The sequence below is a fragment of the Flavobacterium fluviale genome, from assembly GCF_003312915.1.
Taxonomy (GTDB): domain Bacteria; phylum Bacteroidota; class Bacteroidia; order Flavobacteriales; family Flavobacteriaceae; genus Flavobacterium; species Flavobacterium fluviale.
On the sequence record NZ_CP030261.1, the window covers coordinates 1,787,813 to 1,903,155 of the forward strand.

The window sequence follows — 115,343 nt, forward strand, 5'->3', positions numbered from 1 at the left end:
TTTGAGCCATTTAATGATGATTCACTACAAGCAGAACGAGAAAATGTGGTATTATCGTATAGTGAAGAATCAGAAAAGAGTTTAATTTCTTTTATCTTCTCCCCAGAGCAATTTATTTCTTAAGGTTTTTAAGAATGTTTCGCCTGGTATTTCAACCATTTTTATTTTATAATCTGTTTTTTTAATTTTTAGAATAGATTCGTTTTTCACTGAAGAAATCCTCGAATCTAAAGAAACTAAATATTGGTCTTCTCTTCCCGTGACACGCAGGGTAATTTCGGTATCATCTGGAATAACAAGTGGTCTGGCAGTTAGATTATGAGGGGCAATAGGCGTGATTACTAAGCTTTTTACATCTGGTGTTAATATTGGACCGCCGCAGCTTAAGGAATATCCGGTAGATCCTGTTGGAGTAGAGATAATTAATCCGTCTGCCCAATAAGAATTTAAATATTCGTTGTTCAAGTATGTTTCTACAGTGATCATCGAAGTTGTATCTTTTCTACTCACTGTAACTTCATTCATAGCAAAATTAAGTTCTTCGAAGGCATCATTCTTTGGTTCAGAATTCAGTCCTAATAAAGTTCGTTCCGATGTTGTGTAATTTTGATCAATCACAAACTGTAATAAACTTTCGATATTTTCCTTTTGAACTTTGGCAAGAAATCCTAATCTTCCAGCATTTATACCTAATAATGGAACTCCCGAGTTACGAACAAAAGCGGCCGCTCTCAAAATTGTTCCGTCACCGCCAATACTAATCAGCATTTCAAAACTATTATCTAAAGCAGTGCTCGGAGAAAAAGTTTTGTATTCCTTCTTTATCAGCTGCTTTTCATAGAGCATTTTCAGAAAATTTTCTTCAATTACCATTTCAACATTGTTGGAATTGAAAAAAGAGAAAATGTCTTTTATAATAGGTTCGGTACTATTTTGATAGTATTGTCCGTAAATGGCTATTTTCATTCGAGTTAAATTAGGTAATTTGTCAATGTGTCAATCAGATAATCTGCAACTGTGAAAATTATCTAATTAACTAATTTTCTCATTGCCACATTAATAATTTATATATTAAGGTATTTGTCTAAATAATCAGAACGTTCTTTTAAGCTGTTAATATAGGTGTCTTCCTGATGTTCTGAAATAATCTCATAGCCATATCTTCTATATGTCTGAATGATTTCGTTTATCGCTCCCAAACCTATTTTTACCGTAATTTGAACATTCTCCAAATCGGCTTCAGAAACAAAACAGCCTAAAACTTTGCCATTATTGCTTTCTACTATCTGAGTTACTTCGCTCATTGAATAGTCCAAAAGTCCTTTTTGAACAATAATAATTGCTCCAGGTTCTTTTAAAAACGGAGTTTCCTGAAAAAACTTCATTATATCCTCCATTTCATAATAGCCTATGTAGGCATTATTTTCGTCAAGAATTGGAATTATGTTGGTATGGTTTTTAGCAAAAACTTCTAAAACATCTAGCCAGATCATCGATTTTCTGGCAAAAAAACGTTCTAAAGTATATTTGTAGTCAATTGCTTTTTTATCTGTGTCAAATGTTTCTACATCTTCAGACGAGATGCTTCCAATAAAAATCCCATCTTCTAAAATGGGAAAATGAGAAAAATTTACATCGATAAAAAAGTCCTGAATCGAGGCTATCGTTTCCTGACTATCAATCGCTCTGAAATCATTTGTGATATAGTTTGTAATTTCTGTCATAAATCATTGAAGATATTTGATGCAAAATAATCAAAAAATACCGAAAACTGCTGCGTTTTACTTTGTATTTTTGTCTTTACAAATATAGTGTTACTAGAATTAAATATCTATTTATATGACAAAGTTAAGTGTAAATATCAATAAAATTGCAACGCTTCGAAATGCGCGAGGCGGAAATGTTCCTGATTTATTAAAAGTAGCTGTAGATATTCAGCGTTTTGGAGGGCAGGGAATCACGATTCATCCACGCCCAGATGAGCGCCATATTCGTTATCAAGATGCACGTGATTTAAAAGCAATTGTTACTACAGAATATAATATTGAAGGAAATCCGCAGCACAATTTTATTGATTTGGTTCTAGAATGCAAGCCAGATCAAGTAACATTGGTTCCAGATGCGATTGGAGCAATTACTTCTTCGGCAGGATGGGACACGATTAAAAATCAAGAATATTTGACAGAAGTTATTCAGGAATTTCAGAGAAACGGAATCAGAACTTCAATTTTTGTTGATCCGGTTTTGGAAGTTGTCGAAGGAGCCAAAAAAACTGGAACTGACAGAATAGAATTGTATACAGAGGCATTTGCACATCAATACGATTTGGGAAATAAAAACGGAATAGACCCTTATGTGAAAGCAGCAGAATTGGCTAACGAATTAGGTTTAGGAATTAACGCTGGCCACGATTTAAGTTTAGATAACATTCAGTTTTTTAAACAAAATATTCCAGGTTTATTAGAAGTTTCTATCGGTCACGCTTTAATTTCTGAGGCTCTTTATCTTGGTTTGGACAATGTCGTGAATATGTATTTGAATAAATTGAAATAATTCTTCAGAATAAAAAATATAAATATGCTTTACTCAAAAATAGAAGGAGAAGGAAAACCATTTATTATCATGCACGGATTTCTTGGCATGTCTGATAATTGGAAAACTTTGGCGGGACAATATGTAGAATCTGGGTTTCAGGTTCATATTTTAGATTTAAGAAACCACGGACGCAGTTTTCATTCAGACGAATGGAGTTACGAGGCAATGGTTCAAGATGTATATGAATATTGTCAAGCCAATAATTTAGGCAGAATTGATATTCTCGGACATTCGATGGGTGGAAAAGTAGCGATGCTTTTTGCCACAACACATCCAGAAATGGTAGACAAATTAATTGTGGCAGATATAGGTCCGAAATTTTATAAACAGCATCATGAGGATATTTTGGCAGGATTAAATGCTGTTGATTTTTCTGTAAAACCAAGCCGAAATGATGTTGAAGAAATAGTCTCGCAATATGTTTCTGATTTGGGAACAAGACAATTTTTATTAAAAAATCTATATTGGAAAGAGCAAGGACAATTGGCTTTCCGATTTAATCTGACAGCATTTAATAATAATTTAGACGCAATTGGAAAACCGCTTCCAGATAATTTGGTTTTTGATAAACCGACCTTATTTATACGTGGAGGAAATTCGGGTTATATTCAAGATTCAGATGTGGAATCTATTCGTCAGCATTTTCCAAATTTAAAATTAGAAACCATTCCAAATGCCGGACACTGGCTTCATGCTGAAAACCCTAAAATGTTTTTCGAACTCACAACAGAGTTTTTAAAAGAATAATCTCTTTTGATGAAAATTTTATTACTTTTAAATAAATTTTAAACCTGAATAACTATGAAATTATTACTTAGACTCCTTGTTACCGCTGCCTTAGTTTTATTGTTGTCTAATCTTTTGACTGGTGTACACGTTGCAAGTTTTGGAACAGCTGTGATTGTTGCGGTAGTTTTAGGATTGCTGAATATTTTTATAAAACCAATTTTAGTCATTTTGACTCTGCCTGTTACAGTTGTAACCTTGGGTTTATTTCTGCTGGTTATCAATGCTATAATAATTTTGCTGTGTACTAATATTGTCGGCGGTTTTGCAGTCGATTCGTTCTGGACAGCATTAATTTTTAGTGTTATTTTGTCTATTCTGCAATCTATTACGTATAAAATACTTGGAGACGATAAATAAAAACAAATTGAGCAGATTAAAACTGCTTCAAATACAATAGATTAAAAACTTGGTTGGGTTGCAAAAATTTTATAATTTTGCAACCCAATTTTATTATGTAAATTAAAGAAGAAGATGGATATTAAAAGAGTAGCAATAGACGCTGTTAACGAGACAATTGTAATGAACGTTGTTCATATGGATTATAAAGGTCAAGTGGCAAAAAGAATCAACGAAAAATTGCCTTTGGCGCAAGTAAAAGGATTTAGAAAAGGACAAGTTCCTAAAGATCTTGTTGAAAAACAATACGGAAAAGGTATTAAACAAGAAGAAGTTAAAAAAGTAGTTGATTTGGCTTTAGAGCGTTTTATTCAATCTGAAAGATTAAATCTTTTAGGAACTCCTCTTGCTAAAGAAAACGAAAATATTGACTGGGATGCTGAAGAATTAACTTTTGAATTCGAAATTGGTTTAGTGCCAAACTTTGAAATTGATTTGGAAGCTAAAAACAATATCGTAAAATATATTGTTACTGCTGACGATAAATTAATCGACGGACAAGTAGAGCGTATCCAAAAACAATTCGGAAAAGCAATTCCTCAAGATAAAGTTGAAGCTGATTCAGATTTAACTGGAACTTTCACAAACGAAGAAAAAGGAATCAACAATACAACTACAATTTCTTTATCTACTTTCAACAAAGAGGCTGGAGATAAATTCATCGGTAAAAAAGTTGGAGATGTTGTTACAGTAAGCACAAAAGGTTTATTCGAAGATGATCACCAATTAATGGATTACTTAAAAGTATCTCACGATGATGTTCACGGTTTAGATATCGAAGTTAACTTTACAATCGAAGCAATCAATGGTGCTGAATTGGCAGAGTTAAACCAAGAATTATTTGATAAACTTTTTGGTGAAGGAAAAGTAGCTTCTTTAGAAGATTTAAAAGCTAAAATAAAAGAAGATGCTGAAGCTCAATTCGCACAGCAGGCAGATCAAAAATTATTGTTAGACGTTCAAGATTTCTTGATCGAAAATACAAAATTTGATTTACCAGCAGAATTCCTTAAAAAATGGTTACAAACTGTTGGAGAGAAAAAACTTTCTGCAGAAGAAGCTGAAGTAGAATATGCAAGATCTGAAAAAGGGCTGCGTTTCCAATTAATTGAAGGAAAAGCAATGGCTCAAAGTAATATCCAAATTACATTTGAAGACTTAAAAGAATTTACTTCAGGAGCAATTAGACAACAAATGGCTCAATTTGGACAAACAAATCCAACGGAAGAAGAAGTTCAAGGAATCGTGGCAAGAGTTTTATCTAACCAAGAAGAAGTGAAAAGACTTTCTGAGCAAGTTGTAGCGGCTAAATTGTTAGATTTATTCAAAGAAAAAGCAAATCCAACAACAAAAGAAGTTACTTACGAAGAATTTATTGCAGCTTCTTACGGAGAATAATTTCTAAAAAATAATTATATTTGAGCGTCAAGAGATTTTTTCTTTTGACGCTTTTTTTGTTTCGGCTACGTGATAATACAGATTTTAAAAAAAAGAATCTTAGCATCTCATAACCTTTGAAACTTAAAAAAAGAAGACATAATGACATTCTTTATAAAAGGGTATGACCTTTGCAGGGAATAAAAATGTATACACCAAATAACGTAAAACTTAGAACAAAATACATATGAACTACGGTAAAGAATTTAAAAAATTTGCTACAAAGCACCAAGGGGTAAACGCAATGTATTACGATAAAATCGTCGCTGCGATGAATCCAACCAATATGACTCCATATATTATTGAAGAACGTCAACTGAATGTTTCTCAATTGGATGTGTTTTCAAGATTAATGATGGACAGAATTATCTTTTTAGGAACTGGTATCGATGACCAGATCGCTAACATTGTTCAGGCTCAATTATTATTTTTAGAAAGTGCCGATGCATCAAAAGATATTCAAATTTATTTAAACTCTCCAGGAGGAAGTGTTTATGCAGGTTTAGGAATTTACGACACAATGCAGTACATTAAACCAGATGTAGCTACAATTTGTACAGGAATGGCAGCTTCTATGGGAGCAGTTTTATTATGTGCAGGAGCTGCAGGAAAACGTTCTGCGCTTCCACATTCAAGAGTTATGATTCACCAGCCTTCTGGAGGAGCACAAGGTGTTGCTACAGATATGGAAATCAACTTACGTGAAATGTTGAAATTGAAAGATGAATTGTATCACATTATTTCACAACATTCAGGGCAGTCTTTCGAAAGAGTTCATAAAGACAGTGAGCGTGATTACTGGATGAAAGCTGACGAAGCAAAAGAATACGGAATGATTGATGAAGTATTGAGAAGAGGATAAAACATTTAGTTTCAAGTTTCAGGTTTCAAGTTGCTAAGGTTAACTTGAAACTTGAAACAAACAAAACTTGAAACAAAAAATAAAAGTTAAGAAGTTACTAAGTTTTTAAGGTTTTCGTTGAAAGTCTCAGAAACTTAGTAACTTTGCAGCTTAGTAACTAAAAAAGAATGGCTAAAGTAGTATTAGAATGTTCGTTTTGTGGAAGAAAGAAGCCAGAAACTAATTTATTGATTGCTGGAATCAATGCGCATATTTGTGATAAGTGTATTGAGCAGGCACACGGAATTGTATTAGAAGAATTAAAATCTAGTGGAAGCGCAAAACTTGTTGGGGATTTAATTTTAAAGAAACCAAAAGAGATTAGAGCTTTCTTAGATCAATATGTTATTGGTCAAGATCAAACTAAAAAAGTAATGTCGGTTGCGGTTTACAATCACTACAAACGTTTAATGCAGCAGCAATTGGACGATGAAGTAGAGATTGAAAAAAGTAACATCATTATGGTTGGTCAAACCGGAACTGGAAAAACATTAGTAGCAAAAACAATTGCGAAGATGTTAGACGTTCCTTTGGCAATTGTTGATGCAACTGTATTAACAGAAGCTGGTTATGTTGGAGAAGATGTTGAAAGTATCTTAACGCGTTTACTTCAAGCAGCTGATTATGATGTAGCCAAAGCAGAAAGAGGAATCGTTTTTATTGATGAAATTGATAAAATTGCCCGTAAGAGCGATAATCCATCAATAACTCGTGACGTTTCTGGAGAAGGTGTACAGCAGGCATTATTGAAATTATTAGAAGGAACTGTTGTAAACGTACCGCCAAAAGGAGGACGTAAACACCCAGACCAAAAATTTGTTGAGGTAAATACTCAAAACATCTTGTTTATTGCAGGAGGAGCTTTTGATGGAGTAGAGCGTATTATTTCAAAACGTTTAAACCGTCAGGCAGTTGGTTATTCGACTTCTAAAAATGTAGATAATATTGATAAAGACAATTTACTGCAATATATTATTCCGAAAGACATTAAAGATTTTGGATTAATTCCGGAGATTATTGGTCGTCTGCCAGTTTTAACGCATATGGATCCTTTGGATAAAGAAACACTTCGTGCGATTTTGACACAGCCTAAGAATGCATTAATAAAACAATATCAAAAATTATTCTTGATGGATGATGTTGAGTTTACGATTACAGATGAGGCTTTAGATTTTATTGTGGATAAAGCATTAGAATATAAACTAGGTGCACGTGGACTTCGTTCTTTATGTGAAGCAATCCTAACAGATGCCATGTACGAATTGCCAACTTCAGACGATACAACACTGACAATTGACAAGGAATATGCAGAGCATACTTTGAGTAAAAATTTATTGAAGCGTATGGAAATTGCTTCTTAAATCTTAATATCACTTTGTCAAAGTTTTAAACTTTGACAAAGTTTTTTTTTAACCTGCTCAATGAGCAGGTTTTTTTATACTTTTTCATTATCATTTCCGTTTCAAATTTTATGTAAATTGTAAACATGAAAAATATGTTTTTTGTTATTGCCATGGCATTGGTTTTATCTTGCAATCAAAAAGAGACTCAAGTTGTTATTTCTAAAAATGAAAATAGAAAAGAAGTTATACAAGATAATCGTCGAGTTGAAATTGATTACAGCAAATACTATAAAGAAGCAAAACAATACTGCAAGGCAAACAATTTGAATCAGAATAAATTTATATTAATTGATCTAGGAGTGCATTCTGGACTTAAGAGATTTTTTATTTATGATTTTAAGAAGAATGCTGTTTCAAAATCCTACATAGTAAGTCATGGTTGTGGAGATAATCGATGGGGTTCGACTTCTTCAAAAGAGAATGTTCAAATAAGTAACGAATTCGATTCGCATTGTTCTTCTATTGGTAAATATGTGATTTTAAATCGTGGTGTAAGTCAGTGGGGAATAAAAGTCAATTATATTTTGCAAGGAAAAGACAAAACCAATTCAAATGCAAGAAGTCGTGCTATAGTACTGCATTCCTGGGATGCAGTTCCAGATTATGAAGTTTATCCAGAAGGAACACCAGAAGGGTGGGGCTGTCCAGCGGTTTCAAACGAAAGTATGAAACAAATCGACGAGCTCCTAAAAACAAACAAAAAAGTTTTGATGTGGATTATTCAATCCTAATCTTAGAAAGCTTTTTATTTTTTGTGAAAATGATATTTCTTGCTTAGCCCTGATCGAAACGGCATCCTTTTGCTCTGGGGTTCAGAGCAAAAGATATAGTGTAGAGCAGGACTGTAGGTTCTTTTGAAAACGAATTTTCTGCTTCTAAAAAAATTACTGAACCCTAAATTTCTCTCTATATTCAATAGGTTTCATACCAACCATTTTATAGAATACTTTTCTAAAAGCTTTTGGGTCATTGTATCCAGTTTTTTCTATAATTTCTGAAATGGAAAGCTGCGTCTGCTCGAGATATTTCTTTGAACTTTCGACTCTTATATTTTGCAGATATTCAATTGGCGGAATTCCGGTTACCTGCTTAAAACGTCGTGTCATATTTCTAGCGCTCGTCGGAATGTCTTTGGTAATTTCTTCTAGTTTTTCAATAGAATGGTACTGACTCTCAATTTTTTGCTGCAACATTGCAACTAGAGTATCATTGTGTAAATGATTGGGTCTAAAAGTGCTGAAATAACTCTGCTTATATCTATTTAAATCGATAGAAAATATTTTAGCGATATTGACAGCCATTTCGTTGCCACAGAATTTTTGAACCAGTAGAATCAATAAATGAAAAGTTGAGGTAGAACCGCCGCTGGTGTACAAACTTCCGTCTGCTGTTAATGTTTCTTCGGGTTTTAGTTTTACCATCGGAAATGCTTTTGTAAAGGCACTGCAGGCGTCAACGTGTGTTGTAGCTAATTTTTCATTCAACAAACCAGATGCAGCAAATAAAAACGCTCCAGTGCAAAAACTTGCCAATTCGGCTCCAGCCTTATGTTGTTTTTGCAGCCAAGGAATGAAGTTTTTATTCTTCTGGATCATTTCACTCATATTGTCTGTTGTAAAAGCGGGAATTAAAATCAGATCCAAAATAATATCTGAAGCTTCAATTGTGTTGCTTTCATATCCAAATAGATTTCCCTGGTCATTTTGTTCTTTAGATTGAAAAATCATGATTTCAAATGGCTTTTCATCTTCTGAACTAAGTTTATTTGTTGTTTCAAATACTTCTAAAATTGCTGCTATACTTAATAATTTATAGTCGTGAGGCACGATTAAACCTACTTTTTTGCTCATAGTATTTGTTGTTTTTGAAATTTCACTTCTAGACAAAAATAAGCATTTTGTCTTAAATGCCCCTAAAAATGACTTTTATTGACATTTTAAACTAATCTTAAAATTTTACATTTGTTTTAATTAATTTGTAATTTTATAATTATGGAAACTAAAATATTCTTAAATCTTGCCGTAAAAGATTTAAAAAAAGCAATTTCATTTTTTACAGAATTGGGTTTTTCGTTTAATCCAAAATTCACAAATGAACAAGGGACTTGTATGATTATTGGCGATAATATAAACGTTATGCTTTTGGTTGAGGAGTTCTATAAAACATTTACCAATAAAGAACTATGTGACGCCGCTACAACAAGTGAGGTTCTTATTTCTATTTCAATGGAATCACGTCAAAAGGTAGATGAAATATTGGATAAAGCGGTTAAGGCCGGTGGAACGGATTATATAGGGACGAAGGATTATGGATGGATGTACCAAAGAACTTTCTTAGATATAGACGGGCATCATTGGGAAGTGTTCTTTATGGATGAAAGTAAGATTCCAAATAATGAATAGATGGTTTCGGTACAAACTATAATTCATGCTCCAATAGAGAAAGTTTGGAGTTTGTGGACATTGCCTGAACATATTATGAAGTGGAATAATGCTTCTCTAGATTGGCATACGCCTTACGTCGAAAATAATTTGGAAACAGGAAGCAAGTTTAAATTTACGATGGGGCTTAAAGATGGAAGTGATAGTTTTGATTTTGAGGGCATTTATACTAAAATCGAAGTTTTTTCATTAATTGAATATAAACTTTTGGATAACCGGACTGCAAATGTTCATTTTGAAATTGAGGGAGAGAAAGTAAAACTTACAGAAACATTTGAACCCACAACAATTGAATCTGCAGGGATGGAAGAGCAATTTTGTTCTGCCATTATTCAAAATTTTAAAAACTACGTTGAAAATTTTAAACAATAAATCAATTATAAATTTAAAATACAAACATAATGATAACAGTCAAAAATACCGTTAATGCATCTTTAGATAAAGTCTGGGAATTTTGGAACACACCAGAACATGTTAAAAATTGGAGTTTTGCATCTCCGGACTGGCATACACCTTATGCGGAATCTGATTTAAGAGAAGGAGGCAGATTCAAATCTACTATGGCAGCAAAAGATGGAAGCATGAGTTTCGATTTTGAAGGGGAGTATACTTTAGTTAAGCCCAATACTGCGCTTGAATATGTTATGGCAGACGGACGAAAAGTTGAAATTAAGTTTACAGAAACTGAAGACGGAGTTGAAATTGTTGAAAGTTTTGATCCCGAAACACAAAATCCTGAAGACATGCAGCGTGATGGCTGGCAGGCAATTTTGGATAATTTTAAAAATTACGTAGAAAAAAAATAATTCTTTTTTTAGGTTCAAAGGCTTACACATTACTTACTATCAAAATATCTAACCAAAACAAACAAAAAAATGACAAAACAAATATGGTTGAATCTTCCTGTAAAGGATGTAGCAAAAGCGAAAGATTTTTTCTGGAAAATTGGTTTTTCGTTCAATGAGCAGCATGACACGCCAAGCTCGACGTGTATGGTTGTAGGTGAAGGACATTTTGTTGTAATGCTATTTGAAGAAACATTGTTTTCAAGCTTTTCGCAGAATGGTATAACCGATACAAATTCAAGTTCTGAAATTTTGATTTCGATTGATGCAGAAAGCAGAGAAGAAGTAGACCAATTAGCAGAAAAAATTAAAGAAGCAGGAGGAACTGTATTTGCTCCTCCTGCTGAAAGCCAAGGATGGATGTACGGCTGTGGTTTCGCCGATTTAGACGGTCATCGTTGGAATGTTTTATTTATGGACTTTAGTAAATTACCAAATTAAGATGGAAAAATTAAAATTTAATATCAGTATCAAGGCTGCCAAAGAAAAGATTTGGAAAGTCTTATGGGAGGACGAAACTTACAGAAAATGGTCGGGAGCTTTTTACGAAGGATCATATGCCGTAAGTGATTGGAACGAAGGCGGAAAAATACATTTTCTAGGGCCAGACGGTGGAGGAATGAATAGTGTAATCGAGAAAAAAATCCCAAATGAATATATGGCTTTTAAGCATTTGGGAGAACTTAAGGATTTCAAGGAACTGCCTTTAACTGATGAAACAAATGAATGGAGCGGTTCAATGGAAACTTACAGATTAACTCAAAACGGAGATACAGTTGATCTTGAGGTAGAGGTTGATGTAACTGAAAAGCATGTAGATTATTTTAATGATACTTTCCCAAAAGCAATGGATCGGATTAAAGAGTTGTCTGAGAAATAAGTAGAGAGAAAAGAGAAAAGAGTCTATCTGTAACTAAAAGATTAGTGAAAGACATTAACAATTTATAATTAACAATCAACCATTAATAAAAAAACATCATGGCAGCAATCAATCCTTATTTAATGTTTAACGGAACTTGTGAAGAAGCATTTGTATTCTATAAATCAGTTTTTGGCGGCGAATTTCCTTATATTGGAAAATATAAAGACGCACCGGCAGAAGAAGGCGAACAGCTCTCTGAAGAAGATCAGAATAAAGTTATGCACGTTTCACTTCCAATTGGAAACACGATTTTAATGGGAAGTGACAGTCATCCAAGATATGGAGATGTTAGTTTCGGCGATAATTTTTCCATTTCCATTAATGCAGAAAGTACAGAAGAAGCGGATAGAATTTTTAACGGACTTTCGGCAGGAGGACATGTAGAAATGCCTATGAACAAAACTTTCTGGGGTGCATATTTCGGAATGTTCAAAGATAAATTCGGCGTGAACTGGATGGTAAATTTTGACGAGAATGAACCCAATAAATAATTAAAAAGTTACGTTATTTTAATAGCGGAACAGAATTGTTAAATTACTTGAAAAAGCACATGAAAATGTGCTTTTTATTTTCAAAAAAACAAAGGATATTCTTTTTTATAAACGAGAGATTGTCGATTTTTGTCGCTTCAAAATCAATAAGAGGAAAAATGGCGATAGAAGATAAAGAGATAATTTTATTAAAAGTTTCAGGACACGATAAAATTGGAGTTACAGCAGGTTTAACAGCTGTATTGGCTGCTTATGATGCTAACATTTTAGATATTGGCCAAGCCGATATTCATGATACGCTGTCACTTGGAATTTTATTCGAAATTGAAGCAGGATCTTCTTCTGCGCCTGTGCTCAAAGATCTTTTGTTTAAAGCCTATGAACTGGAAATCAAAGTTAAATTTATTCCGATTTCTATTGACGACTACGAAAAGTGGGTAAAATCGCAATCTAAACAACGTTATATCATCAATATTTTGGGTGAGAAACTAGCGGCTTCACAATTGTCTGCAGTAACTCAAATATTGTCAGATCAAAATTTAAATATCGATTCTATTATCCGACTAACTGGGAGAACTTCAATTGTTGAAAAAGAAGAATATCCGCGTTCTTGTATTCAATTATCTGTAACAGGAGAAATTGTAAACAAGATTATTATGACGGCAAGTTTTATGGAAATTTCAAGAACGCTTAACGTCGATATTTCTTTTCAAGAAGATAATATTTACAGAAGAAACCGTCGTTTAGTCTGCTTCGATATGGATTCAACTCTTATTCAAACAGAAGTTATCGATGAGCTTGCAGAACTTAATGGAGTAGGAGATCAGGTTAGAGCCATTACAGAATCGGCGATGAATGGAGAAATTGATTTCAACGAAAGCTTTAAAAAACGTATGGCTTTATTGGAAGGATTAAGCGAAGAAGTACTGCAAAATGTTGCTGTTAATCTGCCAATTACACAAGGAGCGCATCGTTTAATGAAAGCCTTAAAATATTATGGGTATAAAACCGCAATACTTTCTGGAGGATTCACCTATTTCGGAGAATACCTGCAAAAAGAATTGGGAATAGATTATGTCCATGCCAATAAATTGGAAATAAAAGATGGTAAACTAACAGGTAAATATATTGGTGATATAGTAGACGGTCAGAAAAAAGCAGAGTTTCTACGAGCAATTGCTGAGAAAGAAGGAATTCACATCAATCAAACCATTGCAGTTGGTGACGGAGCAAACGATTTGCCAATGCTAAATTTAGCTGGTCTGGGAATCGCTTTTCACGCGAAACCAAAAGTTAAAGAAAGTGCTTCAACTTCAATTTCAAGTTTAGGTCTTGATGGGGTTTTATATCTTCTAGGTTACCACGATAGATATATCGATATGATGTAAATTGAATTGTTACCGTGAGCAAAGTCGAAGATTTTATATGGAAAAGAGCTTAGATTTTGCTCAGGCTGACAATTAGAAATCCAATTATTTTCGAGCCTTCAGCTCCTTTTTCATTTCTTTTAAAGTATTCATATTCAAAATAAAAATAGGGAGCAATGCAATCGGAATAACATTAGAAGCATTAAATCCTTTATTTGCTACAAGATAAATGTTAAGTCCAAACAAAAGAAGCAATACCACACCAAACAGGTAAGTCACAATTTTTAATGATTTTTGAGTCTTGATTAATTCCTCATTACTCATTTCGCTAAAATTCTTTTTCATTTTGGTTTGGTAAAATTTATACTTTAATAGACTGCATCTCTTTCAGTTGTTCCAAATAATCTCTTTGGTTAGAAAGTCTCGGAATCTTGTGCTGTCCGCCTAATTTGTCTCTTTCCTTCAGCCAGTCATAAAATAGATTTTCACGAGCGACATTAATTACTAAAGGATTTAAGGTCATATTGTTGTAGCGTTTTGCCTCGTAATCAGAATTTAAAGTCTGTAAAGTTTCGTCTAGAACTTTTTGAAAAAGACCAATATCTGAGGGTCTTTTTTTGAATTCGATCATCCATTCGTGTGCGCCTTTTTCTTTGTCCTGCATAAAAATAGGAGCAACAGTATAATCGATGACTTCGGTTTGTGTAATCTGGCATGCTTTTGCAATGGCTTGATCAGTATTTTCAACCATTAATTCTTCACCAAAAACATTAATATGATGTTTGGTTCTTCCTGTAACTCTAATTCGGTATGGGTTTAAAGATGTAAAACGAACCGTGTCGCCAATTAAATAACGCCACAAACCAGAATTAGTCGTAATTACAATGGCATAATTTTTATTCAACTCGACATCGGCCAAACGAATTACTTTTTGATTCGGAGTGCCAAAAGTGTCCATCGGAATAAATTCGTAAAAAATTCCGTAATCCAGCATCAGGAGTAAATCACTAGAATTGTTTAAATCCTGAATCGCAAAAAAACCTTCAGAAGCATTGTATATTTCGTAATATTTAAAATCTTTACTAGGTAAAATATTTTTGTACTGTTCTTTATAAGGAGAAAAACTTACTCCCCCATGAAAGTAAACTTCAAGATTTGGCCAGAGTTCCAGTAGGTTCTGTTTTCCTGTATTTTCTAAAACCTTATTCATTAAAACCAGCATCCAAGACGGAACTCCAGCAAAACTGGTAACATTTTCATTTTTGGTTTCATTAATAATTGCAGCGATTTTAGTTTCCCATTCGCTCATTAGTGAAGTTTTACTGCTTGGCGTACTACTGAATTCGGCCCAAATTGGCATGTTTTCGATCAAAATTGCAGATAAATCTCCAAAGAAAGTATTGTTGTTTTCATAAATCTGAGAACTTCCGCCTAATCGAAGACTCTTGCCTAAAAACAATTCCGAATCTTCGTTGTTGTTCAAATAAAGACATAAAAGATCTTTACTGCCTTTGTAATGACAGTCTTCTAATGCTTCATTACTAACTGGAATAAATTTACTTTTTGCATTTGTAGTACCGCTGGATTTGGCAAACCATTTAATTGGAGTTTCCCAAAATACATTCTGCTCACCTAAACGCGTGCGCTCAATCAGCGGTTGTAATTCTTCGTAAGTTGCAATCGGAACTCTCTCTGCAAATGTCTGGTAAGACTTGATGCTCGAAAATTCATATTGTTTTCCAATTACCGTATTTTCAGATGCCGTCAATAAGTTGTGCAGTAATTCTTCTTGAACTTCGTTAGGATATTTTAAAAAAAGTTCTATTTGATGAATCCTTTGTTTAAGGACCCAAGATGCAAACGAATTGATTATAGATAATGGCATGAATTTGTTTTTAAGATTACTGATTTTAGGTTTTAGTTTACAATAGAGGTAAAACAAAAACTTAAAATTTGAATATCGAGAGACAAATAGTAACTTTGTCTTCATATCAAAAATAGTGTTTTTTTGTAAAAAAACAATTCGATTTCTAGTAAAGATTCTAGGTAGTTAGTAGAATTTAACACTAAAAATTTTAATTCTTTTTGATAGGTCTAAATTAGCAATATAAATAAAAAAGAGAATGCAGTATCAAGGTGTCCTGACAAAAATGCAAACCGAATTTGGAAGTCCAATTCAATATTATATGGTTTTTGAAGATAGTTTTCTACATATGAATCAATTATTGGATAAAGAAATCGAAATTAATTTTATAGGCTGCCAGTGTTTGAATTGCAGTAAGAAGAAAAAAATATACCGACAAGGTTTTTGTTACGATTGCTTTTACTCAAGCCCAGCCGTTGGAGACTGGATTATGAGGCCAGAATTAAGTACGGCGCATTTAGCAATTGCAGACCGAGATTTAGATTATGAGTCAAAAGCACAATTACAGCCGCATGTTGTCTACCTGGCACTATCGAGTGAAATAAAAGTTGGTGTTACCCGTAAAACGCAAGTACCTACAAGATGGATTGACCAGGGAGCTACACAGGCAATTGCAATTGTTGAGGTTCCAAACCGATATTTGGCCGGTATTACTGAGGTCGCTTTGAAAGATCATTATGCAGATAAAACTAATTGGCGAAAAATGCTCCAATGTACAGCGGAGGGATGTGATTTAATTTTAGAAAAATCAAAAGTGGAGAATTTGATACCTGCTGAGGTTAAGGATTATTTTTACAGTCAAAAAAACGATGTTTATGAACTCAATTATCCTGTTTTGAGTTATCCAGCAAAAGTAGGAAGTTTAAATTTAGATAAAACTCCATCTTTTCAAGGCAAGTTAGTTGGAATAAAAGGGCAGTATTTGATTTTCGAAAATGGAACAGTATTTAACGTACGTGGTTCAGAAGGTTATTGTGTAACCATAAACGTCTAGTGTTTTCTGGGCTTCGTCTAATATTAATGTGAAAATGTATATTAATTTATAGAAGAAATCATAAATTTTGTAATTTTATTCCGTTTTCCAGTTAAATGATGTGAATTATGATAGGTTTCTTTACAATTATGTAATGTTCGCTTATTCAGAGAATTTAATTTTAGAAAATAATTAGCGTAGATTTGAAATAGTTCAATACCAAACTATTATAATTAAAACTAAGCTTATTTAATCCTAAATATTATTTATTGAATGAGTAACTTAAAAAAAGTTAACATTGTCAGGCGAAGCCTTATGCGTACTTTGACTAAGAATATTGGCGGTACCAAAAACAGTAAAGGCGGAAATATTGATACGTCAAAAATTAAAAAAGTTTTAATCTGCCGACCAAACGGAAGATTGGGCAACATGCTTTTAATAACGCCATTGGTTCAAGAGGTTAGTAAAACTTTTCCCGATTGTAAAATAGATGTATTCGTAAAAGGAATGGTTGCGCCAATTGTTTTTGAGAAATACACTGCTATCGACAAAATAATTCACCTTCCGAAGAAACCTTTTAAGGAATTAATAAAGTATTTTAAAGTTTGGACTTTAATAAAAGCTCAGAATTATGATCTTGTCATTAATGTAGATCAAAATTCATCTTCGGGCAGATTGGCTGCGCAATTTTCGAATGCGAGATATAAATTTTTTGGAGACCTTCCAGAAAATGTTCAATTAAATATTGATGACTACGATCATATTGCAAAATATCCAGTTTATAATTTTAGATATTTTTTAAGTCAGTTTGGTTTAGAAGATAAAAAAGCTCCAGTTGAACTAATTGATCTAAAATTATCTCAAGAAGAAATTGCAAGCGGAAAAAAAGTCTTGGACAATATCGTTGATCCCAATAAAAAGACAATTGCGATCTTTACTTTTGCAACAGGTGAAAAATGCTATAATCCTACTTGGTGGAAACCATTTTATGCTGCATTAAAAAAGGAATTTCCTAATGATAATATTATGGAAGTGCTTCCAGTCGAAAATGTTTCTCAAATCAATTTTGAAGCACCCTCTTTTTACAGTAAGGATGTTCGCGAAATTGGATCTGTTTTAGCAAATGTAAATGTTTTTATAGGAGCAGACAGTGGCATTATGCATTTGTCAAGCGCTTCAAAAGCACCTACATTGGGCTTGTTTTCAGGAGCGAATATGAAAAAATATGAGCCTTACGGAAATGGAAGTAGGGGTTTAGATACTAATATTTTAGGAGTTCAAGATTTTATAAAAGAAATAAAATCAATTCTAGAAAAGCAGTAATATAAATTATCAATTAAAAAAATCCTGTTCAAAGATAAAATCTAGAACAGGATTTTTTATGCTTTAGAATTACAAATTAATTCTTTTTCTTAAATATACCATTCAGCAAATCGCTTGCCTTTTTAGTAACTTCTTGTGTTTTCTGCTCTTTTTCTGTTTTTGCAGCCTGCGTTGTATCTTTAGCTTTTGTGTTTTTATTGATTAAATCATTAAGTGCTGAAGTTCCTTTTTGGGTCAATTTCTCTTTCTGCTGATTAACCAATTGTGTAGTTAAACTGTTTACGGCAGTTTTCATATCTGTACTTACTTTAGGATTCGAAAAGTTTCCAGTTAAAAAAGCATTAATTGGAATGTTATCCAGTTTTGCAGCATCTGCGGGAGATAATTTTGCGATTAAATTATTGGCTTCTGTACCTAAATATTTTGCAGGAACATCAAATTTAATGGTGTAATTCATAGTTTGATCAAAACCGTGAGTTCCGCCAATAGTAGCTTTAATGTCTTGATATTTAATGTCAAATGGTTTTACATTTACTTTTCCGTTGTCAAAAGTTAACGCCATTTTCAAATCGTTTAAATTCAGTTTATTCAAATCAAGAAACTTAACATTTGAGCTTAAAGAATTTAAAAGTGTAGAATTTTTGGCATTTACAGTTGTCGATAATAACTGTCCTAATAAATCTCCCGAAATTGATTTTAGATCTGGTGTTAATTCTTTTGCATCTAAATTTCCATTTAGTTTGATATTAGAATTTAATTTTCCATTAATGATTCCAGCGATTGGAGCAATTTTTTTCATCATCTCCAATTGAGTAAAAGTCTGAGCGATATCTACTTGGTTTAAACCAAGAGTCATGTCAAAAGTTGGCACTTTTTCTTTTGTAGAAACCGCCCCGTTAAGACCAATTGTTCCTCCAAAAATAGAAGTTTTGAAGTTTTCTAAAGTTGCTTTTTCATCCTTAATAAGTAACTTGCCAGAAACATCTTTTAGTTTTAAATTGTCATATAAAACGGTTGCAGCTTGTGCGTTTAAAGTACAATTTAAGAAAGCAGGAATCTTCATTGCTTCGGCTGGTTTTGCAGAAGTTTTAGTCTCTGTTTTTGCAGGTTCACCAGAAGTCATAAAATCATCCACAGCCAATTGATTTGAGCTCATGTTGAAGTTTCCTCTAAGTTCTTGTTTTTTAAACATAAAACCGTAGAAATTCTCTAACACTCCGTTGATCGCAATATCGCTTTTTCCAGTTGTCGCATTAAACTGTTTTAAGTTAATTGTACTCGGATTGAATTCTACCAATGCTGTACTGATGTTCATCGATTTATTATTTTCATCTGTATATTTAAATCCAGATAAACTCATTGTTCCAGCATTTTTTATGTTTTGATATTGGCTTTTTTCAACAGAAGCCATATCAAAGTTGGTCGTAACATCAGCCTTTAAAATACCAGCCAAAGGTTTCTCCATTTTAATTGGATATGCTTTCGAAAGGTTCGCCAAATTGATTGTTCCTTTTAAAGCCGCATCAACAATCGGATTTACAGTTATGTTTTTAATATTCGCTTTAGCGTTAAAAACATCCTGATCAATTCTAAACGAAAGTTTATCTAAGTTTACATAAGTATCATTTAGAATTCCAGTTTCATTAATGATTTTAGTGTCAATTACAATATTCTGAACAGATTTTGGAAGGTTTGGATATTGGAATGAAGCATTATTAGAGGCAATTTTGATATTGAATTTCGGAACAGTTGTCTCTGTTAATTCACCTTTTGCAAAACCATCAACTGTAAAATCTCCTGTAGTTTTTACGCCGTCTAGACTCGAAGCATAAGCTGAAGGAATTAATCCTAAGAAATTCGTAAATGATGAAGTAGGTGTTTTAAATTTTAAATCGTAAATCTGTTTGTTTTCAGCCATTTGAATGAATCCGTCAAACTCCAAAGGCAATTGATTGATTAAAGCTTTATTTTCTTTAAAAGCGTATTTGCTTTTCTCTAAATCAATTCCAAGAACTGCGTCTAAAGTAAGTTTGACATTTTTCATGTAATTCATTTTATCCATGTCCAATGAAACTTTTGCAGTAGTTTTTGTATCCAAATCTAATTTTGAATTGGTAAAATCTCCAGTTCCTTCATGATTCAAACTATCTATAACCATCTTGATTTTTGAACCTTGATCGATATATCTAAAAGTGAAATTTTCGATTTTGTAATTTTGGATTTTTAAAGAAAGCGGTTTACTTTCCTCACTTTTTTTGTCTTCTTTTTTATCTTTTAAGGCGATGTCAAAGTTTCCAACTCCATCTTTATTAAAAATAATATTTACTAATCCGTTTGTAGAACTAATTCCTTGAATGTTTAATGGTTCTTCTTTTCCTTTGAAAAGTTCCTTAATACTCATTTTTAAATTCAATTCGCCTAATGAAACTAAAGTATCGCCTTCAAAAGGAGCCTTGTTAATAATCACAAGTTTTTCAATTCCAACCGTTGCGTTTGGGAAATTTTTGAATAAACTTAAATCGGCATCTTTAAAACTTACTTTGGCGTCAACGCTTTCGTTAATGGCCTCTGCAATTTTGGCTTTAATTTGATCTTTAAAGAAATACGGAATGGCAAATAATGCAACAACAAATACCACAATGACTATGACACTTATTTTTAAAACTTTCTTTAGCATATAAATAGATTTGGGGGTTTAACATCTTAAAATCAACTCCTGCAAAAATAGTTTTTTTTAGCAGAGCGCGAAGATAAAGTTTTCTTAAATTGTAAGAATTTTACGTTATTTGTTAAATAAAAAAAATCCGTTTGATATTATTTCAAACGGATTTTAAGTATTCTTTATTTTATTATTTCTGAATAAATGAAACAATCTTATTTACTAATGTCTCTGATAGAGGAAGAGTTTCATTATTGTAACTCGCTAAATTGGCATCTTTATCGCCGTCAATGATCTTTAGAACATGATTCATTTTATCAATGATAACTAATTCGGCACTTTTATTGGCTTCCGATAAATTTTCGGCATCCTTAACAGTAATTTGGATATCATTGTTTCCCTGAAGGATCAAGACAGGAATAGTGAGTTTTTTTATTTCAGTCTGCGGATTGTATTTAAACCATGAAATTAGATAAGGCTGGATACTTGGTCTGAAAAGTCTAACCAGCATGGGGTCAACTTTTTTTACCGTAAATCCGTTTTTTAAACTGTCGATTATTGGAAAAGTCATATCGTTAAGCTGTTTCATAGATGTTGCGTCAATCTGCGCTTTGATGATTTTATCTGCAGAATCTCCCGGACCTGCAATCGAAACAAATTTATCTGCTTTTACTCCTGCAATCATTCCTATTAGAGAACCTTCGCTGTGTCCAATTACAATTACTTTGGAAAAGCGTTTATCTTGTCTTAAAAAATTAATCCAGCTTTTTGCATCCTGTATGTAATTTTCAAATACTAAACTGCTTTCAGATTCACCTCCGGCAGCTTTGCTTTCGCCTATCCCTCTTTTGTCAAATCGTAAAGATGCAATTCCGTTTTTTGCTAAAGCTTCTGCCAGCATTTTCAGCGAATTGTTTTTCATCATTGCATTGTTCCCATTTCTATCTGTTGGCCCAGAGCCGGCGATGATTAATGCAACAGGACACTTTTTTGTAAGATCGGGAGTTGTCAGCGTACCGAATATCTGGTCGGTATTTATTTTTAAAATTGCAGGAGTTTCTTTAAAAGTAATTTCCCTTCTGTTCTGCGCATTTAAAACGCTCCAAAACAAAACCGTTAAAAAAAGGATTATCTTATTCATTTTAGTAAATATTGATTCCGTATGGCATTATTGCTTGTATTCCTTTTTGTTTTTGGAATTTCTTTACCTGTTCGATAAGAAGATAATTTTCCTCTCCAATTTCTTCTTTAATAAAAGCTTCTTTTGATTTTGCAAAAGGCAGGTTGGAAAGTAAATCATTAAAAGATTTTTCGTATTCAGGGTAATTCTGAGTGCTGTATTTTTTTATTTTAGCAATTTTGGCAGCCTCTGCAATAGCAGCATTCAATCCGCCAATTTTATCTACTAAACCTAATTTTAGAGCTTCAGTCCCTGACCAAACGCGGCCTTGTGCAATAGCATCAACTTGTGCGAAACTCATTTTACGACCTTCTGCAACATGAGTTACAAAAGTGTTGTAGATTTTTTCAACTCCTTCTAATGTAAAAGCTTTGAATTTTTCATCAACTGGTACAAACGGACTGTAATTAGCTGAGTTTTCATGGGTTTTTACCTGCTCAGAATTAATGCCTAATTTGTTGGCAAGAGGAGTGAAGTTTGGCAATACTCCGAAAACACCAATAGATCCGGTAATAGTATTATTTTCTGCAAAAATTTTATTGGCGTTGCAGGCAATATAATAACCGCCTGAAGCAGCATAATTCCCCATCGAAACTACCACAGGTTTTACTTTTTTAGTAATTTCAATTTCTCTCCAGATTAAATCAGAAGTAAGTGCACTTCCTCCTGGACTGTCAATTCTGAGAACGATTGCTTTTACATCGTCATTTTTTCTTGCTTCCTGCAAAGAGCGGCGCATTGAACCTTCTCCGATAGTATTTACATCGCCTTCTCCGCTTCCAATTTCGCCTTGAGCGTAAATAATTGCAATTTGATCGGTCGCAGTATTGGCAAGAGCAGTTGTAACATTATTTTGGGTATAATCTAAAATCGAGATTTTATTGTAATCTTCATCTTTGTCTACTTTCAATGCTTTTCTGATCGCATCGTGATACACATCTTCATAAGCAATAATATCGACTAAGTGCTGTTGTTTTGCCATTTCAGGAGTTCTTGCTAAAAGGCCGTTTGCGATTTCGTTTAATTTTGGCAGCGGAATATTTCTGCTTTTTGAAATATCGCTGGAAACTGTTGTCCAGATTGAGTTTAAAAGCGCAGTGATCTGTTCTCTGTTGGCATCACTCATACTGTTTTGTAAAAAAGGCTCAACGGCGCTTTTGTATTTTCCATGACGGATTACTTCCATATGTATTCCCGATTTCTCTTGAAAATCTTTGAAAAACATTACTTCAGAAGACAAACCTTTAAAATCTAAATCGCCAACTGGATTTATATAAATTGTATTGGCTACAGACGTTAAATAATATTCTTTCTGCGAATAACTATTTGCATAAGCCCAAACAAATTTTCCTGATTTTTTAAAACTTTCCAGCGCATTTCTCAAATCTTTGTATTGTGCAAGACCCAGCGAAGATTCGTCATTTAAAATAGAAATTCCTTTAATATTATCATCTGTTTTTGCCGCTTCAATTGCATTAATAACATCGGTTAAACCAATGCTTTTTTTATCTGAAAAAGCGGTTACCCACGGATCTTTATATTTCCCCGCATAATCATCTTTGATTTCCTTTAAATTAAATTCGATAACCGAATCAGATTTCACCGAAACCTTGTCATCTCCGCCAAAAAGGGCTGCAAGAAAAACAGCTCCAAAAAAGAAAAGCATAATAAATACAAAAATACCAATCACTGTGGCAAGTACATTTCCTAAAAACTTCATATGTATATTTTTTTAATAAGTATCGAAAAAGGGCAAATTGTTACAAATTAGACATCTAAAATTAGCATAATTTATAAGACGTCGTTTCACAAATATATTGGTTAATTCTAAAATAGTTTTAGTTAATTTGCATTAATTATGAAATTACAGCATCAAGTCGTTTTATCGATAGGCAGCAACCAAGGCAACAGACTAGAAAACATCCAAAAATGTATTGATTTAATCCATCAAAAAGTTGGCACTGTCATTCAGGTTTCAAAACTTTACGAAACTCCTGCATGGGGTTTTGAGAGTGATGCATTTTATAATTGTGCACTTCTTCTGCATACCAATTCTTCTGCTCAAAAAATACTCAGCCATGTGCTGAAAATTGAAAAAGAACTGGGTAGAATTCGCTCGAACCAAGAAGGTTATCAATCCAGAATTATTGACGTTGATCTGATTGTTTTTGATAATGAAATTATTGATTCAGAGAAACTTAAAATTCCGCATCCATTGATGCAGAATAGAAATTTTGTTTTACTTCCAATGCAGGATTTAAAACTAAATTGGAAACATCCTATTTTGCAGAAAACCATAACGGAGCTAATTGCAGTTACTCCAGACGACAGTGTTTGTACTGTTGTTCAGGATTTGGAAAACCCGCTTGATGATATTTCTTTAAATCAATTTAATTATATTTCTTTTGAAGGGAACATTGGGGCAGGAAAAACTACTTTGGCACATAAAATTGCAGAAGATTTTAATGCAAAAACGGTTTTAGAAAGATTTGCTGATAATCCCTTTCTTCCGAAGTTTTACAAAGATCAAAATAGATATGCTTTTCCTTTAGAAATGTCATTTTTAGCCGATCGCTATCAGCAGTTATCAGATGATTTGGCACAATTTGATTTGTTTAAAGATTTTATTGTAGCCGATTATCATATTTTTAAATCGCTGATATTTGCTAAAATTACGCTTGCTGAAGATGAATATCGTTTGTATCGAAACTTGTTCGATATCATTTACAAAGAAATGCCAAAACCAGATCTGTACGTTTATTTATATCAGAACACAGAGCGTCTGCTCCAGAATATCAAAAAACGCGGTCGTAACTACGAACAGAATATTGAAGGATCTTATTTAGAAAAAATCAACAACGGATACTTAGAATATATAAAATCGCAAACCGATTTGAATGTTCTGATCATTGACGTTTCAGATCGCGATTTTGTAAAGAAACACGAAGACTACATTTTTATCTTAAATGAAATCAAGAAGAAGCTACGCTAATGTTCCAATTAGGTAATTAGAGAATTAGTCAATTAGATAATTCCTTTTGTGCTTTAAATTATCTAATCACCTAAATGGCACATTTTCTAATTCTGAAATTGACACATTATCTAATTAAAACTATCTTTTCAAAGTAAAATGACCTCTTAAAACAGGCATTGTTTCGTCAATTTTTAGAGCATACCAATAATCAGAAGCGGGAAGAGGGATTTGGTTTAAATTACCATCCCAGCCCATTTTTGATCTGCTTAATTGAGCAACTAATTTTCCGTATCTATCAAAAATAGTAACTTCTGCCTGCGGATAATTTTCCATGCCTGTAACTTCCCAAACATCATTAAAAGTATCATTATTGGGAGTGAAAAATGGAGGAAAAACAAGAACTACAAATTGTTTTGTAACTTGTCCGCATCCACTTTTTTCTCGCGCATATGCCGTTTGAAGTCCAGCAGGAACATCATAGAAAATAAAAGAATCCTGAAAGTTGATTCCGTCTACAGAGTATTCAAAATAATCTTCAGCTTTAATGAGATAGATAATAGCCCTTGTTCCTTCGACATCTATACGATCAATTTGTGGAATTTTGCTCTCTTCAACTAGTATAGTTTTTCTACTGGTACAATTTTCAGGAGCTGGACTTGTAACATCTACAGTATAAGTTCCACCTAGATTAACAGTTGTAGTTTGAGTTGCTGCTCCATTTGACCATTGATAATTCATTCCAGAAATCCCTGCGTCTAATGTTATAGTTTGAAGCTGGCACAAAGTTAAAGTTTCATTAGTTACTGCAGGAGGTGTATAAATTACAATGTCTACAGGAATTCGAGTCGAATTAATACATCCGTTATTAGAAGATTCTGCATAATAAGTCGTGTTGGAAGAAATTACGGGAGTTACAAAATTATTTCCCGAAAAAATACTATTTCCTCCTGTAGAAGCTGTAAACCAGTTGATTATTCCAATATTTGAACTTGCTTTAATAGTTACAGATCCAGGTCCGCAATTTGAATATGTGTTTTGTTCTGCAATTGGCGATGCTGGTGTTGCATTTACTGTGGCGGTTACAGATTTTCTATTCGATTCGCAGCCCGCATCAACATAATAAGTGGTACTTGTGCTTATCGATGGAGTTGTGTAAGAAGTTCCAGTCCCTAATAAATTTCCTCCCGTAGCGGCATCATACCATCCAATAGTCGCTCCAATTGATGCTGTTGCAGTAAATGTAAAAGTTCCCGAATCACAAACTGGACTCGGATTTGCTGACGGAGTTGCAACTAGAATCGTAATTTTTGTACTTGCTGCAATTTCCAATGGAGCTTCGCCAGGCATTCCGCCATATTCTACAACATATCCTTTCGGCTGATAATTACCATTTGTATCTCCAGTATTGGATAAATCGTTCCAAGAGCCTCTTATTCCAACGCCTGGCTCTGTAATATGGGCGTAATCTTCATCTCCCAGCTGATTCGGTTCGCTGGTATTCCAAAAAGCAAAATTTGGCGTTGAGCCGTTTGCGTTTCCATTCCAAAAAATAGTTCCGGTTTCGGGGCCGGTAACCCATTTCCAGACGCCTTCCGTTTCAGCGTCGCTTCCACCAATCCATCCGGTTCCAGTAGCTTGCTCGCCTATTAATTTAGCCTCATCGGCAGATAAAACTGTAGCTAAATATCCTTGCAGGCCATAGTAAGTACTAGCAGCTGCTAAATCTCTTGCATTTGTCCATGTAACGCCAATATTTGGAGTAAATAAATAGTAATGTCCTGTAGAAGGAAGGTAATTAGCCTGTCCAATCGTAATAGAAAAAGTTCTTGTTCCAGAGGCTGTTGCAGAGGAATTGGTGAATACAACATCTTTTACTGCGGCAACAAAATCAGCATACGAAATTACAGTTGCCGCGGTTAATCCCGCTAATTTTAATTTTCCTGAAACTGCATCCCAGCTGGTTATAATATTTGAATGTAAAGCCGGATTTGTTAATTCTAAGCGATCAAGTCCGCTTGAATATCCTGATGAAATCTGAATATAAAGTTCCTGTGTCCCGTTTTCTGATGGATCATGGGTGATAGTGAAATCAGTAACAATATTAATTGTGGTTTGCGGACAGTATAATTGATCTCCTTGCGCTGTAAGTTTTGGAGGATCAATTACGAAATTATCTTTTTTATTCTTTTTTGTTTTTGGGTTTATATGGTCTTTTGAAGTAAATTTATTGTTTTTGTTAAAAGTTTTTATATTTTCATTTGCAATGGAAAAATTAAAACTTAAAACGGAAAATAAAAGAATAAAGTTTGATAAATTAATATTTTTCATTTGCTAAAAATATCAATTTATTAATAACAAAAAAAATAATTTCTATTTAGGCCAATTTATTTTTTGAAACAAATCCCAAACTACAATTCCAGCGCTAACTGCTATATTAAGAGAGTGTTTGGTTCCAAGCTGAGGAATTTCAATACATCCGTCGCATATTGCAACAGCCTCTTGAGCAACACCATAGACTTCGTTACCAAAAACGAGTGCATATTTTTGATCTTTTTCAATTGTAAAATCTTGAAGAAAAATCGCACTTTCAACTTGTTCAATGGCCATTGTCAGCACATTTTCTTTCTTTAAATTTTCAATAACTTCAAGAACATTTTCGTGATGTTCCCAAGCTACAGTTTCGGTTGCGCCAAGTGCAGTTTTATGAATTTCTTTATTTGGAGGAGTGGCAGTAATACCGCACAGAATAATCTTCTCAATCAAAAACGCATCAGCAGTTCTAAAAACAGAACCAATATTGTGAAGGCTTCGGATATCATCTAAAACTAATATTAAAGGTGTTTTTTCAGATTTCTTAAAATCTTCAATAGATTTACGGTCTAGTTCGCTGTTTTCGAGTTTTCTCATTAGTGTTGAATTGTAGTCATAAAAAAAGCTTCCAAAGATAAGGAAGCTTTTTCGATTATTTGTATGTTTTTCAGATTAGCTTTTTACTGGATCTGGTAAAACAGTACCTTTAATAGTAAGGATTTTTGTAGGTTGACCTTCAGCGTTAGAAGTAACAGTTACAGTTTTTGTAAAAGCACCAACTCTGTCAGTAGCATATTTTACTCCGATAACACCTTTAGCACCTGGTGCGATTGGTTCTTTTGGAGTAGTTGGAACAGTACATCCGCAAGATCCCGTAGTGTTAGTAATGATTAATGGTTTAGTTCCGTTGTTAACAAAAACAAACTCACGTTTACCATCAGCATTGTGAGCGATAGTTCCGTAATCGATAGTTTCAGTTTCAAAAGCCATTCCAGCTCCTTCAACTTTAGCAACTTTAGCAGTTTTAGCTTTTTTAGTTGTTTGTGCATTACTAGCTGTAATACCAGCTACAGCCAACATAGCGAATAAAATTATTTTTTTCATTGTTTCTAGGGTCTTTTTTAAATGATAAACAAAGCTATGTAAAATTCTTAAATCACAACCTAAAAATATCTTAAAATATTTTAATTTTTGAAGTTTTCGAATTGCCGCTAAAAAATCATAAATTCGCTGTCTTAATTTTTCATTTAAAACACAATAATTTGGCAGCTAAAGAGAAAGTGGTGAAAGAAACACCTTTAATGAAACAGTACAACGAAATCAAGGCTAAATATCCTGATGCATGTCTGCTTTTCAGAGTAGGGGATTTTTATGAAACCTTTGGAGAAGACGCCATTAGAGCTTCAAAAATTTTAGGAATAACATTAACTAAAAGAGGAGCGGGGTCTGATACAGAAACGGCTCTGGCTGGGTTTCCGCATCATTCTGTAAATACCTATCTGCCAAAATTAGTTAAAGCCGGACTTCGTGTAGCAATTTGTGATCAGTTAGAAGATCCAAAAATGACTAAAACAATTGTCAAAAGAGGTGTTACAGAATTGGTAACTCCTGGTGTTTCTTTAAACGATGAAGTGCTGCATTCCAAATCAAATAATTTTTTGGCATCGGTTTATTTTGCCAATAAAAATATCGGAATTTCTTTTCTGGATGTTTCTACAGGAGAATTTTTGACAGCTCAGGGTAATGCAGAATATATCGATAAATTATTGCAGAATTTTAATCCAAGTGAGGTTTTAGTTCCAAAAAATAACAAGAGCGATTTTAAGAATGCTTTTGGAGAAGATTTTCATAGTTTCTACCTAGAAGATTGGATCTATAAAGAAGATTATGCTTTAGAAACCCTTACTAAACATTTTCAAACCATTTCTTTAAAAGGATTTGGTGTTGAGGAATTGAAGGAAGGAATTATAGCATCGGGTGCGATTTTGTATTATTTGTCAGAAACCCAGCATAATCGTGTGCAGCATATTACGGCGATTCAGCGTATTGCAGAAGATGCCTATGTTTGGATGGATCGATTTACTATTCGAAACTTAGAATTATATCACAGTTATAATCCAAATGCAGTTACGCTTTTAGATGTTATCGATAAAACACTTTCTCCAATGGGAGGACGTTTATTGAAGCGCTGGCTTGCCCTGCCCTTAAAAGACAGTAATAAAGTAAAAAGCCGACATGAAGTTGTAGCTTATTTAAAGTCGAATCCAGAAATTCTGCATAATATTCAATATCAAATTAAACAGATTTCAGATTTAGAACGTTTAATTTCTAAGATTGCGGCAGGCAAAGTGTCTCCAAGAGAAATTATTTATTTAAAAGAATCTCTAGATGCTATTATTCCGATAAAAACTTTGGCGCTCGAAAGTCCGCAGGAAGCTGTAAAAGTAATTGGAGATAGTCTGCATGCTTGTGAACTGCTTCGTGAAAAAATTAAAACGACATTAAATCAAGATGCGCCTGTTGCAATTTCAAAAGGAAATGCCATTGCAGGCGGTATTAGTGAAGAATTAGATGAACTTCGTGCGATCTCGACTTCTGGAAAAGAATTTTTAGAGGGAATTGAAAAAAGAGAATCAGAAAGAACAGGAATTTCTTCGCTGAAAATTTCTTTTAATAATGTTTTTGGATATTATATTGAAGTTCGAAATACGCATAAAGATAAAGTTCCAGAAGAATGGATTCGTAAACAGACCCTTGTAAATGCGGAGAGATATATTACAGAGGAATTAAAAGAATATGAAACCAAGATTCTAGGTGCTGAAGAAAAAATATACAAAATAGAAAGTGAGCTTTTTGAACAATTAGTGGCTTGGATAAGTACTTATATTAAGCCGGTTCAGATGAATGCTTATCTGGTTGCTCAGTTGGATTGCTTGTGTTCGTTTACCCAGATGGCAGTCGAAAATCAATATGTGCAGCCGGAAATCGATGATACTTTTGAACTGGATATTAAAAATGGAAGACATCCTGTAATTGAAAAACAATTGCCGGTAGGAACGCCCTATATTGCCAATGATGTTTTTCTGGACAGAGAAACACAGCAGCTTATTATGATTACAGGGCCAAACATGTCTGGTAAGTCGGCTATTTTGAGGCAAACGGCTTTGATTGTGCTTCTGGCTCAAATGGGAAGTTTTGTTCCGGCAGACAGCGTTAGAATGGGAATCGTAGATAAAATTTTCACCAGAGTAGGAGCTTCGGATAATATTTCGATGGGGGAATCTACATTTATGGTTGAAATGAACGAGACAGCTTCTATTTTGAATAATATATCAGATAGAAGTTTAGTGTTGCTGGATGAAATTGGAAGAGGAACTAGTACTTACGATGGAATCTCGATTGCTTGGGCAATAGCTGAATTTCTTCACGAGCATCCAGGAAGAGCAAAAACTTTATTTGCGACGCATTATCATGAATTGAATGAAATGACAGAATCTATGCCGAGAATTCAGAATTTTAATGTTGCGGTAAAGGAATTAAAAGATACTGTTTTATTTGTTAGAAAACTGGTTAAAGGAGGAAGTGCACACAGTTTTGGAATTCACGTTGCAAAAATGGCTGGAATGCCGCAACTTGTTATTTCTAGAGCACAAAAACTTTTAAAGAAATTAGAAAAGAATCATTCTAGTGATGCTTTGCACGGAATAAAAGCGGCTAATGAAGAAATGCAGATGAGTTTCTTTAATTTGGATGATCCTTTATTGGAAGAAATAAAAGAAGAAATTTTGAGCCTCGATATTAATGCAATTACGCCGGTAGAAGCACTGATGAAGCTGAATGAGATTAAAAGGATGCTGGTCAAAAAATAATTTTAAAAATTTTTCAAGTTTAAAGTTTAGGTTATCAGAAAGTTATAAAATAAGTAAAATATTTTTAAAAAAAATGCTTGTGTAATTGAATAAATGTCCTAAATTTGCACTCGCAATACGAAACAAGTCAAGTATTGCGGAGTTCTTAAATAGAATTTGAAAGGCGAAAATAGCTCAGTTGGTAGAGCGCGACCTTGCCAAGGTCGAGGTCGCGGGTTCGAGCCCCGTTTTTCGCTCAAAATCATATAATGCTCGGATGGTGAAATTGGTAGACACGCTGGACTTAAAATCCAGTGAACAGCAATGTTCGTGCGGGTTCAAGTCCCGCTCTGAGTACTAAAGCCTCTTCTTTTGAAGAGGCTTTTTTTATGGTCTAAACTTGTATAAAATAAATTTACGAAGTAAATTTATTTTAAAGAATCTAAGAATCTAAGAATCTAAGAATCTAAGAATCTAAGAATCTAAGAATCTAAGAATCTAAGAATCTAAGAATCTAAGAATCTAAGAATCTAAGAATCTAAGAAACTGAAATCTCCAATCTAAAATCTAAAATTATAAATGGGTGCTTTTGTAATCAGTAGGCGTTTTAACGATGAATATAAATTTACTTTTACTTCGCGAAAAGGGAAAGTTATTTTTACGAGCCTGAGTTATGAATTGAGATTTGAGTGTGAAGAAGATATTGAGAAATTTAAAGCGAATATTGAACTTGCAAAATTTTTGAAATTTAAAGGCTCTGGCGGGAAGTATTTTTTTAAATTGATGCTGGGTGATGCTCAATTTGCAACAAGTCGTAAATACAGTACGGAATTGCTTCTGCAGAAAGGTATAAAGGAAATCGTAACCTATGCTTCCAGGTCGGAAATCTTAGATTTCTCTTCAAATGAATTAATTTTTGAAGATGAGGAATCTGAAGAGGAGCTTGAGGAAGTGGTAGAATAAAAAAAAGCGTTCACGGTAGTGAGCGCTTTTTTATTTGAAGCTGATCAATTGTTAAAATTGGTCATAAAAAAAAACCATCTAAAAAGATGGTTTTAAAATCGTTAGAAACTATGTTCTAATTATTTTTTTACTTCTTCTACTTTAGCAGCAGCTGAATCAACTTTAGCAGCAGCAGAATCAACAGTTGCAGCAGCTGAATCAACAACAGCAGCAGCTGAATCAACAGTAACAGCAGTAGAATCTACGGCAGCTTCTGAAGCAGCAGCGTCAGCTTTTTTACAAGATACAACAGTTAAAACAGCAACAACAGCTAAACTTAAAAATACTTTTTTCATCTTACTTTATTATAAAAGGTTAATTATTAATTCGTGGCAAAGATATAAATTTTTTAATATGTAAAATATTTTTTCACTTTTTTTTTAAAATATTTTCCTTACTCACGATTATCTTAGTTATCAAATAATATGCCAAATTAATAAAAATAAATTATATTATTGTATATTTTGTCTAATTTATTTTTTGTTGAAAATTCTATTGCTCTTTTGGCTCTTTTAATCACGTTTGTTATGTTTTATTTTGTTTTTTAAGGATTATTCTGTTTGATCGATTACTATAAAATTATGTTTTTATGGGTTTAATTTTCATAAAAAAGATATAATCCCTTCTGATTTAAGAATAAAAATGATTAGGAAATGGTTTTTATAATAGTTTCAGTGGCTCCTTTATTATCTTGAATAAATGATTTAGATATGATGCTTTTTTTTGTAAATATTTCATTATCAGATAGTAATTGATCGAAAGTTTTTTTCAATTCTGCACTATTAGAAATAACTGTGCATCCTTGCAGATTTACAAGTGAAACCGCCTCTGCGAAATTAGAATAGTTGGGGCCAATAACAATAGGAATTCCAAAAGCAGCTGGTTCTAAAATATTATGGATTCCTGGATTGCCAAATCCGCCGCCCACGTAAGCAATTGTACCGTAACTGTATATTTTAGTTAAAAGTCCGACGTTGTCAATTATAAAAACATTGTATTTTGATAAATCCTTGTTTTCTTTCTCGGAGAATAAGACAGTTGATTTTGTAATTAGTGATTTAAGCTCAGCGATTTGATCTGCTTTTATATTATGAGGAGCGATTATGAATTTTACATTTTCTGGCGCTTGATTAATGTATTCGGCAATTAAAACTTCGTCTTTTGGCCAAGAACTTCCAAAAACAATAACCTTCTGGCTGTTTTTGAAATTTTCGATATAATCAAGTTTGTTGTCTCTTTCTAAAATTGCAGCGACGCGGTCAAAACGGGTGTCTCCAGAAACAATTACATTTTCAAATCCAATAGATTGAATTTTTTGCTTGGAACTTTCATTCTGAACAAAAAAGAAAGTGAATGCCTTTAGAGCTTTTCTGTAAAATCCGCCGTACCATTTAAAAAACATCTGATTGTCTCTGAAAATTCCAGAAATCAAATAAGTTGGAATTTTATTTGTTTCGAGTTCTTTTAAATAGTTAAGCCAAAATTCATATTTAATAAAAAATGCAAATTCAGGATGAACTAATTTTAGAAATTTCTTCGCATTATGCTTTGTGTCTAAAGGAAGGTAAAGTGTAACATCTGCAACTGTGTTATTTTTACGCACTTCGTATCCAGAAGGAGAAAAAAAGGTTACAATGATTTTATGGGAAGGGTATTTTTTCTTGATTTTTTCAATTACAGGAAGTCCTTGTTCGTATTCGCCAAGTGAAGCTGAATGAAACCATATAGTTTTATCCTCAGGCTTTATTTTATTTTCTAAAATTGAAAAGACATTTTTTCGGCCTTCAACAAAAAGCTTGATTTTTGGGCTGAATAATGCGATGATTCTGAGTAAAAACCCTGCTAAAGAAACGACTAAATTGTATAAAAAAAGCATGTAATTATTTTTGCAGCTAAATTACATTTCTTTCTACTATTTTCATTGGTTTGAAGCTATTAATAACTATTTTTGTTCCTCCTTTTAGAGATTTCTATCTAAATAGAGTCTTTACTTTTTAAATAGTATTCAAAATGAAAAAAATTCAAATGGTTGACTTAAAAAGTCAATATGAAAAAATAAAATCTACTGTAGATGCTTCAATTCAAGAGGTTTTAGATACAAATACTTATATAAATGGACCTTTAGTTCATCAATTTCAAAAAAATCTTGAAGATTATTTAGGTGCAAAACATGTAATTCCTTGTGCAAATGGTACAGATGCACTTCAGATTGCTATGATGGGTTTAGATTTGAAACCAGGTGATGAAGTTATTACTGCGGATTTTACTTTTGCTGCAACTGTTGAGGTTATTGCTTTACTGCAGTTAACTCCTGTTTTGGTTGATGTTGATTTGCATAATATGAACATCGATATCGAAGCAGTTAAAAAAGCAATTACGCCAAAGACTAAAGCAATTGTTCCGGTACATTTATTTGGACGCGCTGCTAATATGGATGCCATCATGGAGATTGCGGCCGAACATAATTTATATGTAATTGAAGATAATGCACAGGCTATTGGTGCTGATTATGTTTCTAAATCTGGAACAAAATCAAAAGTAGGAACAATTGGTCATGTTGCGGCGACTTCGTTCTTTCCTTCTAAAAACTTAGGTTGTTATGGAGATGGTGGAGCAATTTTTACCAATGATGATAAATTAGCACACATCATCCGCGGAATCGTTAATCACGGAATGTACGAACGTTATCATCACGATGTTGTGGGTGTAAATTCACGTTTAGATAGTATTCAAGCTGGGGTTTTAAATGCAAAACTGCCTTTGTTAGACGAGTACAATCAAGCACGTCGTTTAGCGGCTTCAAAATATAATGCAGCTTTCGCTGGAAATGCACATATTGTTACGCCAGATTTTGATGCAGATGAAAATGATCACGTTTTTCACCAATATGTGTTAAGAATTTTAGATGCTGATAGAAATGCTCTAATGCAGCATTTATTAGATAAGGGTATTCCATGTGCGATTTATTATCCAATTCCGCTTCATTCTCAAAAAGCATATGTTGATTCCCGTTATAAAGAAGAACAATTTCCAGTTACAAATCAATTAGTGCAGGAAGTAATTGCTCTGCCAATGCATACAGAACTTGATGACGAGCAGATTAAATTTATAACTGATTCTGTTTTAGAATTTTTGAATAAATAAATTATGAAGAAGTTAAGCCTTTTAATTTTGATGACTCTTTTGCAGCTTTCGGTTTTTGCACAAAAAACGAACACTACAGAAGAGAATGCAGTCAATAATCAAGTTGAAATTTTGCGTCAGGCTATGATTGATGCTGATGGAGCAAAATTAAAAGCACTAACTTCAGACAAGTTAAATTATGTCCACTCCAATGGAAATTTTCAAAATCAAGCAGAATTTATTGAGGGAATAGTTAGCGGAAAATCTGATTTTGTGACTATTGAATTTCAAGATCAAACTATTACAATTCTAAATGATACGGCAATAGTGAGACATGTCCTTGCTGCGCATATCAAAGATGGCGGTATTGATAGAGATATTAAAATAGGAATAATGCTTGTTTGGCAAAAACAAAAGAATAATTGGGTTCTTATTGCAAGGCAGGCTTACAAATTAACTACATAAAAACAACCACAAAATGAAAGTATTAGTAACAGGAGGATTAGGGTTTATTGGTTCTCACACAGTAGTCGAACTGCAAAATGAAGGCTTTGAAGTTGTGATAATTGATAATCTTTCGAATTCTTCAGAAGATGTTTTAAAAGGAATTACTGCGATAACAGGAAAAACGCCTTTGTTCGAAAAAATTGATTTAAGAGAAAAAAGTGCCGTTCGGGATTTCTTTAAAAAACATAACGATGTTACTGGAGTTATTCATTTTGCTGCTTCAAAAGCAGTTGGCGAAAGTGTGGAACAGCCGTTATTGTATTATGAAAACAACATTAGTAGTTTAGTGTATCTTTTACAAGAATTACAGCAAAAACCAGAGGCTAGTTTTATCTTCAGTTCATCTTGTACGGTTTATGGTCAGGCCGAAAAAATGCCAATTACGGAAGATGCTCCTGTGCAGACAGCAATGTCTCCGTATGGAAACACGAAACAAATAGGAGAAGAGATTATTACAGATACTGCGAAAGTAACTAATATAAGCGCTATTTTACTGCGTTACTTTAACCCTGTTGGAGCACATTCTTCAACTGAAATTGGAGAATTACCATTAGGAGTTCCTCAAAACTTAGTTCCATTTATTACACAAACAGGAGCAGGATTGCGTCAGGAATTATCGGTTTTTGGAAATGATTATCCAACACCAGACGGAACAGCTGTTCGTGACTATATTCACGTAGTAGACTTAGCAAAAGCGCATGTAATTGCCTTAAAGCGTTTATTCGATAAAAAGAATCTGGCGAAAGTTGAAACGTTTAATTTAGGAACTGGAAAAGGCAGTTCAGTTCTTGAAGTAATTCACAGCTTCGAGAAAGTAAGCGATAAAAAATTGCCATACGTAATTAAACCGCGCCGCGAAGGTGATATCACCGAGGCTTACGCAAATACAGATAAAGCAAATAACGTTTTAGGCTGGAAAGCAGAACTAAGCTTAGACGAAGCAATGGCAAGCGCCTGGAAATGGGAACAGAAAGTTCGTTCTTAGTTTTTGGTCTCAGTTTCAGTTTAAAAACTAAATATAAAAAATCCCAAATGATTATCATTTGGTATTTTTATTTTAATTCAATTTATTTTGTAAATTTGTAAGATTAAAAATGTAGGAATTATGGGCTCGGAAAAAGAAAATAAAAAAAACAATAGGGTAGAAGAACCCAGAGTTGAATACGAAGTTCAGAAACCTAAGTTTAAAGGAATAGATCGAGAAACTTTTGATTTTGATGCTGAGTTTGCAAAAGGATTAACTCCAGAGGAAGCAAAAGCGGAATCGATTAGAAGGATCAGGGAATGGTGGGGGAGATAGAAGTTATTTATACTTCAAGTGTTATTCATTATCTTGATGATTTAGTTGTCACTTTGTATAAAAAAGAATATTTTGGATTTATTGAATCTGCTGAAGAGTATGTTTTACACATTTATGATGCAATTCCTGAAAGAATAAAAAAATCTTCACATAAGAAAACTCCAAAATCGCTTCAGTATTTAGGTTTAAATTATGTTTTTTACAAAGCTAACTCCAGAACAACTTGGTATATATTTTTCGAAAAAAGAAATCAAAACTACTTGATTACCGGAATTACAAATAATTATTCTGCAGAAGCAAAACAATTATAAAAGCAAATCCTCATAAATACTTAGTTTATGAGGATTTTTTATTTAATATCGTCAGTACTGAAAACTAAAAACTGAGACTGAATACTTGAAAATTAAGCATTCGCTGTAACCGCTTCTTTATCAATTTTATTAATCAAACCAGCCAACACTTTTCCTGGGCCAACTTCAGTGAATAAAGTAGCGCCGTCAGCGATCATTTGCTGTACAGATTGCGTCCATTTTACAGGAGCAGTCAATTGAATAATTAAGTTCTTTTTGATTTCATTTGCATCCGAAACTGCATTTGCTGTTACGTTTTGGTAAACTGGGCAAATAGGAGTAGAGAATGTTGTTGCTTCGATTGCAGCTGCTAATTCTTCTCTTGCCGGCTCCATCATTGGCGAGTGAAAAGCTCCTCCAACAGGTAAAATTAAAGCACGTTTTGCTCCTGCAGCTTTCATCGCTTCACAAGCTTTTTCAACTGCTGCAGTTTCTCCAGAAATTACTAATTGTCCAGGGCAGTTATAATTTGCTGCAACTACAACTCCGTCAATAGAAGCACAAACTTCTTCTACAACATTATCAGCTAATCCTAAAACTGCTGCCATCGTAGATGGAGTAATTTCGCAGGCTTTTTGCATTGCAAGGGCCCGTTGAGAAACTAATTTCAAACCGTCTTCAAAAGATAAAGTTCCGTTGGCAACCAAAGCTGAAAATTCTCCTAAAGAATGTCCTGCAACCATTTCTGGCTTAAAATCTTCTCCTAAAGTTTTAGCTAAAATAACAGAGTGCAAAAATACAGCTGGCTGTGTAACTTTAGTTTCTTTTAGTTCTTCGGCAGTGCCTTCAAACATAATATCGGTAATTCTGAAACCTAAAATTTCATTGGCTTTTTCGAATAATTCTTTGGCTAAAGCCGAGTTTTCATATAAGTCTTTGCCCATTCCTGTAAACTGTGCGCCCTGACCTGGAAATACGTATGCTTTCATTTGTCTAATTTAATTTTTACTTTTTTTAAAATTGAAAATTAGTTTCAATTGGAAGGCAAAAATACTATTTTTTTAGCTCGTATAATCCTTAAACATATAAATCCATGCTAATCTTGAAAATCGGAGGTTGAAAGAAGTAAGCAAAGTAATAACAATTGCAATAATCGGAATGATTCTTAAATCGAAATTTGTTTCAAAGAAAAACTGTGCAACACAATAGGTTGCAATACCCTGAGCGACTGTTAATCCATAGTTTACATACATAGCACCAAAAAAATACCCAGGTTCTTTTTGGAATTTATAATGGCAGTGACTACAGTATTCATTCATTTTTGGAAGTCCAAAAGTCAAAAAAATATTTTTATCTGTAAACACTTTTCCTTTATGACAAACAGGACATTCGTTACTTAAAATATGAGTTAATGCATTTGACATGATCTTGTTGTTTTTTATTTATACAAAGGTAATATAGAGCAGGATAAAAGTCTTTTTTATATCTTCGCTGATTATAGCACAATAAAGACATTTTGTTTGAGATTTCAAATCTAAAATTCCAAATTCCAGAATCTGCAATCTAAATTTAATACCGTATGAAAAAATATCCCATTTATAGTGTTCAGAATTTTAGTTGTAATGATATTCATCGTGATTTTTATGTGAATACATTTAAAGAGCATCTAAAAAGTCACAGTTTTGTAGAAGAACCGCATCGTCATGATTCGTATTTAATGGTGTTTTTTACAAAAGGTTCAGGATTGCACGAGGTCGATTTTGATCAATTCGAAATCAAAAGAGGAAGTTTATTTGTGCTTCAGCCAGGGCAAATGCATCATTGGAGTTTGTCTGAAGATATTGAAGGCTTTGTGATTATCTTTTCGCAGGAGCTCTATAATTTGTATTTCGGACAGAAGAATATCAACGATTACAATTTTTACCATTCGATTCATAATCGGCCGGAAATGGTTTTTGAAGAAAAAGAAATTGCGAAAATCCAGCCTTATTTCGATCTGCTGATTCAAGAAAATAATGAAAATAATAAATATCAGCTCGACAAAATGTTGAATTTATTAGATTCAATTCACATCGAAATTGCTCGTAAATACAATGAAACGTATTCGCATCAAACTCATTCCTATAATATTAAAATCAATAAATTCGAATCGCTTTTAGAAGAATATTTCAGAAAGGAAAAACTGCCATCTTTTTATGCTGAAAAACTGAATATCACGCTGAAACATTTAAACAGAATCTGTAATGAAATCCTCCAAAAAACTGCCACAGAAGTAATTACAGACCGCGTAATTCTCGAAATAAAAAGAATGTTAATCGATAAACAATTAGCTGTAAATGAAGTTGCCTTTAAAGTAGGTTACGAAGATTACTCGTATTTCTCCAGATTTTTCAAAAAACAAACCGGAATGTCTCCAACGGAATTTCGAAATATAAAATGAGGGGCTTCGACTTCGCTCAGCCTGACAGTTGTATTCTCAATAAATCGCATGTCAGGCTGAGCGAAGTCGAAGCCCCTCGTTCCTAAAAAAAATCCTGCACTTCCTAAAAAGTACAGGATTTTTAACCAACCAAATTAAAACCTATTATAAAGTATTAAGCTTGTTTTGCAAATTGTAATTCAATGTTTAAACGAACTTCTTCACCTACTAAAACGCCTCCAGTTTCAAGAGCTGAGTTCCAGTTTAAACCCCAATCTTTACGATTAATTTTTCCTTCTATGCTTAAACCTACTTTTGTATTTCCCCAAGGATCAGTCATGATACCGCTAAATTCAACAGGGAATTTCACTTCTTTAGAAACACCTTTGATAGTTAAATCTCCAACTATTTCGTAATCTCCGTCATCGATTTTTTTGAATGATGAAGCTTTGAAAGTTAATTTTGGGTTGCTTTCCGCATCAAAGAAATCAGCACTTCTTAAGTGTCCGTCTCTGTCTGCATTTGCAGTGTCTACAGAAGCGATATCAGCAGAAAATTCGATTGCTGCGTTTTCAAAATCATTTCCTTCTGTAGTAATTGTAGCGTCGTATGTTCCAAATTTTCCTGAAACATTTGTAAACATCATGTGTTTAACTTTAAAACCAATTTCTGAGTGAGTTGGGTCAATTGACCATTTTGTAGTTGCCATAATTTTTATTTTTAAATAATTAATTTCATTTTGATAGGACAAAGTTACTTTGACTGTCTTCATTTGGCACTTAACCTAGATTAAGAAATGAAATAACTTTTTGATTGTCCGTTTGTTTATTTTTTGTTTTTGTTTGAAAAATTGCTGTCGAATTAATAGTTCATCGGAATATCCATTAATAAAAATTCAGCATCTGTATTGGCTTGAATTTTTAAAATGTCAGTTCCCGAAATTCCAACTGCATCACGAGTATTTAATTCCTGACCGTTAATGGTAACGTTTCCTTTTAAAACAAAAGCATAAACGCCGTTTCCTTCTTTTTTGATTGTATATTCTGTGGATACTCCTGAGTCAAAATTACCCATATTGAACCAAGCGTCTTGGTGAATCCAAACGCCTTCGTCATCTGCATTTGGAGATAAAATCTGAGAAAGTTTATTATGTCTGTCAGCAACATCCAAAGTAATTTGCTGATAACGAGGTGTAACGTTTCTTTTATTCGGAAATAACCAGATTTGCAATAATTTAGTCTGCTGATCTGCGTTTGGATTAAACTCACTATGCTGAACACCAGTTCCGGCACTCATTACCTGAATATCACCATTTTTAATGATTTCAGTATTTCCCATACTGTCTTTGTGTGCCAAATCACCTTCTAGCGGAATCGTAATGATTTCCATATTATCGTGAGGATGAGTTCCAAAACCCATTCCGCCCGCAATCGTGTCATCATTCAAAACACGAAGTGCCCCAAACTGAATTCTATCCGGATTGTACCAGCTTGCAAAACTAAAACTATGATAAGCATTAAGCCATCCGTGATTTGCGTTTCCTCTTGTTTCTGCTTTATGTAATACTATATTTTCCATGATCTTGTCTTTTGTTGTTTTGTAGTACAAAGATACCGCCAAGGTCAAGGAAAAGCACTTAATCTAGATTAAGAAAAAAGTTACTGAGGTTCTGAGGGGCTAAGAATCTAAGATTTTTAGTTTAGGTGTAAAGTTACAAAGGTTTTAAGGTAGAGGCGCACAGCAGTGCGATTAACACACAGTTTGTCATCTCGACGAAGGAGAGATCACAAAAGTGGCTCGACAAAGATTGACGATTATGCAGATGGAGTTTATAGTGTGATCCTTCCTCAGGATGACAAAATTGAGTAGGAATTATTTCTTAGTATAAACTAACTAAATATTTTAGTTTGATTCGAGAATAACAACAATACTATCAAAGTTTTTCTTTTTAGCAATAGAAAGTGCTGTTTCCCCTTTTTTTGCTATTGCATTTTTGTCTGCATCATTTGCTAGCAGGTATTTTACAATCTCTTCATGGCCATAATAAGAGGCATACATAAGTTCAGTGAAACCATCTTTTGCAGCAGTATTCATTTCTGCTCCGGCTAAAACAAGAATTTGAATATATTCCATAATTCCAGTTATAACTGCTGATATTAATGGTGTAATTCCTTTATGATTTTTAGTATTTACATTAGCTCCAAACTTCAAAAGAGTTTTTATTGCTTCGATTTGTCCTTCACGTGTCACCGCCCAATGTAAAGTGGTCATTTTGTATTTATCTTGTATGTCTGGATTTGCTCCTCGTTCAAGAAATGTCTTAAGTACCGGTATGCCTGATTGTGTGAGTGCTGTAAAAATAGGACTTTGCTTGTAAGAATCCCTATCTTTTTGATTTATATCAACATCCGTGTCTAAAAGAATTTTTATTATTTCCAAATTATCTTGTCGTGCAGCATAATACAATATGCCATTCCCAAAATCATAATCATTGACAGCCAAAACGTCTGCACCCAATTCTAATAATTGTTTAACTTTATTTATATCGCTGTTTAGAACTGCGGACATTAGTGGGGTCAGTGAAGCTAGATATTTTTCACGTAAATTCAGTATATTGTCACTCATGTTTTTTGTAGGTTTTTTCTTTTTTTAAAAAGCAAAAGTATATTAAAAAAACCACGAAAGGTTAAAACTTTGAAAAAATAAAATCTAAATTCTATGAATTTCTGTTATCTTTCGAGATGACAAGATTGCGAGAAGATATGTTTAGGTAATTATATTCAAAGTGAAATAAAACTTTGCGACTTCGCGTCTTTGCGAGATTTTTAAAAAAAAACTCCTAAATTATTTGATTTTAATCAATTTTCCTCTCCCCTCTGAAATGTCAAGATAATTTCCTCCACCATTTTTATTGTGGATATAAAATTGAATAGTATCTTTTTTGATTTGATCTTTTGGGATACTTATAATTAAATCAGTATTTATGAAATTCTCCAACAGTATTACATTGCCATAAGAAATTTTTCCCTTTGGCAAATACTTGTTATCAAAGGCAAAAACACTGTCCTTAAAAGTAATTTTGTCTTTTTGTACGTATAAGCCATAGTCTTCTAATAAATAATTGTAACGACCGTTAAGTTTATCTGTTTTCTGATTGAAGTTAATAGAAAGGAATATTATTATTAAAGCAAAATATTTCATAACGTTCTAACTATATTGGTTAATAAACTGCTGTACAACAAAATCTGTGTTGTCATGGCGTTTTTTCATTTCCAGTGCAATCGGCGGTGCAGCTCTTTCGAGACAGTTTTTAACATCACAAGTTTCACACGTAACGCCAACAATTCTTTTAACGAGTGGCTTTCCTTCAATGAATTTAAATTTCTTTTTCATCGTCGGATTAATTAAAATTCCAACAGAAATACTGCGAATATTATTTTCTACAAAAGGATCTTTTGTTGCCGATGAAAAAACTAAATATTCATTCCCGCTATGTACATAACTCGAAATTTGGGCATCAAAAAAATGCGGTTTATTTTGTCTGATGGCTTCATTTATGGTTTTAACAGACACCCATCGTCTGCAATAATGCTCGTTGGTTTCGTTGGCATGCGGTTCTTGCTGATTCGTAATATGTAATTCTTTTTTAATTTGATAAACATCCGAGCCAATAGGGTGTGACATTCTTAAAAAGAATAAATTTTTCAACTGAAAATCTTTTGGTAATAAATTCGTTAAACGCTGATAAAACGATTCAGGAGAGACTTCGAAGCTTTCAATTAAAGAAACAAATTCTTCTGGATTTGGTTTTTCATTATTTAGGAAATTATTGATTTTGTCTACAACCAATTTTCTTGGCAATAACAAAGCGCCTGCAAAATAAGAAGCGTAAAAATTATTCAAAACCTGATCGAAATTTTCAAACTTAATCCAGCTGAATGTCAGCAGACGATCTGAAATTTTCAAATAATTATAAGCTATTTCTTTGGCTAAAATAAAGGCTTTTTGCGGAGCGTCAAGTTCTGTTGAAAGCAATAAAGTTCTGCTTTTAGGAACATAAATCGAGCGCAAATCGCCTAAAGCTTCTTGATCGGTAAAAGCGATTTCTTTTATATTGTATTCGTATTCTTCTTTTAGAATGGATTCTAATTCTTCAATGCTGATTTTAGAATCTAAGTTGATTTGAAACGACTTTGAAAACGCAATTACCTTTTCTTCTAAATCTTCAAAATAATTACTGTGGGCTTCCTGATAAGATCGTAAAGCGGCTAAAAAGAAACTTTCACGGCTTAAATTATAATGCTGTGCAATTTCGATAATGGTACTGATGAAGGCATTGACTTTTGCCGGAGCATTCGCAATAATATCAATTAAATCAGCTTCCTGAATTCCGAAAAGGTCAAGCGGAATCTCTTTTAAGATTCCAGATTTTAGAATTTCGCCAATAGGGGCGAGGTTGTTGTCGAGTTTTAAAGACACCATTTGATCGTAAGTCACATCCAAATGTTTGCATAAAAGCAAAATTTTATCTGCTTTAGGATATTTTTTTCCCTTTTCAATTTCGTTTAAATACGATTTTGAAAGATTCGTCAATTTGGCTAAGCCAAAAAGAGAAAGATTTTTTTGAGTTCTGACTTGCTTGAGTTTAAGCCCAAATATCAGCTTTATATAGTCTTTTTCGATATCCATAATATCAAATGTAACTGATTTACAAATAATCGCCAAAAAAATATTTTTAAATTTTAGCGAACGTTCGCTATTTTTACGAAAAACTTTTTGTAACATTGTAGTGTAAAACTTATTAGCTATGAAAAACCAAATTGAAACTACCGAAACGGCGATGGAATTTTTAGCCGAAAAGAAGCTTCTTTATTCAAAGATCTGGACAGAAGAAGCGGTTACTTTTATAACTGAACTGCATAGAAAATTCGAATCACAGCGAAAACTATTGCTTTTGCAGCGCGAGCAAAAACAAGTCACTTTTGATCAGGGAATTATGCCGGTTTTTATTCCGGAAACGAAAAGTATCAGAGAAGGCAATTGGACAGCAGGCGAAATTCCGAAAGATTTGTTGGACCGAAGAGTAGAAATTACTGGACCCGTTGATCGCAAAATGATTATCAACGCCTTAAATTCTGGAGCGAAAACTTTTATGGCCGATTTTGAAGACAGCACTTCGCCAACTTGGCAAAATCTGATGGAAGGCCAGCTGAATTTAATCGATGCGGTAAATAAAACAATCACGTTTACTGATTTGGTGAAACAGAAATCGTATCACTTAAATGAAAAAACGGCGACGCTGATTGTGCGCCCAAGAGGTTTACATCTGCCGGAAAAACATCTTTTAATTGATGGAAAAGAGGTTTCGGGTTCTCTGGTAGATTTTGGATTGTATGTTTTTCATAATCATAAACGACTTTTAGAAAACAATTCAGGACCCTATTTCTATATTCCGAAAGTAGAACATTATCTGGAAGCGCGCTGGTGGAATAATCTAATTGATTTTACCGAGGATTATTTGAATCTTAAAAGAGGAACTATAAAAGTGACGGTTTTAATTGAAACCATAACGGCAAGTTTTCAGCTGGATGAAATTATTTACGAATTAAAAGAACATATCGTGGGTTTAAACTGCGGACGCTGGGATTATATTTTTTCTTATATCAAAAAGTTTAGAAAAAATCCAAAATTCATCGTTCCAGACCGTGATCAGGTAAATATGACTTCGCCTTTTATGAATGCATATTCCAATTTGGTGATTCAAAGATGTCATGAAAGAGGCATTCACGCCATCGGCGGAATGACCGCGCAAATTCCGATTCGAAACAATGAAGAAGCCAATGCAGTTGCTTTTGCAAAAGTAAAAACCGATAAAGAGCGTGAAGTTCGAAACGGCCACGACGGAACTTGGGTAGCGCATCCAGATTTGGTTTCGCTGGCAAAAGAAATTTTTGATAAAGGAATGCCAACGCCAAACCAGATTCATATTAAAAGAGAACATCGGAAAATTACAGAAGCCGATTTGATTGAACCGCCAATCGGAATCATCACTGAAAACGGTGTTCGAAAAAATATCAATGTTGGGGTTTTGTATCTGGCTTCGTGGCTGAATGGACAAGGCGCCGCGGCTTTGCATAATTTGATGGAAGATGCAGCAACGGCCGAAATTTCGAGATCGCAATTATGGCAATGGCTTCAAAATAAAGTGGTTTTAGATAATGGGCGAAAATTAGATTTGGCTTATTATCACGAATTGGCTTTAGATGAATTCAGAAAAATCAAAGAGGAATTAGGCGAAGAAAACCACGAAAAACAACAATTTCCATTGGCTGAAAAAGTATTGGAAAGATTAGTGGTAAATACTGATTTTGTTGACTTTTTGACTATTCCTTGCTACAAATATTTATGAGCAATTAAAAATTGAGAATTAAAAATTAAAAATATTTTCACGCAGATTTTGCAGATAACGCAGATTTTTAATTTTTAATTCAAAATTTTTAATTGAATGAAATGTTTTACTAACCACTTTAACTAAACTATTTATGAAAACAACAGAAGACAGAATTCAGGAATTGATTAACGATTGGATTACGAACCCGAGATGGAAAGGGGTTGAACGTCCTTATACTGCTGCAGAAGTAGTTACGCTTCAGGGATCTTATCAAATTGAGCATTCTATTGCCAAAATGGGAGCGCAAAAATTATGGAGAAAGTTAAAAAATCAAGATTATGTTGCGGGATTGGGCGCGTTAACTGGGAATCAGGCGATTCAAGAAGTTGATGCGGGTTTAGAGGCGATTTATTTGAGTGGCTGGCAAGTTGCTGCTGATGCAAATCTGGCGGGAGAAATGTACCCAGACCAATCACTTTATCCGGTAAACAGCGTTCCGATGGTGGTAAAAAAAATCAATAATGCTTTATTACGTGCCGATCAGATTCAAACTGTAAATGAAATTGAAGATAAAAAAGATTATTTAGTTCCGATTGTAGCCGATGCCGAAGCAGGTTTTGGAGGAAATCTGAATGCTTTCGAATTAATGAAATCGATGATTGAAGCTGGAGCTTCTGGAGTTCATTTTGAAGATCAGTTGAGTTCTGCTAAAAAGTGCGGGCACTTGGGCGGAAAAGTTTTAGTGCCAACGCAGGAAGCGATCAATAAATTAATTGCAGCACGTTTGGCATCTGATGTTATGGGAGTTTCAACTTTAATTGTGGCAAGAACAGATGCTGATGCAGCAAATTTATTAACAAGCGATGCCGACCCAAGAGACAGGAAATTTTTAACAGGTGAAAAAACTGCCGAAGGTTTCTTCTACGTTAAAAACGGAATTGATCAGGGAATTGCAAGAGGTTTGAGCTACGCGCCGTATGCTGATTTAATTTGGATGGAAACCAGCAATCCGGATTTGGATTATGCGAGAAAGTTTGCCACGGCTATGAAAAAAGAATTTCCGGATAAAATGCTGGCGTACAACTGTTCTCCGTCCTTCAATTGGGCTGCAAAATTAACGGTTGCCGAAATGGAAACGTTTAGAGAAGATTTGGCAGCAATGGGCTATAAATTTCAATTTATTACTTTGGCAGGATTCCATGCTTTGAATACTAGTATGTTTGAATTGTCAAAAGCCTATAAAGAACGCGGCATGGCAGGATATTCTGAATTGCAGGAAAGAGAATTCGCTTTACAAAAAAACGGATTTAGAGCGGTAAAACATCAAGCGTTTGTTGGAACTTCTTATTTTGACGCCGTTCAAAATACGGTTATGATAGGAAGATCTTCGATAACGGCAATGAAACATTCTACAGAGGTTGAGCAATTTTAATTTTTTTCCGCCACGAATTCACGAATTATTTTTGACAATCTTTGTGAATAAAATTCGTGAATTCGTGGCGGGAAATCTTATTTCTTCAAAAGTCTTGCTTTCATTTTGCTGAAAAATTCAGGCGTTACTCCAATGAATGAAGCGATTTGTTTTTGAGGAACTTTGTGAATTAAGGTTCCGTATTTTTTACTGAATTTTTCAAAACGTTCTTCAGCAGGTAAACTTAAGTTGTCCATTAATCTTTGCTGATTCGCAACCAATGAATTTTCGATTAAAATTCTAAAGAAGCGCTCTAATTTTGGAATCTCCAAATACAATTGTTCCTGATTTTCTTTTGACAATGAAACAACTTCTGCTTCTTCGAGAACTTCAATAAAAAGCTGTCCCGGTTTTTGTGAAAAAAAACTGTACATATCGCTCATCCACCAGCCTTCGCAGGCAAATGATAAAACATGTTCAACAATATTATCGTTGATATTGAAACTTCTTAAAATACCCGAATTAACAAAGTAAGAATGTTTACAGACTTCACCGGCATTCAATAAAACCGTTTTGGCTTTATAAGTATTTGTTTCTAATTTAGATAAAAAAAGCGCCTGTTCTTCTGGTGTCAGAGAAACGTGTTTGGCAATGTTTTCGAGAATTAATGCCATTATTTTTTATCGTCGATTAAAGTAAATGAAGTTGCTTTAAATCTGTCTCCTTTGATTTCTCCCGTAACTAATGCTTTACTGATCGCATTGCAAAAACCTTTGTCAGCGTGAGCATCTCCGTGATCGTGAATTGTAGTTCCGTCAACGAAATAAGATTTTCCGTCAATGCGAACGGCTAAATCACAACTTTTGCCTTTCATTCCGAATTGACATTCTCCACAAGATGCTTCGACGACTGTTGGTTTGTCAAATTTCTTTTTGGTTTGCGCTTGTGCTGCAATCCCGATAAAGAGGAAAAGCACGAATATAAGTTTTTTCATATCTTAAGAATTTACGGTTATTAATTTCGCCGTTTCTTTGGCGCGTTCTGTTACTTTTTCGATTGGAGTTATTAATGAATCGTTCGCTAAAACAACTCCCATTCTTCGGTAAGGTCTTGACGTTGGTTTGCCAAAAATCCTGAAGTCGGTTTTGGGTAAAGCAGCGACTTTTTCGATTCCGCTGAAAGTTGGATTTGTCGAATCTTCAGAAGCTAAAATTACGGCACTTGCTCCGGCTTTTTCTAAAGTAATCTCGAAAATTGGAAGACTTAGAATCGCACGTAAATGCAATTCAAATTCATTGAAATTCTGCGTTCCGGCCAAAGTTACCATTCCAGTATCATGCGGTCGAGGAGAAAGTTCAGAGAAATAAACACCGTTATTGGTTAAGAAAAATTCAACGCCAAAAAGTCCAGCGCCGCCAAGAGCCTCGGTGATTTTTTCCGCCATATCCTGCGCTTCATACAAATCAGCTTCAGAAACTTGTGCCGGTTGCCAGCTTTCCTGATAATCGCCTCGTTCTTGTCGGTGTCCAATTGGAGCGCAAAATAAAGTCGGATTTCCATTTTGAGTAATCGTCAAAAGTGTAATCTCAGAATGGAAATCTACAAAAGCTTCTACAATAACTTCGATAACATCACCACGCGAACCTGCAACGGCATATTCCCAGGCTTTTAAAACATCTTCCTTGGTTTTTATAGTCGATTGCCCTTTTCCAGACGAAGACATAAGAGGTTTTACCACACAAGGAATTCCAACTTCCTGAACGGCTTTTTGTAATTTTTCTGCAGAAGTTGCATATTGATATTTGGCTGTTTTTAAACCTAATTCTTTTGCAGCTAAATCACGGATTGCTTTACGGTTCATAGTAAAGTTCGCCGCTTTCGCTGAAGGAACAACCGTAATTCCCTGTTTTTCGTAGTCGTAAAAACGTTCTGTGCGAATGGCTTCTATTTCGGGAACTATAAAATCGGGTTTGTGTTTGGCTACGATTCGGTCTAAAGCCTCGCCGTCAAGCATATTAATGATTTCAAATCCGTGTGCAACTTGCATCGCCGGAGCATTTTCGTAACTGTCAACAGCTATTATGGTTTGTCCGATTCGTTGCGCGGCAATGACAAATTCTTTGCCTAATTCGCCTGAACCCAGAAGTAGTATTTTCATTTTGGAGTGTTGTATTGTTTGAGTAGTAAAAGTACAGAAAAATGCTTTTAACCGCAAAGTTCGCAAAGAATTACGCGAAGAACGCAAAGTTTTTGTTTTTAAATTAAAATAAAGTTTTTAAAGTTTTATTCAGATTTGGAGATTCGGCAGATTTTAATTTATTGTAAGGTTAATTTTTTCATCATGTAACCATACAGTTTGTCATTTCGAGGAACGAGAAATCGCATTAGAAACTCGACAAAGATTGGTGTTTTTACTTTACGGAATCTCGTGTGCGATTTCTCCTTGCGTCGAAATGACAAGATTGCGGGTAAATTGCAATATAAAAAAAGGTTCGCAAAGATTAAATTTAAAATCTTTGCGAACCTTTGCGTATTTCTTTGCGCTCTTTGCGGTAGAAAACTTTGCGGTTAAGTCACCTAGTGAAAATGATCTTCTTCAATTTCAAATTCGGCATCTTTTTCCCAGATTTCCATTTCGCAGGGCTTGCAATTGAATTTTAGTTTGTATTCCAATTCGCCTTGCTTTAATACCAATGGTTCTTTTACCTTAACGCCTACAATATCTTTTTGATGTATCGGGCATTTTTTTAATTCGTATTTGATGCAGTATTTCGTTGTCATTACACGAGATTTTCCTGGATCCCATTGTAATTCAAATGCTTTTTCAATTTCGGTAACACCGTGACGTTCGTAGAATTTACGAGCCGTTTTGTTCGAAACATTGTACATGAAATCAAGCTTGGTTTCGGGGTACGGATGTGACGTTTTTACCAACTGGTGTTCTTCGCGTTTATAGTTTGCCAAACGAATTTCTGTTAACTGATCGTAAACAGTTCTTCGCATTTCGTTGATTTTTGAAATAGGAAGGAACCAGTTTTGAGAAAACATAATATTGATTTCATTAGCAGTATAAGGTGTAAAACCTGTTTTTGCCAATTGTGTTTTGATATTTTCTTCGATAGACTCGCCTGTTTTGGTCTGTTCTTTTGCGTGTTCTAAATTTACGATGCTTACGTTTCCGTCTTCATCGGTTGCGATTAACTCGAAACCAGTTTCTGTTTCAGTAAGTAGTAAAGTGGTACTTAATTTACGAACGGCACTGTCTTCTCTTTCTACAATTTTAATGAAAGCAGCGTCGTTATTTCTATAGATGAAAGTTCCGTCTTTTACTTCTTTTAAAACGTTTGGATAAATTTTACCGTTTTCAGCTTTGTTTACGTAAATTCCATCGGCTTCATTGTTTTCGTTGATAAAGCAAAGTCCGTCGCCATTGTTTAGTAGTTCACCGTTTTCGATTTCGTAAGCGTTTCCAACAGTTCTGATCAATTTACCAATATATTGCCCTTTTGATTTTGGGCTTTCCCAAGAACCAATAGAACTGTGTCTTTCGTTTACAAAATAATCCGTATAACCGCGGTTGAAAGTTCTGCTTAGAGAAGAATCAAAAGTATAGGTGCAAGTTCCCGAAGAAGCTTTTATATATTTTTCGCTTCCTGCTCCTTCTAAATAGCTGTCTAGTTTTTGACGTAAATAAGAAACGTTGTTTTTAACATAAACAACATCTTTTAATCTCCCTTCGATTTTAAAAGAAACAATTCCGGCTTCAATCAAATTCGGAATTTGTTCTGAAATATCTAAATCTTTTATCGAAAGTAAGTGACTGTTTCTGATTAAAGTTTCTCCGTTTCCGTCGATTAAGTTGTATGGTAAACGACAGTTTTGTGCGCATGAACCACGGTTGGCGCTGCGTTCTCCGTTTGCCACACTCATATAACAGTTTCCGCTAAAAGAAACACACAAAGCTCCGGTCACGAAAAATTCTAACTCAACATCAGCATGATCGTAGATTGTTTTAATTTGATGAAGGTTCAATTCACGTGCTAAAACCACACGTTTGATTCCGGCATCTTTAAGGAATTTAATTTTATCGGCATCACGATTATTAGCTTGTGTACTGGCGTGAAGTACGATAGGAGGTAAGTCCATTTCCATAATCGCCATATCTTGAATAATCAGGGCATCGACACCAATATCGTATAATTCCCAAATCATTGAGCGACACGTTTCCAGTTCGTTATCGTACAATATGGTATTCATAACAACAAAAACCTGAGCATTAAATAAATGTGCATATTGTACCAAAGCAGCAACATCTTCAATAGAATTGTTGGCATTAGAACGTGCACCAAACTGCGGTGCACCAATATATACAGCATCGGCGCCACTGTTGATGGCGGCCATTCCTCCAATTAAATCTTTAGCAGGAGCTAATATTTCAATTTTCTTCTTCATTTGTAGAACTTTAGGCTTTTGTGGTATTCACGGAAAAAAGTTTGCAAAGTTCTTATAAATATTTCGAGTTTGCTAATGATGAAGGGATTTTTTTGAATTTGTTAACTTAATATGGAATGGTTAAAAGTAGATTTTCCAAGTTAGTCAGTAATAAATTCGTATTCTGATTTTGGAATTAATAATGCAAATTTCCACATTTCATTGAAAGACTCTTTAGCTATAGAACCACTCATCCCTTTATTTATTATTTTATCATATGAACTTTCAGAAGTAACTCCTCCATAATTTAGTGATAAGTTAATTTTTGACATTCCAGTCAAAATTATTAAACTGTCTTTCATTAGGAAATTAAAGTAATAAAGAGCATTTAACTTCTCTAAGTTTTTTACGGACGTTTGAATTGATAGAAATTCTTTGTCTTTTTTCTCGATTTGAAAATCATTTTCGGCTATCGTTTTTCCGACCAAAGTGAAATTTTCTTCTGAAGATTTATCATTTCTAATTAATATCTTCCAAGTCTTCTTAGGAGGTTTTTGATTAGAATTATTTTGACTAAAAGAAATTTGAATAAAGAACAGAAATGTGAAAACTATAGTTGAAATCTTCATAATGTTTGATTTAATTATTTCTTTATGCATAATTTTTTGTATTAATTCTAATATAGAGTCAATGTTATGAAATTTGATTAAAACGAATGTAATAATTATTATCAGTTTTAAACAAAAAAACTGCCCAATCCGAAGACTAAGCAGTTTTCAAAAAAAAAGCATGAAATCAATCGATTAATTCGCTCTCATTTTAATTTGTGATAAAGTATTTTGAATACTGTTTAATTGTTTTGAAACAATAGAAACTTGATTGTGTTCAAGATGGTTTTCATCTAATGCAGATTTGTATTTTTCAATTGCTGCTTCTTCACCAGTTACACAGGCATTGATGATTGCTTCTGTATCTCCTCCTGTAAATGATGATTTAATGTCAATCCATGTGCGGTGTAAAGCTCCAAGTGGTCCTCCGCCAGATGTATCTGTTGATTTTCCTAATTTGTTAATCTCGTCTTGTAATTCTACAATAAATAAAGCTCTTTCTCTAGCATATTCTAGAAAGTCAGTTTTCATTGCTGGATTTTCTACATGCTCTGCAGCATTTGTATATCCTAATTTTCCGTCTTCAAGAATTGAAATTAATCCTTCCAAAGTTTTAACTGCTTCTTTTGTGGTTTCATCTGTATGTATCATGACTAATAGTTTTTAAATTAATACATTACAAAGTTGGGAAAATATAAAGCGTCTGTTTTACAGGATTATAGAGAGGTGTTACAATATTGTGGAATGGGAATTTTGAAACTTATATTTTTTTATTCTATGGACATTTTTACAGATAAGATAGATTGTCTATTTTGAAGATGATAATTTCTCTTTTTCTGTTTGCGTGAGGGATAGGAGCGGTATCCTTTTATGGCGGGGTTCGCCATAAAAGATATAGCGGATAGCCCGGTCGTAGGACACGCCCATAAAAAAACAGCTTAAAGTATAAAAGTGATGAAACTTTTAACCTTAAGCCGTTTTAATAAATTTATAATAGAATTAAGCAGTTAAAGCTTCTTTAATTCTGCGTAATGCTTCTTTTAAAATATCATTGCTTGTCGCGTAAGAAAAACGAATACAATTTGGATTTCCGAAAGCATCTCCTGTTACTGTCGCAACGTTTGCCTCAGCTAAAAGATACATTGAGACATCGTTTGCATCTTTAATTTCAGTTCCTTTTAATGTTTTTCCGAAGAAAGAAGAAACGTCTGGGAATACGTAGAATGCACCTTCTGGAACGTTGATTTTTACTCCTGGAATTTCTTTTAATAATCCAACAACTAAATCTCTGCGTCCGTGGAAAGCCTGAACCATTTCGTTTAATACGCTTGGATCAGCATCTACCGCTGTGATTGTAGCTCTTTGTGCTACAGAATTTGCTCCAGATGTTACCTGTCCTTGAATTTTTGTACATGCTTTTGCAATAAATTCAGGAGCACCAATATAACCAATTCTATATCCTGTCATTGCAAATGCTTTTGCAACTCCGTTTACTGTGATTGTTTTTTCTAACATTCCAGGGATTGAACCGATACTGCAGAAAGTTCCTGAGAAATTGATGTGCTCATAAATCTCATCTGCAACTACGTAAATATTTGGGTGTTTTTCTAAAACTTTTGCCAGAGCCGTTAATTCTTCTCTGCTGTAAACAGATCCTGAAGGATTACAAGGAGAAGAAAACCACATCATTTTCGTTTTTGGTGTGATAGCAGCTTCTAATTGTTCTGGAGTAATTTTAAAATCTGTTTCAACAGAAGTTGGAACTTCCACAGGAACTCCGCCAGAAAGTTTAACGATTTCGAAATAAGAAACCCAGTATGGTGCTGGTAAAATAACTTCGTCACCATCATTTAACATTACTTGTGCAATGTTGTATAAAGATTGTTTTGCTCCTGTAGAAACTACAATTTGAGATGGTTTGTATTCTAAATTATTATCTCTTTTGAATTTTCTGCAGATTGCTTCTTTTAGATCTTGATATCCATCAACTGGAGAATATGTACTGTAATTATCGTCGATTGCTTTTTTTGCAGCTTCTTTAATAAAGTCAGGCGTATTGAAATCAGGTTCACCTAAACTTAAACTAATAATGTCTTTTCCTTGTGCTTTTAGTTCGCGAGCTAAAGCAGCCATAGCTAATGTTTGTGAAGTCGCTAAGTTGTTGATTCTGTCCGAAAGAATATGATTCATTATAAAATTTTTGAATGTCCTTAATTTTCCACGCTAATTAAGGAAGGTTAATTATTAATAGATTTTTTAGTTTAAACAGATAATTCAGGTTTCATTCCTAATTCACGTAAATGCTTAAAGTGAGCCGCGATAGCGCTTCGCATTGTTTTGTATTCATAATATGGCAAGTTGCACTCTTTTGCAGTTTCCTTTACGATTTTTGCAATTTTACCATAGTGAATGTGACTTATATTTGGAAAAATATGATGTTCAATTTGATGGTTTAATCCACCTGTGTACCAGTTTACAATTGCATTTTTTGGTGCAAAATTAGTTGTCGTATACAATTGGTGAACTGCCCATGTATTGTCCATTTCTCCCAATTCGTTTGGAGAAGGATTTGTTGTATGATCTACAACGTGTGCCAATTGAAACACAACACTTAAGATTAAACCAGCGGTGTAGTGCATTACAAAAAAGCCAATTAGTACTTTCCACCAAGTAATTCCAATTACCATTGGTAAAACAATCCAAATTGAAATATAAATAAGTTTAGTGATGATCAAAGTTGTCCAAAGAATTTTTGGGCTTTTTGGTTCTCCGTAAGATAATTTTCTTTTCAGATAATTTCTCATTTGCTTAAAATCGGTTGTGATTGCCCAATTGAAAGTCAATAAACCGTATAAGAAAACAGAATAATAATGTTGAAAACGGTGGAAACTATGCCATTCTGCATGTTCTGTAAAACGTATAATTCTTCCAGCATCTAGGTCTTCGTCGTGCCCAGGAATGTTTGTATATGTATGATGAAGCACATTATGCTGTACCTGCCAGTTGTAAACATTTCCAGCAAGAACATAAATTGTTCCCCCCATAAATTTATTGATCCAGCTTTTATTGGAATACGAACCGTGATTACCATCGTGCATTACATTCATTCCAACGCCAGCCATTCCAATACCAATTACAATTGATAAAAGAAGCATAACCCAAAATGGCATGTCTAATGTAAGTATTAAAAAATACGGAGTTAAAAAAACTGCGAATAGAATAACGGCTTTTAAGTGCAACTTCCAGTTTCCAGTTTTCTGAATGTTGTTTTCCTTAAAGTAATTGTTTACCCGAGAGTTAAGTGTCCTGAAAAATTTCAGATTGTCTTGCCTTGCAAATGTAGGTGCAGTGTTATTCATAATTATTTTAAATAGTTTTCAAAGGTAATTATTATAAATTCTCAATTTGCAAAATTGAGTTAAATATTTCAATCGTAAAGTAGTACTTTTGTTAAAAATTTACAGCAATGGATGAGATATTGAAATATTTTCCAAATTTGACCGATCTTCAAATCGAACAATTTCAAAAATTAGACTTTTTATACCACGATTGGAATGAGAAAATTAATGTGATTTCGCGCAAAGACATTGATTCATTATATACAAAACATATCCTGCATTCCTTAGGAATTGCAAAAATCATGAAGTTCGAACCTGGAGCAACAGTTTTGGATGTTGGAACCGGCGGTGGTTTTCCTGGAATTCCGTTAGCGATTCTTTTTCCTGAAACTCGTTTTTATTTAATTGATGTGATTGCTAAAAAGATAAAAGTAGTTCAAGGTGTTGTTGATGCACTAGAATTAAAAAATGTAAAAGCAGAACAAAAACGTGCCGAATTGGTAAAAGGCGATTTTGATTTTATTGTAAGCCGAGCGGTAACTAATATGCCGGATTTTGTTTCTTGGATAAAAGATAAAATCAAAAAACAGCATAAACACACTTTAAAAAATGGAATTTTATATTTAAAGGGTGGAGACTTAGCAGATGAACTGAAAGATTTTCCAAATGCAACTTTATACGATTTGGCTGCAATATTTGATGATGAGTTTTTTGAAACCAAAAAGGTGGTTCATCTTCCTTTAAAATTCAAACCATAAATAAAAAACAATAACCCGCAAAGAATTCTTTACGGGTTATTTTTTGAATTAATAGTTTTTACTACTAAGATGCTTTTTTAGAAAAATCTAAAAAAGGATTTGCTTTAAGATTTAAATTCTCAATGAAATTATGAATTGCATTTTCGGATGCTACATTACTGTACTTGAATTCAGAATCAAAGAAAAACTCACGAGAGAGTACAGGCTCATTTGAGGAATCGTATACAGCTTCATCTGTTTCGTCTAAAGTTGAATTTCTGTAAGTACACGGATGCGTATGCATTAATGCCCCTATAGATTGACTGAACCATTTGTCAAATTTTTTCTTTTTTGGAGTAATGTGGCGTGCCAATAAAACTAGACCAACAAGTTCATTTTGTAAAAAATACGACCCTTTTCGATATCTTACATCAATCATTCTCACATTCATTAATGCAATCCATAATGCACCGTTTACAGGGCCAGAGGCTGAAATTTCCAAATCGGTATCAAATAATAAAGGATTGGTTTGCTCTCTATTACTTATCGAACACCAAAGGGCTTCAATTCGTTTTTGTGTGTCGCAAGTTGCTTGAGTATAACCAGTAAAACGCCAGTAAACCCATTCCAATAATGCGGCAGTCAACCCAATTGAGCCTTTATGATTAATTTGCATTAATGTATTTTCTAGATCTTCATTTCCTTCAATAGGATCTAATAACTGATCGATTTTCTTTTTTGTCCATTTAAAGTCGATAGGATGGCCAATACATTTTGAATCCATTATTACTTTAGGAACGTTGTTTAAATTTCTCATATCTTTTTTCTTTTCTTTAAACTTGAATTTATTGGGCAAATTTAAAAGGGTCGGTATTTAAAAAAAGGCACAAGAAGTTTTAAAAGTATTAAAATAAGCTTTTTACAATTTCTATTTTACTGTAAATCAATAAAATAAGAAAAGTACTACAAAATTAAGTTTTAAATTAGTTGTGGAGAAGGAGAGTCCATAAAAAAACAAAAGCTGAACATTTTAACGGTTCAGCTTTTGGTAAAATATTTAAGATTGGATATTATCCTAAGAATGGGTATCTGTAATCTTCTGGCGTTACAAAAGTTTCTTTGATAGTTCTAGGAGAAGCCCAGCGTAATAAGTTCAATGCAGAACCTGCTTTGTCGTTAGTTCCAGATGCTCTTGCACCTCCAAACGGCTGCATTCCTACAACAGCACCAGTTGGTTTATCATTAATGTAGAAGTTACCAGCAGAGTTTTGCAATTTAGTTGTTGCTACTTCAATAGCATAACGATCTTGGCTAAATACAGCTCCAGTTAAAGCATATTCAGAAGTAGTGTCAACTAACTCTAAAGTCTCTTCCCATTTTGCATCTTCGTAAACATAAATTGTAATTACCGGTCCGAATAATTCGGTTTCCATTGTAGTGTATTTTGGATTTGTAGTTACAATAACAGTTGGCTCAATAAAGTATCCAACAGATTTATCGTAATTTCCACCAACAATAATTTCAGCGTCGGCATCTTTTTTAGCTTGATCAATATAACTAGCTAATTTATCAAAAGAACCTTCATGAATAACTGCAGTAATAAAGTTTCCGAAATCTTCCGGAGAACCCATTTTCATAGATTTTACGTCAGCAATTAATTGTTCTTTAACTGCAGGCCATAAGCTTTGTGGGATATAAGCTCTTGAAGCTGCCGAACATTTTTGTCCTTGAAATTCAAATGCACCGCGAGTAATTCCCGTAGCAACTTGCTTTACGTTTGCGCTTGGGTGTGCAATGATAAAATCTTTACCACCTGTTTCACCAACGATTCTTGGGTAAGTTTTATAGTTTTGGATGTTTGCACCAATTTTAGCCCAGATATCTTTAAATACGTGAGTAGATCCTGTAAAGTGAACACCAGCAAAATCACGGCTGGCTAAAACAGTATCTGTAATCATTAGAGCATCTCCAAAAACTACGTTGATAACTCCGTCTGGAACTCCAGCTTCTTTGAAAACATCGATGATGATTTTTGCAGAAAATACTTGGCTGTCACTTGGTTTCCAAACTACAACGTTACCCATCATTGCAGCACTTGCAGGAAGGTTTGCTGCGATAGCAGTAAAGTTAAAAGGAGTAATTGCATAAATAAAACCTTCTAAAGGTCTGTATTCTACACGATTCCAAACAGTAGAATCTGATTTTGGCTGATCGTTGTAGATTTGAGTCATAAACTCAACATTGTAACGTAAAAAATCGATTAATTCGCAAGAAGCGTCGATTTCTGCCTGATGAATATTTTTAGATTGACCAATCATTGTAGCAGCGTTGATACGAGCTCTGTATGGTCCTGCGATAAGTTCTGCCGCTTTTAAGAAAATAGCAGCACGTTGTTCCCATGCCATGTTTGCCCATGCATGTCTTGCCTCAAGTGCATTTGCAATTGCTTTTTCTATATGTTGTTTTTCAGCTAAATGATATTTTCCAACTACATGTTTGTGATCATGAGGAGCTGTAATGTTTTTTGTGTTTCCAGTTTTGATTTCTTCGCTTCCAATATATAAAGGAACGTCGATTTGAGAATTCCACAATGTAGTGTAAGCTGCCTGAACAGCTGCTTTTTCTGGTGAGTTCGGCGCGTAGCTTTTTACTGGCTCGTTTACCGCTTTTGGTACATGAAAAAATCCTTTAAGCATGTTATTTAAAATTAGATTATTAGATAATTTAAATGTTAGAATATTTGATTTGTTACGAATAATCTAACGCTGCACAAAAGTACAAAGGATAAATTAAAAAATTGACAATTTTATGATTAAGATAACGATAAAAAAGATAGTGTCAGACTATGCCTTAATTTAAAGCAAAAGGAGCACACATTCTAAATGTAGGAACAATAACTTTGAATGTTTTTGTAGTAGTAAAATTGATCATATTAAAATGACCTTTCATAGCACCATAAGGAGATGATAATAAACAACCTGAACTGTAAGTATGGTTTTCGCCAGGTTTTAAAACTGGTTTTTTGCCAATTACACCTTCGCCATCTACTACTTCTAAGTCATTTAGAGAATCGAAAATTTCCCAGTGACGTGAAGTCAGCTGTACAGAATCTTTACTGTGGTTTTCAATTGTAACTACATAACTAAAAGCAAAATGAATCTTGTAGTTTTTGAAGTAAGTACCTTCAAAACTAGTCAAAACAGATATTTTTATGCCTCTTGTTATCTGAGAAACCATACTAAAGCCGTATATATGTGAGTGTTATATGGCAAAGCTACAAAAAAAAATCATTTAATCTAGAACCTTAACATTTGTTTTAGTTGACTATATTAATAGAGTTTGCATTTCCCTTTCCAATAACACGCTGATAACGATCGGTTGCTTCCTTGTAATACACCAAAATTGTATACTCATTTTCAGTTTGATAAAAGTTTCCGTCAACAGCATTTTCAAAATCGATAACACCTTTTTTATCCGCTGCGGTGTATTGGAAATTTGTAAATCCCTGCTTGATCATTACCGCTTTTTCAAAAACTCCTTTTTCTGTATTGTAGTCCATTTTATATTCTGGAGAAAGACTATAATTATTGAACATTCCCGTAATATAAATGTCTTTGTTTATTTGAAAGGCTGGTGCAGAAAGCGAAAAATAAACCCATGCATAATCTGCCTCGATAGCATTGTTAGAAGCATTGATGTTTTTAACGACAAAATTCCCGTTTACATCTTCGTAATTGGTGTAAATCTGATTTCCTCTTGCCGCATTGGTGTACAAATAGGCATTGTAAATATCATTATTAGCGCCTACACGGCCAACATTATTATTGGCTGCGCGAATGTCCTTGTTTTCAAAATATAAAAATTCATTGCCACCCCAAAACTGCGTTTCTTTGTCGTATTTATAAATAAGCTGATTGCCAATTGTATATTGAGGAACAATATTTTTTATTGCCGTTTGAAAGTTTCCATTTTGCAGTAAAAGCACTTTTACATTCTGCAAAGGTGTTTGAAAAGTAATATCATTCGACAAAATTGCAAAGTCAAGATTTTGTTTATGATCGATATTAGTAAGGTTGCGGCTGCGCTTTACCTGAGCGGTAACTGTGGAATGATTCTCGAATAAAATAAATTTTCTTGAAAGAACAATTTCTCTGTCCTCATTAAGGATTCTCAGCATATAATTTCCTGAAAGTCTTAATTGAGTAGTAAACTGATTTGGAAAAGGCAGTCTGTAATGCGAATAAATCTGCAGTGTGTTAAAAGAATTCGAGTAATCGGTAATTCTTTGATTGTCTAAACCGCTGATATAATCTGTTTTAGGAATGTCAGTTGGTCTCCAATTATAGTCACAATGAATAACTTCAAAATAATAATTAGCTTCACTTGCAAACAAATCGTCAAATTGAAATTCGAATGTTGATCCTAATTCAAATATAGGAACTACATTATTTCCATTTTGTACAAAAGTAACAGTTTTAATATTGTATGGAGGAACGATTTCAGTTTGGGTTTCCTGGGCTTTCGCCGAAACTAAAAGAAAAAGCAGAACAAAGCTTGTGTATAAAAATTTTGACATCTTATTACGTTGTAAGATTGTAAATATAACAATTTTATTAAACGTAATAAGATGCCAATTATTGGATTGCGGATTTTAAGAATTCAGAATGTAATCTAAATTTGCTTCAATCTCATCATTAATATAACTTTCTTCCAAAAGGGAATCCGAGAGCAGTTTTTTGTTTTCCTGTAATTTGATTATTTTTTCTTCAACTGTATTTTTCGAAATAAATCGAATCACATTTACTTTATTTAACTGCCCAATGCGATGCGCTCTGCCTATTCCTTGCTTTTCAGCAAAAGGATTCCACCAAGGATCTAAGAACAAAACATACGAAGCTTTCGTGATGTTTAAACCAACACCTCCAGCTTTCAGCGAGATGAAAAACAGTAATGGGTTTTCTTTTTCCTGAAATAAATTGACTTGCTGTTCTCTTTTACTCGCTGGAGTTTCGCCTGTAATTTCGCAATACCCTATTTTGTTTTCTTTGCACCAATCGGTATAAAAATTCAAATTGGTAACAAACGAACTGAAAATGATCACTTTTTGTTTTGCTTTAACTAAATTCTCCAGATAATTGGTTGTAGCAATATATTTTCCAGAATCAATTTCCGATTCCTGATCTACCATTTTTGGGTGGTTGCTCAATTGTCTCAACTTCATCAATGTATTGATAATACTGATTTTATCTGGACTTGAACCATCTGTTTTTAATAAAAAATTACGCGCTTTCGATTTTTCTTTTTCGTATAATTTTTCCTGTTCAGGATCCATATCGCAGTAATAAATCTGCTCAGATAATTCTGGTAAATCTTTTAAAACCTGTTCTTTGGTTCGTCTCAAAATATAAGGCTGAACGAGATTTTTCAATTCAGATAAAACTTCTTCATTTTGTTTTTTCTCAATCGGGATTTTAAAATTTTCTGCGAAAAAATTATAAGTTCCCAAAATATCAGGATTTATAAACTGCATCTGCGACCATAAATCGTCAAGTGAATTTTCGATAGGAGTACCGCTTAATGCAATTTTGTGACCTGTGCTTATTTTGTTTATCGCTTTAAAATTTTTAGAATTTTTATTTTTAATGTATTGACTTTCGTCTAAAATTAAATAACGAAAATCGTACTTTTCTAAAACCGAAATATCACGATGAATGATGCTGTAACTTGTAAAAATTAAATCGGTCGACGCTAATCGATGCGCTAATTGTTTTCTATCATTACCCACATACTGCATTTTTGAAAAATGAGGCGTGAATTTTCCCGCTTCATTGTACCAGTTAAAAACCAATGAAGAAGGTAAAATAATCAAAGCTTTAAGCGGTTCTCTTTCGATTGTGGTTTCGTTGGCAAACAAATCAAAATTGCTGGTTTTTGTGGTAAATCCTAGTTGTTCTTGTACAGCAACCAAAACGGCTAAAGTCTGTAAAGTCTTTCCAAGTCCCATGTCATCGGCTAGGCACGCACCTAGATTCGAATTGAAATGCCCCAAAAGCCATTTTACGCCGTCAATTTGATACGGTCTTAAAGTTGCTTTTAACAAATCTGAAGATTTATATTCGGCCTGGTAGGTCACATCATCTTTGATTTCTGGAATTGCATCCAAAGCAGTGAAATTACTTTTGCGCAAAAGCAGTTTTCCGTTTTCCGTTTTGGCCAGTTTAGCCATAGAACCATATTTGCTGAACCATTCTAAAGGAATCAGAAAATAATTTCCGTCTGGCAGCTGAAAGAGTCTTTCTTTACTTTTTATATTCGGAATAATTTCGCTGAAATTAATCTTATAAGTTCCAATTGTAATGATTATCTTGATGTCAAACCAATCTCCATTGGTGTCTTTTGATGCAGAAACTATATGGTTTTCTGTAATGATTTCTTTGCTTTCGACTTTTAAATTCTGAATTGTGAATCCTAGATTTTCAAGTTCTTCCTTATGGTCAATAACAAATTGGATATTCAGAAAAGGATCCGGATTTTCGATTTCTGAATTCAATCCGTAGAATTCATTTTTAATTACGCTTAAACCAAGTTCTTCTAATTTTTCTGTGTAAAAAGTCTCTCCTGTACTTCTTTTATATTGAATAATTTTAGGCTGATTGGTAATACTGAAATCAACAAACGAATGTGATTTTTTTGTTTTAGAAGCATCAAAACAATAACCGTCATAATCGAAGTAAAGATTAAGATAATAACAGTTTTTAAAGAAGTCATGAACGGGCTGAATCGTGCACGAAATAATTTTATCGCGATTTTCAATTTCAAAACCAGTTGCGTCAATATCTATTTTTTTGGCTATTTCTGGAATAAAACTTTTAAAGTAATCATCCACTAATTTTGATGGAATTTCAATTGAATTTTTCTTTAAAAAAGGCATCAGTTTTTTAGCGTTAAGCTCCTTTAGCTGTCCTAGTTTTTTATTGACAACCAACCAGCCCGGCTCATCCAAAAGAATATCAATATTGTTATTCATTGGTAAAAAAGCCGTTTCGTTTTCTTTTAAAGAAAGGGTATAAGTAATGCCTTCTGAATGTTTGTCGAATTGAATTTGAGGTTCAAAAAATAAAGAATTAACAGCAACTCTTGAGCGGTAAAAATCCTTTTCAGGTCCGATGTTAAGAGACAATGGAAATTGTTCATGAACTATCAGATTGTAAAATGAACTTAAATGGAATTTTAAATGCTGACGGATCGCAAAATCAATTTTAGAATCTTTTTGTAAATCAATAATTGTCTTCGCCGATTTGATTTTGGCACTGAATTTTTTAAAAATGAATTCTGGTTTTAAAGATTCGCAGGCTGTAAGTATCTTTTTGGTATTAGAATCTAAATCTTCAAAAGCAATTCCGAAGCTTTCTATAACTCCAGTGGTTGCCTTTTTATTTAAATATTTAATTTCATCAATATCTTCAACGATATAAGCTGTTGGAAGAAAAGTATTCAGGTTTTTTTCAAAGCTGATGTCAAAGCAAAATTGAAATGATTTTGTAGGTTTCAAGATTTCAGGTTTGGTTGGGTTGTATTTTTGTAAAGGCTTATAAAAGTAAAAAGTTTTCAAATTATTGCTATTTTGAAAACTTTTTAAATGAACTTATGTCAGTTATATGTTGAAAAATGGTTTAGTTTTCAGGTTTAAAGCAAAGGGGAATAATTTCGCCTTTTGCTAAACAATATTTTTCAACCAATTCCGGTGCAATTTTATTGGTGTAATCTTCTTCAATTACGATAAAGCCAATGCTTCTTAATTTGTCGAAATAATCGCGTCCGTAAATACGAACGTGATCGTATTGGCCAAATATTCTAGCGCGTTCTTTTTGATCTGTAATCGAATCATCTGCGAAAGTAACTTCACGGTTTAAATCTTGTGGAATTTGTAAAATCGCCATTCCGCCTGGTTTTAAAACGCGGAATAATTCCTGCATCGCTTTTGTATCATCTGGAATATGTTCTAAAACGTGGTTACATAAAATGACATCATATTCATTGTCTTTAAAAGGAAGGTTACAAATATCTGCTTTTACATCTGCAAGAGGCGAAAACAAATCTGTTGTGGTGTAATCCAGATTTTTCTGCTTGCGGAATAATTTATAAAAAGCTTGTTCCGGCGCAAAATGAAGCACTTTTTTTGGTGCTGTAAAAAAATCAGTCTGATCGTTTAAATACAACCACAGCAAGCGGTGTCTTTCTAACGAAAGTGTGCTTGGCGAAAGTACATTGTTACGTTGTTTCCCATATCCGTAAGGTAAAAAAGATTTAAAGCTTCTGCCGTCAATTGGATCTGTAAATTTATCTCCTCTTAAAGAGAAAGCTAAAATAGGACGCGCCACATAACTCAAACGAATTAATAATGGGCGAGGAATGGTATTAAGTACTAATTTGAAAAGTTTTTTCATGGGGCTTTTTCGCAGAGTTACACAAAGTAAGCGCAGAGCTTCACAAAGTGTTTATAAATCTTTTTATGTTGTTTTTTAATATTTTTGAATCAAAATTAATAAGTAATCCTAATGGATAATTTCCGAGTTTCAAATATGTTAGTATTTGCGCAAAATGGACATCAGTAAAAGCTTCAACAGTTTTTAATTCAATTGCTATTTTATTTTCTATCAGTAAATCAATTCTATATCCGTGGTCTAATTTTATGTCTTTATAGATTATAGGCAAAGCTTTTTGTTTTTCAACAATTAAGCCAGAATTCTTAATCTCATAATACAAACATTCCTGATAAGCAGATTCTAATAAGCCAGGGCCTAATTGTCTATGAACTTCAATTGCTAAACCAATAATTTTGTATGAAATGGAATCTAGTTCATGTTGAATGACTAAATTTTGAGAATACATTTTAAAAGGCGTGTAAAAAATTTTTTGTGAATCTCGGCGTATATCTTTGTGAATCTCTGTGGAATAGCTCTTACAATACTAATGGCACTTGTCTAAATTCATCTTCTTCATTGCTCTCGATTCCTAGAGCTTTGTAGATGTATTGGAAAGTCGATAATAATTCTGGTTTTCCGTCAATTAAAGCTACGTCGTGCTCGAAATGTGCACTTGGTTTTCCGTCAGCAGTTAAGATTGTCCAGCCGTCTTTTAATTGTTTGATGTTTCTTGTTCCCATGTTGATCATAGGTTCAATGGCAACAACCATTCCTTCAACAAAAAGTTTACCGCGTCCGCGTTTTCCGTAATTTGGCATTTCTGGCTCTTCGTGCATTTTTTGACCAACACCATGTCCAACCAATTCACGAACAACTCCGTAACCGTGAGCTTCTGTATATTTTTGAATCGCATTTCCAACATCTTCAACGCGATTTCCAGCTTTAAATTCTCTAATCCCAACGTAAAGAGATTCTTTAGTAACTCTTAAAAGTTTCTTTACTTCTGGAGCAACTTCGCCAATCTCAAAACTGTAAGCGTGATCTCCGTGATAACCATTTTTAAAAGCACCGCAGTCAACCGAAATTACATCACCATTTTTTAGTGGAACATTGTTAGGAATACCATGAACAACCTGAGCATTTGGGCTCATGCAAAGAGAATTCGGGAAATCATACAGTCCCAAAAAACTTGGAACAGCACCGTGATCACGAATAAATTCTTCGGCTAATTTGTCAAGATATAATGTAGTAACTCCTTCTTTAATTTCAGAAGCAATCATTCCTAATGTTTTTGATACGATTAGTGCACTTTCGCGCATTAATTCGATTTCCTCCCTAGTTTTTTGGATAATCATATTTTTCCCATTTTCAGTTCGCAAAAGTACAATTTTTAATATTATTTTTTAAGTAAAATTTTATGCTGAAAATTAAGTTTTCTAGGAGGTCATATTTTTTTTCGTCACGAATTTTACAAATTTCCACTAATTGAATATTGTTGAATAATTCAGTAAAATTATAATTCGTGGAAATTGGTGAATTGCTGGCAGACTTTTTTTGCTTTAATATCTCGCTAAAAAGCCCTAAATTAGTAGTAAAAACGTTTTGTAATCATGGAAACTACTATAGATCAAGATATATCAAAAGTAAAGGCTCTGAAAAGAATGAAGAGAAATGCACTGGCACTTTTAGGTGTTGCAGTTTTACTCTTCATAATTGCTATTTATTTTAAAATCCCAATGCTTCAGGCTTTTAGCGAAGCTGCAATGGTGGGAGGAATCGCCGATTGGTTTGCGGTTGTTGCACTATTTCGTCATCCATTGGGAATTCCGATTTGGCACACGGCAATTATTCCGACTAAGAAAAACGAGATAGGAGAAAATCTTGGAAATTTTGTTTCGGAAGAATTTTTGAATCGTGAAAAGTTAGAAATCAAACTAGATGAATTCAATTTTGCAAACAAAGCATCAGACTGGCTTTCGCAGACAGAAAATGCGAATAAAATTGCCGATGCAGTTGCAGTCAATATCATTCCAGGGATTTTAAGAACGATAAAAGATGAAGATGTAAAAAGATTTATTCAGGTTCAATTTGCAGCGAAAATGGAAGGAATAAATTTTGGAAATTGGGTTGCGGTTGCACTAGAACCGTTGCAGAAAGGAGATTTGAAAAATCAAATGCTGACCAATCTTCTTGAGGTAATGAGCAGCGAATTGACCAATAATAAAGACTTAATAAGACAAAAAGTAAAGGCTTCAACACCATTTTTAAGTTTCGGATTGGCGGATAAAAGTATTACTGAAGGTGTTTTTAATGGTTTGCAAGATTTTTTAGATGAAGCAAAGAAGCCGGAAAGTGCAGTTCGCCTAAAGATAGATGAGTATATTTTTGACTTTCTGGAAAAAGTAAAAAATTCAGAAGAAATGAGGGTTAAAATCAACGATATGATTTTGGGTTTTGTTGGAAAAAAAGAAGTGCAAGATTATATTAATGGAATTTGGGATGAAATAAAACTCTCCATAACAAATGATTTAAGTAAAGGAGATGAATCTTCTATAAAAAACAGCATTTCAAATTTAATTCAAACCTTTGGAAACGGAATTCAAGAAGATCAAGTCATGATTAATAAGATCAATAATTTTATTAAAAATGATTTACTTTCGATTCTTTTGAATAATAAAAAAGTAATTGGAGATTTGATTTCGTCGACCGTAAAATCTTGGGACGGAAAAGAAGTTTCGGAAAAATTAGAACTGGAAATCGGTAAAGACCTGCAATATATCAGAATCAACGGAACTTTAGTGGGCGGAATTATTGGACTAATAATTTATGGTGTGGAGCAGGTTTATCATTATTTTATTGTCTAAGATTATCAAGAAGTTTGAACAGTTTTGTCATTTCGACGAAGGAGAAATCTCCGCAAGTAACTCCGCAGCGAGAAGCCAATCTTTGTAGAGCTTCTAACGGAGATTTCGATCCCGAAGCCTCGGGATCGAAATGACAAAAAATGCATAAAAATAAAATAGGCGAATTCTTTAGAATTCGCCTATTTTTATATAAAGAAAAATATTTTCTACAAAAGCGAATGACAAGTCATAGCATTTGGCTGCTGTACTCCCATTAATTCTAAAATGGTAGGGGCGATGTCACCTAAAACACCATCTTGAATGGTTTTTAATTGTTTGTCAACCAAAATAATCGGCACTGGGTTTGTTGTGTGTGCTGTATTTGGAGATCCATCAGGATTGATCATAGTTTCGCAGTTTCCGTGATCGGCAATTACAATTGTAGTATAATCGTTAGCAAGAGCAGCTTCAATAACTCTTTTGGCACAAGCATCTACTGCTTCACAAGCTCTAATTGCGGCTTCCATAATTCCAGTATGCCCAACCATGTCACCATTTGCAAAGTTCAAGCAAACGAAATCAACTTCACCTTTATTTAATTCAGGAACAAGTGCGTCTGCCAATTCGTAAGCACTCATTTCTGGCTGTAAATCGTAAGTGGCAACTTTTGGAGAATTTCTTAAAATTCTAGATTCACCTTCAAAAGGAGTTTCTCTACCGCCAGAAAAGAAAAATGTTACGTGCGGATATTTCTCTGTCTCAGCAATTCTAATTTGTTTTTTACCAGCTTTTTCTAAAACTTCACCAAGGGTTTCGGTAATATTATCTTTATTGTAAACCACTTTTACATTTTGGTAAGTTTCGTCGTAGTTTGTCAAAGTTACATAATACAAGTTTAGTTTATGCATATTCTGCTCGTGAAAGTCTTGTTGCGAAAGTGCTTCTGTAAGTTCACGACCTCTGTCTGTTCTAAAGTTAAAGAAGATAACAACATCACCTTCAACAATTGTAGCTAGAGGTTTTTGCTCTTCATCCACAATTACAACTGGAGCAATAAATTCGTCTGTAACTTCATGTGCGTAGCTGTCAAGAACACTTGCTACAGGATTTGTAGACGGAATTCCGATTCCGTTAACTACTAAATCGTATGCTAATTTAATACGTTCCCAGCGTCTGTCACGATCCATTGAATAGTAACGGCCAATGATCGAAGCAATTTTTACAGGAGTATCTTTGATATAATCTTCTAAATCATGAATGTATTTTGCTCCAGATTTAGGATCAACGTCACGTCCGTCTGTAAAGGCGTGCACGTAAACTTGGTCTAAACCATATTCTTGAGAAGCATCGATTAACCCACGAAGGTGTGAAGTATGTGAGTGAACACCACCATCTGAAACTAATCCTAAAAAGTGTACTTTTTTATTATTGTTTTTAGCATAAGTAAAAGCATCAATTAAAACTTGTTCTTTTGCTAAAGTTTTATGTTCTACGGCTAAGTTTATTTTTGCTAAATCCTGATAAACAATTCTTCCGGCACCAAGATTCATGTGTCCAACCTCGCTGTTCCCCATTTGCCCTTCTGGTAAACCAACATTTAAACCGTCGGTTCTAAGCTGTGCGCTTGGGTAATTTTTGTAAAGACTGTTTATAAAAGGAACATTTGCATTGTCTATTGCAGATACTTTAGGGTCAGGAGATTTTCCCCAACCATCTAAAATCATAAGGATAACTTTTTTGTTCATTACTTTTTTGTTTTCTACAAAGATAAGTCATTTATAAAATTGGCAAAGAAAGCTTTGTTACATTTATGTTTAATAAAATGAAGTCTTATAAAAAATAGTAATTTAATTATAGAAGTCTTTATTTTTTAAAATTAATTCACGCTAAGCTCTTTTTCCGAGTTTATTTTTGACAGCATTATAGTCAATAAAATATTTCACGCTTACTGAAAAGATGTGTTTTAATGCATCATTATTTAGAAGTCCAGAAACATTATGTTTGAAATCTTTATCAATAATTCGTTCAAAATTAGATGCATTGTTTCTGTATAAAGCAGAAAGCTGGCTTCCAGGAGCAAACCACCAAGAAAATGATAAATCGGCATTCCAAGAATAAAAACTGGAATTTTTATTGGTTGTGTATTGCGGATACGGATTTAAATCTCCGTCTGGTTCCAAAAGAAGAATATTTTTATTATCGGCATAAGACCAATATTGTCGAACAGACAGATTAATTGTCATGGCGCTGTTTACGGCATATTTACCTCCTAAAGTATTAGAATACGTAATAACATTTCTGTTGGCAAAAATGATTTCGTTTGGAGTGTTGCCATTATCATCGGCATCAATTTGGTCGATATAACCTTTATTGTTATTTTTTCTGAGGTAACTAAAGAAATAAGTCAATAAAAGTTTGTCGCTGAAACGATATCTCGGCCCAATGTCAAATCCATAAGTAATTCTTTCAGATTCATCAAAAACATTAAAAGTTCCGTTTAAGTCTATGGCAAATTTATGGTTGTAGTTTGTTGAAATACTTCCCCATGTTTCTATTTTTCTTGGAATAGTAACATATCTGTTCTCAGCACGCGGTTCGTAATAATCGTAAATTTCTAGAGGATAGAAAGTAATTCCAGTCCCGTAATAATTATTTTTGACTGTTGTCAAATTCAAATTAGCATTGATACTGTTATCCTGCAATTTTCCAGATTCCTTATTGAATTCCGTATACATATTATAGTTGATTCTAAACGTGTTGAACTTTTTAGTAGGATTTAGAATTCTATAATTAGCATTCCCGTAAAAATTATAATAGTTGGTGTAGAAATTAATTCCGAGATCGTTAGGATCGTAGTCTTTCGTTACAAAATCAGATCCGATGCTGTATCTATAGTTTCCACTGGTTTCTGCAAGACTTATGGTAGAATAAAATCCCTTTTTATCTTCCACATCATTTATAAAGCTGTATTTGGTATTTCCAAACAAACTATACGTATTTGCTTTTGTATTTAAATCCCAAGCCAATCCGGTAACATTCGCGTCTCTAAAATGCCCATTGCGGCTGACATTGGTATTAATAAATGTCACAGATGAATTTTTACGAAAACGCTGATCCAAAACCAAAACATTGTAATTGGTAAGTGGTTCTACGATTTCGCGTCTACTTTCGCCAGTGATTGTGTCTCTTATTCCGGCAAAAGTTTTTTCTGTAACAGCATTTAAAACTCCAATTCCTAAGCCGTTTTTGGTTCTTCCCGAAACCTTTAAAGCGTTTACAAGATTTACAGCTGAGGGTAATTCGATTATTTCTTCGTTTTCATTTAATGAAGGCTCGGTTGACGGCGCGCCTCCGATTCTTCTGGAATAAAACATATTTCCTTTGCTGAATAAATCTGTTCCTTCTGTAAAAAAAGCTCTGTTTTCGTTAAACTGCTGTTCAAAAGGACCGAGATTTAAAATCTGATCGTCATATTTTGTTTGCCCAAAATCAGGAATTAAAATAGCATCAATAGTAAAAGCATCGTTAATTCCGTACTTGATATCCATTCCTCCCTTAAGAGTTCCGTAGGTTTTTTGTCCGTCTGCAGCATTTAAATAATAAGACGCATAAGGCATCAAAAACAATCGAGTAGGAGGTTTTATATTTTCGATTCCTTCTAAAGTTCCCGCCTGCTGTGTAAAAGTTCCTATTTTACTGTCTATAAAATTCCAAGTGTATTTAAAGCGATCACGTTTTACTTCCCTAAAAAAATTGATTCCCCAAGTTTGTTTGTTTTCTGCAGAAAAACGTAATGCTGAATATGGTATTTTAATTTCGACAACCCATCCATTTTCTTTTACAGCAGCTTTACTGATCCAAACAGCGTCCCACGAATAATCTTCGCCATTTGCATCGGTCATAATGCAGTCACCCTGAACATCTGCAGCAGAAACATAAAACATAAAATCTTGCTGACCATCATTAAAACCATTTATAAAAACACCAAAAAGATCTGCGGTTCCAAAGTTATCCCGCTGCGAGATTTCTTTTAAAATTTTAGAAGGTTCATCATCATACATCATAGCGCCGATGTAAATCGCATCATTATTATAAAGAACTTTAACTTCTGTTCTTTTTTCAAAAGGAATAGATTTCCCGTTGTCTGGTTCCAGCATAATAAAATCCGAAGCGATCGGTGCATTTTCCCATGCTGGTTCATCTAGTTTTCCGTCAATAGAAATATACTGTGAAGTTACCTGCGCCTGAATTGCTTTTTTTTGACTGTAACCGCACAAGGCAGTAAATAGAAAACCGAATAGAATTATTTTTTTCATGAAATTGATGGCAAACAATGTCCAAAATTACTTTAATATAGAAACAATAGACTAATTTTTGTTCTACTTGTTACAGTTTTCGTTTCAAGATTTCCATTTTATTCAGCTTTTTTTAAGAAAAAAGGCAAAAATGTTATGATTTTTAGCGTAAGAAGAAATCTTACATAACCAGCGTTTTTATGTTAATAATGTTAAAGTTTAAGTAAAAAAGGCCTGAAAATCAGGATTATATTTTGCAAGGAATGAATTATTTATATTTTTGCCATACCCAAGTTTTTGTTTAACCTAAAGAAATTCAATGATTTACAAAATCTATCCGCTATTTGTGTTTTTGCTGTTATCTTTTGGAAAAGATTCAAAAAACACTACCGACCTTAAAACAAACGCTGTCGTAAAATCAATTGCTAAAGTTGAAAAAGTAACAGTTGATTCAAAGATTGAAAGCGTTTATAACACTTTAAATTCTAACAACTTTAAAATGCCGGAACTTAAAACTTTCTCGGAAGCTTTAAAAGGATTTTATTTGTTGAAAGAAAAAGGAGTTATCAAGAAAAACATTTTAACGTTAATCGACTTTAGTATGTCATCAAACACAAAACGTTTGTGGGTAATTGATTTGACAACTAATAAAATCTTGTTTAATTCACTTGTAGCTCACGGAAGAAATACTGGAGAAGAGTTTGCATCTGCATTTTCAAATCTAAATTCTTCATTTAAAAGCAGTTTAGGCTTTTATGCTACTGGCGAAATATATCAGGGAAAACATGGTGCTTCTCTACGTTTAGATGGTTTAGAAGATGGTGTAAACGACAACGCACGTCAAAGAGGTGTTGTTATGCACGGAGCAGATTATGTATCTGAATCATTCATCAGAAACCATAAAAGATTAGGAAGAAGCCAAGGTTGTCCTGCTCTTCCAGTAGAAATGACAAGTGAAATAATTCAGTTAATAAAAGACAAATCGTGTTTATATATCTATCATCCATCTAGAAGTTTCGCGATGGAAGAGCGACTAATTTCTTAGTTTATCATATAAATCCGAATCTAGATTATAAATATCAGCTCTAAAAAGGAGCTGATTTTTTTTGCTCCAAGCTGTCCAATACCATTGGTATAAATCATATTTTTTTGTGATTTTAAAACTCATGGTTTTTTTAGAAGCAATGATAGTATCAATTCGATCTTGAGGCCAGTTGCCATCCACATCCAAAATATGCTGTGCAAGCTCCAAAGGATTTTCAACACGCACACAGCCTGAGCTCATAGAACGGTTGCTGCGGCCAAAAATGTTACGGTGATTGGTATCGTGCAGATAAACACTATGATGATTTGGAAATAATATTTTCATTAATCCCAGCGAATTCGAGCTTCCAGGACTTTGTACATAGCGATATCTATTGGGTTTGTTTTCATTCCAAGCAATCGGATCGACAACATTTCCAGACGAATCATAAATGGTAATGTTTTTTTTAGCTAAATAATTTCGGTTACGTTTCATAGCAGGAACAACATCCTCTTTTAAAATAGTAGGAGGTACCGTCCAAGTCGGATTAAAAACAACTGTTTTTAAAAACGAAGTAATAATAGGAGTTCTTCTTTTACTAGTCCCTACAACAACATTTCTAACTAAGGTCGTGTCTTGATTTTCAACAACATTCAAGCTGTAATCAGGAATATTTATAATAAAATAGTTTTCCGATAATTCATTAGGATACCATCTCCATCTTTCCAAATTGGCAATAATCTGGTTCCTTCTTCTTTCTTTAGTATAATTTAAAGCACTGATTGTTCCAGCGCCAATAACGCCATCAGAAGCAAGTCCGTGTCTTTCTTGAAACTTCTTAACTGCTTCGAAAGTTTTTTTGTCGTAAATTTTTGTAAGACTGTCTTTTCCAGTCATATCTTTCCAAAACAACAGCTTTTTTTTAATTTTCACTAAGGCGGAATTCGTATCGTTTAAAGTGATTTTTTCGACAGATTCGATGTTTTTTATATCATCATCTGGAAATGTATTTATTATTTCCAGTGCTTTCAAAAGCTGTTTGTAGGTTTGTGTTTTTGGCTGAATATTTTCGACAATACTGTCGAGTTTGTTTCTGTTGAAAGCTTTTATTAGAACAGAATTTATATCCAATACTTTTTCTTCTAGATCCCAATTGGTATAGATTTTCTTGGGATCCAGTTTTCCTTTGTGTAAATGATTGAGATATTTTTCAAAATTGTAAGTCAATAATATGTCATAAGTAGCTAAGTCAGAATCACTGAGAGAACTAACTTTGTCTTCAAACTTTTTTAGCTGAGATGCTTTGTAATCTTCTGGTTCTAAGCCTAATTCGTCCGATTTTTGTAATTGAGATAAAACATAAGTTCTCTTTTCAAGGTTTCCCCAGACCGTTTTGTTTTCAGATGCGATATAAAATTGTTTTAATGTTTCGCTTTTAAAAGTGCCAATTAAAGCTGTATCTATTTCAACTTTTCTTTCGTCAGTAAGTATAATTGCCGGCACCGTTTTTTTGATGGCGGGGGCAGGTTTTGGGGTGTCTTTTTTACATCCCAAAAAAAAGGATATTACTAATACGAAGTAAAGTTTTTTCATTCTATAATTTTTTAAACATCATATAATGTTCGCCAACGTCTTTAATATCAAATGATTCACCTAGGGGCTGGTAATTCATTTTTTGATAAAAGCCAACAGCTGTTGTTCTGGCGTTAAACCAAATCAAATCGACTTTGTTTTCATTGCAGTAGGTTTCACAATGTCTTACCAAAGCCTCGCCAAATCCCATTTTTTGATGCGTTTCTAAGACTGCCATCCCTCGAATTTGAGCTTGATTTTGTTCGGCAAATATAGTGTTGATTTTATTAAACAAGGAAATAATTCCTATTAAATTTTCATTATCAAATAAACCAAAATGATGAGTGGTTTCTAAATCATCACCTTCAAAGATACAGCTTTCTATAGGTTTGCCTTTTCTTAAAACAGGTTGACGCACGGCATAAGTTTCTTTTGATGGAATTTCTTTAATTGTAATCATGATTTTTTAAAAAATATTGAAATTATAACTTTTTAATTTTAAATAAGTTATAAATAATTGTTGTTTTTTATTGATTTTTTTTGCCAAAAAGCTTGTTTTGAACTTAACTTTCTTTTTATATTTGCACCACCAATGCGAAAGTAGCTCAGTTGGTAGAGCTCCAGCCTTCCAAGCTGGTTGTCGCGAGTTCGAGCCTCGTCTTTCGCTCTAAAAACCAAAATATTTATATTTCGGTTTTTTTGTCAAAAGTAAATAATTTTTGATTTTAGTTTTTTTTAAAGATTAAATTATTTATATTTGCACCCTGTTAATGCGAAAGTAGCTCAGTTGGTAGAGCTCCAGCCTTCCAAGCTGGTTGTCGCGAGTTCGAGCCTCGTCTTTCGCTCTTCAAAAGCTTCAAACATTGTTTGAGGCTTTTTTGTTTTTAGACCAATTTGCTTAAATTCCAATATTTTTAAATTCAAAATTCCAAGTTTAAAGAGAGATAAATGCTAAAAATTTGGAATTTGGAATTTAAAAATTTTGAAATTTATTTTAAGTAGCTCAAATCACTTTCGCTTTCTAATTCCTGTGGTGTTTCGTTTTTCTTGAAAAGTCTCGCTTTCAAATCGCCTTTCAGGGTGATTTTTTCACCTTTAACTTCGAGCCAGCTTCCTTCTCTTAATCCCAAAACGGGAATTGAATTGAATGCGTGAAACTCTTTAATTCTGGTTTCGCGGGTTTCGCCCATGTGTTTCGACTGTAAATCGGCATCTAAATAATGCGGATTTAAATTAAAAGGAATTAATCCTAAAGTTTGAAAACTTGGCGGATAAATAATAGGCATGTCATTTGTAGTCTGCATCGATAACCCGCAAATATTGCTTCCAGCACTTGATCCTAAATAAGGAGTGCCGTTTTTTACTGTTTCAGCGACTAATTGCATGATATTATTTTTGTAAAGCTGACTAACCAGTAAAAATGTATTTCCGCCTCCTGTAAATATTCCTTCAGCTTCTTTTACAGCGACTTGAGGATCTTCAAATTCGTGAATTCCTTTAACTTCAATATTAATTGAAGCAAAAGCTTCTGCTGCTTTCTGTGTGTATTCCTCATGTGAAATACCGCTGGGGCGGGCATAGGGAATAAATAATATTGTTTTGCAGTTTTTAAAATGTTCTTTTAAAATAGGTAAAAGGTATTCTAAATATTTGCCTCCGTGCAGAGTAGAGGTACTTGCAATAATAATGCTCTTCATGATTTTTTAAACTCAAATTTTGTCCGTTAAAGATATTAAAAACTCCGTTTTTGTATTAATTTTTATTGTTTTAATTAACATATTTTTACCAAGTCGTTAATACTAAATTTGGATCATATTAAGATATTTTTACCCTTTTAAGAATATTTCTAATATATTTCATTTTGATTCAGAAAATTACTTGTTTTTTATTTGTTATGGTCGGGCAGGCTTGCTTGTCTCAGGTTCAAGAGCGGTCTGTTTTTACTGGTAAAATAGCTTCTAATACCTCAAGTTTAGATGGTGTTTATGTAATTAATGCGCAAACAGAAGAAACGGTATCAACAAGCGATTCTGGCTCTTTTTCGATTTTGGCAAAAGCAGATGATGTGCTGGTTTTTTCTTCAATAAGTTTTAAGGAGAAAAGAATTATGCTGAAACCAGAAGATTTTTCCAATCTTAATTTTACAGTAAATCTTAATATGGTCATGTATCAGCTTCAAGAAGTTGTTGTAAAAAGATATGATAATATTAATGCCGAACGTTTAGGGATAATTCCTGAAGGGCAGAAAAAATATACCGCAGCCGAACGAAAATTACAGACAGCCACTGCACTAAATGCCACAGCAAACGGTGGCGGAATGGCTGGCGGCTCTATTTCCGCAGATCCGCTGTTGAATTTTTTCTCAGGAAGAACTGCAATGCTGAAAAAAGAAGCAGCTGTGGAGAAAAAAGAGTTTTTTATGAAGCTTTTGGAGAATATGTTTAGTTTGGATCATTTTATTAACCGCCTTAAAATCCCGGAAGAATATGTAAAAGGCTTTGAATATTATGCTGTGGATAATGAAAAATTTACGGTGATTTTGAATTCTAAAAATAAAACGTCGACCGAATTCCTTTTGGGGGAATTAGCAACAAAGTATAAAGAAATAATTGCGAGTGAAAATAAGTAAAAAAACATCTGTTATAATACTTTTAATTTTTGTTCAGTTTGGTTTTGGGCAAAAAAGCAATTCTAAAGAGTTGTTAGGAAGAATAATGGAGCAGTCAACGGCTATTGAAGGAGTAAATATAATTAACAACACAACCCAAGTTACAGCAGTCTCAGATTCTGATGGTAATTTTTCAATTGCAGTTAGAGAAGGAGAAGTTTTGGTTTTTTCTGCAGTCAATTTAGAACCTCTTAAAAAAAGAATTACAATAGAAGATCTGACTTCAAATTTACTGATCGTAAAAATGAACGCAAAAGAAGTGGAATTAAAAGAGGTAATTGTAAATGAAAATGCAAATATTACCGCCGAAAATTTGGGAATAATTCCATACGGACAAAAAAAATACACTCCAGCAGAAAGAAAAGTTTATACGGCAAATTCAACTTCAGTTGATAAGCTTTTAAATGGAATTTCTGGACGCACTGCGATGTTGAAAAAAGAGGTAAATGTTGAGAAAAAAGAAGCGCTTTTTAGAAAATTAGAATATCTTTTTGATGAGAATTATTATACGCAAAGATTGAAAATACCTGTGGATTATATAAAAGGATTTCAATTATTTTGTATAGAAGATGCTGAATTTGCTGTATCTTTGAATACCAAAAACAAAACAATGAGTATGTTTTTAATCACAGATCTAGCAAGAAAATATCTAACAATTCTCGAAAATGAAAAATAAATTAGGAGTACTCGTTGTCTGCTTATTTTGTCAAATCGTATTAGGACAAAACGGTTCAAGGAAACCACTACATGGTCAAGTTATAAATGATTTTCTAACGATAGAAAGCGGCTATGTAATGAATATTAATGCTAATGTCAGAACATTTATCGGTGCCGGCGGTTTATTTGATATTATGGCTCGTCCAAAAGACACTTTGTTGTTTTCTGGTCTCGCTTTTCAATCGAAAAAGATTGTTCTAACAGAAAAAGACTGTGCTGAAGTCCTTTTTAAACTAAAACTAGACTTAGTTAATAATCAACTTAAAGAAGTTGTTGTTCATAAAGAATTAAAAGTAAAATCACTCGATCAAAATTCGCAGCATTATGTAGATATGCAGTTTGAAGACGACAAACAATCAACAGCAAAAAATAATGCAATGCTTTCTGATCAAACCATTAAATATGGAACTGATTTTGTGCGAATATTTAAAGATGTAAAAAAACTTCTAAGTAAAAAAGAAGATGTTAAAGACGAAGAAGTTACTGATATCGCTTTTGTAGAATATGCTAAAGATAATTTCACAAAAGATTTTTATACCAAAACATTGAGCCTTAAAGATGATGAAATAGAATTGTTTTTAATGTACTGCTCAAATGATCCGCACTCGAAAGAACTTGTTGATCCTGATCAAAAATTCCAATTGATGGATTTTATGGTCAATAAGAATAAAGAATTTAAGAAAGTCGCTGCTGGTAAAAAATGAAAAATAGATTAATTTACTGCCTGCTTGGAGTTCTGTTTTTATTGACTTCTGCATTTACTTTTCATAAATTTTATGTTGGTGTTTTTCAAGTGAATTATGCTGCCGAAAAAAAAATGCTGCAGATTACTTCCCGCATTTTTATCGATGATTTGAATAATGCGATGGAAAAAAAATATCGTAAAAAAACATTCGTTGGCACAAGCAAAGAAACACAGGCAGATATTGATTTGTTGAAAAAATATCTAACTGAAAACTTTACAATTAAAGTTAACGGACAGTCAAAAACGATTGCTTTTTTATCGAAAGAAATTGAAGCAGATGATGTGTTGGTTTGTTACTCAAGGATTAAGGATGTGGATAAATTCAAAACATTGGAAATCTCAAACACAATTTTAGTAGATTGGAATGCAGAACAACAAAACATTACACATATTTCAGCATTTGACACCAAAAGAAGTGTTCTTTTTACAGAATCTTCAAGGAAAGAAGTGTTAAAATATTAGCAGATCTTAAAATTTATTGTTTTAATTACTATTTTCACGACCTGATAAATTACCATTAAATTTTTATGAAAAAACTTTCATTATTATTACTTTTTCCTGCAATGTTAATTGCTCAGGAAAAAGCAACCACACCTCCTGTAAAACAACAGGGAAAATACGATACCAATAAGTTTAGTCAAATGTACGATTTGCTGGCAACTCCAAACATGTTTCGTACAGCTTCTGGAGCTCCAGGACCTGCTTACTACCAGCAGCAGGCAGATTACAAGATTGATGTTGAGTTAGATGATAAAAATTCAAAACTATCTGGGTCTGAAACAATAACGTATACTAATAATTCGCCAGACAGTCTGGAGTATTTATGGGTACAGTTAGATCAAAATCAGGCAAAAGCAAATGGACAAACTTCGCTGGCAGAGGGAGAAAGAATAAATCAGGTTTTACCTCTTGAAGGCTTTTCTTCTAAATATTTGAAAAAAGATTTAGAACGTGGTTTTAATATTGAGCAAGTTAAAGATGCTAAAGGAAATGCCCTTTCTTATACGATCAATGAAACAATGATGCGTATTAATCTAACATCTCCTTTAAAACCTGGAGAAAAAATATCGTTCTCCATAAAATGGTGGTATAATATCAATAATTACAGAAAAGAAGGTGGTCGTTCTGGATATGAATTATTTGAAAAAGATGGTAATAAACTTTACGTAATTGCTCAGTTCTATCCAAGAATGGCAGTTTATAATGATGTTGAGGGCTGGCAGAATATGCAGTTTTGGGGAAGTGGAGAGTTTGCTCTTCCTTTTGGAAACTTTGATGTAAATATTACAGTTCCTGCAGATCACGTAATTGATGCTACAGGAGAATTAACAAACAGAAGCGAGGTTTTTACAGCAGAACAAGTAAAAAGATACGAACAGGCTCAAAAATCATTTGATAAACCAGTTGTTATTGTAACACAGGCTGAAGCAGAAGCTGCAGAAAAAGGTTTTTCTGAAAAGAAAAAAACTTGGAAATTCAGTGCTAAAAATGTTCGTGATTTTGGAATTGCTTCTTCTAGAAAATTCATTTACGATGCAATGGCTGTTAAATTGAATAACAAAATTGTAATGGCAGAATCTGTTTATCCAAAAGAAGCAAATCCGCTTTGGGGAGAAACTTCTACGATGACTGTTGCCCACACTTTAAAAAGTTATTCTTCTCATACTTTTGATTATCCTTATCCAAAAGCAGTTTCAGTTTCTGCAGAAGATCAAGGAATGGAATATCCAATGATTTGCTGGAATTACGGTCGTCCAGACGAAAATGGGGTTACGCCTAAAGAGGTTAAAAACGGAATGATTGGTGTTGTTATTCACGAAGTTGGTCATAACTTTTTTCCAATGATTGTAAACTCTGACGAACGTCAGTGGACATGGATGGATGAAGGATTGAATTCATTTTTAGAATATTTAGCAGAGCAGGAATTAGATCCAGCTTTCCCTTCAAGAAGAGGGCCTGCAAAAAATATTGTTCCTTACATGAGTGGAGATCAAAAGTTTTTAGAGCCAATTATGTCAAACTCTGAAACTATTCACCAATTTGGAAATAATGCATACGGGAAACCAGCAACAGGTCTTAATATTTTAAGAGAAGTGGTTATGGGAAGAGAATTGTTTGATCATGCTTTTAAAACATACTCAAACAGATGGAAATTCAAACATCCAACCCCAGAAGACTTCTTTAGAACAATGGAAGATGCTTCGGCAGTAGATTTGGATTGGTTCTTTAGAGGATGGTTTTATTCAACTGATTTTGTAGATATCGGAATTAAAGAAGTAAAACAATTTTATGTTTCAGATACTCCAACTGCAGATCTTAAAGATGTCAAAGTAAGAAAAGGGCGTTTTGGATATGAAAAAGGACCTTTTGTTTACTTAGTTTCTGGAGACAATACTGAGGTAAATGCATCTAAGAAAAAAGCTTTAAAAGTAGAAGATTTTAAACCTTTGGCAGATTATATAGATCAAACTTTTACTGCAGAGGAAAAAGCGAGTATCAAATCTCCTAAATATTTCTATGAAGTAGAGTTTAATAAACCAGGTGGAATGATCATGCCAATTTTGGTTGAGATTACGTATGAAGACGGCTCTAAAGACAATTACAAATATCCAGCTCAAATTTGGAGAAAAAGTAATGAAACAGCTAAAAAAGTATACGCTACAACAAAAGCAATTAAGAGCATTCAAATCGATCCAAAACTGTTAACAGCAGATATCGATGTTACAAATAATTCTTGGCCAAAAGCTGAGACAAAGTCAAAATTTGACTAGACTAATAAAAAGATAATTAAAAGTTCATCAGGTTTGTAAAAGCTTGATGAACTTTTTCTTTTTTATTAAAATGCATTTTAAAGGACTTTTTAAGTTAAATTTAAAACTCTACGCTGCAAAATTTAATATCTTTGCGACAACAAAAATAAAAGTTATGTTTGGTATAGGAGGAGGAGAATTAGTTTTTATACTGTTTATTGTACTAATGCTTTTTGGTTCTGATAAAGTGCCGGAAATTGCACGTACAATGGGTAAAGCTATGGCTCAATTAAAAAATGCTACTAATGATATTAAAAGTGAAATTCAAAAAGGAGCAGAGGCTAATGGTCTTGACTCTAAATCTTTAACGGATATTACAGGAAATATCAATGCAGAAATTAATAATGCAAAATCTAATATACTTGGAGAAAATGGAAGCCTTTTAGGAGACACAGCCAATGAAATCGACAAAGTAAAAGAAGATATTGATACCATTTCCGGACCTATTAAACGCCAAAGATAATGCTTGAAACAATAAAGGAATTAGATACCAATCTATTAATATACCTTAATGGACTTGGTTCTGAAAAATACGATAACTTTTGGCTTTTTATTACAGATCAGCTGCATTGGACGCCACTTTTCTTATTGTTTTTTTATCTAATTTATAAAAAAATAGGTGGCAGACAAACTTTGTATGTATTGCTGTTTGTAGCAATTTTGATTGCTTTTACAGATCAAACCTGTAATTTATTCAAGCATACTTTTCAACGTTTACGCCCTTGTAATAATCCAGATTTAGCTTCGATTATTCGTATTGTGCAGGTTAGAAAATCATATAGTTTTTTCTCGGGACATGCGGCGAATACTATGGCGGTTGCTACTTTCCTATTTTTAGTTTTAAAACGTCACTTCAAATATTTTGGACTTCTATTTTTATGGCCTTTAGTTTTTGCTTACAGCCGTATTTATTTGGGACTGCATTATCCAGGCGATATTCTAGCAGGATATTTCTTTGGAGCACTTTTCGGATTACTGCTTTATTTAGTGTATAGAAAATTAAAACCGCAATATTTCCCAGAATAGTTTTTTTAAGATGTTAAGGTTCTAAGTTTCTGAGATTCTAGGATTTTAAAGATATATTACAAAAAACCTCCAGCTTAGCCGGAGGTTTTTTTATGGGCAAATAAAAGGCCTTCGTCAAAATACAAATATGTATTTGGCTAAAGCCTTTTCCTTTTAAGTGTAGGTATGGATTAATTTTTTAAAATCGTTTTTTCACTCCAATCTAATCCTTCTGGAAGTTGTTGTTTGCTAAATTCTATGTGAATAACTCTTCTTCGTTCGTTATTTGTAGTTTTATTCGAAGCATGAAACAATAGCGGTTTCATAATCATTATGCCGCCTTTTTCAACTTCACAAATCGTTTCTTTTTCAGTTTCAAAATTTAGATTTTCAATTCTCAAAATTCCTTTTGAATGTGAATTATTGATCACTTTTAAAGCTCCATTATCCTTTGTAGTTTTATCAATATGGATCCTGATCGTGAAATTATCTTCTAAAATTTCTTTTGGAGGCTGAACTGCAAATTGATTTTGTTTTAAAGTCCAATTTTCAAAATTTTCAACTTCAATTTTTTTGTCAACAGAAATGGTTAAATCTTGATGATACGCCACAAACCAATTTGATTTTTCAGGCTTGTCAAAATATATGGATTTGGTTATAAAATATCCTTTTCCAAAATTCGATTCAATAATTTCTTTTAAATTTTTATTAAAAACAAAGTCCAATATTTCAGGTATTTCTTTGTGAAACTGTCTAATAGCAAATAGATCTTGGGACTTTCTAAACGTAGCATTTTCAGAGTCATTTTTGGTTTTATCTTCGATTAATGAAATCAGTTTTTCGATCTCATCTTCAGTATAAATATCATTTATTATTATAAAACCTTCAGAACATATTTCTTTTGAATCATTCATTTTGAAAACTAATTTTAATGACAGATAAATAAACTAAAAAGCTTAGTCTCTTCATCTTAGAACCTTAAAAAATTATAACACTCTCGAAACCGTCAATCCATCACGAATTGGCAGCAAGACTGTTTCAACTCTGGGATCATCTTTTAAGTGTTGATTATATTCTAATAGAACTTTTGTACTTACGTCATTTGGATGAACAGGTTCTAGGATTTTTCCGCTCCATAAAACGTTGTCAGATAAAATAATGCCGCCCTTATTCATTTTTGGAACAATCATTTCCCAGTAATTGAGGTAATTCTCCTTATCAGCATCAATAAAGACTAAATCAAATTTTACATCTAAATCTGGAATAATATTTACAGCTTCGCCTAAATGCTGGAAAATTTGCTTTCCCCACGGAGAAGCATCAAAGTATTTTCGTTGAAAATCAACCAGTTCTTCTTTAATATCAATAGTATGCAATTGTCCGTTTTCCTGCATTCCTTCGCATAAGCATAAAGCAGCGTATCCTGTATAAGTTCCGATTTCAAGAATATTTACGGGGCGAATCAATTTAGACAACATGCTTAAAACACGTCCTTGAAAATGTCCGCTTAACATTCTAGGTAGAAGTATTTTTTGATAAGTTTCTTTATTCAGTCTGGCTAACAATTCTGGTTCATTTTCAGAATGCTGCTCAATGTAGTCTTCTAATTCTTGAGATATAAAATGCATCTTGTAGTGTCTTGTAATTTTAAACAAAAGTACAAAAAATATTAGCGAACTATTTTGCATAAAAAAAACCATCCGCCGTGGCGCATGGTTTTAATTTCGATTTAGATGAAATTTATTTTTTTAAAGCTTCATTTACATCTTTTGCTGTTTTAACAGTTCCGTCTTTTGCTGCTTTTGCTGCGTTTTCAACTTTTTCTGCACCTTTCTTCGTGGCATCTTTTACATCAGTTGCTGTTTTTTTTGCGGCATTTTCAACATCAGATACTGCTTTTTTAGTGGCATCTTTTACATCAGTTGCAGCATTTTCTGTTGCGTCTTTTGCTTTTGCCGCAGCACTTTCTGCTTTGCTCACTGCGCTGTCTGTTACTTCTTCAATATCTGTTGTAAGAGAATCAACCTTGTTTCCAAGTGTCAATTCTTCTTCTGCTGGTTTAGGCTCTTTTTTCTCGCAAGATTGAACAGCAAATGCTAATAAAGCAACAACAGTTAAGCTTAAAATTTGTTTTTTCATAATTACATTTTTTTTTAGGTTGATAAAACTTAAAGGTTATATGGCTGAAAAATAAAAGTACACATTTTAAAATGATTGAGCTCTTTGTAAGATTATTTTTCTTTTGAGAGCAAAACAATTCTTGTGCCAAATTTTTACTTTTCAGCTTGTCGTTAGATTTTTTTTAGTGAAAAAATTTTAGGCGTTATAAATTTTTTATACCAAGGAATGAAGAGCTTAATTCTAATTGAATTTATACTGATTTTCTCTGCTCTTTTTGCGGTCTTGTTAAGAATGCACTAAAAAGCGATAAAAAATGACAAAAGTGATTAACTTTGCGGCATGCAAATGGAGAAAAAAGACATAAGAGCCTTATCAAAAGACCAGCTTCGCGATTTTTTTGTTGAAAATGGAGACAAAGCTTTTCGAGGCAATCAGGTTTATGAGTGGTTGTGGAGCAAAGGAGCTCACAGTTTTGAAGACATGACAAATGTAGCAAAGTCTACAAGATCAATGCTTGAAAACAATTTTGTGATCAATCATATCAAAGTAGATACGATGCAGAAAAGCAGTGACGGAACTGTAAAAAATGCCGTACGCCTTCATGACGGTCTGGTGGTAGAATCTGTTTTGATTCCAACAGATACCAGAACAACAGCTTGTGTTTCTAGTCAAGTAGGATGCAGTTTAGATTGTAATTTTTGTGCGACAGCAAGATTAAAAAGAATGCGAAATCTGGAACCAGGCGAAATCTATGACCAGGTTGTGGCTATTGATAAAGAAAGCCGTTTGTATTATAATCATCCGCTTTCGAATATCGTTTTTATGGGAATGGGCGAGCCTTTAATGAATTACAACAATGTCATTAAAGCGATCGATATGATTACTTCTGAGGAGGGTTTAGGAATGTCTCCAAAACGAATTATGGTTTCGACTTCTGGAATTCCGAAAATGATTAAAAAAATGGCAGATGATGACGTGAAGTTTAAATTAGCAGTTTCGCTACATTCTGCAATTGACGAAACTCGCGCTCGAATTATGCCATTCAGTAAAAATTTCCCTTTGAAAGATTTACGTGAAGCTTTGGAATATTGGTACAGAAAAACGAAAAGTAAAATTTCATACGAGTATGTCGTTTGGAAAGGAATTAACGACGATAAAGCTTCAGTTGATGCATTAGTAAAATTCTGTAAATATGTGCCTTGCAAAGTCAATTTAATTGAATATAATCCAATTGATGACGGCGAATTCCAGCAAGCTTCAGAAGAATCTATTGCGGCTTACATCAAAGCATTAGAGAATATTGGAATAGTTGTAAAAGTAAGACGAAGCAGAGGTAAAGACATAGACGCAGCCTGCGGTCAGTTGGCCAATAAAGAAGCAGAATAATATTTAGCCAGAATATACTCCGTAGGAGTATCTCATCGGTAGAAAAAAAATAATGATTGTAAAAATATGTTTCCTAGGAACATTTGAAAAACAACACAAATAAAAAAAGCATTAAAAACAAGGATCAATCTTGTTCTTAATGCTTTTTTTTCGGGCAAAAAGGATTCTATTTTTTCAAATCTATTTCTTCAGTAACACCATCTTTAGTAACTGTTGCAAGAGTATCACATTCTCCGCTGCCATAATCTAAAGTTGCCGAAGCGCCATTTTTAGTAATTGAAACAATTCCTTTTACAGCAAAAGATTTTCTGCATAAAGCATTAAATTCTAAAGGAGTTGTAATTTCTGCCGAGTAAGTATCGCCATTAGGAAAAGTTGTTGTACCGCTTCCTGTTACAACAAAGACATTATCGTCCCAATCAAACCAAGTATCATAACCAGAAGTCATTTCTTTTATTAAGGTTCCTTTTCGGGTGTAAACGCTTCCATCATCAAAAGTAATAGTCAAATCAATTGCAGCGGTAGAAACAGGATGAGCTGTCACTAATAAATTAGTTTCTTTAATTGTTCTCACAATACTTTTACTTCCCTGAAGTTTTCGTCCGTTATGATAAAATCCTTCAAAAGTGTAACTAATAGTTTGGGTAGACGAACTAAAATCATTAGAAAAAGAAACAATCATTTTTCCTTTAACCGTATTTCCGTTATTCAAAGTACAGCCTTCAACACCAAAATCTACTGTTTTCGTCCAAGTATTATTGGTTAAAACTGTTGTTATGGTAGCGCAGCTTGGCAGAAAGTTTTTAATAGGTCCGCCAGGTTTTGCATTAATATTTATTTGTGAGCTAAATTGATCTTCGGCAATATTGGTAACATCATCTACAGAGGCATCGATTTTCGAATTCGTGATAATTTCTTCGTTCGTAATCGTTTTTGCAGATCCATCATTTGTTTTTTCATCAGAATTACAGCTGATGAAAAAAGACATAGTAATACAAGTGCTAAGCAATAAAAATTTTGTTTTCATAAATAAATAGTTTTGGGTTCTTCTTTTAAATGAATGAATTCAAATCAGTATTAGTTAGAGCTATTTTGGTGGGAATTTTTAGATTAAGACATAAAATATTAAAATCCTAACCTAAAATACACAACGTATTTTTATTAAAAATAGTATATTTGGGATCTAAATGAATATTACGTCTCAAATAAAGCAGCCTATTTTTAACGAGATGGAACTTTTTGAAAAGAAGTTCCATGAATCGATGACTTCCAAGGTTGCTTTACTAAACAGAATCACTTATTATATCGTAAACCGTAAGGGAAAACAAATGCGTCCGATGTTTGTTTTTCTAACTGCAAAAATGGTTTCCGGCGGTATTGTAAACGAAAGAACCTATCGTGGAGCTTCAGTAATTGAGCTGATTCATACCGCAACTTTAGTACACGATGACGTTGTAGACGACAGTAATCGCCGCCGCGGATTTTTCTCTATCAATGCGCTTTGGAAAAATAAAATTGCCGTTTTAGTTGGTGATTATTTATTGTCTAAAGGTTTATTACTTTCTATAGATAATGGAGATTTTGATTTACTGAGAATTATCTCTGTTGCTGTTCGCGAAATGAGCGAAGGAGAATTACTTCAAATAGAAAAAGCCCGCAGACTGGATATTACCGAAGATGTTTATTACGAAATCATCAGAAAGAAAACGGCAACGCTTATAGCGGCTTGCTGTGCGCTTGGCGCGAAAGCCGTAATCGAAGATGATGCTCAGGTAGAAAATATGCGAAAGTTTGGTGAGCTTATCGGAATGGCTTTTCAAATTAAAGACGATTTATTCGATTACAGCGAAGAAGCGATCGGTAAACCAACCGGAATCGATATTAAGGAGCAAAAAATGACTTTGCCTTTAATTCATGTTTTAAATACCTGTACTCCGCAAGAAAAAAAGTGGCTGATAAACTCCATCAAAAACCACAACAAAGACAAAAAACGCGTAAAAGAAGTGATTGCCTTTGTAAAAGATAATAATGGTTTGGCTTACGCCGAAAACAAAATGGTCGAATTCCAGCAAGAAGCACTTGCATTACTTCAAAACTTCGAAGATTCTGAGTATAAAGAGGCGCTGACTTTGATGGTAAACTACGTCATCGAAAGAAAAAAATAATTAGAAAATTAGAGAATTTATTAATTAGATAATTGATTTACTTTGTTGTAAATCAATTGTGTATTGCTATGTGTTGGGATTTGGAATTTTAAAAAATTGAATTTTTTTTAAGTTCATGCAACCATTTCAAATCGACAATCGTCTATGCTAATAGAAGTCTGTTTCTAAAACCAAAAACAAACCAAAACCAAAAGCTTATAAATGAAAATTATTCATTTACATCAAGAAGAAACCAAAATCATAAAATTGGCTGTCGAAAACAATCGTCAGGCACAGCAGCAGATTTACAGTAAGTTTTCTTCAAAAATGTTAAGTGTATGTCGTCAATATATAAAAGACATTCAATTGGCAGAAGATGTAATGATAACAGCATTTATGAAAGTGTTTACGAACTTAAAAAACTTTGAGCACAAAGGAAGTTTTGAGGGCTGGATCCGCCGAATTATGGTTAACGAATGCATTTCGTATCTAAGAGTTCAGAAAAAAGTAAAATTTGCCGAAGATGAGTTTTTCGTTGAAAAAAGTTTTAATGAGATCGACAGCCAGTTTACCGTAGAACAGATTCAGTATTTAATTGACGCTCTGCCAGATGGTTATAAAATGGTTTTCAATTTATACGCAATTGAAGGTTACAAACACAATGAAATTGCCAAGATGTTAGGAATTAATGAAGGAACATCAAAATCGCAATTATCGCACGCTAGAAAAATGCTGCAAACACAAATTACTATTTTAAAAAAACAAGATAATGGAACCGAATAATTTTGAAAAGGATTTCCGTGATAAACTAAACGAGCGAAAAATTGAACCAAGCAATAAAGCCTGGGATCGATTGGATGCAATGTTGAGTGTAGTAGAAGATAAGAAACCAATTACGATTGATTCAAATAAAAAATCGAAAAGAAAATGGTTGTACATCGCAGCCAGCTTTATCGGATTTATATTGGTTGGAACTTTGTTTTTCAATCAAAATAAAAACGCAGTTGTAGTTCCAGAAACTGTAGTGGTTGAAAAGGAAGTCGAAAGAGAATCTGTTACAAAACCGGCTGTAAACAATGTCGATTCAATTAAAACCGAAACTACAATCGCAGAAGGAACTTCAAGACAAGTTTCAGAAAAGACTTTAGCAAAACAAGAAAAAGTAAGTAATCAAATTTCAAATAAGACCAATAAAAATGAATCAAATCAAATAGTGGAGTCTTCAATCATCATCAAAAACAATCAAGAAAAACAATCAGCCAGCAATCAAGTTTTAAGTACCGAAAATGCTAAAAAATCAAATGTAGACCAATTATTAGAAACTGCAGAAAATAAAGTTTTAGCCGAAAGTTCAACTAAAAAAGCTAAAGTAAAAATCAATGCCAGCGATTTACTGAATCAGGTAGACGGAGAATTAGAGCTTTCTTTTAGAGAAAAAATGATTACAAAAGTAAACAAGAACTTTCAAGATGTCAAAGTTGCTTTATCAAATAGAAATCAAAAAGAGTAGAGGCAATGGCAATGACAATTTCAATATCAAATTTCATATCAAAAAATTAACCATTAACAATCAACAATTAATAATTAAAAATCAATCATCAATCATTTTTAAAATCAATCAATCATGAAAAATATTACTATTTATTTCATTCTTTTCTTTTTCTTACTGATAAGCAAAGTAATGGGTCAGGAAACTTTTGAATCTGAAGCGAAAAGAATCGCTAATAAAATTGAGAAAATTACCAAAGAAGAGAAAGAAGCTCTAAAAGAAGAAGTTGAAGCAGTAAATGTTCAATTGTCTGAAGGGAAAATTACGCAGCAACAGGCTGATAAACGCAAAAAAGAGCTGGCAGAAGCTAGAGCTGTAATTATTGAAGAAAAAATTACTTTGGCGCAAAATGAATTAAATGATTTGGTGCAGAAAAAAGTAGATGGAAAGATAAAAGAAGATTCTTCTAAAGTCTATATGATTCGCTGGAAATCTCATAAAGACAGCAAAGATTCTATTCACGGCGAAAAAAGAACCACATCTCAATTTGTATTTGCAATGGGATTGAATAATATGATGGTGGATGGAAAACTTCAGGATTCCAATTACAGTTTTATTGGTTCGCATTTTTACGAATGGGGTTTTACATATAACTCAAGATTGTTGAAAAATGATAATCTGCTTCATGCCAAATACGGACTTTCATCAATGTACAATAATATTCGTCCGACAGATAATAGAAGTTTTGTTGTAAATGGAGATCAGACTAATCTGGAAGTGAATCCAGTTAATTTAAATGAGTCTCGTTTTAGAAATGTCTATTTGGTTGCGCCCGTACATTTAGAGTTTGATTTTTCAAGACCAGTAGAAAGCAACGGAAAAACTTATTTTAAAACACATAGAAGTTTCCGTTTTGGAATTGGAGGTTATGCGGGAATCAATGTAAAATCAAAACAGATTTTAAAATTTGAAGAGGAAGATTTAAAATATAAAACGACTATAAAAGGCGATTACAATGTGAATAATTTTATTTACGGTCTGAGTTCGTATATCGGTTATAGAGAATTGAGTTTGTATTTTAAATACGATTTAAATCCATTATTTCAGAATAATTTAATCAAAGAGAATAACATTTCGTTAGGACTTCGAGTAGATTTAAACTAAAAAAATTGGTCGTTTAGTTAGTGAAAAAAGCATCTCAAACGAGATGCTTTTTTGTTTTAAAAATGATTAAAATTCAAATAGGATTTGCGTATTTTTACAAGCTCTCAACTTTAAAAATATATTACACTTTGATTTCACAAAATACCATAGATTCTGTTTTTGAAACTGCTCGAGTAGAGGAGGTTATCGGCGATTTTGTGAATTTAAAACGCGCAGGAAGTAACTTCAAAGGATTGAGTCCGTTCTCAGATGAGCGTTCTCCTTCGTTTATGGTGTCGCCGGCAAAAGGGATCTGGAAAGATTTTAGTACGGGAAAGGGCGGAAACTCTGTTAAATTTTTGATGGAACATTCGCAGTTTACGTATCCAGAAGCCATTCGTTACTTGGCCAGAAAGTACAATATCGAAATTGAAGAAACAGAACAGTCAGAAGCGGAAAAAGCAAATACAGATATCCGCGAAAGTATGTATTTGGTTTCTGAATTTGCGGCCAAATATTTTCAGGATGTTCTCCTTAATAGTGAAGAAGGAAAAGCAATTGGTTTGTCCTATTTTAAAGAAAGAGGCTTTACCAATGAAACGATTAAAAAGTTCAATTTAGGATACTCTCCAGAAACTTGGGATGCTTTGACGAAAGAAGCCCTTGGAAAAGGATATAAATTAGAATTTTTAGAAAGTACAGGATTAACAATTGCCCGAGAAGACCGTCCTTTTGATCGTTTTAAAGGACGTGTAATGTTTCCAATTCAAAGTATGTCCGGACGTGTTTTAGGATTTGGAGGACGTATTTTAACTAATGATAAAAAAGCGGCAAAATACCTAAATTCGCCAGAAAGTGATATTTACCATAAAAGTAAAGTGCTTTACGGAATTTATCACGCCAAGCAATCTATCGCCAAACAAAACAATTGTTATTTGGTTGAAGGTTATACCGATGTAATTCAGTTTCATCAAGCAGGAATTGAAAACGTTGTGGCATCGTCTGGAACAGCTTTAACGCCAGACCAGATTCGTTTAATAAATCGTCTGACCAGAAATATTACAGTTCTTTTTGACGGAGATGCTGCAGGTTTAAGAGCATCAATTCGAGGAATCGATTTAATTTTGGAAGAGGGAATGAATGTTAGGGTTTGTTCTTTTCCTGATGGAGAAGACCCAGACAGTTTTGCGCGCAAAAATTCGCATGATGCATTAGTTGCTTATTTAGAAGAAAACAGTAAAGACTTTATACAGTTTAAAGCTTCGATCTTGATGGGTGAAGCTAAAAATGATCCAATCAAAAAAGCCGATTTGATTCGTGATATGGTTACGAGTATTTCTAAAATACCAGACCGTATTCAGCGAGAAGTGTATATTCAGGAATGTGCGCGAATAATGGATATTTCGGAGCAGGTTTTGGTAAGTACGCTGGCGCAGTTAATTCAAAAAGATATTGCAGAGGCGAACAAAAAACAGAAACAAGACCAGAAACCTTTTGAAGTTCATAGAAATCAGCCTCCAAAAAATGCTGGATTTTCAGGAGGTGATCCCGAAGATCCACGAACAGGACCGCCGGACGATTATCCTGGAGAACCTGGCTATTATCCAGATGCGCCAGCAGAAAAAGTAAATATTTTATACGGTTTTGAAAGGAAAATTATCGAAATTCTTCTTTTATACGGAAGTGTGGTCGAAAATTTCGAAGATGTTTTCTTGAAAGCTGATGAAGAAGGAAACGTAAAAGAGGTTTCTGAAAAAAGAGAATATAAAGTATTTGAGAAAGTGTATTTGAGTCTACAGGAAGATGAGGTAGAATTGTCCAATACATTATTTCAAAATATTTACAACAATATAATTGACTTCTACAATCAAAATGAGACTTTTAGTTTAGATAAATATTTGATGCATTTACAGCCTGAATTTGCTCAAGAGGTAACCAATATTTTAATGGAAGACGAAAGAGTTACTATTCATAATTGGGAAGGGCAGAATATTTATCCAAAACATAAAAGCGAAACCATAGAACAAAATGTTTCTGAAACCATTTTTTCAATGCGATGGTATTTGGTATCTGGAATTATTGCAGAATTGAAAAATTCTCTTTTGACAGATCCGCAGGAAGATAATTCGGAAGTTTTGAGTATGGTGGTAGATTATTCTAAGCTATTAAATAATTTCTCAAAGAAATTAGGGAGAGTAGTAGTGCCTTACCATTAAAGAAAAAACTCTATCTAATGATATATCAAAAGATAGAGTTTTATAAAGATTTTCGATTTACTTAAAAAAAATAAAAATTAAGATCTTCGATTGGTAATTAAATAATTTCTAAAGTCTTAGCTTTATTTACTAAGTCAACTAAATTAGTAACATTTAATTTAGTCAATAATCTTAATTTGTAAGTACTGATCGTTTTTTCGTTCAGGTTTAAGATTTTAGAGATTTCATTGTTTTTCTTTCCATCACTTAAGTAACGCAAAACTTCGATCTCGCGATTTGAAAGTTTTCTGTACAGACGCTCGCTTTTGCTTTGTTTCGCAATAAGGGCCATGTTTTTGCGTACTGTTTCGTTGATGATAATTTTTCCTTCGTGTACTTTAATAATAGAATGTCCTAGTGTTTCTAGTTTTTCTGTTTTGTGTACATACCCGGAAACTCCTGCTTTAATTGCATTTGGAGCATACATTTGCTCAGCAAGATCACTGAAAATAACAATTTTTGTTTTTGGGAAATTTTTCAGGATAGATTTAATTTCAAAGATACTTGAAAGACCTTCTAATTCTAAATCTAAAATTAAAATGTCGATCTCCTTCGTCTGAAGAATATCTCTTACCATTGAAAAATTGCCTACGTTGGCAACAATTGAAATTTGATCGTGGTCTTTAAAATAAGACTTAACGCCAAAGTGCGTCACAGGATGATTGTCTGCTAGACATACTTTAATCATAATTTTTACCTTTTTTAGAATTGTTCATGTTTTTGGAACTGTAAAATTAATAAATAAATTCTGTAATTAATTGCAGACAAATGTTAAAAAAAATTATTTTAACGTTTTTGGTATAATACACACCGGAATTGGGTCCATTTTATGCTTGTTGCTGGTGTTTAATCTTTTATAAATTTCAAAGACAGATTTTTCTCTCCCCTCGAAGTCACCTGCCGTTTTTCCTGACTCCGCGGCTAACATCGCCCATTCAAGTTCATCATAACTTGCTCCTAATTGGTCTTCATCGGTACGATTGTCGCCAAATAATCCATCTGTAGGTGCTGCTGTTAAAATTGACTGCGGAATTTCTAAAAATTCTCCTAATGCATAAACATCAGATTTCATTAAATCGGCAATCGGACTCAAATCTACGCCGCCATCTCCATATTTGGTGTAAAAACCTACTCCAAAATCTTCCACTTTGTTTCCTGTTCCGGCAACTAGTAAACCATGAAGACCCGCTAAGTAATATAAAGAAGTCATTCTAATACGAGCACGTGTATTGGCCAATGCAAGGCTTACTTTTGCGTCATCATCTGTTTTTGGAACAGCACTTTTAAAAGATTCAAAAGTTTCGGTTAAATCAGTTTGAACGTTAGAAACATTTGGGAAACGTTTTTTCAATTGTTCAATATGTTCTTTTGCTCTACTTACCTGGCTTTCTGCCTGATGAATAGGCATTTCTACACACAATACTTTCAGTCCTGTCTGCGCGCATAAAGTTGAAGTTACCGCAGAGTCCACACCGCCGGAGATTCCGATTACAAAACCGTTCACTTTAGCGCTATTGGCATAATTTTTTAACCACTCTACAATATGCGTATTTACTTTTTCTGTCTGAATTGTACTTTTTTTAGCCATAATAGTTTAAGTTTTAAAATGCAGGGATGTATATTTGCAGAATTATTTTCAAGTATACATTTACTTTAAATTCTGGTAACACAAATCTAATTAAAATAAAATGAAAATTTATCGCTTTGCAGTGGTTCTGTGCCTGTTTTTTTTGTCTTGCGACCAAAAATCTAAGGTTGAAAAAGAAGTAGAAGAAATTCCTGTTGATATTAAAGTTGAACGCTTTGATAAAGTTTTTTTTGAGACAAAACCTCAAGATCTTGCAGCGGTAAAAAGACAGTATCCATTTTTCTTTCCTGCGGGTAATGATGATAATATATGGCTGCAGAAAATGAACGATCCTATCTGGAAGGAAGTTTATGAAGAGGTACAAAAAAAATACAGCAATTTTGAACCAGTTCGTAAAGAGTTCGATGCTCTTTTTCAGCATGTGAAATATTATTTTCCTAAAACTAAAATTCCTAAAGTAATTACAGTTATAGGTGAAATGGATTATACTGCTAAATCAATTTATGCAGACAGTCTTGTAATTGTGGCTTTAGAACTGTACTTAGGGAAAGATCATAAGTTTTATGAGTTCCCAAATTATTTAAAACAGAATTTTGAAGAAAGACAGATCATGCCAGATGTGGTTTCGAGTTTTTCTTACCGCAATATTCCCAATTTACCAGACAGAAGTTTAGTGGCTCAAATGGTTTTTGAAGGAAAACAGCTTTATGCAAAAGATCTGCTTCTTCCAGATTATGCTGATGCTGAAAAAATGGGTTATACACCAGAACAGATTAAATGGTGTCAAGAAAATGAAGCCTATATGTGGCGTTATTTTATAGAAAATGAAATGCTGTACAGCGATGATCCAAAATTAACGACACGATTTATGACACCTGCTCCTTTTTCTAAATTCTATTTGGAAATAGACAACGATTCTCCAGGGCGCGTTGGTGCTTGGATAGGATGGCAGATGGTGCGTTCTTATATGAAAAACAATAATGTTTCTTTAGCGGAATTATTTAAAGTTCAGCCGAAAGAGATTTTCGAAAAATCAAAATATAAACCTAAGAAATAATGGCAGACACAATAAATTCAGAAATTAAATTCAACGTAGAATTAGATGAAAACCGCGTTCCAGAAAAATTAACTTGGAGTGCTCAAGATGGCGGCGTAAATGCTGAAGAAGCAAAAGCGATAATGTTGTCTATTTGGGACAGCAAAGCAAAAGAAACAATGCGTATCGATTTATGGACAAAAGATATGCCGGTAGATGAAATGAAGATTTTCTTCCACCAGACTTTAGTGGCAATGGCGGATACTTTTAAACGTGCTACAGACGACGAAAAAATGTCTGACACTATGAAAGATTTCTGTGATTATTTTGCTGAAAAATTGGATCTAACAAAGCAATAAAATTCCAATAAAAAAGAAATCCCAAATTCCAATTTTAAAAGTGGAATTTGGGATTTTTTTGACATATCTTCTTTTGCTTTTAAAATAAAATTAATCAAAATTTTAGAGAGGTTTATTTTTATAGATTACTTTAGCAAAGTAAAATTTGATTGTATGCTGTTTCCATTTCTAGTAAGTCTTGTCGGATTGTTTTTTTTGTTGTTAAATAGCATTCTTTTTTTTACGATGCGAAAAAACAAAGATGTCCAGTATTACATAATTACATTTTACCTGATGTTTTTATTTGTGCAGGAATTGTGCTGTAATATTATTGGGTTTTATAGGCCGGGATCAAATTTTTTCCTCTCACATTACTACTTTATTTTTTAATTTATTGCATTAAGTATATTCTTCCGGAGTTTGTTTTCAAATGTTGTTTTGAAAAACACGATACTTTTTTTTCTTGTGCTGGTTTTAATTTTATTGGCGATACAATATTATAAGAAACCCGATCTTTACTGGAAGTTTAATTTGTTTGAAATTGGTGTCACTTCCGTATTATTGATTATATACGCACTTACTTTTGTGATACAAAATATTCGAATTGCTAAACTAGATTATTTGTATTTCTCTAATGGACTGATAATTTACCTTATTAGCAGTTTAAGTATTTTTTTGAGTGGTAATACCGATTCGGTAATTTTTACAGAACCATTTTTGCTTGATTTTTGGTTTTTTAATTCTCTGTTTTACATCTTGTATCAATTTCTAATATTTAAAGAATGGAAAGTTTTAAGATATAAAAGGAATGCCAAGGAATTCAAGTTGAAAGATATTCTCGAATTTTCTAAAACTGCTGACTAATAATAAAAAAAACTCCAAATTCCATTTTTTAGTACTTTAGAATTTGAAGTTTAAATATTTAGAATTGATACTTTAAATTGAATTTAAAAATCCGCTGTTGTTTTTAAAAACCTCTTGGTTTACTTCGTCGATATAAGACAAAAGTTCTTCTTTTCCTATTGATTCTGTAGATGAGGTTATAAAATATTGCGGCATTTCAGCCCAGTTGTTGGCGTACATTTGTTTTTTGTAAGCTGCAATGTGTGAGTCTATTTTTACTTTACTGATTTTATCTGCTTTAGTAAAAATTATACAGAACGGAATTTCGCTTTCTCCCATATAAGACATAAATTCAATGTCAATTTTTTGGGCTTCGTGGCGAATATCAATCAAAACAAAAGCACAAACAAGTTGTTCTCTATTTTCAAAATAATCAGTGATAAACTGTTGAAAAACAGATTTAGTTTTTTTTGAAACTTTAGCATAACCGTAACCAGGTAAATCGACCAAAAACCAATTGTTGTTGATTTTAAAGTGATTTATTAATTGAGTTTTTCCTGGTCTTCCAGATGTTTTTGCTAAGTTTTTATGGTTGGTAATCATATTTATCAAAGATGATTTACCTACGTTTGATCGGCCTATAAATGCGTATTCCGGCAGAAATTCAGCTGGGCATTTTGAAGCATCAGAATTACTGATAATAAATTCGGCGCTGTTAATTTTCATGTATTTTGTTTTTTAAAACCTTCTTAAAATCGAAAGTCAGAGGCTATAATTTCTGCTCAGTGAGCCATTTCTCTAGAATTTCATTGAATTCATCAGGATGTTCCATCATAGCGGCGTGTCCACATTTGTCAATCCAATACAAAGTTGAATTTGGCAATAATTTATCAAATTCTTCTGCAACATTTGGCGGTGTAACAGAATCATTTTTACCCCAAATAATGCAGGTTTCTACATCCATTTTTGGTAAATCTTTAGCCATATTATGACGAATTGCACTTTTGGCAATCGTTAAAGTTTTAATTAATTTGATGCGGTCATTAGCGGTTGCGTAAACTTCATCAATAAGTTCCGGAGTTGCAATTTTTGGGTCGTAAAATACATCTTCAGCTTTCTTTTTGATGTATTCGTAATCACCTCTTCTTGGGTAGCTGTCTCCCATTGCGCTTTCGTAAAGACCAGAACTTCCGGTAATTACAAGTCCGGCAACTTTTTCAGGGTAAAGTTTAGTATGGTACAATGCGATATGTCCTCCTAAAGAATTTCCAAGAAGAATCACTTTGTCAAATCCCTTAAAAGTGATAAAATCCTTTACATACTTGGCAAAACTTTTTACGTTAGTTTTTAAAATACTTTGAGTATATATTGGCAAATCCGGAATAACAACTTTATATCCTTTTGTTGGGAAATATTGTGCTACACCATCAAAGTTACTAAGACCTCCCATTAACCCATGCAGAATAACGATAGGTGTACCTTCTCCAGCTTCAAAATAGCTGTATTTGCCTTCTTTTTTGTAGTGTTTGTCCATCTAATCTAATGCCAATTTCAATTTCGACAAATATAGGGTTAAATAAATAAAAATGAATTTTTGCTGCCATTTTTTAACTAGATAATTTCAGTAGGATTTATAAATCGCTAAAAATCAGTATTTAGAGTGTAATTTGTTAAATTCTTTAAATGTTAAGAAATCTGCATTATAATCAATTTTTTAAGAAAATTAGCGCATTATTTTTTTGAATGAATAACGGATTTAATAATCTGTTAATTAATAGTTAAGGTATTGATTGATTGTGAATTATAAAAAGTGGTAGCAAAGTGGTTAAACTTATTAACAAAGTGGTATAAAGTGGTAAAATGTGGTATTTTTTTTTATATTTTTGCTGTATAACATGTTAACTAGTTTTTCTTGAACACAATTGTTGGAACATATGAATGTAAAGTCGATGCTAAAGGGAGGCTGATGATGCCTGCACCTTTGAAAAAGCAATTGACTGCTTCTCTTCAAAGCGGATTTGTTTTGAAGCGTTCTGTTTTTCAGCCGTGTTTAGAATTGTATCCTATGGAAGAATGGGATGCGATGATGAAAAAAATCAACAAGCTTAATCGCTTTGTAAAAAAGAATAACGATTTCATTAGGAGGTTTACTGCTGGTGTTAAAATAGTTGAGGTTGATGCATTAGGAAGACTGCTCGTTCCAAAAGACTTGGTAACGTTTGCAAGTATTTCTAAAGATGTGGTTTTTTCATCTGCTGTTAATATTGTGGAGATTTGGGATAAAGATTTATACGAAAAATCAATAAGCGGCGAAGATATGGATTTTGCAGACTTAGCCGAAGAAGTAATGGGAAATATTAATGACGACGACAATGGAATATCATAATCCGGTTTTGCTTCATCCAACAGTAGATGGTTTAAATATTAAACCTGATGGTGTGTATGTAGATGTTACGTTTGGAGGCGGTGGTCATTCAAAAGAGATTTTAAAAAGATTAGGGCCAAACGGAAGGCTGTTTGCATTTGATCAAGACGAAGATGCGCTTGCTAATGCATTGCCAGACGAAAGGTTTACTTTGATAAATGAGAATTTTAGGTTCATAAAAAGGTTTTTGCGTTTTCACGGAGTAAAATCGGTAGATGGAATCTTGGCAGATTTGGGAGTTTCCTCACATCAGTTCGATGTTCCAGAAAGAGGTTTTTCAACCAGATTTGATGCCGAACTAGATATGCGGATGAGTCAAAAAAATGATTTGAATGCTTATCGGGTGGTTAACGAATATGAAGAACAGGATTTACGTCGTGTTTTTTTTGATTATGGGGAGTTGAAAAATGCGCCGGTTTTAGCAAGAACAATTGTAGAAGCGAGAAGAGATTATCCGATTAAAACGACAGACGAATTAAAAGATGTTTTGAAAAAATATCTGCCAGAGAAAGTTCGAAATAAAATATTGGCCCAGATTTATCAGGCCATTCGAATTGAGGTAAATCAGGAAATGGATGTTTTGAAAGAATTTATCGAGCAGTCATTAGAGATTTTGAAACCGGGAGGAAGATTTTCTGTAATCTCCTATCATTCGTTAGAAGATCGTCTTGTAAAAAGATTTATCAAAAACGGAATGTTTGAAGGAGAGCCGGAAAGAGATTTTTTTGGAAATTTTTCAGTTCCATTTAAAACAATAGGAAAATTGATTGTTCCAGACAATGAGGAAATCAAAATCAATAATAGAGCAAGAAGTGCCAAATTAAGAGTTGCTGAAAAGATATAATATATATTAAGGTAGGAAAAAATGAAAAGTGGTGTGTTTAGCATATTAAAAGCAAGATTCCTGATTCATGAAGATGCAGTAAAAAACTGGCGTTTTATTGTTTTTATAATTCTGCTGGCCATTTTGATGATTGCCAATACACAGCGATACGAGCAAAAGGTTTTTGAAATTGCGAAATTAAACAACGAAGTAAAAGAATTGAGATCTGAATTTGTAGATCGACGTTCTGAATTGATGAAATTAAAAATGGAGTCGACGATCTCGGATAAAATGTTAGAAAAACAAATTTTTCCGTCAACAGTTCCTCCAACGAAAATAGAAGTTACAAAAGAAGAAGAAAAAAGTTTCTTTAAAAGAATATGGCAGTAGAAGATAAACATATATCCTACAGAATTTACCTCGTAGCAGTTTTCATCTTTTTGATGGCAATTGCTATTGTTGTTAAATTAACCAATATTCAGTGGGTTGAAGGAGATTATTATAGAAAACTGGCTAAGCAGCGTACAGTTAGAAATTTTGTTATTCCTGCAAACAAAGGAAATATTTATTCTGCCGATGGAAGTTTGTTGGCAACTTCAATTCCGAATTACGAGATTCGTTTTGATGCAAAAGCACCAAAAAAAGAGACTTTCGAAAAATATGTAAAAGCATTAGCAGATTCATTAGCGACTGTTTTGGATAGACCAGGAGCATATTATGAAAAAGAATTAAGAAAAGCGAGAGAAAATAAAAATCGTTATTACTTGATTGCTCGCAATTTAAGTTATACCGAATATGTAAAAATTAAAGGTTTTCCATTATTCAATTTAGGTGCTTTTAAAGGAGGAATTATTGTTGAGCAGGAAACCGTTAGAAAACATCCGATTGGAAAAATTGCGGAAAGAACAATTGGTTACGACCGAGTTGATCCTGCAACTGGGATAGAAGTTGGAAAAGGAATTGAATGGGCTTTTAAAAGTTATTTGAACGGAAAAGACGGTAAAATTCTAAAGCAGAAAATTGCAAAAGGGCAGTGGAAACCAATTCGTGATTTGAATGAAGTAGATCCCATTGATGGCTACGATGTTATTTCGACTATAGACGTTTTCATTCAGGATATTGCACACCATGCTTTGCTGAAACAATTGCAAGATTATGAGGCAGACCACGGTTGTGTGGTGGTGATGGAAACACAAACAGGTCATGTAAAAGCAATTTCAAATTTAGGAAGGGCTCAAGACGGATCGTATTACGAAACAACAAATTACGCAATTGCCGAATCTCACGAACCAGGTTCAACTTTTAAGCTGGTCGACTTGATGGCAATTCTGGAAGATAAAGTTGCAGATACTAGTACGGTTTATGACAGCCATAATGGTGTAGTTAAATATTATGGAAGATCGGTTCGTGACTCTCACAACGGAGGTTATGGAAAAGTTTCATTGGCACGCGGATTTGAACTTTCATCAAATACTGTCATGGTTCAAGCGGTTTACGAGGCATATAAAAACAATCCGTCAAAATTTGTTAATCATGTCAATAGTTATGGATTAAATAAGACGCTAGGATTGCACTTTAAGGGCGAAGGAAGACCATACATACCGCAACCGGGAGATAAACATTGGTCGGGAGTTTCGCTTCCTTGGATGGCATTTGGATACGGAGTTTCAGTCACGCCAATGCAGACTTTAGCATTGTACAATTCAGTTGCAAATGAAGGTGTGATGGTAAAACCGCAATTTGTGTCTGAAATTAAAGAGTGGAATAAAACCATCAAGAAATTTGATGTTGAAGTTATAAATCCAAAAGTATGTTCGCCAGAAACATTAAAGAAAGTGAAAGCAGTACTGCTTAATGTGGTGAAGAAAGGGACAGGTTCTAAATTGTACTCGAAAGATTTTTCGATGGCTGGAAAAACTGGAACGGCTCAGATGAATTATGGAGGAAAAGACGGGAAATCAGCGTTGTATTATGCTTCTTCTTTTGTGGGATATTTTCCAGCAGATCATCCAAAATATTCTTGTATTGTAGTGGTTCATAAACCAAATACATCTAAAAATAATTATTATGGTGCCGATGTTGCAGGGCCGGTTTTTAAGAGAATTGCTCAAAAGATTTTTACAGACGCGCCTTCGACCAATAAAATTAAAAAATTAGATTCTAGAGTTCCAAAACAGGATTCTAGTTATGATAAATATATCGCAGAAGCCAATAAAAAAATTAATCAGATTCCGAATTTAAAAGGAATGCCGGGAATGGACGCAATTGCTTTACTGGAAAATTTAGGTTTAAAAGTAAAAGTAAATGGAATGGGGAAAGTAAAAAATCAATCGATTCAAGCTGGAACCAATATTAGCAAGAACACAACAATTGTATTAGAATTATCGTGAAAATATTAAAAGACATATTATATAAAGTAGCTATTGAATCTGTAAAAGGTTCGACAGAAACTGCTATTCATAAAATTGAATTTGATTCACGTAAAGTTGAAGCAAATGATGTTTTTGTGGCAATTCGTGGTTCACTTTCAGATGGACATGATTATATTGAAAAAGCAATTCAATTAGGAGCAAAAGCAATTATCTGCGATACGCTTCCAGAAAATATTACCAAAGATGTTACGTACATTCAGGTAAAAGATACCAATACAGCTTTGGCTTTTATGGCGGCTAATTATTTTGAGGATCCATCTTCAAAATTAAAATTAGTTGGTGTAACGGGTACAAACGGAAAAACAACAATTGCGTCATTATTATTCCAATTATTTCAAAAAGCAGGTTTTAAAGTTGGGTTATTATCAACAGTAAAAATCATGGTTGATAAAACAGAATATCCTGCAACGCATACAACGCCAGATTCTCTTACTATTAATCATTACTTAAACGAAATGATTGAAGCTGGAGTTACGCATTGTTTTATGGAAGTAAGTTCGCATGGAATTCATCAAAAACGTACAGAAGCCTTGCATTTTGTTGGCGGAATTTTCACGAACCTTTCTCACGATCACCTAGATTATCATCCAACATTTGCTGAATATAGAGATGTTAAGAAGTCGTTTTTTGATTCGCTTCCAAAGTCAGCTTTCGTTCTGACAAACATTGATGATAAAAACGGATCAGTAATGCTGCAAAATACTGCAACTAAAAAACTGACTTACGCTTTAAAATCTTATGCAGATTATAGAGCTCAGATTCTAGAGAGTCAATTATCTGGACTATTATTAAAAGTTAATGATAATGAAGTTTGGGTAAAACTAATCGGAACTTTTAATGCATACAATGTTTTAGCTATATATGGAACAGCTGTAGAGCTGGGAATTGATAGCCTTGAAGCGTTGCGCTTACTGTCTGATTTAGAAAGTGTTTCGGGTCGTTTTCAATATATCGTATCAGATGAAAACATTACTGCAATTGTAGATTACGCGCATACGCCAGATGCATTGGAGAATGTTTTGAAAACGGTGAATGATATTCGTACAAAAAATGAACAGTTAATTACTGTTGTTGGATGCGGCGGAAACAGAGATAAAACGAAACGTCCAATAATGGCAAAGATTGCTTCAGATTTAAGCGATAAAGCTATTCTGACTTCGGATAATCCACGAAATGAAGATCCAGAAGTTATTTTGGATGAAATGGAGCAGGGAGTTGAGCCTCAGAACTATAAAAAAATGCTGCGAATTACAGATAGAAAGCAAGCAATTAAAACCGCTTGTCAATTGGCTCAGCCAAAAGATATTATTCTCATTGCAGGTAAAGGACATGAAACCTATCAGGAGATAAATGGTGTACGCCACCATTTTGATGACATGGAAACAGTAAAGGAAATTTTAAATCAATTAAATAAATAACAATCAGTTTTTAAATCCGAAAGTACCACAGAATGAATTGGAATTTGGAGTTTCAAAATTGGAATTTAAAATAAAAGATATATGCTATACTATTTATTTGAATATTTTGACAAAACATTGGATATACCGGGAACAGGAGTGTTTCAGTACATCACATTTAGATCTGCTTTAGCATTTATGCTTTCACTGCTTCTCTCGACTATTTATGGTAAAAGAGTAATTAACTTTTTACGCCGCCAGCAAGTTGGTGAGACAGTTCGTGAGCTAGGTCTAGCAGGTCAAAATGAAAAAGCTGGTACGCCGACAATGGGAGGGTTGATCATTATTTTTGCAACCTTACTGCCTGTTTTGTTATTTGCCCGACTGCATAATATTTATATAGTATTACTTATTGTAACTACCTTATGGATGGGGACAATTGGTTTTGTTGACGATTACATCAAAATATTCAAAAAAGATAAACAAGGACTTAAAGGTATTTTTAAAGTTATTGGTCAGGTTGGTTTAGGAATTATCGTTGGAGCGGTTCTTTACTTTAACCCTGCTGTTACAGTAAGAACAGATACAGGCCGTACAGACGTTTTTAGAACAAACACTGCTGCTACAACTCTTGTATTGCCAGCGCCTATTGAAGAAAAATCCACAGCAACGACAATTCCCTTTGTAAAAAACAATGAGTTTGATTATGCTGAGATCTTATCTTTTATGGGAGATGGATATGAAAAATGGGCTTGGTTAATATTTATTCCAGTTGTAATTTTTATCATCACTGCAGTTTCAAACGGAGCTAATTTAACAGATGGAATCGACGGACTCGCTGCAGGTACGTCGGCAATTTCTGTCCTCGCCCTTGGTATATTCACGTTTGTTTCTGGAAATATTATTTTCTCGAATTATCTGAATATTATGTATATCCCCAATTCGGGAGAAATGACGGTTTTTATTTCGGCATTTGTTGGAGCGCTGATTGGTTTTCTTTGGTACAATTCATATCCGGCGTCTGTGTTTATGGGTGATACAGGAAGTTTAACAATTGGAGGAATCATCGCTGTTTTGGCAATTGCGGTTCGTAAAGAAATATTAATTGTATTATTCTGTGGTATTTTCTTGGCAGAAAGTGCTTCGGTAATTATTCAGGTATCTTATTTTAAATATACAAAAAAGAGGTTTGGTGAAGGTCGCAGAATTTTCTTGATGTCACCGCTTCATCATCATTATCAGAAAAAAGGATATCATGAAAGTAAAATCGTGACCCGTTTCTGGATTGTTGCAGTAATGCTGGCCATATTATCAATTATTACATTAAAACTGAGATAAATTTTAAATTAAAAATTTAGAATTAAAAATTAAAGGTTGCACGTTCTTGTAGATGAAGGAGAATATTGTCCAAGAGAAATCATTTCTCTTTGCGGTTAGAATAATCAATTTATATAAATATCTAACTAATACAAAAAAGGAGTTTGTTTTAAGTAAACAACTTTTAAGATGTGGAACTTCAATTGGAGCAAACATCGAAGAATCGATTGGAGGACGTTCTGATAAGGAGTTTTTATTCAAGCTTGAAATTTCATATAAGGAAGCTAGAGAAACAATTTATTGGTTGAAATTATTAAAAGCAACAGATTATATCTCTGTAAATGAATTTGACAGCATCTTTGGTGAAGCTAATGAAATTTGCAGAATATTAGCGAAAATTATACTAACCCTAAAAGGAAAATAGGAATTCATTGAAAGTCACAACTGATTTTTAATTTTTAATTCTGAATTTTTAATTAAAAAAACTATGAGATTAGTAGTGTTAGGAGGAGGAGAAAGTGGAGTTGGAACCGCAATCCTCGGTAAAAAACAAGGATACGACGTTTTCGTATCAGATTTTGGAAAGATAAAAGAGAGTTACAAAGAAGTTCTTATCATTAATAAAATTGCCTGGGAAGAAGAACAGCATACAGAAGATTTGATTTTGAATGCCGATGTGGTTATGAAAAGCCCAGGAATTCCAGAGAAATCTCCCATAGTAAAAAAGCTGATTGCAGCAGGGGTTAAGGTGATTTCGGAAATTGAATTTGCGGCACCTTTTACAGAAGCAATGACAGTTGGAATTACAGGAAGCAATGGCAAGACAACAACAACAATGCTGACTTATCATTTGCTGAAATCGGCAGGATTAAATGTCGGTTTAGGCGGTAATATCGGAAAGAGCTTTGCCTGGCAGGTAGCCGAAAATAAATTTGATGCATACGTTCTTGAATTAAGCAGTTTTCAGTTAGACGGAATAATAGATTACAGACCAGATATTGCCATAATAACCAATATTAGTCCAGACCATTTAGATCGATACGAATATAAATATCAAAATTATATTAATTCGAAATTCCGGATAACGATGAACCAGACCGAAAGCGACTATCTCATTTACGATGCAGACGATGAGGCAAGTACAGAATGGTTAAAGAGTAACAAAACAAAAGCAAAATTAATTCCTTTTTCATTAACGAAAACATTCGATGAAGGGGCTTCTATAAATAACAACAAAATGGAAATAAAGATCAACCAAGAAGAGTTTACAATGGAAACAGAATACATTGCGTTAGAAGGAAAACATAATATGAAAAATGCAATGGCAGCAAGCTCTGTGGCGAAATTGATGCAGATTAGAAATGCAACTATTCGTGAAAGTTTATCTAATTTTCAAGGTGTTGAGCACCGTTTAGAAAAAGTATTAAAAATACAAAACGTACAATACATCAACGACTCAAAAGCTACTAATGTAAATGCTACATTCTTTGCTTTAGACAGTATGAATGTTCCAACCGTATGGATCGTGGGTGGTGTTGACAAAGGAAACGATTACAACGAATTAATGTCATTAGTACGCGAAAAAGTAAAAGCGATTATTTGTTTAGGAGTAGACAACCGTAAAATTATAGATGCTTTTGGAAACGTTGTTGATATTATGGTTGAAGTGAACAATATGAACGATGCAGTAAAAACTGCTCAGAGATTAACGGAAAAAGGCGATGCAGTATTGTTGTCTCCAGCCTGCGCAAGTTTCGATTTATTCGAAAACTACGAAGATCGTGGAAAGCAATTTAAGCAAGCGGTACATAACTTGTAGAATAAAAGTTTCAAGTTTCATGTTATGAGGAACTTGAAACTTGAAACAAAAGAAACCTGAAACTAAAAACAATGAAGCAATTAGTAAACAAACTAAAAGGAGATAGGGTAATATGGTCATTTGTGGCCTTATTGGCGTTATTTTCGTTTATGCCTGTTTTTAGTGCGAGTAGTAATCTGGCTTATATTGGTCATGGAACTGGTAATACATTGGGTTACTTGGTTAAACATTTGGCTCACGTTTGTATAGGTTTTCTAATTATTTACTGGGTTCACAAAGTACCGTATCATTATTTTAGAGCGATTTCTAAAATAGCTCTTCCAGTAGTTTGGATTTTGTTATTGTATACGTTGTTAAAAGGAACCGTCATTGCGGGGGCAAATGCAAGTCGTTGGATTCAGGTTCCGTTTATCGGCATCACATTTCAGACTTCGACTTTAGCGGCAAGCGTATTGTTTATTTATGTTGCCCGTTATTTGTCAAAAACAAAAGAAGAAAATGAGCCTTTTCAAACCTCATTTATTCAGCTTTGGATTCCGGTATTTATCACTTTGGCACTTATATTACCAGCCAACTTTTCGACCACAGCGTTGATTTTTTCGATGGTTATGATGCTGACGTTTATTGGTAAATATCCATTAAAATATATAGGTTTTATTATAGGTTCAGGAATTGCAATGCTGGCATTTTTTCTTTTGGTAGCTAAAGCTTTTCCAGACTCTAGGTTTTTCAGCAGGGTTTCAACATGGGAAAGCCGTATCATGAACTTTACGACAGATAAACCAGAAGAAGACGATTATCAAATCGAAAAGGCAAAAATTGCAATTGCTTCAGGAAGATTAGGCGGACTAGGACCTGGGAAAAGTGTTCAAAAGAACTTTCTTCCACAATCATCTTCAGATTTTATTTACGCGATTGTTGTAGAAGAATATGGCTTAGTTGGTGGCGTTTCTATATTAGTTCTGTATTTATTGTTATTGTTCAGATTTGTGATTGCCTCTCATAAAGCCAATACCCTATTTGGAAAATTAGTCGTCGTCGGACTTGGATTTCCGATGATATTCCAAGCAATGATTAATATGGCCGTTGCGGTTGAGCTGCTTCCAGTAACTGGACAGACACTGCCATTGATAAGTAGTGGAGGAAGTTCGATCTGGATGACTTGTTTCTCGCTGGGAATAATAATTAGCGTTACGAAAAAAGAGGAAGAAATCGTCGAAGAAAAAAAGGAAAAAGAAAAACGAAAAGAAGCATTACAGCGATTGATTGATAAAGAACTGGCTGAAGAAGATTTAGTTCCTCAAGAAATATATGAAGAAGAAGAAATGTATTCGATTGAAGATAATTCGAGAAATCCGATGAATGCAGTTTTAAACAAATAAAATAAAGAATAGTTTTAAAAACGTTGTAATTTTTTAAATGATGACAAAGTATAAATTCATACTTAGCGGAGGAGGAACAGGAGGGCATATTTATCCTGCGATTGCGATTGCAAATGAATTAAAATTACAATTTCCTGATGCAGAATTTCTTTTTGTTGGTGCCAAAGATAAAATGGAAATGCAGAAAGTGCCTCAGGCAGGTTACGAAATAAAAGGTCTTTGGATAGCTGGTTTACAACGAAAATTGACTTTACAAAATATGATGTTTCCTCTTAAACTAGCAAGTAGTTTACTGGAATCAAGAAGAATTATTAAAAAATTCAAACCAAATGTGGTAATCGGAACTGGTGGTTTTGCCAGCGGACCATTACTTCAGGCGGCGGGATCAGCAGGAATTCCGACAGTGGTTCAAGAACAGAATTCATTTCCAGGAATCACGAATAAATTGTTGAGTAAAAAAGCAAACAAAATTTGTGTCGCTTATCAAAATTTGGAGCGTTTTTTTCCAAAAGAAAAAATTGTATTGACAGGAAATCCAGTGCGTCAGGATTTAATTGATATAGAAAGTAAACGTGATGAAGCAATTGCTTTTTACGGCTTAGATCCGAATAAAAAAACAGTATTGGTTTTAGGAGGAAGTTTAGGAGCAAGAAGAATCAATCAGTTAATTGAAAAAGAATTACAAAATTTTCTTTCGCAAAATGTTCAGGTAATCTGGCAATGTGGAAAATTATATTTTGAAGATTATAAAAAATACAATCAGTCCAATGTAAAAGTGGTCGATTTTATTGAAAGAATGGATTTTGTTTATGCAGCATCAGATGTCATAATTTCACGTGCAGGGGCTTCTTCAGTATCAGAATTATGTATTGTTGGAAAACCATTGATTTTTATTCCATCGCCTAATGTAGCTGAGGATCACCAGACTAAAAATGCGCAGGCAATAGTAGATGCAAAAGGTGCAATTTTGTTAAAAGAATCTGAGTTGGAAAGCCAGTTTAGCATTGTTTTTGAAGCGTTGCTGAAAGATCAGGGAAAGCAGAAACAATTAAGTGATAATATTAAAAAATTGGCTATGCCAAACGCGACAAAAGTAATTGTTGAAGAAATTAAAAAGTTGTTATAATATAAATTTTGACGAAAATTATACAACAGCAAGAGAAAAGAAGAACGCTATTTTAGGGGAAATTCGATTCTTATAAGTATAAAAACATAATAGCTTAGTTTTTAGTTTTTTAGGAAAAACCAAGATGAAAGCTTAACACAATTAGAAAGCATAAAGTTTATGGTTTAGCGCCTGAAGCTTAATACTTAAAGAAGAAATTAAGATGAATTTAAATCAAATACAAAACGTTTATTTTATTGGTATCGGAGGAATCGGAATGAGTGCCTTGGCTCGTTATTTCAAATATATTGGAAAACAAGTTTCAGGTTATGACAAAACACCTTCTATGCTGACAAATGAATTGATTGAAAGTGGTATTGATATTCATTTTGAAGATAATATTAGTTTAATTCCAACCGATTATTATGTAGAGAATACACTGGTAATTTTTACGCCGGCGGTTCCAAAAACACATTCTGAGTGGAATTATTTCATAGAAAGACATTATGAAGTTAAAAAACGTGCAGAAGTTCTTGGAATTATAAGTAAAGATACATTTTGCTTTGCAGTTGCCGGAACGCACGGAAAAACAACAACTTCGAGTATCCTTGGTCATATTTTGTTTCAAAGCGGTGCAGATGTAACAGCTTTTATTGGAGGAATTGTTGAAAATTATAATTCAAACCTAATTGGAAGCGGGAAAACAGTAACCGTTGTTGAAGCTGATGAATTTGATAGGTCATTTTTGCATTTACGTCCAGATATCGCGTGTGTGACGTCTATGGATGCGGATCATTTAGATATCTACGGAACAAGTGATGCCATTGAAGAGTCATTTAGAGAATTTGCTTCAAAAGTTGAAGATAAAAATAACCTCTTCATAACCAAAGAATTACCTTTAGAGGGTGTTCAATGTGCTATAAATGAAGATGCTGTATATAAAGCGTTTAATGTTAGAATAGAAGATGGAGCTTATGTTTTTGATGTGCAGACGCCGTCAGAAATTATGAAAGATCTTCATTTTGGACTGCCTGGAAAACATAATTTAATGAATGTATTAATGGCTATTGCAATGGCTAAAACGTTTGGGACTCCAACCGATTCGATTGCAAAAGCGATTGCTTCATTCAACGGAATCAGAAGACGTTTTTCGTATCAAATTAAGAGTGAAAATTTAGTTTATATTGATGATTATGCACATCATCCAACAGAGATTAATGCTGTTCATCAAGCAGTTAGAGAGTTGTATCCAGGGCGAAGAGTACTGGCAGTTTTTCAGCCGCATTTGTTCAGTAGAACAAGGGATTTTGCTGACGGATTTGCCGAAAGCTTATCAAAATTTGACGAAGTGTTATTGATGGATATTTACCCAGCTAGAGAGCTTCCAATGGAAGGAGTGACTTCTGAATGGCTTTTGGGTAAAATGACAAATTCGAACAAAAAAATTGTTTCAAAAGAAGATTTATTAGGTGAAATTAAGGCCAGCGATGCACCTATAATTGTAACAATTGGAGCTGGTGATCTTGGAGAGATGGTTCCGTCAATTAAAAAGATTTTAAATGAAAATATTTAATTGGACAAATATCAGATTAGTACTTATTTTCGGACTTGTACTATTTTTATTTTCCTTCGCGCAGCACCGAAATGGCGATCGAAAATTGAAAAAATCTATGGTTGTTTTTGTAGGAGAAAATACGCTTTTTGTGAAGCCGGAAACGGTTAATAAATTGTTGATAGAAAATAAAAGAGACGCTTCCAGTATTAGAAAAGATGAAGTAGATTTGAATAAGATAGAGAAAACCCTCGATACGCAGGAGATGATTGAGAAGTCAAATGTTTTTGTAAGTATTGATGGAGTTCTAAAAGCAGTAGTAAAACAGAAGACGCCCATAGCAAGAGTTTATGACGGCGACGCTTCTTTTTATATTGATTACGAGGGTAATAAAATGCCTTTGTCTGACAATTTTACTGCAAGAGTTCCTCTTGTTTCAGGGGCAATTAATGAAAAAAATAACGAAGATTTAGCAGCTTTATTTCGCACAATTTATGACGATGCGTTTTTGAAAAAAAACATCATTGCAATAGAGATTATGCCGAATGGAAGCTTAAAAATGTTTAATCGTAACTATGATTACTTCATAGATTTCGGCAGAACGATGAATGTTGATAAGAAATTTAGAAACTATAAAGCGTTTTTTCAAAAAGCAGTTTTAGATAGTTCGTTATATAAATACAGTAAGATTGACCTTAGGTTTACGGAACAAGTAGTTTGCACTAAATAATAGAAAATGGAAAAAGATAACATTGCAGTAGGTCTAGATATTGGAACAACCAAAATCGTTGCCATGATTGGTAAGAAAAATGAATATGGTAAGTTGGAGATTTTGGGCATTGGTAAATCCAAAAGTTTGGGTGTTGCCAGAGGAGTAGTAAACAACATTACGCAGACGATTCAATCGATTCAGCAGGCGATAATCGAAGCAGAAAATAATTCGGGTTACAAAATAAAAGATGTTGTTGTAGGTATTGCAGGGCAGCACATCAGAAGTATTCAGCATACTGATTATATCAGCAGAAATAATCCAGAAGAAGTAATTGGCGAAAAAGATATTCAACTCTTAATCGATCAGGTAAATAAACTGGCGATGTTACCAGGGGAAGAAATTATCCATGTTTTACCGCAGGAATTTAAAATCGACGGACAGTCTGAAATTAAAGAGCCAATCGGAATGTACGGCGGAAGATTAGAATCTAGTTTTCACGTTGTAGTGGGGCAGGCATCTTCAATCAGAAATGTTGGAAGATGTATTCAAAGTTCAGGAATTGAATTATCTGGTTTAACATTAGAACCGTTAGCTTCAGCTGATGCAGTTTTAAGTCAGGAAGAAAAAGAAGCTGGTGTTGCGCTTATCGATATTGGAGGCGGAACAACAGATTTGGCTATTTTCAAAGATGGTATCATTCGTCATACGGCAGTGATTCCTTTCGGTGGAAATGTAATTACAGATGATATTAAAGAAGGCTGTTCGATTATCGAAAAACAAGCTGAACTTTTAAAGATCAAATTTGGATCTGCGTGGCCGGGAGAAAATAAAGATAATGAGATCGTTTCGATTCCAGGTTTGAGAGGAAGAGAACCAAAAGAAATTTCATTAAAAAACTTATCTAAAATTATTCACGCAAGAGTTGTGGAAATTGTAGAACAGGTTTTTGCAGAAATTAAAGCATATGGACACGAAGATCCTCGCAAAAAACTGATTGCTGGTATTGTATTAACAGGTGGAGGTGCGCAATTAAAGCACATCAAACAATTGGTAGAATACATTACAGGAATGGATACTAGAATTGGTTATCCAAATGAGCATTTAGCAGGAAACTCAGGAGAAGAAATTTCTAGTCCATTATTTGCAACGGCAGTTGGATTAGTAATGAATAGTATTGAAAACAGTTCACAAAGTGCTGTTAGAATGGAATTGGTTAATGAACAGACAAAAGTTGTTTACAGAAATGCACCAACTCCAGTACAACGATACGAAGTTGAAGAAAATTACGTTGAAAAAGTAGAAACTATTGAAGATACTAGAGAGCTTGTAAATCATAAAGCATCTAAAGAAGAATCTACTGAAACCAAAATAAGAAGATCATTTTTTGATCGATACGTTGATAAAATCAAAGAATTTTTAGACAACGCAGAATAAATTAGAATAACAAGAGAAGGAAATTACTTTTTGCCCCAAGTCAAGAAGTAAAAAATGTACTAAATAAGAATTTCAAAAACCAAAAAGATGATGAGCAACTCAGAATTTGGAAGTATTTCATTTGATTTACCAAAAAATCAATCAAATGTAATCAAAGTAATAGGTGTAGGCGGAGGCGGAAGTAACGCAATCAACCACATGTTCAAGCAAGGTATTAAAGGCGTAGATTTTATCGTTTGTAATACCGATTCACAAGCGCTTCAAAATAGTTCAGTACCAAATAAAATTCAATTAGGAGTTAATTTAACTGAAGGATTAGGAGCGGGTGCTAACCCAGATGTTGGACAGCAGTCTGCTATCGAAAGTATTTCTGATATTGAAAAAATGTTAGATAGAAATACTAAGATGGTATTTATTACAGCGGGTATGGGTGGAGGAACTGGAACAGGTGCTGCTCCGGTAATCGCTCAATTAGCAAAAGAAAGAGAAATACTAACAGTTGGTATCGTGACCATTCCATTTCAATTTGAAGGGAAAGTGCGTCAGGAGCAGGCAATTATCGGAATCGAAAAACTGCGTAAGCAAGTCGATTCATTAATTGTAATCAACAACAACAAATTAAGAGAAGTATACGGAAATCTTGGTTTTAAAGCTGGATTCTCGAAAGCGGATGAAGTTTTGGCAACAGCCTCTAGAGGTATTGCTGAAGTAATTACGCACCACTATACTCAAAATATCGATTTACGTGATGCAAAAACTGTTTTATCTAACAGCGGAACTGCCATCATGGGATCTTCTGTGGCAACAGGTGAAAACAGAGCAAAAGACGCTATTGTTTCGGCTTTGGATTCTCCTTTGTTAAACGACAATAAAATTACAGGTGCCAAAAACGTATTGTTGCTTATCGTTTCTGGAACTAATGAGATTACTCTTGATGAAATTGGGGAAATCAATGATCACATTCAAGCTGAAGCTGGTTACAATGCAAATATTATCATGGGGGTTGGTGAAGACGAAACTCTTGGTGAAGCTATTGCTGTAACTATCATTGCTACGGGTTTTGATGTAGAACAACAAAATGAAATTGTTAACACAGAACCTAAAAAAATCATTCATACTTTAGAAGATGAACAGAGAAGTGTTCATAATTTAACTAGTAAACCACTAACTTCTTTCGACTTAACAGTTGATACACCTACAGCAAAAACGGAAGATAAAGTTGTTTTTGATTTAATGGATGATGACGAAACATTTACACCAACTCCGCAAGCTGTTGCTCCAGCAATTAATCAAGAAGAGTTAGTGGTAATGTCTGAGTTTATTAAAAATCTGGATGTAACTTTCGAAATTGTTTCGCCAATTACAGATATCGATTTTACAATTTCTGCACCAGAAACTCCAGTTGTACAACAAGTACAACAACAACAGCCTGTGCAGCAACAAAGAGTATTTGAAAGAGAAGAACAGACTACTTTTTCTTTTGATCTTCCTTTGTTTAAACAAGAGCCTGTAAAAAGAGAGCCAGTTATTGAAGATAATAAAGTTTTGTTTGAATTGACAAACGAAACACGTGAGATAAAAGTAAATGATCCTGTGCAGTTTGTGCCGGTAACAGAAGTTTCTGATAACGGAATTATCAAATATTCTCTAGAAGAATATATGGAAGTTGAAAACGACTTGATGACTTCTAAACCAGTTGAAAAAGTGGTTGAAGATGTTGTTCCAGAGGAATTAAATATTACTTTGAAACCAAGAACAGACTTTGCAAGTCAAGCCGATTTTACAACAACTTCTGAAGTTTCTCCAATGGAATTAACAATTGAAGAAACACTTCGTTTAAGAGCAGAAGAAAGAAGAAAGAAACTAAAAGAGTTTAACTATAAATTCCATAATAATGTTTCTAGAATTGACGAGTTGGAAAAAGAACCAGCTTACAAAAGATTAGGAATTGATTTATCGAATTCACAGTCAAATAATACAAATTCTAGAATTTCTGTTGGGACAGATAGTAACAACGATTTACAATTACGTTCAAACAATTCATTTTTGCACGATAACGTAGATTAATTTTAGCATCATAATATTAGGATGACCCGAAAATTGGATTTAATTTTCGGGTTATTTTTTTTATCTTCGCACAGAATTTAAAAATTTGACTTCTT

Annotated in this window: 108 protein-coding genes and 4 tRNA genes; 63 read left to right on the top strand and 49 right to left on the bottom strand. The window is 33.6% G+C overall.

Annotated features, from left to right (window positions below):
* Positions 1–81 precede the first annotated feature (81 nt).
* A complete protein-coding gene (locus HYN86_RS07930; RefSeq protein WP_113677555.1) occupies positions 82–966 on the bottom strand; it encodes an NAD kinase in 885 nt (294 codons plus the stop codon).
* Positions 967–1,064: 98 nt separating this feature from the next.
* Positions 1,065–1,724, bottom strand: a complete 660-nt coding sequence (locus tag HYN86_RS07935; protein WP_113677556.1) for a CBS domain-containing protein — start codon at positions 1,722–1,724, stop codon at positions 1,065–1,067.
* A gap of 115 nt (positions 1,725–1,839) precedes the next feature.
* Between HYN86_RS07935 and HYN86_RS07940 the strand changes: the two genes are divergently transcribed.
* From HYN86_RS07940 to HYN86_RS07970, 7 genes are all read left to right on the top strand, one after another.
* Positions 1,840–2,553: a pyridoxine 5'-phosphate synthase gene (locus HYN86_RS07940; protein WP_113677557.1), complete on the top strand. Its 714-nt coding sequence runs from the start codon at positions 1,840–1,842 to the stop codon at positions 2,551–2,553.
* Positions 2,554–2,577: 24 nt separating this feature from the next.
* Positions 2,578–3,342 (top strand): alpha/beta fold hydrolase, encoded by a 765-nt coding sequence (locus HYN86_RS07945; protein WP_113677558.1) that lies wholly within the window; start codon positions 2,578–2,580, stop codon positions 3,340–3,342.
* 54 nt (positions 3,343–3,396) lie between these two features.
* Positions 3,397–3,741, top strand: coding sequence for a phage holin family protein (locus tag HYN86_RS07950; RefSeq protein WP_113677559.1), 345 nt, complete (start codon positions 3,397–3,399; stop codon positions 3,739–3,741).
* Positions 3,742–3,855: 114 nt separating this feature from the next.
* Positions 3,856–5,178, top strand: coding sequence for a trigger factor (locus HYN86_RS07955; RefSeq protein WP_113677560.1), 1,323 nt, complete (start codon positions 3,856–3,858; stop codon positions 5,176–5,178).
* Between the two features lie 226 nt (positions 5,179–5,404).
* Positions 5,405–6,079 (top strand): ATP-dependent Clp endopeptidase proteolytic subunit ClpP, encoded by a 675-nt coding sequence (gene clpP / locus HYN86_RS07960; protein ID WP_113677561.1) that lies wholly within the window; start codon positions 5,405–5,407, stop codon positions 6,077–6,079.
* Positions 6,080–6,246: 167 nt separating this feature from the next.
* A complete protein-coding gene (gene clpX, locus HYN86_RS07965) occupies positions 6,247–7,479 on the top strand; it encodes an ATP-dependent Clp protease ATP-binding subunit ClpX (RefSeq protein ID WP_095953395.1) in 1,233 nt (410 codons plus the stop codon).
* Between the two features lie 125 nt (positions 7,480–7,604).
* Positions 7,605–8,252, top strand: coding sequence for a murein L,D-transpeptidase catalytic domain-containing protein (locus HYN86_RS07970; protein WP_113677562.1), 648 nt, complete (start codon positions 7,605–7,607; stop codon positions 8,250–8,252).
* Between the two features lie 153 nt (positions 8,253–8,405).
* Here HYN86_RS07970 and HYN86_RS07975 read toward each other — a convergent pair whose 3' ends face one another.
* Positions 8,406–9,371, bottom strand: coding sequence for a GlxA family transcriptional regulator (locus HYN86_RS07975; RefSeq protein ID WP_113677563.1), 966 nt, complete (start codon positions 9,369–9,371; stop codon positions 8,406–8,408).
* Positions 9,372–9,512: 141 nt separating this feature from the next.
* On the opposite strand from HYN86_RS07975, the gene HYN86_RS07980 reads away from it, so the two are divergent.
* The 7 genes from HYN86_RS07980 to serB all read left to right on the top strand — a co-directional run bounded on the left by HYN86_RS07980 (position 9,513) and on the right by serB (position 13,608).
* Positions 9,513–9,923, top strand: a complete 411-nt coding sequence (locus HYN86_RS07980; protein WP_113677564.1) for a VOC family protein — start codon at positions 9,513–9,515, stop codon at positions 9,921–9,923.
* Positions 9,924–10,334, top strand: coding sequence for an SRPBCC domain-containing protein (locus HYN86_RS07985; protein ID WP_113677565.1), 411 nt, complete (start codon positions 9,924–9,926; stop codon positions 10,332–10,334). It begins immediately after the preceding gene.
* 29 nt (positions 10,335–10,363) lie between these two features.
* Complete coding sequence (locus HYN86_RS07990) at positions 10,364–10,768, top strand: SRPBCC family protein (protein ID WP_113677566.1); 405 nt, start codon at positions 10,364–10,366, stop codon at positions 10,766–10,768.
* A 69-nt stretch (positions 10,769–10,837) separates the two neighbouring features.
* The gene (locus HYN86_RS07995) at positions 10,838–11,248 is read left to right on the top strand and encodes a VOC family protein (RefSeq protein ID WP_113677567.1); all 411 of its coding nucleotides are present in this window, start codon (positions 10,838–10,840) and stop codon (positions 11,246–11,248) included.
* 1 nt (position 11,249) lies between these two features.
* Positions 11,250–11,687, top strand: coding sequence for an SRPBCC domain-containing protein (locus HYN86_RS08000; protein WP_113679882.1), 438 nt, complete (start codon positions 11,250–11,252; stop codon positions 11,685–11,687).
* A 98-nt stretch (positions 11,688–11,785) separates the two neighbouring features.
* Complete coding sequence (locus HYN86_RS08005; protein ID WP_113677568.1) at positions 11,786–12,220, top strand: VOC family protein; 435 nt, start codon at positions 11,786–11,788, stop codon at positions 12,218–12,220.
* Positions 12,221–12,378: 158 nt separating this feature from the next.
* Positions 12,379–13,608, top strand: a complete 1,230-nt coding sequence (gene serB, locus HYN86_RS08010) for a phosphoserine phosphatase SerB (RefSeq protein WP_113677569.1) — start codon at positions 12,379–12,381, stop codon at positions 13,606–13,608.
* An 84-nt stretch (positions 13,609–13,692) separates the two neighbouring features.
* Here serB and HYN86_RS08015 read toward each other — a convergent pair whose 3' ends face one another.
* Together HYN86_RS08015 and HYN86_RS08020 are read right to left on the bottom strand one after the other, a co-directional pair.
* Positions 13,693–13,932 (bottom strand): redox-active disulfide protein 2, encoded by a 240-nt coding sequence (locus HYN86_RS08015; RefSeq protein ID WP_113677570.1) that lies wholly within the window; start codon positions 13,930–13,932, stop codon positions 13,693–13,695.
* Between the two features lie 16 nt (positions 13,933–13,948).
* Positions 13,949–15,472, bottom strand: a complete 1,524-nt coding sequence (locus HYN86_RS08020; protein ID WP_113677571.1) for a GH3 auxin-responsive promoter family protein — start codon at positions 15,470–15,472, stop codon at positions 13,949–13,951.
* A 238-nt stretch (positions 15,473–15,710) separates the two neighbouring features.
* On the opposite strand from HYN86_RS08020, the gene HYN86_RS08025 reads away from it, so the two are divergent.
* Both HYN86_RS08025 and HYN86_RS08030 read left to right on the top strand, forming a co-directional pair.
* Positions 15,711–16,505: a DUF2797 domain-containing protein gene (locus HYN86_RS08025; protein WP_113677572.1), complete on the top strand. Its 795-nt coding sequence runs from the start codon at positions 15,711–15,713 to the stop codon at positions 16,503–16,505.
* Positions 16,506–16,757: 252 nt separating this feature from the next.
* Complete coding sequence (locus HYN86_RS08030) at positions 16,758–17,807, top strand: glycosyltransferase family 9 protein (RefSeq protein ID WP_113677573.1); 1,050 nt, start codon at positions 16,758–16,760, stop codon at positions 17,805–17,807.
* Between the two features lie 76 nt (positions 17,808–17,883).
* Here HYN86_RS08030 and HYN86_RS08035 read toward each other — a convergent pair whose 3' ends face one another.
* From HYN86_RS08035 to sppA, 3 genes are all read right to left on the bottom strand, one after another.
* Entirely contained in the window at positions 17,884–20,484 is a 2,601-nt protein-coding gene (locus tag HYN86_RS08035; RefSeq protein WP_113677574.1) for an AsmA-like C-terminal region-containing protein, read from the bottom strand.
* A gap of 172 nt (positions 20,485–20,656) precedes the next feature.
* Positions 20,657–21,607: an alpha/beta hydrolase family protein gene (locus HYN86_RS08040; protein ID WP_113677575.1), complete on the bottom strand. Its 951-nt coding sequence runs from the start codon at positions 21,605–21,607 to the stop codon at positions 20,657–20,659.
* A gap of 1 nt (position 21,608) precedes the next feature.
* A complete protein-coding gene (gene sppA / locus HYN86_RS08045) occupies positions 21,609–23,366 on the bottom strand; it encodes a signal peptide peptidase SppA (RefSeq protein ID WP_113677576.1) in 1,758 nt (585 codons plus the stop codon).
* A gap of 138 nt (positions 23,367–23,504) precedes the next feature.
* Here sppA and folK point away from each other — a divergent pair, with 138 nt between their 5' ends.
* Complete coding sequence (folK, locus tag HYN86_RS08050) at positions 23,505–24,638, top strand: 2-amino-4-hydroxy-6-hydroxymethyldihydropteridine diphosphokinase (protein ID WP_113677577.1); 1,134 nt, start codon at positions 23,505–23,507, stop codon at positions 24,636–24,638.
* Between the two features lie 120 nt (positions 24,639–24,758).
* Here folK and HYN86_RS08055 read toward each other — a convergent pair whose 3' ends face one another.
* The 3 genes from HYN86_RS08055 to HYN86_RS08065 all read right to left on the bottom strand — a co-directional run bounded on the left by HYN86_RS08055 (position 24,759) and on the right by HYN86_RS08065 (position 28,034).
* Positions 24,759–26,948, bottom strand: coding sequence for an Ig-like domain-containing protein (locus HYN86_RS08055; RefSeq protein WP_113677578.1), 2,190 nt, complete (start codon positions 26,946–26,948; stop codon positions 24,759–24,761).
* A gap of 42 nt (positions 26,949–26,990) precedes the next feature.
* Positions 26,991–27,527, bottom strand: coding sequence for an RNA methyltransferase (locus HYN86_RS08060; RefSeq protein ID WP_057117336.1), 537 nt, complete (start codon positions 27,525–27,527; stop codon positions 26,991–26,993).
* Positions 27,528–27,602: 75 nt separating this feature from the next.
* The gene (locus HYN86_RS08065) at positions 27,603–28,034 is read right to left on the bottom strand and encodes a DUF1573 domain-containing protein (RefSeq protein WP_113677579.1); all 432 of its coding nucleotides are present in this window, start codon (positions 28,032–28,034) and stop codon (positions 27,603–27,605) included.
* Between the two features lie 158 nt (positions 28,035–28,192).
* On the opposite strand from HYN86_RS08065, the gene mutS reads away from it, so the two are divergent.
* The 4 genes from mutS to HYN86_RS08085 all read left to right on the top strand — a co-directional run bounded on the left by mutS (position 28,193) and on the right by HYN86_RS08085 (position 31,741).
* Positions 28,193–30,799, top strand: a complete 2,607-nt coding sequence (gene mutS / locus HYN86_RS08070; RefSeq protein WP_162789326.1) for a DNA mismatch repair protein MutS — start codon at positions 28,193–28,195, stop codon at positions 30,797–30,799.
* Between the two features lie 163 nt (positions 30,800–30,962).
* Positions 30,963–31,035: transfer RNA gene (locus HYN86_RS08075), tRNA-Gly, on the top strand.
* Positions 31,036–31,049: 14 nt separating this feature from the next.
* Positions 31,050–31,135, top strand: a tRNA-Leu gene (locus HYN86_RS08080).
* Between the two features lie 222 nt (positions 31,136–31,357).
* Positions 31,358–31,741 (top strand): DUF1508 domain-containing protein, encoded by a 384-nt coding sequence (locus HYN86_RS08085; protein ID WP_113677580.1) that lies wholly within the window; start codon positions 31,358–31,360, stop codon positions 31,739–31,741.
* A gap of 119 nt (positions 31,742–31,860) precedes the next feature.
* Here HYN86_RS08085 and HYN86_RS08090 read toward each other — a convergent pair whose 3' ends face one another.
* On the bottom strand, positions 31,861–32,076 hold the full coding sequence (locus HYN86_RS08090; RefSeq protein WP_057117327.1) for a PG1828 family lipoprotein: 216 nt from the start codon (positions 32,074–32,076) through the stop codon (positions 31,861–31,863).
* A gap of 350 nt (positions 32,077–32,426) precedes the next feature.
* On the bottom strand, positions 32,427–33,656 hold the full coding sequence (locus HYN86_RS08095) for a 3-deoxy-D-manno-octulosonic acid transferase (RefSeq protein WP_113677581.1): 1,230 nt from the start codon (positions 33,654–33,656) through the stop codon (positions 32,427–32,429).
* Positions 33,657–33,790: 134 nt separating this feature from the next.
* Between HYN86_RS08095 and HYN86_RS08100 the strand changes: the two genes are divergently transcribed.
* The 5 genes from HYN86_RS08100 to HYN86_RS08120 all read left to right on the top strand — a co-directional run bounded on the left by HYN86_RS08100 (position 33,791) and on the right by HYN86_RS08120 (position 37,021).
* A complete protein-coding gene (locus HYN86_RS08100; protein ID WP_113677582.1) occupies positions 33,791–34,924 on the top strand; it encodes a DegT/DnrJ/EryC1/StrS family aminotransferase in 1,134 nt (377 codons plus the stop codon).
* 3 nt (positions 34,925–34,927) lie between these two features.
* Entirely contained in the window at positions 34,928–35,368 is a 441-nt protein-coding gene (locus HYN86_RS08105; protein ID WP_113677583.1) for a nuclear transport factor 2 family protein, read from the top strand.
* A 13-nt stretch (positions 35,369–35,381) separates the two neighbouring features.
* Positions 35,382–36,395, top strand: coding sequence for a UDP-glucose 4-epimerase GalE (galE, locus tag HYN86_RS08110; protein WP_113677584.1), 1,014 nt, complete (start codon positions 35,382–35,384; stop codon positions 36,393–36,395).
* A 120-nt stretch (positions 36,396–36,515) separates the two neighbouring features.
* A complete protein-coding gene (locus HYN86_RS08115) occupies positions 36,516–36,710 on the top strand; it encodes a hypothetical protein (protein ID WP_113677585.1) in 195 nt (64 codons plus the stop codon).
* Positions 36,695–37,021 (top strand): hypothetical protein, encoded by a 327-nt coding sequence (locus HYN86_RS08120; protein ID WP_113677586.1) that lies wholly within the window; start codon positions 36,695–36,697, stop codon positions 37,019–37,021. The genes HYN86_RS08115 and HYN86_RS08120 overlap by 16 nt, the downstream gene beginning before the upstream one ends.
* Positions 37,022–37,113: 92 nt before the next feature.
* On the opposite strand, the gene fabD is transcribed toward HYN86_RS08120, so the two are convergent.
* A complete protein-coding gene (gene fabD / locus HYN86_RS08125) occupies positions 37,114–37,989 on the bottom strand; it encodes an ACP S-malonyltransferase (protein ID WP_113677587.1) in 876 nt (291 codons plus the stop codon).
* A 72-nt stretch (positions 37,990–38,061) separates the two neighbouring features.
* Positions 38,062–38,424, bottom strand: a complete 363-nt coding sequence (locus tag HYN86_RS08130) for a DUF983 domain-containing protein (RefSeq protein ID WP_057117300.1) — start codon at positions 38,422–38,424, stop codon at positions 38,062–38,064.
* Positions 38,425–38,579: 155 nt separating this feature from the next.
* On the opposite strand from HYN86_RS08130, the gene HYN86_RS08135 reads away from it, so the two are divergent.
* Positions 38,580–39,440, top strand: coding sequence for a helix-turn-helix domain-containing protein (locus HYN86_RS08135; protein ID WP_113677588.1), 861 nt, complete (start codon positions 38,580–38,582; stop codon positions 39,438–39,440).
* Positions 39,441–39,594: 154 nt separating this feature from the next.
* Here the strand turns inward: HYN86_RS08135 and HYN86_RS08140 are convergent, their stop codons facing one another.
* From HYN86_RS08140 to HYN86_RS08160, 5 genes are all read right to left on the bottom strand, one after another.
* Positions 39,595–40,128 carry a YceI family protein gene (locus HYN86_RS08140; RefSeq protein ID WP_113679884.1) on the bottom strand — a complete coding sequence of 178 codons (534 nt, stop codon included), beginning with the start codon at positions 40,126–40,128 and terminating at the stop codon, positions 39,595–39,597.
* Positions 40,129–40,280: 152 nt separating this feature from the next.
* Positions 40,281–40,997, bottom strand: coding sequence for a pirin family protein (locus HYN86_RS08145; protein ID WP_113677589.1), 717 nt, complete (start codon positions 40,995–40,997; stop codon positions 40,281–40,283).
* Between the two features lie 324 nt (positions 40,998–41,321).
* Positions 41,322–42,044 carry an ankyrin repeat domain-containing protein gene (locus HYN86_RS08150; RefSeq protein WP_113677590.1) on the bottom strand — a complete coding sequence of 241 codons (723 nt, stop codon included), beginning with the start codon at positions 42,042–42,044 and terminating at the stop codon, positions 41,322–41,324.
* A gap of 219 nt (positions 42,045–42,263) precedes the next feature.
* Positions 42,264–42,620 (bottom strand): hypothetical protein, encoded by a 357-nt coding sequence (locus tag HYN86_RS08155; protein WP_113677591.1) that lies wholly within the window; start codon positions 42,618–42,620, stop codon positions 42,264–42,266.
* A 6-nt stretch (positions 42,621–42,626) separates the two neighbouring features.
* Entirely contained in the window at positions 42,627–44,108 is a 1,482-nt protein-coding gene (locus HYN86_RS08160) for a helix-turn-helix domain-containing protein (protein ID WP_113679885.1), read from the bottom strand.
* Positions 44,109–44,226: 118 nt separating this feature from the next.
* Here HYN86_RS08160 and aceB point away from each other — a divergent pair, with 118 nt between their 5' ends.
* Entirely contained in the window at positions 44,227–45,828 is a 1,602-nt protein-coding gene (gene aceB, locus HYN86_RS08165; protein WP_113677592.1) for a malate synthase A, read from the top strand.
* 133 nt (positions 45,829–45,961) lie between these two features.
* Entirely contained in the window at positions 45,962–47,242 is a 1,281-nt protein-coding gene (gene aceA / locus HYN86_RS08170; RefSeq protein ID WP_113677593.1) for an isocitrate lyase, read from the top strand.
* A 77-nt stretch (positions 47,243–47,319) separates the two neighbouring features.
* Here aceA and HYN86_RS08175 read toward each other — a convergent pair whose 3' ends face one another.
* From HYN86_RS08175 to HYN86_RS08210, 8 genes are all read right to left on the bottom strand, one after another.
* Positions 47,320–47,895 carry a Crp/Fnr family transcriptional regulator gene (locus HYN86_RS08175; protein WP_113677594.1) on the bottom strand — a complete coding sequence of 192 codons (576 nt, stop codon included), beginning with the start codon at positions 47,893–47,895 and terminating at the stop codon, positions 47,320–47,322.
* Complete coding sequence (locus tag HYN86_RS08180) at positions 47,895–48,215, bottom strand: DUF6370 family protein (protein WP_113677595.1); 321 nt, start codon at positions 48,213–48,215, stop codon at positions 47,895–47,897. The genes HYN86_RS08175 and HYN86_RS08180 overlap by 1 nt, the downstream gene beginning before the upstream one ends.
* 3 nt (positions 48,216–48,218) lie before the next feature.
* On the bottom strand, positions 48,219–49,394 hold the full coding sequence (purT, locus tag HYN86_RS08185) for a formate-dependent phosphoribosylglycinamide formyltransferase (RefSeq protein WP_394336093.1): 1,176 nt from the start codon (positions 49,392–49,394) through the stop codon (positions 48,219–48,221).
* Positions 49,395–49,798: 404 nt separating this feature from the next.
* Positions 49,799–51,673 carry a peptidase U32 family protein gene (locus HYN86_RS08190; protein ID WP_113677597.1) on the bottom strand — a complete coding sequence of 625 codons (1,875 nt, stop codon included), beginning with the start codon at positions 51,671–51,673 and terminating at the stop codon, positions 49,799–49,801.
* A 140-nt stretch (positions 51,674–51,813) separates the two neighbouring features.
* Entirely contained in the window at positions 51,814–52,281 is a 468-nt protein-coding gene (locus HYN86_RS08195) for a hypothetical protein (RefSeq protein ID WP_162789328.1), read from the bottom strand.
* 174 nt (positions 52,282–52,455) lie between these two features.
* On the bottom strand, positions 52,456–52,911 hold the full coding sequence (locus HYN86_RS08200; protein ID WP_113677599.1) for a ferritin-like domain-containing protein: 456 nt from the start codon (positions 52,909–52,911) through the stop codon (positions 52,456–52,458).
* Positions 52,912–53,259: 348 nt separating this feature from the next.
* On the bottom strand, positions 53,260–54,450 hold the full coding sequence (locus tag HYN86_RS08205; protein ID WP_113677600.1) for a pyridoxal phosphate-dependent aminotransferase: 1,191 nt from the start codon (positions 54,448–54,450) through the stop codon (positions 53,260–53,262).
* A 71-nt stretch (positions 54,451–54,521) separates the two neighbouring features.
* A complete protein-coding gene (locus HYN86_RS08210; protein WP_113677601.1) occupies positions 54,522–55,619 on the bottom strand; it encodes a fatty acid desaturase family protein in 1,098 nt (365 codons plus the stop codon).
* Between the two features lie 107 nt (positions 55,620–55,726).
* On the opposite strand from HYN86_RS08210, the gene rsmG reads away from it, so the two are divergent.
* On the top strand, positions 55,727–56,356 hold the full coding sequence (rsmG, locus tag HYN86_RS08215; RefSeq protein ID WP_113677602.1) for a 16S rRNA (guanine(527)-N(7))-methyltransferase RsmG: 630 nt from the start codon (positions 55,727–55,729) through the stop codon (positions 56,354–56,356).
* A gap of 64 nt (positions 56,357–56,420) precedes the next feature.
* Here rsmG and HYN86_RS08220 read toward each other — a convergent pair whose 3' ends face one another.
* The 8 genes from HYN86_RS08220 to map all read right to left on the bottom strand — a co-directional run bounded on the left by HYN86_RS08220 (position 56,421) and on the right by map (position 66,116).
* Entirely contained in the window at positions 56,421–57,152 is a 732-nt protein-coding gene (locus HYN86_RS08220; RefSeq protein ID WP_113677603.1) for a hypothetical protein, read from the bottom strand.
* 253 nt (positions 57,153–57,405) lie between these two features.
* Positions 57,406–59,031: an L-glutamate gamma-semialdehyde dehydrogenase gene (pruA, locus tag HYN86_RS08225; RefSeq protein ID WP_113677604.1), complete on the bottom strand. Its 1,626-nt coding sequence runs from the start codon at positions 59,029–59,031 to the stop codon at positions 57,406–57,408.
* Positions 59,032–59,185: 154 nt separating this feature from the next.
* Positions 59,186–59,572, bottom strand: a complete 387-nt coding sequence (apaG, locus tag HYN86_RS08230; RefSeq protein ID WP_008467225.1) for a Co2+/Mg2+ efflux protein ApaG — start codon at positions 59,570–59,572, stop codon at positions 59,186–59,188.
* Positions 59,573–59,651: 79 nt separating this feature from the next.
* A complete protein-coding gene (locus HYN86_RS08235; protein ID WP_113677605.1) occupies positions 59,652–60,911 on the bottom strand; it encodes a type IX secretion system plug protein in 1,260 nt (419 codons plus the stop codon).
* Positions 60,912–60,986: 75 nt separating this feature from the next.
* Positions 60,987–63,887: a DEAD/DEAH box helicase gene (locus HYN86_RS08240; protein WP_113679886.1), complete on the bottom strand. Its 2,901-nt coding sequence runs from the start codon at positions 63,885–63,887 to the stop codon at positions 60,987–60,989.
* A gap of 121 nt (positions 63,888–64,008) precedes the next feature.
* Positions 64,009–64,782: a class I SAM-dependent methyltransferase gene (locus HYN86_RS08245; protein ID WP_057117668.1), complete on the bottom strand. Its 774-nt coding sequence runs from the start codon at positions 64,780–64,782 to the stop codon at positions 64,009–64,011.
* Positions 64,783–64,822: 40 nt separating this feature from the next.
* Positions 64,823–65,227, bottom strand: a complete 405-nt coding sequence (locus HYN86_RS08250; RefSeq protein ID WP_113677606.1) for a GxxExxY protein — start codon at positions 65,225–65,227, stop codon at positions 64,823–64,825.
* 70 nt (positions 65,228–65,297) lie between these two features.
* On the bottom strand, positions 65,298–66,116 hold the full coding sequence (gene map / locus HYN86_RS08255; protein ID WP_095953445.1) for a type I methionyl aminopeptidase: 819 nt from the start codon (positions 66,114–66,116) through the stop codon (positions 65,298–65,300).
* Between the two features lie 255 nt (positions 66,117–66,371).
* Between map and HYN86_RS08260 the strand changes: the two genes are divergently transcribed.
* The gene (locus HYN86_RS08260; RefSeq protein ID WP_113677607.1) at positions 66,372–67,625 is read left to right on the top strand and encodes a DUF445 domain-containing protein; all 1,254 of its coding nucleotides are present in this window, start codon (positions 66,372–66,374) and stop codon (positions 67,623–67,625) included.
* A gap of 206 nt (positions 67,626–67,831) precedes the next feature.
* Here HYN86_RS08260 and gpmI read toward each other — a convergent pair whose 3' ends face one another.
* Positions 67,832–69,349 (bottom strand): 2,3-bisphosphoglycerate-independent phosphoglycerate mutase, encoded by a 1,518-nt coding sequence (gene gpmI, locus HYN86_RS08265; protein ID WP_113677608.1) that lies wholly within the window; start codon positions 69,347–69,349, stop codon positions 67,832–67,834.
* A 141-nt stretch (positions 69,350–69,490) separates the two neighbouring features.
* Positions 69,491–71,920, bottom strand: coding sequence for a DUF5916 domain-containing protein (locus HYN86_RS08270; RefSeq protein WP_113677609.1), 2,430 nt, complete (start codon positions 71,918–71,920; stop codon positions 69,491–69,493).
* Between the two features lie 298 nt (positions 71,921–72,218).
* On the opposite strand from HYN86_RS08270, the gene HYN86_RS08275 reads away from it, so the two are divergent.
* Entirely contained in the window at positions 72,219–72,944 is a 726-nt protein-coding gene (locus HYN86_RS08275) for a murein L,D-transpeptidase catalytic domain family protein (protein ID WP_113677610.1), read from the top strand.
* Here HYN86_RS08275 and HYN86_RS08280 read toward each other — a convergent pair.
* A complete protein-coding gene (locus tag HYN86_RS08280; RefSeq protein WP_113677611.1) occupies positions 72,933–74,516 on the bottom strand; it encodes a L,D-transpeptidase family protein in 1,584 nt (527 codons plus the stop codon). The genes HYN86_RS08275 and HYN86_RS08280 overlap by 12 nt on opposite strands.
* A 1-nt stretch (position 74,517) precedes the next feature.
* Positions 74,518–74,955 carry a GNAT family N-acetyltransferase gene (locus HYN86_RS08285; RefSeq protein ID WP_113677612.1) on the bottom strand — a complete coding sequence of 146 codons (438 nt, stop codon included), beginning with the start codon at positions 74,953–74,955 and terminating at the stop codon, positions 74,518–74,520.
* 134 nt (positions 74,956–75,089) lie between these two features.
* On the opposite strand from HYN86_RS08285, the gene HYN86_RS08290 reads away from it, so the two are divergent.
* Positions 75,090–75,162: transfer RNA gene (locus tag HYN86_RS08290), tRNA-Gly, on the top strand.
* 105 nt (positions 75,163–75,267) lie between these two features.
* Positions 75,268–75,340 (top strand) — tRNA-Gly (locus HYN86_RS08295).
* Between the two features lie 144 nt (positions 75,341–75,484).
* On the opposite strand, the gene pepE is transcribed toward HYN86_RS08295, so the two are convergent.
* The gene (gene pepE / locus HYN86_RS08300) at positions 75,485–76,192 is read right to left on the bottom strand and encodes a dipeptidase PepE (protein WP_113677613.1); all 708 of its coding nucleotides are present in this window, start codon (positions 76,190–76,192) and stop codon (positions 75,485–75,487) included.
* A 164-nt stretch (positions 76,193–76,356) separates the two neighbouring features.
* Between pepE and HYN86_RS08305 the strand changes: the two genes are divergently transcribed.
* The 7 genes from HYN86_RS08305 (at position 76,357) to HYN86_RS08335 (ending at position 82,461) form a co-directional block, all read left to right on the top strand.
* Positions 76,357–77,124 carry a hypothetical protein gene (locus tag HYN86_RS08305; RefSeq protein ID WP_113677614.1) on the top strand — a complete coding sequence of 256 codons (768 nt, stop codon included), beginning with the start codon at positions 76,357–76,359 and terminating at the stop codon, positions 77,122–77,124.
* Positions 77,111–77,839 (top strand): carboxypeptidase-like regulatory domain-containing protein, encoded by a 729-nt coding sequence (locus tag HYN86_RS08310; protein WP_230406444.1) that lies wholly within the window; start codon positions 77,111–77,113, stop codon positions 77,837–77,839. The genes HYN86_RS08305 and HYN86_RS08310 overlap by 14 nt, the downstream gene beginning before the upstream one ends.
* Positions 77,829–78,584, top strand: a complete 756-nt coding sequence (locus HYN86_RS08315) for a hypothetical protein (RefSeq protein ID WP_113677615.1) — start codon at positions 77,829–77,831, stop codon at positions 78,582–78,584. The genes HYN86_RS08310 and HYN86_RS08315 overlap by 11 nt, the downstream gene beginning before the upstream one ends.
* Complete coding sequence (locus tag HYN86_RS08320; RefSeq protein ID WP_113677616.1) at positions 78,581–79,087, top strand: DUF6702 family protein; 507 nt, start codon at positions 78,581–78,583, stop codon at positions 79,085–79,087. Before HYN86_RS08315 ends, HYN86_RS08320 begins: the two co-directional genes overlap by 4 nt.
* A 65-nt stretch (positions 79,088–79,152) precedes the next feature.
* On the top strand, positions 79,153–81,396 hold the full coding sequence (locus HYN86_RS08325; protein WP_113677617.1) for a M1 family metallopeptidase: 2,244 nt from the start codon (positions 79,153–79,155) through the stop codon (positions 81,394–81,396).
* A 154-nt stretch (positions 81,397–81,550) separates the two neighbouring features.
* Positions 81,551–81,898: a Sec-independent protein translocase subunit TatA/TatB gene (locus HYN86_RS08330; RefSeq protein WP_113679888.1), complete on the top strand. Its 348-nt coding sequence runs from the start codon at positions 81,551–81,553 to the stop codon at positions 81,896–81,898.
* Positions 81,898–82,461, top strand: coding sequence for a phosphatase PAP2 family protein (locus HYN86_RS08335; protein ID WP_113677618.1), 564 nt, complete (start codon positions 81,898–81,900; stop codon positions 82,459–82,461). Before HYN86_RS08330 ends, HYN86_RS08335 begins: the two co-directional genes overlap by 1 nt.
* Positions 82,462–82,631: 170 nt before the next feature.
* On the opposite strand, the gene HYN86_RS08340 is transcribed toward HYN86_RS08335, so the two are convergent.
* The 3 genes from HYN86_RS08340 to HYN86_RS08350 all read right to left on the bottom strand — a co-directional run bounded on the left by HYN86_RS08340 (position 82,632) and on the right by HYN86_RS08350 (position 84,579).
* Positions 82,632–83,354, bottom strand: coding sequence for a phytanoyl-CoA dioxygenase family protein (locus HYN86_RS08340; protein WP_113677619.1), 723 nt, complete (start codon positions 83,352–83,354; stop codon positions 82,632–82,634).
* A gap of 72 nt (positions 83,355–83,426) precedes the next feature.
* The gene (locus tag HYN86_RS08345; RefSeq protein WP_113677620.1) at positions 83,427–84,068 is read right to left on the bottom strand and encodes an O-methyltransferase; all 642 of its coding nucleotides are present in this window, start codon (positions 84,066–84,068) and stop codon (positions 83,427–83,429) included.
* Between the two features lie 112 nt (positions 84,069–84,180).
* A complete protein-coding gene (locus HYN86_RS08350) occupies positions 84,181–84,579 on the bottom strand; it encodes a hypothetical protein (RefSeq protein ID WP_113677621.1) in 399 nt (132 codons plus the stop codon).
* Positions 84,580–84,900: 321 nt separating this feature from the next.
* Here HYN86_RS08350 and rlmN point away from each other — a divergent pair, with 321 nt between their 5' ends.
* Complete coding sequence (gene rlmN / locus HYN86_RS08355) at positions 84,901–85,947, top strand: 23S rRNA (adenine(2503)-C(2))-methyltransferase RlmN (protein WP_113677622.1); 1,047 nt, start codon at positions 84,901–84,903, stop codon at positions 85,945–85,947.
* A 166-nt stretch (positions 85,948–86,113) separates the two neighbouring features.
* Here the strand turns inward: rlmN and HYN86_RS08360 are convergent, their stop codons facing one another.
* Positions 86,114–86,974 carry a hypothetical protein gene (locus HYN86_RS08360; RefSeq protein WP_113677623.1) on the bottom strand — a complete coding sequence of 287 codons (861 nt, stop codon included), beginning with the start codon at positions 86,972–86,974 and terminating at the stop codon, positions 86,114–86,116.
* Positions 86,975–87,134: 160 nt separating this feature from the next.
* On the opposite strand from HYN86_RS08360, the gene HYN86_RS08365 reads away from it, so the two are divergent.
* The 5 genes from HYN86_RS08365 to dnaG all read left to right on the top strand — a co-directional run bounded on the left by HYN86_RS08365 (position 87,135) and on the right by dnaG (position 92,939).
* On the top strand, positions 87,135–88,112 hold the full coding sequence (locus HYN86_RS08365; RefSeq protein ID WP_113677624.1) for a polyprenyl synthetase family protein: 978 nt from the start codon (positions 87,135–87,137) through the stop codon (positions 88,110–88,112).
* Between the two features lie 201 nt (positions 88,113–88,313).
* Positions 88,314–88,874 carry an RNA polymerase sigma factor gene (locus HYN86_RS08370; RefSeq protein ID WP_113677625.1) on the top strand — a complete coding sequence of 187 codons (561 nt, stop codon included), beginning with the start codon at positions 88,314–88,316 and terminating at the stop codon, positions 88,872–88,874.
* Positions 88,861–89,601, top strand: a complete 741-nt coding sequence (locus HYN86_RS08375; protein WP_113677626.1) for a hypothetical protein — start codon at positions 88,861–88,863, stop codon at positions 89,599–89,601. The genes HYN86_RS08370 and HYN86_RS08375 overlap by 14 nt, the downstream gene beginning before the upstream one ends.
* 114 nt (positions 89,602–89,715) lie before the next feature.
* Entirely contained in the window at positions 89,716–90,744 is a 1,029-nt protein-coding gene (locus HYN86_RS08380) for a hypothetical protein (protein ID WP_113677627.1), read from the top strand.
* A 128-nt stretch (positions 90,745–90,872) separates the two neighbouring features.
* On the top strand, positions 90,873–92,939 hold the full coding sequence (gene dnaG / locus HYN86_RS08385) for a DNA primase (protein ID WP_113679889.1): 2,067 nt from the start codon (positions 90,873–90,875) through the stop codon (positions 92,937–92,939).
* Positions 92,940–93,036: 97 nt separating this feature from the next.
* On the opposite strand, the gene HYN86_RS08390 is transcribed toward dnaG, so the two are convergent.
* On the bottom strand, positions 93,037–93,666 hold the full coding sequence (locus tag HYN86_RS08390; protein WP_008467169.1) for a response regulator transcription factor: 630 nt from the start codon (positions 93,664–93,666) through the stop codon (positions 93,037–93,039).
* 93 nt (positions 93,667–93,759) lie between these two features.
* Positions 93,760–94,566 carry an NAD(+) synthase gene (gene nadE / locus HYN86_RS08395; RefSeq protein ID WP_113677628.1) on the bottom strand — a complete coding sequence of 269 codons (807 nt, stop codon included), beginning with the start codon at positions 94,564–94,566 and terminating at the stop codon, positions 93,760–93,762.
* Between the two features lie 100 nt (positions 94,567–94,666).
* On the opposite strand from nadE, the gene gldB reads away from it, so the two are divergent.
* On the top strand, positions 94,667–95,623 hold the full coding sequence (gldB, locus tag HYN86_RS08400; RefSeq protein WP_113677629.1) for a gliding motility lipoprotein GldB: 957 nt from the start codon (positions 94,667–94,669) through the stop codon (positions 95,621–95,623).
* On the top strand, positions 95,623–95,961 hold the full coding sequence (gldC, locus tag HYN86_RS08405; RefSeq protein WP_162789330.1) for a gliding motility protein GldC: 339 nt from the start codon (positions 95,623–95,625) through the stop codon (positions 95,959–95,961). The genes gldB and gldC overlap by 1 nt, the downstream gene beginning before the upstream one ends.
* Before the next feature lie 915 nt (positions 95,962–96,876).
* On the opposite strand, the gene yihA is transcribed toward gldC, so the two are convergent.
* Positions 96,877–97,509: a ribosome biogenesis GTP-binding protein YihA/YsxC gene (gene yihA / locus HYN86_RS08415; protein ID WP_113677631.1), complete on the bottom strand. Its 633-nt coding sequence runs from the start codon at positions 97,507–97,509 to the stop codon at positions 96,877–96,879.
* Between the two features lie 43 nt (positions 97,510–97,552).
* Positions 97,553–98,317: an alpha/beta fold hydrolase gene (locus HYN86_RS08420; RefSeq protein ID WP_113677632.1), complete on the bottom strand. Its 765-nt coding sequence runs from the start codon at positions 98,315–98,317 to the stop codon at positions 97,553–97,555.
* Between the two features lie 378 nt (positions 98,318–98,695).
* Between HYN86_RS08420 and mraZ the strand changes: the two genes are divergently transcribed.
* The 14 genes from mraZ to ftsZ all read left to right on the top strand — a co-directional run bounded on the left by mraZ (position 98,696) and on the right by ftsZ (position 115,248).
* Complete coding sequence (gene mraZ / locus HYN86_RS08425) at positions 98,696–99,169, top strand: division/cell wall cluster transcriptional repressor MraZ (RefSeq protein ID WP_113677633.1); 474 nt, start codon at positions 98,696–98,698, stop codon at positions 99,167–99,169.
* On the top strand, positions 99,144–100,052 hold the full coding sequence (gene rsmH / locus HYN86_RS08430; protein ID WP_205334640.1) for a 16S rRNA (cytosine(1402)-N(4))-methyltransferase RsmH: 909 nt from the start codon (positions 99,144–99,146) through the stop codon (positions 100,050–100,052). The genes mraZ and rsmH overlap by 26 nt, the downstream gene beginning before the upstream one ends.
* A 21-nt stretch (positions 100,053–100,073) precedes the next feature.
* Positions 100,074–100,421, top strand: a complete 348-nt coding sequence (locus HYN86_RS08435; RefSeq protein ID WP_113677634.1) for an FtsL-like putative cell division protein — start codon at positions 100,074–100,076, stop codon at positions 100,419–100,421.
* Positions 100,412–102,421, top strand: a complete 2,010-nt coding sequence (locus HYN86_RS08440) for a penicillin-binding protein (RefSeq protein ID WP_113677635.1) — start codon at positions 100,412–100,414, stop codon at positions 102,419–102,421. Before HYN86_RS08435 ends, HYN86_RS08440 begins: the two co-directional genes overlap by 10 nt.
* Positions 102,418–103,881, top strand: a complete 1,464-nt coding sequence (locus HYN86_RS08445; RefSeq protein WP_113677636.1) for a UDP-N-acetylmuramoyl-L-alanyl-D-glutamate--2,6-diaminopimelate ligase — start codon at positions 102,418–102,420, stop codon at positions 103,879–103,881. The genes HYN86_RS08440 and HYN86_RS08445 overlap by 4 nt, the downstream gene beginning before the upstream one ends.
* A gap of 81 nt (positions 103,882–103,962) precedes the next feature.
* Positions 103,963–105,198: a phospho-N-acetylmuramoyl-pentapeptide-transferase gene (mraY, locus tag HYN86_RS08450; protein ID WP_113677637.1), complete on the top strand. Its 1,236-nt coding sequence runs from the start codon at positions 103,963–103,965 to the stop codon at positions 105,196–105,198.
* Positions 105,199–105,250: 52 nt separating this feature from the next.
* Positions 105,251–105,601 (top strand): four helix bundle protein, encoded by a 351-nt coding sequence (locus HYN86_RS08455; protein WP_113677638.1) that lies wholly within the window; start codon positions 105,251–105,253, stop codon positions 105,599–105,601.
* Between the two features lie 63 nt (positions 105,602–105,664).
* Positions 105,665–106,996, top strand: a complete 1,332-nt coding sequence (gene murD / locus HYN86_RS08460) for a UDP-N-acetylmuramoyl-L-alanine--D-glutamate ligase (protein WP_113677639.1) — start codon at positions 105,665–105,667, stop codon at positions 106,994–106,996.
* Positions 106,997–107,067: 71 nt separating this feature from the next.
* Positions 107,068–108,378 carry an FtsW/RodA/SpoVE family cell cycle protein gene (locus HYN86_RS08465; RefSeq protein WP_113677640.1) on the top strand — a complete coding sequence of 437 codons (1,311 nt, stop codon included), beginning with the start codon at positions 107,068–107,070 and terminating at the stop codon, positions 108,376–108,378.
* 40 nt (positions 108,379–108,418) lie between these two features.
* Positions 108,419–109,504 (top strand): undecaprenyldiphospho-muramoylpentapeptide beta-N-acetylglucosaminyltransferase, encoded by a 1,086-nt coding sequence (gene murG, locus HYN86_RS08470; protein ID WP_113677641.1) that lies wholly within the window; start codon positions 108,419–108,421, stop codon positions 109,502–109,504.
* 202 nt (positions 109,505–109,706) lie between these two features.
* On the top strand, positions 109,707–111,056 hold the full coding sequence (murC, locus tag HYN86_RS08475) for a UDP-N-acetylmuramate--L-alanine ligase (RefSeq protein WP_113677642.1): 1,350 nt from the start codon (positions 109,707–109,709) through the stop codon (positions 111,054–111,056).
* Entirely contained in the window at positions 111,043–111,765 is a 723-nt protein-coding gene (locus HYN86_RS08480) for a cell division protein FtsQ/DivIB (RefSeq protein ID WP_113677643.1), read from the top strand. Before murC ends, HYN86_RS08480 begins: the two co-directional genes overlap by 14 nt.
* A 6-nt stretch (positions 111,766–111,771) precedes the next feature.
* Positions 111,772–113,181: a cell division protein FtsA gene (ftsA, locus tag HYN86_RS08485; protein WP_113677644.1), complete on the top strand. Its 1,410-nt coding sequence runs from the start codon at positions 111,772–111,774 to the stop codon at positions 113,179–113,181.
* An 87-nt stretch (positions 113,182–113,268) separates the two neighbouring features.
* Positions 113,269–115,248 (top strand): cell division protein FtsZ, encoded by a 1,980-nt coding sequence (gene ftsZ / locus HYN86_RS08490; protein WP_113677645.1) that lies wholly within the window; start codon positions 113,269–113,271, stop codon positions 115,246–115,248.
* Positions 115,249–115,343 lie beyond the last annotated feature (95 nt).

Bases quoted from the DNA above. Each gene is read 5' to 3' on its own strand.
- HYN86_RS08145 (WP_113677589.1), bottom strand. From the start codon at position 40,997: ATGGAAAATATAGTATTACATAAAGCAGAAACAAGAGGAAACGCAAAT.
- HYN86_RS08015 (WP_113677570.1), bottom strand. From the start codon at position 13,932: ATGAAAAAGAATTTTAGCGAAATGAGTAATGAGGAATTAATCAAGACT.
- HYN86_RS08135 (WP_113677588.1), top strand. From the start codon at position 38,580: ATGAAAAAATATCCCATTTATAGTGTTCAGAATTTTAGTTGTAATGAT.
- HYN86_RS08465 (WP_113677640.1), top strand. From the start codon at position 107,068: ATGAAGCAATTAGTAAACAAACTAAAAGGAGATAGGGTAATATGGTCA.
- HYN86_RS08055 (WP_113677578.1), bottom strand. From the start codon at position 26,948: ATGAAAAATATTAATTTATCAAACTTTATTCTTTTATTTTCCGTTTTA.
- HYN86_RS07930 (WP_113677555.1), bottom strand. From the start codon at position 966: ATGAAAATAGCCATTTACGGACAATACTATCAAAATAGTACCGAACCT.
- HYN86_RS08435 (WP_113677634.1), top strand. From the start codon at position 100,074: ATGAAAAGTGGTGTGTTTAGCATATTAAAAGCAAGATTCCTGATTCAT.
- HYN86_RS08440 (WP_113677635.1), top strand. From the start codon at position 100,412: ATGGCAGTAGAAGATAAACATATATCCTACAGAATTTACCTCGTAGCA.
- HYN86_RS08420 (WP_113677632.1), bottom strand. From the start codon at position 98,317: ATGGACAAACACTACAAAAAAGAAGGCAAATACAGCTATTTTGAAGCT.
- HYN86_RS08020 (WP_113677571.1), bottom strand. From the start codon at position 15,472: ATGCCATTATCTATAATCAATTCGTTTGCATCTTGGGTCCTTAAACAA.
- HYN86_RS08270 (WP_113677609.1), bottom strand. From the start codon at position 71,920: ATGAAAAAAATAATTCTATTCGGTTTTCTATTTACTGCCTTGTGCGGT.
- HYN86_RS08275 (WP_113677610.1), top strand. From the start codon at position 72,219: ATGATTTACAAAATCTATCCGCTATTTGTGTTTTTGCTGTTATCTTTT.
- HYN86_RS08005 (WP_113677568.1), top strand. From the start codon at position 11,786: ATGGCAGCAATCAATCCTTATTTAATGTTTAACGGAACTTGTGAAGAA.
- HYN86_RS08060 (WP_057117336.1), bottom strand. From the start codon at position 27,527: ATGAGAAAACTCGAAAACAGCGAACTAGACCGTAAATCTATTGAAGAT.
- map (WP_095953445.1), bottom strand. From the start codon at position 66,116: ATGATTATCCAAAAAACTAGGGAGGAAATCGAATTAATGCGCGAAAGT.
- HYN86_RS08120 (WP_113677586.1), top strand. From the start codon at position 36,695: ATGGTGGGGGAGATAGAAGTTATTTATACTTCAAGTGTTATTCATTAT.
- HYN86_RS07975 (WP_113677563.1), bottom strand. From the start codon at position 9,371: ATGAGCAAAAAAGTAGGTTTAATCGTGCCTCACGACTATAAATTATTA.
- HYN86_RS08065 (WP_113677579.1), bottom strand. From the start codon at position 28,034: ATGAAAAAAATAATTTTATTCGCTATGTTGGCTGTAGCTGGTATTACA.
- HYN86_RS08095 (WP_113677581.1), bottom strand. From the start codon at position 33,656: ATGCTTTTTTTATACAATTTAGTCGTTTCTTTAGCAGGGTTTTTACTC.
- HYN86_RS08235 (WP_113677605.1), bottom strand. From the start codon at position 60,911: ATGTCAAAATTTTTATACACAAGCTTTGTTCTGCTTTTTCTTTTAGTT.
- HYN86_RS07950 (WP_113677559.1), top strand. From the start codon at position 3,397: ATGAAATTATTACTTAGACTCCTTGTTACCGCTGCCTTAGTTTTATTG.
- HYN86_RS08130 (WP_057117300.1), bottom strand. From the start codon at position 38,424: ATGTCAAATGCATTAACTCATATTTTAAGTAACGAATGTCCTGTTTGT.
- mraY (WP_113677637.1), top strand. From the start codon at position 103,963: ATGCTATACTATTTATTTGAATATTTTGACAAAACATTGGATATACCG.
- HYN86_RS08370 (WP_113677625.1), top strand. From the start codon at position 88,314: ATGAAAATTATTCATTTACATCAAGAAGAAACCAAAATCATAAAATTG.
- HYN86_RS08325 (WP_113677617.1), top strand. From the start codon at position 79,153: ATGAAAAAACTTTCATTATTATTACTTTTTCCTGCAATGTTAATTGCT.
- ftsA (WP_113677644.1), top strand. From the start codon at position 111,772: ATGGAAAAAGATAACATTGCAGTAGGTCTAGATATTGGAACAACCAAA.
- HYN86_RS07955 (WP_113677560.1), top strand. From the start codon at position 3,856: ATGGATATTAAAAGAGTAGCAATAGACGCTGTTAACGAGACAATTGTA.
- gpmI (WP_113677608.1), bottom strand. From the start codon at position 69,349: ATGAACAAAAAAGTTATCCTTATGATTTTAGATGGTTGGGGAAAATCT.
- HYN86_RS07985 (WP_113677565.1), top strand. From the start codon at position 9,924: ATGGTTTCGGTACAAACTATAATTCATGCTCCAATAGAGAAAGTTTGG.
- HYN86_RS08100 (WP_113677582.1), top strand. From the start codon at position 33,791: ATGAAAAAAATTCAAATGGTTGACTTAAAAAGTCAATATGAAAAAATA.
- HYN86_RS08090 (WP_057117327.1), bottom strand. From the start codon at position 32,076: ATGAAAAAAGTATTTTTAAGTTTAGCTGTTGTTGCTGTTTTAACTGTT.
- HYN86_RS08030 (WP_113677573.1), top strand. From the start codon at position 16,758: ATGAGTAACTTAAAAAAAGTTAACATTGTCAGGCGAAGCCTTATGCGT.
- folK (WP_113677577.1), top strand. From the start codon at position 23,505: ATGAAATTACAGCATCAAGTCGTTTTATCGATAGGCAGCAACCAAGGC.
- HYN86_RS08220 (WP_113677603.1), bottom strand. From the start codon at position 57,152: ATGAGAAATTTAAACAACGTTCCTAAAGTAATAATGGATTCAAAATGT.
- clpX (WP_095953395.1), top strand. From the start codon at position 6,247: ATGGCTAAAGTAGTATTAGAATGTTCGTTTTGTGGAAGAAAGAAGCCA.
- pepE (WP_113677613.1), bottom strand. From the start codon at position 76,192: ATGAAGAGCATTATTATTGCAAGTACCTCTACTCTGCACGGAGGCAAA.
- HYN86_RS08040 (WP_113677575.1), bottom strand. From the start codon at position 21,607: ATGAATAAGATAATCCTTTTTTTAACGGTTTTGTTTTGGAGCGTTTTA.
- pruA (WP_113677604.1), bottom strand. From the start codon at position 59,031: ATGCTTAAAGGATTTTTTCATGTACCAAAAGCGGTAAACGAGCCAGTA.
- rsmG (WP_113677602.1), top strand. From the start codon at position 55,727: ATGGATGAGATATTGAAATATTTTCCAAATTTGACCGATCTTCAAATC.
- HYN86_RS08345 (WP_113677620.1), bottom strand. From the start codon at position 84,068: ATGCATTTTATATCTCAAGAATTAGAAGACTACATTGAGCAGCATTCT.
- rsmH (WP_205334640.1), top strand. From the start codon at position 99,144: ATGACGACGACAATGGAATATCATAATCCGGTTTTGCTTCATCCAACA.
- HYN86_RS08210 (WP_113677601.1), bottom strand. From the start codon at position 55,619: ATGAATAACACTGCACCTACATTTGCAAGGCAAGACAATCTGAAATTT.
- HYN86_RS08000 (WP_113679882.1), top strand. From the start codon at position 11,250: ATGGAAAAATTAAAATTTAATATCAGTATCAAGGCTGCCAAAGAAAAG.
- aceB (WP_113677592.1), top strand. From the start codon at position 44,227: ATGAAAAACCAAATTGAAACTACCGAAACGGCGATGGAATTTTTAGCC.
- HYN86_RS08180 (WP_113677595.1), bottom strand. From the start codon at position 48,215: ATGAAAAAACTTATATTCGTGCTTTTCCTCTTTATCGGGATTGCAGCA.
- HYN86_RS07935 (WP_113677556.1), bottom strand. From the start codon at position 1,724: ATGACAGAAATTACAAACTATATCACAAATGATTTCAGAGCGATTGAT.
- rlmN (WP_113677622.1), top strand. From the start codon at position 84,901: ATGCAAATGGAGAAAAAAGACATAAGAGCCTTATCAAAAGACCAGCTT.
- HYN86_RS08150 (WP_113677590.1), bottom strand. From the start codon at position 42,044: ATGAGTGACAATATACTGAATTTACGTGAAAAATATCTAGCTTCACTG.
- HYN86_RS08245 (WP_057117668.1), bottom strand. From the start codon at position 64,782: ATGAAAAAACTTTTCAAATTAGTACTTAATACCATTCCTCGCCCATTA.
- HYN86_RS08390 (WP_008467169.1), bottom strand. From the start codon at position 93,666: ATGATTAAAGTATGTCTAGCAGACAATCATCCTGTGACGCACTTTGGC.
- HYN86_RS08155 (WP_113677591.1), bottom strand. From the start codon at position 42,620: ATGAAATATTTTGCTTTAATAATAATATTCCTTTCTATTAACTTCAAT.
- murG (WP_113677641.1), top strand. From the start codon at position 108,419: ATGACAAAGTATAAATTCATACTTAGCGGAGGAGGAACAGGAGGGCAT.
- HYN86_RS08250 (WP_113677606.1), bottom strand. From the start codon at position 65,227: ATGTATTCTCAAAATTTAGTCATTCAACATGAACTAGATTCCATTTCA.
- HYN86_RS08085 (WP_113677580.1), top strand. From the start codon at position 31,358: ATGGGTGCTTTTGTAATCAGTAGGCGTTTTAACGATGAATATAAATTT.
- HYN86_RS08350 (WP_113677621.1), bottom strand. From the start codon at position 84,579: ATGAAAAAACAAATTTTAAGCTTAACTGTTGTTGCTTTATTAGCATTT.
- murD (WP_113677639.1), top strand. From the start codon at position 105,665: ATGAGATTAGTAGTGTTAGGAGGAGGAGAAAGTGGAGTTGGAACCGCA.
- HYN86_RS08285 (WP_113677612.1), bottom strand. From the start codon at position 74,955: ATGATTACAATTAAAGAAATTCCATCAAAAGAAACTTATGCCGTGCGT.
- HYN86_RS08260 (WP_113677607.1), top strand. From the start codon at position 66,372: ATGGAAACTACTATAGATCAAGATATATCAAAAGTAAAGGCTCTGAAA.
- HYN86_RS08035 (WP_113677574.1), bottom strand. From the start codon at position 20,484: ATGCTAAAGAAAGTTTTAAAAATAAGTGTCATAGTCATTGTGGTATTT.
- HYN86_RS08200 (WP_113677599.1), bottom strand. From the start codon at position 52,911: ATGATACATACAGATGAAACCACAAAAGAAGCAGTTAAAACTTTGGAA.
- HYN86_RS08365 (WP_113677624.1), top strand. From the start codon at position 87,135: ATGAATATTACGTCTCAAATAAAGCAGCCTATTTTTAACGAGATGGAA.
- HYN86_RS08360 (WP_113677623.1), bottom strand. From the start codon at position 86,974: ATGAAAACAAAATTTTTATTGCTTAGCACTTGTATTACTATGTCTTTT.
- ftsZ (WP_113677645.1), top strand. From the start codon at position 113,269: ATGATGAGCAACTCAGAATTTGGAAGTATTTCATTTGATTTACCAAAA.
- yihA (WP_113677631.1), bottom strand. From the start codon at position 97,509: ATGAAAATTAACAGCGCCGAATTTATTATCAGTAATTCTGATGCTTCA.
- HYN86_RS08140 (WP_113679884.1), bottom strand. From the start codon at position 40,128: ATGGCAACTACAAAATGGTCAATTGACCCAACTCACTCAGAAATTGGT.
- HYN86_RS08205 (WP_113677600.1), bottom strand. From the start codon at position 54,450: ATGAATCATATTCTTTCGGACAGAATCAACAACTTAGCGACTTCACAA.
- aceA (WP_113677593.1), top strand. From the start codon at position 45,962: ATGAAAACAACAGAAGACAGAATTCAGGAATTGATTAACGATTGGATT.
- HYN86_RS08480 (WP_113677643.1), top strand. From the start codon at position 111,043: ATGAAAATATTTAATTGGACAAATATCAGATTAGTACTTATTTTCGGA.
- HYN86_RS08380 (WP_113677627.1), top strand. From the start codon at position 89,716: ATGAAAAATATTACTATTTATTTCATTCTTTTCTTTTTCTTACTGATA.
- HYN86_RS08195 (WP_162789328.1), bottom strand. From the start codon at position 52,281: ATGAAGATTTCAACTATAGTTTTCACATTTCTGTTCTTTATTCAAATT.
- nadE (WP_113677628.1), bottom strand. From the start codon at position 94,566: ATGGCTAAAAAAAGTACAATTCAGACAGAAAAAGTAAATACGCATATT.
- HYN86_RS08315 (WP_113677615.1), top strand. From the start codon at position 77,829: ATGAAAAATAAATTAGGAGTACTCGTTGTCTGCTTATTTTGTCAAATC.
- HYN86_RS08375 (WP_113677626.1), top strand. From the start codon at position 88,861: ATGGAACCGAATAATTTTGAAAAGGATTTCCGTGATAAACTAAACGAG.
- HYN86_RS07990 (WP_113677566.1), top strand. From the start codon at position 10,364: ATGATAACAGTCAAAAATACCGTTAATGCATCTTTAGATAAAGTCTGG.
- HYN86_RS08320 (WP_113677616.1), top strand. From the start codon at position 78,581: ATGAAAAATAGATTAATTTACTGCCTGCTTGGAGTTCTGTTTTTATTG.
- HYN86_RS08025 (WP_113677572.1), top strand. From the start codon at position 15,711: ATGCAGTATCAAGGTGTCCTGACAAAAATGCAAACCGAATTTGGAAGT.
- clpP (WP_113677561.1), top strand. From the start codon at position 5,405: ATGAACTACGGTAAAGAATTTAAAAAATTTGCTACAAAGCACCAAGGG.
- HYN86_RS07980 (WP_113677564.1), top strand. From the start codon at position 9,513: ATGGAAACTAAAATATTCTTAAATCTTGCCGTAAAAGATTTAAAAAAA.
- gldB (WP_113677629.1), top strand. From the start codon at position 94,667: ATGAAAATTTATCGCTTTGCAGTGGTTCTGTGCCTGTTTTTTTTGTCT.
- HYN86_RS08105 (WP_113677583.1), top strand. From the start codon at position 34,928: ATGAAGAAGTTAAGCCTTTTAATTTTGATGACTCTTTTGCAGCTTTCG.
- HYN86_RS07940 (WP_113677557.1), top strand. From the start codon at position 1,840: ATGACAAAGTTAAGTGTAAATATCAATAAAATTGCAACGCTTCGAAAT.
- HYN86_RS08330 (WP_113679888.1), top strand. From the start codon at position 81,551: ATGTTTGGTATAGGAGGAGGAGAATTAGTTTTTATACTGTTTATTGTA.
- murC (WP_113677642.1), top strand. From the start codon at position 109,707: ATGAATTTAAATCAAATACAAAACGTTTATTTTATTGGTATCGGAGGA.
- fabD (WP_113677587.1), bottom strand. From the start codon at position 37,989: ATGAAAGCATACGTATTTCCAGGTCAGGGCGCACAGTTTACAGGAATG.
- HYN86_RS07995 (WP_113677567.1), top strand. From the start codon at position 10,838: ATGACAAAACAAATATGGTTGAATCTTCCTGTAAAGGATGTAGCAAAA.
- serB (WP_113677569.1), top strand. From the start codon at position 12,379: ATGGCGATAGAAGATAAAGAGATAATTTTATTAAAAGTTTCAGGACAC.
- HYN86_RS08280 (WP_113677611.1), bottom strand. From the start codon at position 74,516: ATGAAAAAACTTTACTTCGTATTAGTAATATCCTTTTTTTTGGGATGT.
- HYN86_RS08175 (WP_113677594.1), bottom strand. From the start codon at position 47,895: ATGGCATTAATTCTCGAAAACATTGCCAAACACGTTTCTCTGACACCA.
- HYN86_RS07970 (WP_113677562.1), top strand. From the start codon at position 7,605: ATGAAAAATATGTTTTTTGTTATTGCCATGGCATTGGTTTTATCTTGC.
- HYN86_RS08190 (WP_113677597.1), bottom strand. From the start codon at position 51,673: ATGAAGAAGAAAATTGAAATATTAGCTCCTGCTAAAGATTTAATTGGA.
- HYN86_RS08455 (WP_113677638.1), top strand. From the start codon at position 105,251: ATGAAGGAGAATATTGTCCAAGAGAAATCATTTCTCTTTGCGGTTAGA.
- galE (WP_113677584.1), top strand. From the start codon at position 35,382: ATGAAAGTATTAGTAACAGGAGGATTAGGGTTTATTGGTTCTCACACA.
- HYN86_RS08335 (WP_113677618.1), top strand. From the start codon at position 81,898: ATGCTTGAAACAATAAAGGAATTAGATACCAATCTATTAATATACCTT.
- HYN86_RS07945 (WP_113677558.1), top strand. From the start codon at position 2,578: ATGCTTTACTCAAAAATAGAAGGAGAAGGAAAACCATTTATTATCATG.
- apaG (WP_008467225.1), bottom strand. From the start codon at position 59,572: ATGGTTTCTCAGATAACAAGAGGCATAAAAATATCTGTTTTGACTAGT.
- sppA (WP_113677576.1), bottom strand. From the start codon at position 23,366: ATGAAGTTTTTAGGAAATGTACTTGCCACAGTGATTGGTATTTTTGTA.
- HYN86_RS08160 (WP_113679885.1), bottom strand. From the start codon at position 44,108: ATGGATATCGAAAAAGACTATATAAAGCTGATATTTGGGCTTAAACTC.
- HYN86_RS08340 (WP_113677619.1), bottom strand. From the start codon at position 83,354: ATGAATGATTCAAAAGAAATATGTTCTGAAGGTTTTATAATAATAAAT.
- HYN86_RS08115 (WP_113677585.1), top strand. From the start codon at position 36,516: ATGGGCTCGGAAAAAGAAAATAAAAAAAACAATAGGGTAGAAGAACCC.
- gldC (WP_162789330.1), top strand. From the start codon at position 95,623: ATGGCAGACACAATAAATTCAGAAATTAAATTCAACGTAGAATTAGAT.